General features: G+C 45.1%; 109 protein-coding genes (1 of these 109 only partly in view). 63 read left to right on the top strand and 46 right to left on the bottom strand.

Going from position 1 to position 115,343, the window contains the following annotated elements:
* Positions 1-572 precede the first annotated feature (572 nt).
* The 4 genes from CPIN_RS28725 to CPIN_RS28710 all read left to right on the top strand — a co-directional run bounded on the left by CPIN_RS28725 (position 573) and on the right by CPIN_RS28710 (position 7,237).
* On the top strand, positions 573-1,091 hold the full coding sequence (locus CPIN_RS28725; protein WP_012793394.1) for a 3'-5' exoribonuclease domain-containing protein: 519 nt from the start codon (positions 573-575) through the stop codon (positions 1,089-1,091).
* Between the two features lie 152 nt (positions 1,092-1,243).
* Positions 1,244-2,809 carry a purple acid phosphatase family protein gene (locus CPIN_RS28720; RefSeq protein WP_012793393.1) on the top strand — a complete coding sequence of 522 codons (1,566 nt, stop codon included), beginning with the start codon at positions 1,244-1,246 and terminating at the stop codon, positions 2,807-2,809.
* Between the two features lie 5 nt (positions 2,810-2,814).
* Positions 2,815-4,530: a cytochrome-c peroxidase gene (locus CPIN_RS28715; RefSeq protein ID WP_012793392.1), complete on the top strand. Its 1,716-nt coding sequence runs from the start codon at positions 2,815-2,817 to the stop codon at positions 4,528-4,530.
* Positions 4,531-4,714: 184 nt separating this feature from the next.
* Positions 4,715-7,237, top strand: coding sequence for a YfhO family protein (locus CPIN_RS28710; RefSeq protein WP_012793391.1), 2,523 nt, complete (start codon positions 4,715-4,717; stop codon positions 7,235-7,237).
* Positions 7,238-7,339: 102 nt separating this feature from the next.
* On the opposite strand, the gene CPIN_RS28705 is transcribed toward CPIN_RS28710, so the two are convergent.
* Positions 7,340-8,011 (bottom strand): hypothetical protein, encoded by a 672-nt coding sequence (locus CPIN_RS28705; protein WP_012793390.1) that lies wholly within the window; start codon positions 8,009-8,011, stop codon positions 7,340-7,342.
* A 107-nt stretch (positions 8,012-8,118) separates the two neighbouring features.
* On the opposite strand from CPIN_RS28705, the gene CPIN_RS28700 reads away from it, so the two are divergent.
* Both CPIN_RS28700 and CPIN_RS28695 read left to right on the top strand, forming a co-directional pair.
* Positions 8,119-8,715 carry a GNAT family N-acetyltransferase gene (locus CPIN_RS28700; protein WP_012793389.1) on the top strand — a complete coding sequence of 199 codons (597 nt, stop codon included), beginning with the start codon at positions 8,119-8,121 and terminating at the stop codon, positions 8,713-8,715.
* Positions 8,716-8,904: 189 nt separating this feature from the next.
* Positions 8,905-10,416, top strand: a complete 1,512-nt coding sequence (locus CPIN_RS28695; protein WP_012793388.1) for a T9SS type B sorting domain-containing protein — start codon at positions 8,905-8,907, stop codon at positions 10,414-10,416.
* Positions 10,417-10,487: 71 nt separating this feature from the next.
* Here CPIN_RS28695 and CPIN_RS28690 read toward each other — a convergent pair whose 3' ends face one another.
* Complete coding sequence (locus CPIN_RS28690; protein WP_012793387.1) at positions 10,488-13,034, bottom strand: GNAT family N-acetyltransferase; 2,547 nt, start codon at positions 13,032-13,034, stop codon at positions 10,488-10,490.
* A gap of 176 nt (positions 13,035-13,210) precedes the next feature.
* Here CPIN_RS28690 and CPIN_RS28685 point away from each other — a divergent pair, with 176 nt between their 5' ends.
* Positions 13,211-14,812: a Na+/H+ antiporter gene (locus tag CPIN_RS28685; RefSeq protein WP_012793386.1), complete on the top strand. Its 1,602-nt coding sequence runs from the start codon at positions 13,211-13,213 to the stop codon at positions 14,810-14,812.
* Between the two features lie 375 nt (positions 14,813-15,187).
* The gene (locus tag CPIN_RS28680) at positions 15,188-15,484 is read left to right on the top strand and encodes an EF-hand domain-containing protein (protein ID WP_052306899.1); all 297 of its coding nucleotides are present in this window, start codon (positions 15,188-15,190) and stop codon (positions 15,482-15,484) included.
* Positions 15,485-15,551: 67 nt separating this feature from the next.
* Here the strand turns inward: CPIN_RS28680 and CPIN_RS28675 are convergent, their stop codons facing one another.
* The 3 genes from CPIN_RS28675 to CPIN_RS28665 are packed head-to-tail and all read right to left on the bottom strand — an operon-like array spanning position 15,552 to position 17,529.
* On the bottom strand, positions 15,552-16,319 hold the full coding sequence (locus CPIN_RS28675; RefSeq protein WP_012793384.1) for a tRNA(His) guanylyltransferase Thg1 family protein: 768 nt from the start codon (positions 16,317-16,319) through the stop codon (positions 15,552-15,554).
* Complete coding sequence (locus tag CPIN_RS28670; RefSeq protein WP_012793383.1) at positions 16,309-16,755, bottom strand: AAA family ATPase; 447 nt, start codon at positions 16,753-16,755, stop codon at positions 16,309-16,311. The genes CPIN_RS28675 and CPIN_RS28670 overlap by 11 nt, the downstream gene beginning before the upstream one ends.
* Before the next feature lie 42 nt (positions 16,756-16,797).
* On the bottom strand, positions 16,798-17,529 hold the full coding sequence (locus CPIN_RS28665; protein ID WP_012793382.1) for a protein phosphatase 2C domain-containing protein: 732 nt from the start codon (positions 17,527-17,529) through the stop codon (positions 16,798-16,800).
* Positions 17,530-17,627: 98 nt separating this feature from the next.
* On the opposite strand from CPIN_RS28665, the gene CPIN_RS28660 reads away from it, so the two are divergent.
* The 5 genes from CPIN_RS28660 (at position 17,628) to CPIN_RS28640 (ending at position 20,761) form a co-directional block, all read left to right on the top strand.
* On the top strand, positions 17,628-18,533 hold the full coding sequence (locus CPIN_RS28660; protein WP_012793381.1) for an AraC family transcriptional regulator: 906 nt from the start codon (positions 17,628-17,630) through the stop codon (positions 18,531-18,533).
* 65 nt (positions 18,534-18,598) lie between these two features.
* On the top strand, positions 18,599-19,063 hold the full coding sequence (locus tag CPIN_RS28655; protein ID WP_012793380.1) for a hypothetical protein: 465 nt from the start codon (positions 18,599-18,601) through the stop codon (positions 19,061-19,063).
* Between the two features lie 2 nt (positions 19,064-19,065).
* Positions 19,066-19,371, top strand: a complete 306-nt coding sequence (locus CPIN_RS28650) for a DUF3817 domain-containing protein (protein ID WP_012793379.1) — start codon at positions 19,066-19,068, stop codon at positions 19,369-19,371.
* A gap of 26 nt (positions 19,372-19,397) precedes the next feature.
* The gene (locus tag CPIN_RS28645) at positions 19,398-20,159 is read left to right on the top strand and encodes a helix-turn-helix transcriptional regulator (RefSeq protein ID WP_012793378.1); all 762 of its coding nucleotides are present in this window, start codon (positions 19,398-19,400) and stop codon (positions 20,157-20,159) included.
* 239 nt (positions 20,160-20,398) lie between these two features.
* Entirely contained in the window at positions 20,399-20,761 is a 363-nt protein-coding gene (locus tag CPIN_RS28640) for a glyoxalase superfamily protein (RefSeq protein ID WP_012793377.1), read from the top strand.
* Between the two features lie 2 nt (positions 20,762-20,763).
* Here CPIN_RS28640 and CPIN_RS28635 read toward each other — a convergent pair whose 3' ends face one another.
* Both CPIN_RS28635 and CPIN_RS28630 read right to left on the bottom strand, forming a co-directional pair.
* Positions 20,764-21,213, bottom strand: a complete 450-nt coding sequence (locus CPIN_RS28635; protein ID WP_012793376.1) for a DinB family protein — start codon at positions 21,211-21,213, stop codon at positions 20,764-20,766.
* A 52-nt stretch (positions 21,214-21,265) separates the two neighbouring features.
* Positions 21,266-21,577 (bottom strand): hypothetical protein, encoded by a 312-nt coding sequence (locus tag CPIN_RS28630; RefSeq protein WP_012793375.1) that lies wholly within the window; start codon positions 21,575-21,577, stop codon positions 21,266-21,268.
* Between the two features lie 114 nt (positions 21,578-21,691).
* Here CPIN_RS28630 and CPIN_RS28625 point away from each other — a divergent pair, with 114 nt between their 5' ends.
* Complete coding sequence (locus CPIN_RS28625) at positions 21,692-22,192, top strand: GNAT family N-acetyltransferase (protein WP_012793374.1); 501 nt, start codon at positions 21,692-21,694, stop codon at positions 22,190-22,192.
* A 128-nt stretch (positions 22,193-22,320) separates the two neighbouring features.
* Here the strand turns inward: CPIN_RS28625 and CPIN_RS28620 are convergent, their stop codons facing one another.
* From CPIN_RS28620 to CPIN_RS28610, 3 genes are all read right to left on the bottom strand, one after another.
* On the bottom strand, positions 22,321-24,567 hold the full coding sequence (locus tag CPIN_RS28620; protein WP_012793373.1) for a nitric-oxide reductase large subunit: 2,247 nt from the start codon (positions 24,565-24,567) through the stop codon (positions 22,321-22,323).
* Between the two features lie 49 nt (positions 24,568-24,616).
* Complete coding sequence (gene ric / locus CPIN_RS28615; RefSeq protein ID WP_012793372.1) at positions 24,617-25,555, bottom strand: iron-sulfur cluster repair di-iron protein; 939 nt, start codon at positions 25,553-25,555, stop codon at positions 24,617-24,619.
* A 133-nt stretch (positions 25,556-25,688) separates the two neighbouring features.
* Positions 25,689-26,123 (bottom strand): RrF2 family transcriptional regulator, encoded by a 435-nt coding sequence (locus CPIN_RS28610; RefSeq protein ID WP_012793371.1) that lies wholly within the window; start codon positions 26,121-26,123, stop codon positions 25,689-25,691.
* 301 nt (positions 26,124-26,424) lie between these two features.
* On the opposite strand from CPIN_RS28610, the gene CPIN_RS28605 reads away from it, so the two are divergent.
* The 6 genes from CPIN_RS28605 to CPIN_RS28580 are packed head-to-tail and all read left to right on the top strand — an operon-like array spanning position 26,425 to position 31,144.
* Positions 26,425-28,575: a cbb3-type cytochrome c oxidase subunit I gene (locus CPIN_RS28605; RefSeq protein WP_245552042.1), complete on the top strand. Its 2,151-nt coding sequence runs from the start codon at positions 26,425-26,427 to the stop codon at positions 28,573-28,575.
* Between the two features lie 2 nt (positions 28,576-28,577).
* Entirely contained in the window at positions 28,578-29,594 is a 1,017-nt protein-coding gene (locus CPIN_RS28600; protein ID WP_012793369.1) for a cytochrome c, read from the top strand.
* Positions 29,595-29,615: 21 nt separating this feature from the next.
* Positions 29,616-29,876: a hypothetical protein gene (locus CPIN_RS28595; RefSeq protein ID WP_012793368.1), complete on the top strand. Its 261-nt coding sequence runs from the start codon at positions 29,616-29,618 to the stop codon at positions 29,874-29,876.
* Positions 29,877-29,884: 8 nt separating this feature from the next.
* Positions 29,885-30,298: a hypothetical protein gene (locus CPIN_RS28590; RefSeq protein ID WP_012793367.1), complete on the top strand. Its 414-nt coding sequence runs from the start codon at positions 29,885-29,887 to the stop codon at positions 30,296-30,298.
* Positions 30,299-30,306: 8 nt separating this feature from the next.
* Positions 30,307-30,705: a group III truncated hemoglobin gene (locus CPIN_RS28585; protein ID WP_012793366.1), complete on the top strand. Its 399-nt coding sequence runs from the start codon at positions 30,307-30,309 to the stop codon at positions 30,703-30,705.
* 10 nt (positions 30,706-30,715) lie between these two features.
* Positions 30,716-31,144, top strand: coding sequence for a hypothetical protein (locus CPIN_RS28580; protein ID WP_012793365.1), 429 nt, complete (start codon positions 30,716-30,718; stop codon positions 31,142-31,144).
* Positions 31,145-31,270: 126 nt separating this feature from the next.
* Here CPIN_RS28580 and CPIN_RS28575 read toward each other — a convergent pair whose 3' ends face one another.
* On the bottom strand, positions 31,271-31,498 hold the full coding sequence (locus tag CPIN_RS28575; RefSeq protein WP_012793364.1) for a hypothetical protein: 228 nt from the start codon (positions 31,496-31,498) through the stop codon (positions 31,271-31,273).
* 163 nt (positions 31,499-31,661) lie between these two features.
* A complete protein-coding gene (locus tag CPIN_RS28570; protein ID WP_012793363.1) occupies positions 31,662-32,246 on the bottom strand; it encodes a phosphatase PAP2 family protein in 585 nt (194 codons plus the stop codon).
* A gap of 102 nt (positions 32,247-32,348) precedes the next feature.
* On the opposite strand from CPIN_RS28570, the gene CPIN_RS39705 reads away from it, so the two are divergent.
* The 4 genes from CPIN_RS39705 (at position 32,349) to CPIN_RS28555 (ending at position 34,656) form a co-directional block, all read left to right on the top strand.
* Positions 32,349-32,483, top strand: a complete 135-nt coding sequence (locus CPIN_RS39705; RefSeq protein ID WP_222838155.1) for a helix-turn-helix transcriptional regulator — start codon at positions 32,349-32,351, stop codon at positions 32,481-32,483.
* 110 nt (positions 32,484-32,593) lie between these two features.
* Positions 32,594-33,136: a DUF4199 domain-containing protein gene (locus tag CPIN_RS28565; RefSeq protein ID WP_012793362.1), complete on the top strand. Its 543-nt coding sequence runs from the start codon at positions 32,594-32,596 to the stop codon at positions 33,134-33,136.
* A 105-nt stretch (positions 33,137-33,241) separates the two neighbouring features.
* Positions 33,242-34,153 carry a class I SAM-dependent methyltransferase gene (locus tag CPIN_RS28560; RefSeq protein WP_012793361.1) on the top strand — a complete coding sequence of 304 codons (912 nt, stop codon included), beginning with the start codon at positions 33,242-33,244 and terminating at the stop codon, positions 34,151-34,153.
* A gap of 101 nt (positions 34,154-34,254) precedes the next feature.
* Entirely contained in the window at positions 34,255-34,656 is a 402-nt protein-coding gene (locus CPIN_RS28555; RefSeq protein ID WP_012793360.1) for a DoxX family protein, read from the top strand.
* Between the two features lie 121 nt (positions 34,657-34,777).
* Here the strand turns inward: CPIN_RS28555 and CPIN_RS28550 are convergent, their stop codons facing one another.
* On the bottom strand, positions 34,778-35,620 hold the full coding sequence (locus CPIN_RS28550; RefSeq protein WP_012793359.1) for a universal stress protein: 843 nt from the start codon (positions 35,618-35,620) through the stop codon (positions 34,778-34,780).
* A 253-nt stretch (positions 35,621-35,873) separates the two neighbouring features.
* Between CPIN_RS28550 and CPIN_RS37165 the strand changes: the two genes are divergently transcribed.
* Positions 35,874-36,434 carry a GNAT family N-acetyltransferase gene (locus CPIN_RS37165; protein ID WP_012793358.1) on the top strand — a complete coding sequence of 187 codons (561 nt, stop codon included), beginning with the start codon at positions 35,874-35,876 and terminating at the stop codon, positions 36,432-36,434.
* A 137-nt stretch (positions 36,435-36,571) separates the two neighbouring features.
* Here the strand turns inward: CPIN_RS37165 and CPIN_RS28540 are convergent, their stop codons facing one another.
* Positions 36,572-38,179: an alpha-amylase family glycosyl hydrolase gene (locus tag CPIN_RS28540; RefSeq protein ID WP_012793357.1), complete on the bottom strand. Its 1,608-nt coding sequence runs from the start codon at positions 38,177-38,179 to the stop codon at positions 36,572-36,574.
* A gap of 116 nt (positions 38,180-38,295) precedes the next feature.
* Here CPIN_RS28540 and CPIN_RS28535 point away from each other — a divergent pair, with 116 nt between their 5' ends.
* The 6 genes from CPIN_RS28535 to CPIN_RS28510 all read left to right on the top strand — a co-directional run bounded on the left by CPIN_RS28535 (position 38,296) and on the right by CPIN_RS28510 (position 43,912).
* Positions 38,296-38,625, top strand: coding sequence for a DUF3175 domain-containing protein (locus tag CPIN_RS28535; RefSeq protein WP_012793356.1), 330 nt, complete (start codon positions 38,296-38,298; stop codon positions 38,623-38,625).
* A 185-nt stretch (positions 38,626-38,810) separates the two neighbouring features.
* Positions 38,811-40,946: a glycoside hydrolase family 97 protein gene (locus CPIN_RS28530; RefSeq protein ID WP_012793355.1), complete on the top strand. Its 2,136-nt coding sequence runs from the start codon at positions 38,811-38,813 to the stop codon at positions 40,944-40,946.
* A gap of 136 nt (positions 40,947-41,082) precedes the next feature.
* The gene (locus CPIN_RS28525) at positions 41,083-41,532 is read left to right on the top strand and encodes a thioredoxin family protein (protein WP_012793354.1); all 450 of its coding nucleotides are present in this window, start codon (positions 41,083-41,085) and stop codon (positions 41,530-41,532) included.
* Positions 41,516-42,463 (top strand): FAD:protein FMN transferase, encoded by a 948-nt coding sequence (locus CPIN_RS28520; RefSeq protein ID WP_012793353.1) that lies wholly within the window; start codon positions 41,516-41,518, stop codon positions 42,461-42,463. The genes CPIN_RS28525 and CPIN_RS28520 overlap by 17 nt, the downstream gene beginning before the upstream one ends.
* 2 nt (positions 42,464-42,465) lie before the next feature.
* Positions 42,466-42,693, top strand: a complete 228-nt coding sequence (locus CPIN_RS28515; protein ID WP_012793352.1) for a DUF4266 domain-containing protein — start codon at positions 42,466-42,468, stop codon at positions 42,691-42,693.
* 25 nt (positions 42,694-42,718) lie between these two features.
* Entirely contained in the window at positions 42,719-43,912 is a 1,194-nt protein-coding gene (locus CPIN_RS28510; RefSeq protein ID WP_012793351.1) for a DUF3570 domain-containing protein, read from the top strand.
* 47 nt (positions 43,913-43,959) lie between these two features.
* Here CPIN_RS28510 and CPIN_RS28505 read toward each other — a convergent pair whose 3' ends face one another.
* The 8 genes from CPIN_RS28505 to CPIN_RS28470 form a co-directional block, all read right to left on the bottom strand.
* A complete protein-coding gene (locus tag CPIN_RS28505) occupies positions 43,960-45,027 on the bottom strand; it encodes a saccharopine dehydrogenase family protein (protein WP_012793350.1) in 1,068 nt (355 codons plus the stop codon).
* Between the two features lie 60 nt (positions 45,028-45,087).
* Positions 45,088-46,038, bottom strand: coding sequence for a bifunctional helix-turn-helix transcriptional regulator/GNAT family N-acetyltransferase (locus tag CPIN_RS28500; protein ID WP_012793349.1), 951 nt, complete (start codon positions 46,036-46,038; stop codon positions 45,088-45,090).
* Positions 46,039-46,495: 457 nt separating this feature from the next.
* Positions 46,496-46,711 (bottom strand): helix-turn-helix domain-containing protein, encoded by a 216-nt coding sequence (locus tag CPIN_RS28495; protein ID WP_012793348.1) that lies wholly within the window; start codon positions 46,709-46,711, stop codon positions 46,496-46,498.
* A 2-nt stretch (positions 46,712-46,713) separates the two neighbouring features.
* A complete protein-coding gene (locus tag CPIN_RS28490) occupies positions 46,714-47,337 on the bottom strand; it encodes a DUF2975 domain-containing protein (RefSeq protein ID WP_012793347.1) in 624 nt (207 codons plus the stop codon).
* 171 nt (positions 47,338-47,508) lie between these two features.
* Positions 47,509-47,943: a DoxX family membrane protein gene (locus CPIN_RS28485; protein WP_012793346.1), complete on the bottom strand. Its 435-nt coding sequence runs from the start codon at positions 47,941-47,943 to the stop codon at positions 47,509-47,511.
* 162 nt (positions 47,944-48,105) lie between these two features.
* A complete protein-coding gene (locus CPIN_RS28480; protein ID WP_012793345.1) occupies positions 48,106-48,681 on the bottom strand; it encodes a hypothetical protein in 576 nt (191 codons plus the stop codon).
* Positions 48,682-48,696: 15 nt separating this feature from the next.
* Complete coding sequence (locus CPIN_RS28475) at positions 48,697-49,086, bottom strand: hypothetical protein (RefSeq protein ID WP_012793344.1); 390 nt, start codon at positions 49,084-49,086, stop codon at positions 48,697-48,699.
* A gap of 140 nt (positions 49,087-49,226) precedes the next feature.
* Positions 49,227-49,835, bottom strand: a complete 609-nt coding sequence (locus CPIN_RS28470; protein WP_012793343.1) for a response regulator transcription factor — start codon at positions 49,833-49,835, stop codon at positions 49,227-49,229.
* A gap of 512 nt (positions 49,836-50,347) precedes the next feature.
* Here CPIN_RS28470 and CPIN_RS38795 point away from each other — a divergent pair.
* The 6 genes from CPIN_RS38795 to CPIN_RS28440 all read left to right on the top strand — a co-directional run bounded on the left by CPIN_RS38795 (position 50,348) and on the right by CPIN_RS28440 (position 66,617).
* Positions 50,348-60,763 (top strand): T9SS C-terminal target domain-containing protein, encoded by a 10,416-nt coding sequence (locus CPIN_RS38795; RefSeq protein ID WP_012793342.1) that lies wholly within the window; start codon positions 50,348-50,350, stop codon positions 60,761-60,763.
* 85 nt (positions 60,764-60,848) lie between these two features.
* A complete protein-coding gene (locus tag CPIN_RS28460) occupies positions 60,849-61,826 on the top strand; it encodes a PorP/SprF family type IX secretion system membrane protein (RefSeq protein ID WP_012793341.1) in 978 nt (325 codons plus the stop codon).
* A gap of 38 nt (positions 61,827-61,864) precedes the next feature.
* Positions 61,865-63,898, top strand: a complete 2,034-nt coding sequence (locus tag CPIN_RS28455; RefSeq protein ID WP_012793340.1) for an OmpA family protein — start codon at positions 61,865-61,867, stop codon at positions 63,896-63,898.
* 152 nt (positions 63,899-64,050) lie between these two features.
* Entirely contained in the window at positions 64,051-64,827 is a 777-nt protein-coding gene (locus CPIN_RS28450; RefSeq protein ID WP_012793339.1) for an MBL fold metallo-hydrolase, read from the top strand.
* A 34-nt stretch (positions 64,828-64,861) separates the two neighbouring features.
* Positions 64,862-65,287, top strand: a complete 426-nt coding sequence (locus CPIN_RS28445; RefSeq protein WP_012793338.1) for a DUF1801 domain-containing protein — start codon at positions 64,862-64,864, stop codon at positions 65,285-65,287.
* Between the two features lie 187 nt (positions 65,288-65,474).
* The gene (locus CPIN_RS28440) at positions 65,475-66,617 is read left to right on the top strand and encodes a TlpA disulfide reductase family protein (RefSeq protein ID WP_012793337.1); all 1,143 of its coding nucleotides are present in this window, start codon (positions 65,475-65,477) and stop codon (positions 66,615-66,617) included.
* Positions 66,618-66,674: 57 nt separating this feature from the next.
* On the opposite strand, the gene CPIN_RS28435 is transcribed toward CPIN_RS28440, so the two are convergent.
* On the bottom strand, positions 66,675-68,516 hold the full coding sequence (locus CPIN_RS28435; RefSeq protein ID WP_012793336.1) for a glycoside hydrolase family 9 protein: 1,842 nt from the start codon (positions 68,514-68,516) through the stop codon (positions 66,675-66,677).
* 177 nt (positions 68,517-68,693) lie between these two features.
* Between CPIN_RS28435 and CPIN_RS28430 the strand changes: the two genes are divergently transcribed.
* Complete coding sequence (locus CPIN_RS28430; protein ID WP_012793335.1) at positions 68,694-69,947, top strand: sensor histidine kinase; 1,254 nt, start codon at positions 68,694-68,696, stop codon at positions 69,945-69,947.
* Here CPIN_RS28430 and CPIN_RS28425 read toward each other — a convergent pair.
* Positions 69,944-70,579 carry a tetratricopeptide repeat protein gene (locus tag CPIN_RS28425; protein ID WP_012793334.1) on the bottom strand — a complete coding sequence of 212 codons (636 nt, stop codon included), beginning with the start codon at positions 70,577-70,579 and terminating at the stop codon, positions 69,944-69,946. The genes CPIN_RS28430 and CPIN_RS28425 overlap by 4 nt on opposite strands.
* Before the next feature lie 194 nt (positions 70,580-70,773).
* Here CPIN_RS28425 and CPIN_RS28420 point away from each other — a divergent pair, with 194 nt between their 5' ends.
* Genes CPIN_RS28420 through CPIN_RS28410 form a run of 3 tightly spaced genes read left to right on the top strand, consistent with a single transcriptional unit; the run spans position 70,774 to position 74,436 of the window.
* Positions 70,774-72,789: a TonB-dependent receptor gene (locus CPIN_RS28420; protein WP_044219903.1), complete on the top strand. Its 2,016-nt coding sequence runs from the start codon at positions 70,774-70,776 to the stop codon at positions 72,787-72,789.
* Positions 72,789-73,418: a nicotinamide riboside transporter PnuC gene (pnuC, locus tag CPIN_RS28415; protein ID WP_012793332.1), complete on the top strand. Its 630-nt coding sequence runs from the start codon at positions 72,789-72,791 to the stop codon at positions 73,416-73,418. The genes CPIN_RS28420 and pnuC overlap by 1 nt, the downstream gene beginning before the upstream one ends.
* Positions 73,411-74,436 (top strand): AAA family ATPase, encoded by a 1,026-nt coding sequence (locus CPIN_RS28410; protein ID WP_012793331.1) that lies wholly within the window; start codon positions 73,411-73,413, stop codon positions 74,434-74,436. The genes pnuC and CPIN_RS28410 overlap by 8 nt, the downstream gene beginning before the upstream one ends.
* 80 nt (positions 74,437-74,516) lie before the next feature.
* On the opposite strand, the gene CPIN_RS28405 is transcribed toward CPIN_RS28410, so the two are convergent.
* The gene (locus tag CPIN_RS28405; protein ID WP_012793330.1) at positions 74,517-75,779 is read right to left on the bottom strand and encodes a hypothetical protein; all 1,263 of its coding nucleotides are present in this window, start codon (positions 75,777-75,779) and stop codon (positions 74,517-74,519) included.
* A 226-nt stretch (positions 75,780-76,005) separates the two neighbouring features.
* Between CPIN_RS28405 and CPIN_RS28400 the strand changes: the two genes are divergently transcribed.
* Entirely contained in the window at positions 76,006-76,893 is an 888-nt protein-coding gene (locus CPIN_RS28400; RefSeq protein WP_012793329.1) for a helix-turn-helix domain-containing protein, read from the top strand.
* A gap of 10 nt (positions 76,894-76,903) precedes the next feature.
* Here the strand turns inward: CPIN_RS28400 and CPIN_RS28395 are convergent, their stop codons facing one another.
* The 4 genes from CPIN_RS28395 to CPIN_RS28380 form a co-directional block, all read right to left on the bottom strand.
* A complete protein-coding gene (locus tag CPIN_RS28395) occupies positions 76,904-78,244 on the bottom strand; it encodes a beta-L-arabinopyranosidase (protein WP_012793328.1) in 1,341 nt (446 codons plus the stop codon).
* A gap of 4 nt (positions 78,245-78,248) precedes the next feature.
* A complete protein-coding gene (locus CPIN_RS28390) occupies positions 78,249-80,816 on the bottom strand; it encodes an alpha-L-arabinofuranosidase family protein (RefSeq protein ID WP_012793327.1) in 2,568 nt (855 codons plus the stop codon).
* Positions 80,817-80,912: 96 nt separating this feature from the next.
* On the bottom strand, positions 80,913-82,043 hold the full coding sequence (locus CPIN_RS28385; RefSeq protein WP_012793326.1) for a hypothetical protein: 1,131 nt from the start codon (positions 82,041-82,043) through the stop codon (positions 80,913-80,915).
* Positions 82,040-82,675 carry an ABC transporter ATP-binding protein gene (locus tag CPIN_RS28380; RefSeq protein ID WP_012793325.1) on the bottom strand — a complete coding sequence of 212 codons (636 nt, stop codon included), beginning with the start codon at positions 82,673-82,675 and terminating at the stop codon, positions 82,040-82,042. Before CPIN_RS28380 ends, CPIN_RS28385 begins: the two co-directional genes overlap by 4 nt.
* Positions 82,676-82,920: 245 nt before the next feature.
* Here CPIN_RS28380 and CPIN_RS28375 point away from each other — a divergent pair, with 245 nt between their 5' ends.
* The 3 genes from CPIN_RS28375 to CPIN_RS28365 are packed head-to-tail and all read left to right on the top strand — an operon-like array spanning position 82,921 to position 85,349.
* Positions 82,921-83,586 (top strand): DUF2306 domain-containing protein, encoded by a 666-nt coding sequence (locus CPIN_RS28375; protein WP_012793324.1) that lies wholly within the window; start codon positions 82,921-82,923, stop codon positions 83,584-83,586.
* A gap of 1 nt (position 83,587) precedes the next feature.
* Positions 83,588-84,625, top strand: a complete 1,038-nt coding sequence (locus CPIN_RS28370; RefSeq protein ID WP_012793323.1) for a sensor histidine kinase — start codon at positions 83,588-83,590, stop codon at positions 84,623-84,625.
* Positions 84,576-85,349, top strand: a complete 774-nt coding sequence (locus tag CPIN_RS28365) for a LytR/AlgR family response regulator transcription factor (protein ID WP_012793322.1) — start codon at positions 84,576-84,578, stop codon at positions 85,347-85,349. Before CPIN_RS28370 ends, CPIN_RS28365 begins: the two co-directional genes overlap by 50 nt.
* A 133-nt stretch (positions 85,350-85,482) precedes the next feature.
* Here CPIN_RS28365 and CPIN_RS28360 read toward each other — a convergent pair whose 3' ends face one another.
* On the bottom strand, positions 85,483-86,532 hold the full coding sequence (locus CPIN_RS28360; protein WP_012793321.1) for a hypothetical protein: 1,050 nt from the start codon (positions 86,530-86,532) through the stop codon (positions 85,483-85,485).
* A gap of 156 nt (positions 86,533-86,688) precedes the next feature.
* On the opposite strand from CPIN_RS28360, the gene CPIN_RS28355 reads away from it, so the two are divergent.
* From CPIN_RS28355 to CPIN_RS28335, 5 genes are all read left to right on the top strand, one after another.
* Positions 86,689-86,943: a hypothetical protein gene (locus CPIN_RS28355; RefSeq protein ID WP_012793320.1), complete on the top strand. Its 255-nt coding sequence runs from the start codon at positions 86,689-86,691 to the stop codon at positions 86,941-86,943.
* Positions 86,944-87,041: 98 nt separating this feature from the next.
* Positions 87,042-87,782, top strand: coding sequence for an SDR family oxidoreductase (locus CPIN_RS28350; protein ID WP_012793319.1), 741 nt, complete (start codon positions 87,042-87,044; stop codon positions 87,780-87,782).
* Positions 87,783-87,807: 25 nt separating this feature from the next.
* Positions 87,808-88,725: a helix-turn-helix domain-containing protein gene (locus CPIN_RS28345; RefSeq protein ID WP_012793318.1), complete on the top strand. Its 918-nt coding sequence runs from the start codon at positions 87,808-87,810 to the stop codon at positions 88,723-88,725.
* Between the two features lie 204 nt (positions 88,726-88,929).
* Positions 88,930-89,577: an NAD-dependent epimerase/dehydratase family protein gene (locus CPIN_RS28340; RefSeq protein WP_012793317.1), complete on the top strand. Its 648-nt coding sequence runs from the start codon at positions 88,930-88,932 to the stop codon at positions 89,575-89,577.
* A gap of 9 nt (positions 89,578-89,586) precedes the next feature.
* Positions 89,587-90,720: an MBL fold metallo-hydrolase gene (locus CPIN_RS28335; RefSeq protein WP_012793316.1), complete on the top strand. Its 1,134-nt coding sequence runs from the start codon at positions 89,587-89,589 to the stop codon at positions 90,718-90,720.
* 96 nt (positions 90,721-90,816) lie between these two features.
* Here the strand turns inward: CPIN_RS28335 and CPIN_RS37160 are convergent, their stop codons facing one another.
* Positions 90,817-91,953, bottom strand: a complete 1,137-nt coding sequence (locus CPIN_RS37160) for a TlpA disulfide reductase family protein (protein WP_012793315.1) — start codon at positions 91,951-91,953, stop codon at positions 90,817-90,819.
* Positions 91,954-92,412: 459 nt separating this feature from the next.
* Here CPIN_RS37160 and CPIN_RS28325 point away from each other — a divergent pair, with 459 nt between their 5' ends.
* Positions 92,413-92,784 carry a hypothetical protein gene (locus CPIN_RS28325; protein ID WP_012793313.1) on the top strand — a complete coding sequence of 124 codons (372 nt, stop codon included), beginning with the start codon at positions 92,413-92,415 and terminating at the stop codon, positions 92,782-92,784.
* 88 nt (positions 92,785-92,872) lie between these two features.
* On the opposite strand, the gene CPIN_RS28320 is transcribed toward CPIN_RS28325, so the two are convergent.
* Genes CPIN_RS28320 through CPIN_RS28310 form a run of 3 tightly spaced genes read right to left on the bottom strand, consistent with a single transcriptional unit; the run spans position 92,873 to position 94,591 of the window.
* Positions 92,873-93,385 carry a methylated-DNA--[protein]-cysteine S-methyltransferase gene (locus CPIN_RS28320; RefSeq protein WP_012793312.1) on the bottom strand — a complete coding sequence of 171 codons (513 nt, stop codon included), beginning with the start codon at positions 93,383-93,385 and terminating at the stop codon, positions 92,873-92,875.
* A gap of 52 nt (positions 93,386-93,437) precedes the next feature.
* Positions 93,438-94,001, bottom strand: a complete 564-nt coding sequence (locus CPIN_RS28315; RefSeq protein ID WP_012793311.1) for a hypothetical protein — start codon at positions 93,999-94,001, stop codon at positions 93,438-93,440.
* Positions 94,002-94,030: 29 nt separating this feature from the next.
* Positions 94,031-94,591, bottom strand: a complete 561-nt coding sequence (locus CPIN_RS28310; protein ID WP_012793310.1) for a hypothetical protein — start codon at positions 94,589-94,591, stop codon at positions 94,031-94,033.
* Positions 94,592-94,868: 277 nt separating this feature from the next.
* On the opposite strand from CPIN_RS28310, the gene CPIN_RS28305 reads away from it, so the two are divergent.
* Both CPIN_RS28305 and CPIN_RS28300 read left to right on the top strand, forming a co-directional pair.
* Positions 94,869-95,444: a hypothetical protein gene (locus CPIN_RS28305; RefSeq protein WP_012793309.1), complete on the top strand. Its 576-nt coding sequence runs from the start codon at positions 94,869-94,871 to the stop codon at positions 95,442-95,444.
* Between the two features lie 131 nt (positions 95,445-95,575).
* Positions 95,576-95,848: a DUF4242 domain-containing protein gene (locus CPIN_RS28300; protein WP_012793308.1), complete on the top strand. Its 273-nt coding sequence runs from the start codon at positions 95,576-95,578 to the stop codon at positions 95,846-95,848.
* A gap of 85 nt (positions 95,849-95,933) precedes the next feature.
* On the opposite strand, the gene CPIN_RS37740 is transcribed toward CPIN_RS28300, so the two are convergent.
* The gene (locus CPIN_RS37740; protein ID WP_052306895.1) at positions 95,934-96,452 is read right to left on the bottom strand and encodes an ATP-grasp domain-containing protein; all 519 of its coding nucleotides are present in this window, start codon (positions 96,450-96,452) and stop codon (positions 95,934-95,936) included.
* Complete coding sequence (locus CPIN_RS28290; RefSeq protein WP_044219898.1) at positions 96,394-96,648, bottom strand: hypothetical protein; 255 nt, start codon at positions 96,646-96,648, stop codon at positions 96,394-96,396. Before CPIN_RS28290 ends, CPIN_RS37740 begins: the two co-directional genes overlap by 59 nt.
* A gap of 131 nt (positions 96,649-96,779) precedes the next feature.
* Between CPIN_RS28290 and CPIN_RS28285 the strand changes: the two genes are divergently transcribed.
* On the top strand, positions 96,780-97,166 hold the full coding sequence (locus CPIN_RS28285) for a hypothetical protein (protein ID WP_012793307.1): 387 nt from the start codon (positions 96,780-96,782) through the stop codon (positions 97,164-97,166).
* 147 nt (positions 97,167-97,313) lie between these two features.
* Here CPIN_RS28285 and CPIN_RS39700 read toward each other — a convergent pair whose 3' ends face one another.
* The 3 genes from CPIN_RS39700 to CPIN_RS28270 form a co-directional block, all read right to left on the bottom strand.
* Complete coding sequence (locus CPIN_RS39700) at positions 97,314-97,595, bottom strand: GNAT family N-acetyltransferase (RefSeq protein ID WP_052306894.1); 282 nt, start codon at positions 97,593-97,595, stop codon at positions 97,314-97,316.
* A 253-nt stretch (positions 97,596-97,848) separates the two neighbouring features.
* Positions 97,849-98,127: an Ada metal-binding domain-containing protein gene (locus CPIN_RS28275; protein ID WP_012793303.1), complete on the bottom strand. Its 279-nt coding sequence runs from the start codon at positions 98,125-98,127 to the stop codon at positions 97,849-97,851.
* Between the two features lie 116 nt (positions 98,128-98,243).
* Positions 98,244-98,705 (bottom strand): ester cyclase, encoded by a 462-nt coding sequence (locus CPIN_RS28270; protein WP_012793302.1) that lies wholly within the window; start codon positions 98,703-98,705, stop codon positions 98,244-98,246.
* A gap of 269 nt (positions 98,706-98,974) precedes the next feature.
* Between CPIN_RS28270 and CPIN_RS28265 the strand changes: the two genes are divergently transcribed.
* Complete coding sequence (locus tag CPIN_RS28265) at positions 98,975-99,367, top strand: SMI1/KNR4 family protein (RefSeq protein ID WP_012793301.1); 393 nt, start codon at positions 98,975-98,977, stop codon at positions 99,365-99,367.
* On the opposite strand, the gene CPIN_RS28260 is transcribed toward CPIN_RS28265, so the two are convergent.
* From CPIN_RS28260 to CPIN_RS28250, 3 genes are all read right to left on the bottom strand, one after another.
* Positions 99,364-99,591, bottom strand: a complete 228-nt coding sequence (locus tag CPIN_RS28260; protein WP_012793300.1) for a helix-turn-helix domain-containing protein — start codon at positions 99,589-99,591, stop codon at positions 99,364-99,366. The two genes, CPIN_RS28265 and CPIN_RS28260, sit on opposite strands and share 4 nt — an antisense overlap.
* A gap of 3 nt (positions 99,592-99,594) precedes the next feature.
* On the bottom strand, positions 99,595-100,074 hold the full coding sequence (locus CPIN_RS28255) for a DUF2975 domain-containing protein (RefSeq protein ID WP_012793299.1): 480 nt from the start codon (positions 100,072-100,074) through the stop codon (positions 99,595-99,597).
* Positions 100,075-100,252: 178 nt separating this feature from the next.
* The gene (locus CPIN_RS28250; RefSeq protein ID WP_012793298.1) at positions 100,253-102,421 is read right to left on the bottom strand and encodes a pectate lyase-like domain-containing protein; all 2,169 of its coding nucleotides are present in this window, start codon (positions 102,419-102,421) and stop codon (positions 100,253-100,255) included.
* A gap of 207 nt (positions 102,422-102,628) precedes the next feature.
* Here CPIN_RS28250 and CPIN_RS28245 point away from each other — a divergent pair, with 207 nt between their 5' ends.
* The gene (locus tag CPIN_RS28245; protein WP_012793297.1) at positions 102,629-104,623 is read left to right on the top strand and encodes a glycoside hydrolase family 84 protein; all 1,995 of its coding nucleotides are present in this window, start codon (positions 102,629-102,631) and stop codon (positions 104,621-104,623) included.
* A 72-nt stretch (positions 104,624-104,695) separates the two neighbouring features.
* Here CPIN_RS28245 and CPIN_RS28240 read toward each other — a convergent pair whose 3' ends face one another.
* Positions 104,696-107,104, bottom strand: coding sequence for a leucine-rich repeat domain-containing protein (locus CPIN_RS28240; protein WP_012793296.1), 2,409 nt, complete (start codon positions 107,102-107,104; stop codon positions 104,696-104,698).
* A gap of 474 nt (positions 107,105-107,578) precedes the next feature.
* Here CPIN_RS28240 and CPIN_RS28235 point away from each other — a divergent pair, with 474 nt between their 5' ends.
* The 4 genes from CPIN_RS28235 to CPIN_RS28220 all read left to right on the top strand — a co-directional run bounded on the left by CPIN_RS28235 (position 107,579) and on the right by CPIN_RS28220 (position 111,240).
* Positions 107,579-108,697, top strand: coding sequence for a 5-(carboxyamino)imidazole ribonucleotide synthase (locus tag CPIN_RS28235; RefSeq protein WP_012793295.1), 1,119 nt, complete (start codon positions 107,579-107,581; stop codon positions 108,695-108,697).
* A 5-nt stretch (positions 108,698-108,702) separates the two neighbouring features.
* Positions 108,703-109,197: a 5-(carboxyamino)imidazole ribonucleotide mutase gene (gene purE, locus CPIN_RS28230; protein WP_012793294.1), complete on the top strand. Its 495-nt coding sequence runs from the start codon at positions 108,703-108,705 to the stop codon at positions 109,195-109,197.
* Positions 109,198-109,392: 195 nt separating this feature from the next.
* Positions 109,393-109,995 carry a hypothetical protein gene (locus CPIN_RS38790; RefSeq protein ID WP_012793293.1) on the top strand — a complete coding sequence of 201 codons (603 nt, stop codon included), beginning with the start codon at positions 109,393-109,395 and terminating at the stop codon, positions 109,993-109,995.
* A 285-nt stretch (positions 109,996-110,280) separates the two neighbouring features.
* On the top strand, positions 110,281-111,240 hold the full coding sequence (locus tag CPIN_RS28220) for a helix-turn-helix transcriptional regulator (RefSeq protein ID WP_012793292.1): 960 nt from the start codon (positions 110,281-110,283) through the stop codon (positions 111,238-111,240).
* Here CPIN_RS28220 and CPIN_RS28215 read toward each other — a convergent pair.
* Positions 111,218-111,784, bottom strand: coding sequence for an NIF family HAD-type phosphatase (locus tag CPIN_RS28215; protein ID WP_012793291.1), 567 nt, complete (start codon positions 111,782-111,784; stop codon positions 111,218-111,220). The two genes, CPIN_RS28220 and CPIN_RS28215, sit on opposite strands and share 23 nt — an antisense overlap.
* A 418-nt stretch (positions 111,785-112,202) precedes the next feature.
* On the opposite strand from CPIN_RS28215, the gene CPIN_RS28210 reads away from it, so the two are divergent.
* Together CPIN_RS28210 and CPIN_RS28205 are read left to right on the top strand one after the other, a co-directional pair.
* Positions 112,203-113,012, top strand: a complete 810-nt coding sequence (locus CPIN_RS28210; RefSeq protein ID WP_012793290.1) for a helix-turn-helix domain-containing protein — start codon at positions 112,203-112,205, stop codon at positions 113,010-113,012.
* A 36-nt stretch (positions 113,013-113,048) separates the two neighbouring features.
* Positions 113,049-113,846 carry an SDR family NAD(P)-dependent oxidoreductase gene (locus CPIN_RS28205; RefSeq protein WP_012793289.1) on the top strand — a complete coding sequence of 266 codons (798 nt, stop codon included), beginning with the start codon at positions 113,049-113,051 and terminating at the stop codon, positions 113,844-113,846.
* 61 nt (positions 113,847-113,907) lie between these two features.
* Here CPIN_RS28205 and map read toward each other — a convergent pair whose 3' ends face one another.
* Positions 113,908-114,672, bottom strand: coding sequence for a type I methionyl aminopeptidase (gene map, locus CPIN_RS28200; protein WP_012793288.1), 765 nt, complete (start codon positions 114,670-114,672; stop codon positions 113,908-113,910).
* An 84-nt stretch (positions 114,673-114,756) separates the two neighbouring features.
* Positions 114,757-114,927 carry a hypothetical protein gene (locus CPIN_RS39090; RefSeq protein WP_012793287.1) on the bottom strand — a complete coding sequence of 57 codons (171 nt, stop codon included), beginning with the start codon at positions 114,925-114,927 and terminating at the stop codon, positions 114,757-114,759.
* A gap of 164 nt (positions 114,928-115,091) precedes the next feature.
* Between CPIN_RS39090 and CPIN_RS28195 the strand changes: the two genes are divergently transcribed.
* A protein-coding gene (locus tag CPIN_RS28195) for a helix-turn-helix domain-containing protein (RefSeq protein ID WP_012793286.1) crosses the window boundary here: on the top strand, positions 115,092-115,343 show its 5' end (the start). It continues 654 nt past the right edge of the window; the window shows 252 of its 906 coding nt (coding positions 1-252); it begins with the start codon at positions 115,092-115,094; its stop codon lies off the right edge, out of view.

The raw sequence follows: 115,343 nt of genomic DNA, 5'->3' as shown, positions 1-115,343 counted from the left end.
ATAATGATCCTTGTAAATATCAGTGTTTTGGGCTTAACGGCTGCGATTTTAATTTCTTTGGCAAACGTCTCTTTGTTGTACCCTCCTTGTATCAGTTTGGGCAAATTTGCTTTCAACTTTGCAGCTGTAGTAATATAAGTGGGAATTGATTTTAATAAATGGTAATGTAACCGCACTTCGAAGCAGGGGGTACTGATGGAGATATCCAATTAGCGTGTGTGGTACAGTGTTGATAAAGATCGTTAATCTCCTTCTTTGGCCATTTATCAACATGTAATACAAACCATACTAAATCTTCAGGTTCGATTATTGATTGATTGAATCCAAAAAATAAGGGCATTATAACGAAGATTGCGTTGTAAGGGATGGATATTTATCACTTTTTGTCATTAGAAAATATCCACATATCTTTGCCACGTTTATAAACGATATTTCAGCTCAGCAAGCACCCTAAAGATCCTCACTACCTTACCCCGGCTAAGACAATAGTATCCGCAGGCTCCTTACAAGACTGGAACTCACAGGAGATATCCCTGTTTAAACTGAATTTTATTACTTAAAAACTAACTGACATGGCCTATATAATGGTTGATGTGGAAAGCGATGGCCCTATTCCCGGTGATTATTCAATGATCTCATTCGGAGCAGTGAAAGTAGATGGTATATTGGATAAGACATTCTACGGCAGACTCAAACCCGTTTCAGAGAAATTTATACCCGAAGCGCTGGCTGTTTCCGGGCATACCAGAGCCGAAACCCTGACATTTGATGATCCCAAAAAAGTGATGAACGACTTTCAAAACTGGATCAGCAAAGTATGTAATGACCGCCCGATTTTTATCAGCGACAATAATGGTTTCGACTGGATGTTTGTGTGCTGGTACTTCCATCATTTCCTCGGTGAAAATCCTTTTGGTTTCAGTTCTCAGAATCTGGGTAGTGTGTACAAGGGAATGGAAAAAGATATGTTCACCAATTTCAAACACCTGCGTAAAACAAAGCATACCCACCATCCGGTGGATGATGCAAAAGGCAATGCAGAAGCCCTGCTGACAATGAAATACAAGCTTGGGCTGAACATGAAACTCTAGGCATTTTTTACATCAAATACGGAAGATCGCAGTATGTACGGCAACCCGTTACGTACCTGCGGTCTTTTTATTTATATTTATTTAACAATTATTTCATACGCCCTATAGTAAAGGACAAGTTTAAATTAAGTACCTCGCAGAAAATTATGGAGATGGGTAAATTACGATCCTGCCTGTTGCTTGGCAGTTTAATGGCATTTAGTCTGATTACGAAGGCACAGTCTGATGATGATTTAAGGGTAAAAGTGATCCGCGGTCCTTATTTACAGGCAGCATCAGATCACAGTATCACCGTGCGCTGGCGTACCAACACTGCTACCCGTAGCCGTGTACAGTATGGCGCTACGCCTGATAAAGCAGATGTAACAGTGAATGATTCATCACTGACAACTGAGCATGTTTTAAAACTCGACGGTTTGCAGGCCCGTACCCGTTATTTCTATAAAATAGCCGATTTTAAAACCGTTTTACAGGGCGATAGCGCTAACTATTTCTATACCTTACCTGTACCTGGTAAAGAAGGTATGTATCGTATCGGTGCTTTTGGTGATTGCGGTAACAATTCTGTGAATCAGCGTAGTGTGAAAAAAGCGGTGCTCGATTATCTTGGTACTAACTATATGGATGCCTGGATCCTGTTGGGTGACAATGCCTATAACAGTGGTACTGACGCTGAATTCCAGACGAAGTTCTTCAACGTGTATAAAGATGATCTGCTGAAGAATTATCCTTTATTCCCTACACCAGGTAACCATGATTACAATGATAACGACTTTCCGGGTGCAGTGGAGCAGGCGCAGAAGACACACCAGACTGCCTACTATCAGAATTTCACTATGCCGGCCAAAGGTGAGTCCGGTGGTGTTGCTTCCAACACGCAGGCTTTTTATTCTTTTGATCTTGGTAATATTCACTTCCTGTCGCTCGATTCTTATGGAAAAGAAGCAGACGAATACCGGTTGTACGATACACTTGGTCCGCAGGTACAATGGGTGAAACGTGATCTGGAAGCCAATAAAAACAAACAATGGGTGATTGCTTACTGGCATCATCCTCCTTATACCATGGGTTCTCATAACTCTGACAACGAGGATGAACTGGTACATATCCGTGAGAACTTCATCCGTATCCTGGAGCGTTATGGTGTAGACCTGGTGCTTTGTGGTCATAGCCATGACTATGAACGTACGCGTCTGATGAAAGGGCACTATGGTATGGAGGCAACGTATAGTGCAGCAACGCATAACCTGAGTCAGTCTTCCGGTCTGTATGACGGCAGCGATAATTCCTGTCCTTATGTAAAAGACAGCAGCGGTCAGGGTACTGTATATGTACTGAGCGGTTCTGCTGGCAAACTGGGTGGTACGCAACCGGGCTATCCGCATGATGCGATGCAGTATGCGAATGCTACTGATGGCGGTGCGAGTATGCTGGAAATCCAGGGTAACCGGCTGGATCTGAAATGGATCTGTGCAGATGGCAAGATCCGTGATCATTTTACAGTGATGAAAGAAGTGAACAAGCACACCGTGCTGCGTGCGAAAGCGAAGAGCAAGGTAACGCTGACGGCTTCATTCACCGGCAATTATCAGTGGAGTGAAAAGGGACAGACTGCGAAGAGTATTGTCGTGACGCCTCGTGCCGGTACAACTGAATATACTGTACAGGACAAGGAAGGCTGTCTGAAAGACACATTTACTGTTATCACAACTAAATAATTTATATGCGATTGAAGCTGGTGTTCCCCTGTATATGTGTATTGCTGCTGCTGGCAGTGATGTTCACTTCACAAGGGGAACGTCCTGCTTCAGTTACTGATGGGACGATTGTTTATTTCAAAAGGCAACAACCTTTGTTTGCCGCCAGTGCTGTCGCATTGAAGCACAGCATTGATGCATTAAAAGCAGGAGATACTGCTACGGTGTCCGCTGCGCGTGCCTCACTATACTTATGCAGGATACGCTATAAGGCGATTGCCTTTTTCCTTGAATACTTCTTTACCAGCGAGGCTTATGTCTTTAATGCACCCGCTAAATACGAAATAGAAGAACCATATATAGAATATGAGGAGCCGGTTGGTTTGCAACAGATAGAAGCGTTGTTGTATGATTCCGCAGTTTATCAACGTAAAGGCGAACTGGCCGCACAGGCGACGGTTCTTGTGCAGACGGCCCAGGATCTACCTTCCTTGTTATACCAGTTTTCCGCCACGGACCAACAGGTGCTGGAGAGTGTGCGACAGGAGCTGATACGGATCATGACGCTTTATATTACCGGTTATGATGCGCCTTTACTAAAGAGTGGGATTGCAGAAGCCCGTTGTTCTATGCAGGCGATAGATACGGTACTGATGTCTTATACGGGTTTTGAAAAGAAAGACAGTATTACTTATTACCTGCGGCAGGGCATTCAGCAATTGACTGCACATCCTGATTTTGACAGTTTCGACAGATTATCCTTCCTGGTCAGTAGTGCATTGCCTTTGCAACGCCTGGTACTGAACAGTCGGCATGACCTGTTTCATCCTGCTGTTATCAGCAAAGATAAATTCCCTCATTCAAGTATAGCCGGCGATACGGCATTGGGCAGGCGCTTATTCTTTGAAAAAGCTTTATCCGGCAATAATACCCGCAGTTGCGCCAGTTGTCATCAGCCGGACCGCTATTTCAGCGACGGACTTCCCCACAACAGTGCTATCAACAATAAAGAAGCATTACCCAGGCATACGCCGGGTTTATTATATGCCTGTTATCAATATTCCCAGTTCTGGGATGGACGGGCTGTGAGTCTGGAGGACCAGGTGTTGAAAGTGCTGCATAGTCCGCAGGAAATGGACGCCTGTGACGATACCCTCTTACAGCGATTACAGCGAATGCCGGCATATCAGGACATTACCCTGCCACAGGTGCAGGCATCTCTGGCGGCTTATCTGCGTACATTGACGCCCTTTAATGCGCCATTTGACAGGTATATGGCCGGGAATAAGCAGGCTATGACAGCAGAACAGCGGACGGGCGCTAACATATTCATGGGCAAGGGACAGTGTGCTACCTGTCATTTTGCGCCTTTGTTCAATGGATTGATACCACCCTTATATAACAGGACGGAATTTGAGGTACTGGGTACCCCGTCGAATGATGATCTGCTGCATCCTCAGGCCGATCATGACAGCGGAAGGCTGGCATTTTTCCCTATTGATTTCTACATGGGCGCATTTAAAACGCCGACAGTACGCAATGCGGCCCCGACAGCTCCATATATGCATAACGGCGCTTTCCGCACCATGGAGCAGGTAATTGATTTCTATGATAAAGGTGGTGGGAATGGTATCGGGCTCTCCGTACCGAATCAGACTTTATCCGCAGCGCCCCTTCAGCTAAGCCCTGAAGAAAAGAAAGCCCTGATTGCTTTCATGGATGCGCTGACTGACGGCAAATAAAGGGCAACTCCGCTATAACACTTTGAAAGATTAACATTTAAGCCTAAATTGCTTCCCATTATTATTTTAAATAATAGTAGAAGAATAGCTATAGTTTTAAACAAGCCGACAGGCGTGGACCATTATCCTGATTCAGAGAAGGTTACGTTTGTCTGTCAAACAGTATTGTAAACAACAAAGATCTATGAACAGTTTTTCCTGGAAGAAGATCATCCCTCACGTGATTGCGATTTCCGTCTTTTTGATCGTTGCATTGGTTTATTGCAGCCCTGCCCTGGAAGGGAAGGTGTTACAGCAGACCGATATCGTGCATTGGAAAGGTATGGCGCAGGACGCGTTTAATTACAAAGCGGTCCATGGCCATTTTCCATTATGGAATACGCACCTGTTCAGTGGTATGCCTAACTACCAGGTAACCATGGATACGAAAACATTCCTGCCTGACTTCGGCAGTCTGCTGCAGTTGTATCTGCCCAAACCGGCCAGTTATTTCTTTCTGGCCTGTCTGTGCTTTTACATCCTGGGTATGGCTTATAATGTGAACGTATTGGCGGCGGTATTGGGTAGTTTAGGTTTTGCTTATGCCACCTATGATCCGATCATCATCTCTGTAGGGCATGAAACAAAAATGCTGGCGATCGCCTATATGCCGGGATTACTGGCAGGGCTGGTGCTGATATTCAGGAAAAAATATGTGCTGGGGCTGGCAGTAGCTGCGCTCTTTGCCACACTGGAAATAGGATCGGGACACCCGCAGGTTACTTTCTATCTGCTGCTGACGCTGGGAATCATGGCGGTAGGTTATATCGCTACCTGGATCATGCAGCGTGACTTTAAACATATGATCATCGCCCTGTCGCTGGCCTTACTGGCCGGTCTGATAGGCGTGGGTAATACTTCTCAGAGTCTGCTGACCACTTACGAGTATTCCAAATACACGATGCGTGGTGGTAAAACAGTCGATCTTTCTGAAGATGGTAAACTGACACAGACAAAAACACAGGGTCTGGATGAAAGCTATGCTTTCCAGTATAGCCTGGGTGTGGGAGAGACATTTGTACTGGCGATGCCGGGTGCATTTGGAGGTGGTTCGGCTGAACACCTGGATGCGGATTCCAAGGTGGTATCGGAGTTGACAAAACAGGGCGTACCGGAAGCACAGGCGAGCCAGCTGGCTACCAGTCTGCCGAGATACTGGGGTGGCGTATCGCCATTCACAGCAGGTCCTCCCTACAGTGGTGCGCTGATCTGTCTCCTGGCAGTAATTGGTTTTGTAGCACTGGGATTGGGTGAAAGCACAAATCCTATCAGCAATATTACCCGTTGGTGGATACTGGCAGCGATTGCGTTAACGCTCTTTATTGCATGGGGTAGCTATTTCTCTTCATTCAACCAGATACTGTTCAATCACCTGCCGCTCTTCAATAAATTCAGAGCGCCGTCTATGGCACTGATCATCCCGCAGTTGCTGCTGCCATTGCTGGCGGTACTGGCGGTTGACAGACTTCTGTATGCTGATAATGCAAAGGCGCTGTTACAGCAAAACTTTAAGAAGATCCTGTACGCCAGTGGTGGTGTTATCATATTGGCAGGTTTAGTATACCTGTTCAACGATTATAAAGGTAGTTATGACACACAGATCCTTGATGGACTGACACAACAGGCAGGTGCAGATCTGGCCCGTCGTGTACTGGATGGTATGATTGCCGACAGAAAAGCGATGTTCGGCGCTGGTATTTTCCACCTGCTTTGGATATGGGCAGTGATCATCGGTGCTTTCTATCTCTATCTGAAAGATAAGATCAAGCCAGTAGCGATCCTGGGTGTGTTCATTGTACTGAATACTGCGGATCTGCTGTTTGTAGCGAAGAAATACCTGAACAAAGACAATTACCAGGATCAATCCAGCTATCAGGCAGGCAACTTTGCACCGACGGCTGCTGATCAGCAGATATTACAGGATAAAGATCCTCATTATAGAGTACTGAACCTGTCAACCGGCGATCCGTTTAACGATGCGATCACTTCTTACTATCACCGTTCCGTAGGGGGGTACCATGCTGCGAAACTCCGTATGTACCAGGATATCATTGAAAACCAGTTTGCTAAATCAGGCGCCGGTCTGAATATGGGCCTGCTCAACATGTTGGATACCCGTTATGTGATCACCCGTTCTCAGGACCAGCAGCAGCCAATGCCGGTGGTCCAGCGTAATCCGGAAGCACTGGGCGCTGCATGGTTTGTAAAACATATCAGCTATGTAAATGGTCCGATTGAAGCGATCAAAGCGTTGGATCATCTGAATGCAAAGGATACAGCGATCATGGACAACGGTTATAAGGTAGCAGGAGCAGAGCAACCGGCATTTGACTCAGCAGCCACCATCAAACTGGTGAACTATGAGAACGATGCAATCAAATATGCGACCAGCGCAAAGAGCAACCAATTTGCGGTATTGAGTGAAGTATACTATCCCGAAGGATGGAACGCTTATATCGATGGTAAAGAGACTGCATATACGAATGTGAACTATATCCTGCGTGGTATTGCAGTACCTGCGGGCGATCATAATATTGAGTTCAGATTTGAACCAGCGTCTTACTATACCGGTCAGAAACTGGTGTATGTAGCGAACCTGCTGTTGTGGTTAACGATCGTGGGCAGCATCTTTATGCTCTGGAAACAAAGCAGACAAGCAAAAGCGTAATGTTGTAACAGATTATTATAACGAAAAGGGCCGTCTTATAAGACGGCCTTTTTTATTTGATGTATTTGATGTTTTGTTGATCTGCTTCCTGCTATCTTATCACTAATTCAGTTTGCTATACTTACCACTGAGCGCTTTTTTGCAGATATCAGTTAATACTTTATTCTCCACTTTATTGCCCTGTAGATTGATATCAAAAGCTGTGAATATGCAATGATGCAGAAAGCCTGCTGTCAGTTGTTTATCCCATCCTGCACAGGCATTCGCGAGATAACTACGCGGATCGGCAAGCCCATATTCCTGACCTGCCCTGTCGGGATGTTTATTGGCATCCCAGCAGGCCCTGATGATGTCTTTACAATCTTCTCTTGCCGGCGTCATACGGTCTGTGCTCAGGGCCATTAGCAGTCCGGTGAGTACCGACAGGCGTGCAGTGGGCAGGAGTGAGAGTATAGGGTATCCGTCATTCAGTGAGCTTCGTTTTAACTGTACGTACGTTCTTGCTGCGAATATGGTGAGCGTGTCATAAGGGGCATTCTGTATGACCAGCATTTCCACTTCCGACAGGGCGGGTTTGTATCCGAGGCGCCCGATAGCTTTGATCATTTCCACCTGCGTTTCCCAGGTACGTTTATCATTTCTTTCTTTGATGTAAGCGGTGAATAGCGGGGCTGAAAGACTGGTGAGTTGTTCCTGACCAATATGCCTGGCAGCACTTCTTCTGTCGGCTGACTTTCGGGACAGCAGCCGCTCTCGTAGTTCTTCGGGTATCATAGTAGGGTTACGGTTTAAACAATGTTAGCATGCTTCCTGCTGAATTCCAAAAGTATGAGTAAGGGGAATGAGTATATTTGCGCACAGGCATCTGAAAACCATGTAAAATGACACCATTTAATTTTTCCGGCAATGTTGTTCTGGAAGACGAAAGAGTAATACTCCGACCGCTCGTATTAGCTGATGATGAATACCTTATTCCTTTTGCGGTCCAGGAACCGGAGATCTGGCAATTTTCTACGGTACCACCAGCCGGACCAGGTGGGATGCGTGAATATATCCGTACTGCTACGGAAGCACGTAATGAAGGGAGGGAATACCCTTTCATCGTGTTTGACAAACAGTTACAACGATATGCGGGTAGTACCCGGTTTTATGATATACAGTTGCGCAACAGCACTTTACAACTGGGATATACCTGGTACGGGAAGGATTTTCAGGGCACTGGTTTAAATAAACACTGTAAGTTTTTACTGCTGCAGTATGCATTTGAGAGAATGGGTATGGAAAGAGTGGAGTTCAGAGCGGCACATACCAATGAAAGAAGCATTGCTGCTATGAAAAGCATTGGTTGTACGGTGGAAGGGATTTTGCGGAGTGTGGCACCGAATGTGGATGGTACCCGGAGAAGCAGCATTATACTGAGTATATTGAAAGAGGAGTGGTTAGGCTCCCTGAAGGAGAGTTTACGGAACCGCCTGTAGTAAGGTAATCTAAGTTATTATGAAAAATTATCAATTAATCTTAGCTTTGCAGTAGTGTGAAACCAAGCGAGGAGACCGATATCTTCCAATATTATATTCTGACTGCAAAAGCAATTGATAAACAATATCCCTGTACACCTCCAAATAAAAAGCATCCGGCAGTGCGCCGGTATCTTGTTCCTGTTTTTGATGACGATGCTGGGGCCAGTATTGCTGTCAGCACAGGATATCGGCATCCGTAATCCTTCTCTTGAAGGCGTTCCGGCACAATACCGTGCACCCGGACAATGGCTGGTAGTAACTTCTACTCCTGATATACAACCCGGGATTACAGGTGTTTATGGTCCGCCTTCTCATGGTGCGACTTATGTTGGTTTCAGAGGCGGGCGTAACTGGCTGGAAGCGATTGCGCAGAAGCTCAACGTTAGTATGCGTGCCGGCACTACCTATCGTATTTCTATGGACCTCAGTTTTGCCCGTGGCTATGACTCTGCCACCTGTTATGGCGCTTTGGCGATCTATGGCGGTGTGATACTGACAGATACGCTGGAATTGCTGTGGCAATCAGGCGCTTTCGTCAATACGGAATGGAAACGTTTTACGGCAGAATTTACGCCTCGTGGCGATTATCCATATCTCGTACTGGGCGGCGACGTACGTATTGCCTGTAACAACGCTTATGGTATCGCCCTGGCCGTTGATAACCTGGATGATACGCTGCGTGAAGTACCCGTTGTGACGTATGCTATTGAACCGAGTTGCCAGGGGATGAGTAATGGCCGGATCATTGCTGCGGCAACTGGTCGTTATGCGCCTTTCACCTATAGCTGGGAGCCGACAGGAACGACAGGTAATATATTGGATGGCGTACCGGGAGGAACTTATATTCTGAATACATGTGCGACAAACGGTGTTATTGTAAGAGATACAATCGTATTGCCTGAGGCAATGTTTGATGGTCATGCGACGGTTGTACCCAGGGGCTGTGCAGGTGAAGCACTGAATAAGATCATACTCAATACAAGCGGCGGGGTCGCCCCTTATGAATACACCATCAGCGGAAGACCAGAAGTAAAGCTTTCTCCCGAATTTGATAAACTCTACGCAGGTAATTATAATATTATTATCAAGGATGCAAAAGGTTGTATGGATACACTGGAAAATATTCATATTCCTGATCCGCCTCCTTTTAACCTGGATGAAAGTCGTGTACAAAGCATGAGTTGTGCCGGCGCCAATGATGCCGCCATCATTTTTACAGTTAGCGGAGGGATACCACCTTATACTTACACCATTCCGGGTTTAGCCACGCAGGCAGACAGTGTGATCCGTAATCTTGGCGGAGCCACTTATGCCTATCGTATCGGGGATGCGCAGGATTGTAACATTGCCGGTAATATCGAAGTACCTGCGGCTACACATTCCTGTGCTGTGTATGCGCCTAATGCATTTAGTCCTGATGGTGATGGGATCAACGATGTGTTTCGTGTAAAGATTTTTGATAAGATCAGTGATTTCGGCATGTTTGTATATGACCGCTGGGGGCAGCTGATTTATACCGGTAATGATATGAAGGGTGGATGGAAAGGTGATTTCAAGGGGATACCAATGCCCGCGGGTACTTATCTGTGGATGATCATGTATACGGATGGTAAACAGCAGGCCCGGAAACAAACGGGTAGTATAACGATTGTAAGATAAATGATTATAAAAAGCAAGCCGGCGAAACAATCTGTTCGCCGGCTTGCTGTACTATTTTTCCGCTTTAATACTTAATGCGTACTTGTTTCAAGTCCTCTGTGTTGCAGCAGGTACTTCACATCCGGTTCTCTTTTACGGAAAGCAACATATAAGTCCATTGGCTCTCCTGTTCCTCCTTTCTCCAGGATATTTTTCCTGAATGCCTGTGCAGTAGCAGGATCGAAGATATTGCCAGTTTCTTTGAAAGCGGCAAAGGCGTCGCTATCCAGTACTTCTGACCATATATAGCTATAATATCCGGCGGAATAGCCTCCTGCAAATATGTGCTGGAAGTAAGTGCTGCGGTATCTTGGTGCAATCTGCGGGATCAGTCCGATAGTATCCATCTGTTCTTTTTCAAAGTCCAGTGGTACGATATTGTTACCGGCGGGCAGTGTGTGATAGGCCATGTCCAGCAGGGAAGCGGCGAGGTATTCTACGGTCGCAAACCCCTGGTTGAATCTGGATGCAGCTTTCATCTTTTCTACGAGTGCTGCAGGGATCAGTTCTCCGGTTTCGTAATGCTTCGCATATTGCGCCAGTACTTCCGGTTCGAATGCCCAGTGTTCCATTACCTGAGAAGGCAGTTCTACAAAGTCACGCGGTACGGAGGTACCTGACAGGGTCTCATACGTCACATCTGACAGCAGGCCATGTAATGCGTGACCGGCTTCATGGAAGAAGGTTTCCGCTTCATCCGGTGTCAATAAAGCCGGTTGAGTAGCAGTTGGCCGGGAGAAGTTACATACGATGGAGATCACCGGTGCAACGCGTCCGTTGGCATTAATGGCTTGTTTGCGGTAAGAGGTCATCCATGCACCGCCACGTTTGGAGGTACGGGGATGGAAGTCCAGATAGAGTAATCCGACCAGTGTACCATCATCGCCTTTTACTTCGTAGGCAGATACTTCTTCATGGTAAACCGGAACGTCTTTCAGCAGATGGAAGTGCAGTCCGTAGAGTTTTTTTGCGGTGAAGAAGAGGCCATCCCGTACGTTCTCCAGTTTGAAGTATGGACGTAATGCTTCTGCATCGTAAGCATATTTCTCTTTTCTAACTTTATCTGCATAATAGAACCAATCCCAGGCTTCGAGTTGTTCACCTTTTCCTTCGCGGTTCATGAGCGCCTGCATTTCAACGGCTTCCTGTTTCGCTACAGGCAGGGCGGCATGCCATAATTGCTGTAACAGTTCATTGGCTTTCGCAGGTGTTTTCGCCATGTTTTCTTCCAGGATGAAGTCCGCATGAGAAGCATATCCCAGCAGCGCCGCTTTTTCTGCTCTCAGGGCTGCGAGTTGTGTAACGATCTCTTTATTATCTCTTTCGTCGTTGTGGTTACAACGGTTTATGTATGCTTCATAGATCTCTTGCCGCAGGTGACGCTGATCCGCATATTGCAGGAAAGGCATTACGCTGGCGTTGTGTAAGGTAAAGCGCCAGCCGCTTTCTTTACCGGCTGCTTTTGCTGACAGGGCAGCTGCTTCTATGAGAGAGTCGGGGAGACCGGCGAGGTCTTTCTCTGCTGTGATCACCATTTCGTAGTGATTCGTTTCTGCCAGCAGGTGCTGTCCGAAGCGTACGGTGAGTAATGACAGTTGTTTATTGATCTCGCGTAGTCTTGTTTGTTTGTCTGCGTCCAGGTTAGCGCCGCTGCGTACAAAGTCTTTATAGGCTTTTTCCAGCAGTTTTGCCTGTTCACCGGTCAGGGTCAGAGCATCCCTTCTTTCATACAGGGCTTTTATCCTGTTGAATAAAGCCGCATCCAGGTAGATATCATCACTGTGTCTGGCGAGCATAGGAGCCAGCTGACGGGAGATGTTTTCCAGTTCCGGAGAGGTATTGGCAGAGGTGAGGTTATGGAATACAGCGCTTACATTACGTAATAACCTAGCGCTTTTTTCAAAAGCCTCGAGGGTATCTGCGAAGGAGGGAGGCGTTTGCAGACTGGTGATCTGTGCTATATTTTTCCGGTGTTCCTCCATGGCTGCTTCAAAGGCCGGCAGGTAACGGGCCGGGGTGATGAGGTCAAAAGGAGGGAGGCCGTAAGGCGTGTCGTACGGTTCCAGCAGCGGATTCGGAGTTCTGAACAGGTCGTACCTTTTTTCTGTCAGCGGTTTGTCGAAAGCCTTGCTGTCTTTTTCTTCGGTGAGCATAAAACCATGGCGGAGGTATAGCGATACAGCGGTATCCTGCTGGTTGGTGGTCCAGAGATAGGCATGTTCGAACTGCTGTTCATCCATGAATGCCATGAAGCTGTCCATCAGCCTTTTTCCAAGGCCAGCGCCACGGAATTCAGGCTCGATGATGAAATACCTTAGCTGCAGGGTTTTCCCTCGGCTAAGTGCCATCAGAAAGCCAACAATGCGGTCTTTATATTCACAGATCCATACACGGTCTTTCTGCGGATCGTACTGGCGGGAGAATTCCAGCAATCCTTCCAGCACGTAGCGCTCGAAGTTAAAGCCGTAACCCAGTTCGCTGTTATAGATCCTGCCGTGCATGTAAGCTACATAACCGAGATCTCCGGTTTTGAGCTCGGTTCTTATCGTGATGTCATTTATGTTAAAAAGCTGCGCCATATCTTCTGATTTCGATCAGACAAAAATAAGGTGGAATTAAGAATTAAAAATTAAGAATTAAGAATTGAAATGCAGCGGAAGGGATGTTGATAAGGAGTGGACATGATTTAGTTCCAAAGATGTTAGTTGTTGAAATTCTTAATTTTTAATTCCTAATTCTTAATTAAATTAGTCCTATGCACTCTACATTCGTTCTGTACATTGGCCTCCTCCTTGTCATTCTTGTACTGGTAATGCTGGCTCAGCGTTTAAAGATCTCTTATCCTATTGTGCTGGTGCTCGGCGGACTGGCACTTAGTCTTATTCCCGGATTGCCCGACGTTTCCATTGATCCTGAACTGATATTCCTGCTGTTTCTGCCACCGCTGCTGTATGATGCGGCCTGGAACACTTCCTGGAAGGAATTCTGGAAGTGGCGGCGTGTGATCAGTTCTTTTGCATTTGGGATCATTCTGCTGACTTCCTGTGTCATAGCGGTTGTATCCAGTAGTCTGATTCCCGGTTTTACACTCGCGTTGGGCTTCCTGCTGGGAGGGATTATTTCTCCCCCGGATGCGGTTTCTGCTACTACGGTGATGCGCGGACTGGATGTGCCCAGAAGACTGGTTTCCATTATTGAAGGGGAAAGTCTGATGAATGACGCTTCCAGTTTGATTGTGTACCGGTTTGCGCTGGCAGCGGTGCTCACAGGTAGTTTTACCTTTCATGAAGCAGCGCTCAGTTTTGTGATTGTTATTGTGATGGGAATTGTAACCGGATTGGTCATTGCGCTGATCTTCTATGTGATTCACCGCTGGATGCCTACGACGGCGAGTATGGATACTGTACTGACATTTGTAGCGCCTTATGTAATGTATATAGTAGCCGAAGCGTTTCATTTCTCCGGTGTACTGGCGGTGGTCAGCGGAGGTTTGTTTATGTCCAATAGACAGCAAACGATCCTTAGTCATCTCAGTCGTTTACAAGGTGTCAATGTGTGGGCTACTGTCGGCTTTGTGTTGAATGGTATTGTTTTTATGCTGATAGGACTGGAGTTGCCGGTGATTGTCAGCGGACTGGGAGAAAGTTCGCTGAAACAGGCAATCTGGTATGGGTTGGTGATCTCTGCTGTGGTGATTGTTACGCGTATTCTCTGTACACAGGGAGCGGCTATATTTACTGTGTTTATCAGCAGATTTATCAAAACGGCAGATAACAAACCGGGATGGAAACTGCCCCTGGTTTTTGGATGGGCAGGTATGCGTGGGGTGGTATCCCTGGCAGCGGCGTTGTCTATACCGATCATGGCCGGCGGCAAAGCATTTCCGCAACGTAATATGATCCTGTTTATCACCTTTGTGGTGATATTGGTTACCCTGGTGTTGCAGGGGCTCACTTTGCCCTGGCTGATCAGGAAACTGGGCCTGGAAGAAGTGGATTATATGTCGGAGGTAGAGCAGGATACCCTGATCCGTAAAAAGTTGACCTTTATCGCTGTGCAGTTGCTGGATACGCAGTATAAGACTGATGTGGAAGAAAATGAGCTGATCCGTCAGTTACGTGCAACGATGGAGAATGAATATACCTTCCTGGAGAGTTATGCCGCATCACATGCAACGGATATAAACAGGCAACAGGCGATCAGCCGGTACCGCATCGTATTCAATGAACTGATTCATGAACAGCGGGAGATGTTGCAGAAGATTAATAAGAAAGCAGAGTTTGATGAAGAGATCGTACGGAAGCATATGTCGTTGCTGGATCTGGCGGAAGAAAAGATCACACAACAGTATAAATAAATTAGGAATTAGGAATTAGGAATTACGTCAATAGTTGTCAAAGTAAAGTAAAAGGCGTCTACCGATGGTGGGCGCTTTTTATTTTGTTTGATACGCAGCGATCTCCGCTGCATTCCAATTCTTAATTTTTTTATCCTCTGCCTGTTAAGCAGTTTTAACTACTGTTAAATACTGTTAAGCCTTTTAGACGACTGTTTTTGAGTATATCGAGCTGTAGTCCTTTCCTGTAAAGGGTTCTATAAGCAGTGTTTACTGTTGTGATGCTACAAGATAAAAAAGGAGGCTCCTGTTCCGGATTAAACTTACTCCTTCAAAACGGCTCCAAAGAATATCACTATAAACGAACAAAATTATTTTAATCCAAAACCCACAATTATGATGAAGAAAATTTTTGTTGCCGCGATACTGTTTACAGCACTGAGCACTGTTAAGACATATGCACAGGATCAGCAGCCTAAGCCAAAACATGAAGGTCTGTTCCAGAAATTGGATACTGACGGTGATGGCAAGATCAGCAAGGCGGAGGCAGACAAACAGGAGAAGGGCAGATTTAATCTGAAAGAGAAATTTGATGCTATTGACGCTAACAAGGATTCATATATTGACAAGGAAGAACTGAAAGCGTACAGAAAAAGCCAGAAGGAGAAGAGAGAAGCTGCTGGCAAGAAGTAGAATGATCGTAAGGACCATGCCCCGTTTCCCGTTTTACCGGGGCATGGTTTTATACATTACAGCGGACTTATTGCTCGCTTTGTTCAATCAGCTCTTGTATAAAACGGTTGTACTCGTCTTTTACCGGTAGTTCCTGGTTCACATACAACTGTCTTCTTTTCACCACTACCTGTTCGCCTGTTTTAGGATTGACGCCGTCTTTCTCCATCTCTGCCCAGTAAATACCGATCCCTCTTTTTTGCCAGGCCGGCAAATTATTAAAGTTGATATTATAGCGGAACAGCAGTTCATTTTTATCTGCCGTACTCATTTTTTCTATTGTATTGGTAGCGCTCTGACGTGTGTGATTGTCTCTACGCAATTGCCAGTAACAGTGTGCATTGAGGGCATTACGATGTGCATCTTCATTCCTCCATCTGAAATAATCTACCACGAGTTGCCGGTTAGGCAATTCGCAGATGCGGCAATCAAATGCTGCCAGACTACCCAGTTGCAGGGAGAATTTCGCGCTTGTTTCGCCCGCGAGAATGGAGTTGTACTTACGGTGTTTACGACCGAAAGCACCTTCTGCCAGGTGGAAAAGCAAGGATATTTCATCGCTTTCCGTATAGCCATACACGACGTTAAAGCCGCAGTTCATGAGGTGTTTTACAGTTTCCACCATATAGTCTCTGAATCGCGGATCAAAAGGGGCTTCAAAAGGATGCGTTTCCTTTGTTAGTTTGGTGAATCCTCTGCCGTCGATACGGGCTACCATGTACATACCCGGTAGTACGATCTTGTCATGCGCGGTTTCATAGATCCGCATTTTGCTGTCCAGTTCATCAAATTTCATTATTCCAGGCTTTAATTGTAAAACCATTTGTGTCTAATCCGACGTAATAGAGTTCGTCGAAACCTTCTTCCAGGCTGGGTATTTCCAGTTTTTTGTAGGTGTTCAATACGCCTACTTTCGGTATCAGGGCTTTGCCTGTACGCAGGTTGTTCCTTTCCAGTGCTTCTTCAAGCCTGGATTGGAAGTAATAACCCCTCACCTTGAATTTGTGTTGTCGGGCAAGGGAGATATACTTTTCTCTATCCGCTTTGCCAGGGTTAGTATTGTCAACAACGAAGGGTTGGCTGCTTTTGAAACATGCTTCGAGAAACAGGTCTTCCCTGTAACGGCTTTTCAGCAGGTCGAGCGAGATCCTTATGTGGGTCTGCAGGAAATGTTCTTTATAAAAGCCGGTTTTACCGGTAGCCTGTATCCCACAGAAAATAATTGCTTCCATGGTATAGGTTTGGGGTGGCGAAGATAAGTAAAAGCGGAGGGATCAGCTGTTTTTGCGGAGAAATCTGACAATAGCCAGATCATCCGTGGGCAGCATTCCGTATACGTGCTCCAGTGTTTTGCATTTCATATTCAGCATTTCATCCGATTCAGACTTCTCCTGGTCCATGAGGAGGAAGCGGATCGCGTCTATCGGGGCTACTGCCGGATTGAAAGGTTTGAAACTGGTGATGCCGTCTGTGGCGAGACTGATATCCAGTAAGTTACTGAATGCTATACGGTACTGACGCTGGTACCAGCTGTCGAAATGTTCGGAGAGGTGATAGCCGATGTAATCGGGTTTGTTATCCCGGTCGAATATGCTGACATGTCCGTTGATACTGATTGCGCCGTCCCCGATGACCAGGAGGATGGCTTTGTCGGCCTTATAATCGGCTACCATCAGCAGGAGTGTGGTCAGTAATTCATTTCGGTCCAGTTGTATCTGGTTCCGGAGGGCGTTCAGTTCAGCAAACAGCTGGCGGGTGATATCCTGGAGGTGTTCTTCCGGGGAAATATTGACCAGTGAGCGCATATCGTCATATCCTTTTGCCTTGACGATTTTCCGTAACAGCTTGCCTGTCAATGTAGAAATGAGATGACTGTCAGTACCCATGGTACAGCCATCCATCACTGCAGCGACAAACGTATGCGGGTTAATATTGCCATGGAAAAGGTAATCCTCACAATTATTAAGATGATATGTTCCTCTTTGCAGCGTGGTATAGATATTCATAGAGAGGCACAAAAATAATGATTCCTTTGGGTAAAATTTTTTAACGGGTGTAAAATATTCTGCAGGTCCGTTCGTCTACCTTGTTTTAGTCTTTAGCAATGAATGAGATCAAGGTATATGATGCCCGGACCTTCACTTCCCGTTTTATGCCTTCCACTGAGCTGGATGCCTTACTAAAGGGGGATCTGACTAGGTTTCTGGCCTGTAAACTGGAAGATATGTACCGTCATGTGAAACAGGCGGTGCCGCCTTCCCGGTCCGCTACGCACTCCTGTTTGTACCTGACGGCGGGTACCGCAACCATGAAGATCGGCAGTGAAATATACACGATTGGCAAGGATGAAATGTTATTTGTCCCTGCCGGACAGGTGTTTTCTTTTGGGGAGGATGACGAAAATGAAGGGTATATCTGCAATTTTCATGATGACATGCTGTTGGGGAAATATGGGAACAGTGAGTTACTGAAAGCGTTTGAGTTCCTGAAAGTCTGGGGGAATCCCCGTATATGCCTGGATGAACGGACGTCAGCTTATGTCCTGCATCTCTTCAGCCGTATCGTTACGGAGTACATGGAACATGGTGTACAGCAGCTGGATATTCTTCAGCCTAACCTGGTTGCGTTGCTTTGTGAAGTGAACAGGGCTTATCAGCCTTTGCGCAGTAATCAGCCGCACAGTGCTTCGGATATCACCAACCGGTTCCGTGAAATGGTGTTCCAGTATGCCAGCACCAGGCATCTGGTTAGCGATTATGCCGCTTTGCTCAATGTTTCTCCCAGTCATCTCAATAAATCCGTCAGGACAATGACGAGCAAGTCGCCTGCCAAATGGATCGATGAAGCCATCGTTATGGAAGCAAAAGTCTTACTCAGCCAGTTTGATAGTCCTATCAGCGAAGTTGCTTTACAGGTTGGTTTTGAGGACCAGTCTTATTTTACCCGTCTGTTTAAACGTTATGAAGGGGTGACGCCCACTGAATTCAGGAAAATGATCAAAATGTCCTAAATGACGCGCTGTATGTCCTAAAGGATCTTTGCTTTTCAGCGGAGCTTTGCGGACAAACGATACCGATGTACTTTTCTTTGTTGCTGTTGCATTCTTTTTTCCGGTGGATGGTGGTTGTCAGTCTGCTGTTTGCCATCGGAAGGAGTCTCCGGGGTTGGATAAACAAACGTCCTTTTACCGCTACTGATAATACCATCAGGCATCTTACGGCCACGATTGCGCATATACAACTCGCTATCGGATATGTGCTTTATTTTAATAGTCCGCTGGTTACTTATTTCAGATCACATTACCGCGAAGCGATAACACAGGCAGATTACCGTTTTTTCGGTCTGCTGCATGTCCTGTTAATGACGACAGGTGTGATCGTTATTACCATTGGTTCTTCTGCTGCAAAACGCATGGATACGGATCAGCGTAAATTCCGGACAATGGCTTTATTGTTCCTGGCGGGTTCGCTTATAATTTTTATTGCTATACCATGGCCTTTTTCGCCGCTGGCGCACAGGCCATATTTAAGAACATTTTAAAGATGATGCATTTATTTCGTACAAAAGTGGGCCGGTTGAGATTGATCGGTTTCCTGGAAGGAGTTTCTTTGTTGGTATTAACCGGGATTGCGATGCCTATGAAGTATGCTGCGGATAATCCTTCTATGGTGAAGATTATGGGACCGATACATGGGTTCTTCTTTGTGACATTTGTGATCAATGCGTTGAGTGTGGGGATTGAGTACAAGTGGAAGTTCACGGATATCACCTGGAAAGTATTATTAGCCTGTATAATTCCGTTTGGTACTTTCTACATTGATTACCGTATTCTGCGCAAGATGGAATAGCTTATATTTGTGTATAGCCTGCCATTATGCATATTGAACAGTATAAACCGGTTGCTGTCTTACAGCCTTTCATCAGATCAATTATGATCATTGAAAGTGAATATGCATTACAGAATGAGGTATTGCCTGATACTTCATTGGTGATGGCGTTCCGGCTGAAAGGGAATGTAGCTGCCAGTGATTATGGTACATTGCCTTCAGCTGTTATTGCTGGTCTCCGTAAAACATCACGTACTTTATTGTATGCAGGCAATACTGCTAATTTGCTGGTGGTGTTCCGTGAGGATGGTGCGGCTGCGTTTTTTAAAGCGTCCTTACATGAATTATTTGGGGCTTCAGCTGCGCTCGATAATTTTATTGATCAACAGATATTGAGGGATATCAGTGAACAACTGGCGGAGGCAAGTGATTATGCAGCTGCTGTTCATAAGATACAGGAATTCCTGTTGACATTATGGAAACATGCAGTGCCGGATCTTTTGGTGCATACGGCTATCAGGCAAATCCGGCAGGCTAATGGCAACGTCCGAATTAAAGAACTGTTACATCATTTATATATCAGTCAGGATGCTTTTGAGAAAAGATTCCGCCGTATTACGGGTGCTACGCCTAAGCAATTTGCTGCCATTGTCAGATTAAGATCAGTTATCGACCGGTCAAATGATGCTACGCTGACGGAAACCGCGTATAATGCAGGATACTTTGATCAGGCGCATTTCATTAAAGATTTCAAGGCATTTACTGGTAAGACCCCTGGGGAATTTTACCGGTCGCAGCTTTTCTGGTAAGTGACCAGTGCTTGTATTTGTTTGTCATTGGCAGCTGCGATCGTTGGTGAGATGGTTGCTGTTGCAGTTTACAATACTAAAATGTATTTATCCGGATGCAATGTTCCAATTACAATATAACAGATAAGCTTCGGGGAGAGGTGACAAGTTAAAAGTGCCTGACAGCTGATAGCCCACTATCAAAGACGGTGGCACAAGCTCCTTTACATTTTAATTCCTGATTTTTAATTGAATAAAGTATGTCAATAGTTAAGCCTGTCCTCCGCGCCTTCGACTACGCAAAAGCCATGGAGTTTTATGTTGATTGGTTAGGCTTCCAGGTGGACTGGGAACACAGACCGGAAGACACACCGTTTTACCTCCAGCTTTCTATGAGAGATATCATATTGCATCTTTCAGAACATCATGGAGATGCCAGTCCCGGTGCTTCGGTATATGTAGATGAATTTACAGACCTGCGTGCTTATCATCAGTTACTGATAGACAAACAATATAAATATAACCGTCCCGGAATGGAAGAAGCATTCTATGATCCTTCCATTTTATTAGTGACGGTAAACGATCCTTTTTATAATAAGATCATATTCGCAGGAAAGAAATAAGATTACCGGTCCAGTAATCTTCTGTGGTAATTAATCTGGCCCAGGTGATATGTTAAGTGGGTAGCCAGATGGATCAACATAAAACCGGTGGTTTGTTTTGCTTCAAATACCTCAATAGGGTATTCCTGCTCCAGTCTGGCTGGTGGCAGTGCAGACAATGCTTTGTCTACTATAGCAATTGTATCTTCTATCTTTTGCAACAATTCAGCGCGCGGCACATCCTTCAAGGAAAATTCAGCATCCCTGTCGCGCACATAACCCGACTGTCCTAAATGAAGTCCGATGAATGTATTGAGATTTCCTACCAGATGTAAGCAAAGATTTCCTGCGGAGTTTGCAATGTTGGCATCAATTGTCCATAGAGCAGGCTCATGCTGATAGGCGGAAATTTCTGTCTTGAGCTTATTAAGATCCCGGTTGAATAACTGCCTGAGTGTTGTTATTGTAGTCATATATAAGATAATACCTTTATGCAAGATACTTCTTTTTCTACGGGATGTTGCATTAATTGGACACGCTGCGGTAGAGATAGGCTTTCACGATCTCGGTATTATCTACTTGTTCCAGTATAGGTTTTTTAGTAGAGAACAATGCACCTTCAACGGTTTTCTGGAGGTATTTCTGATTCCAGTGCATAATGGCCAGCTCAGGAGTTTTTCCATATCCGTAAACACCATACTCAGGGCGTTCACCAATGAAGCAGCAGTACTCGTTTCCGTCGTGTATCAGGATGGGTTTATATTTTTTTACTGCCTCCTGTATGTCTGGTGAATTGTAATCAACAGAAATGATTTTAATCTCATGTGTCGTTTCCATAGCACTATTTTTGATAGAAATATCTCCAATAAATATGCCACGCCAAGCATGAAAATGATTACTTTTATTCCATTCAATTATATTGAAATTTTATTTAAGGTAAATAAGCAGTAAATGAACGGTGCGATTTATGTCCGGCATGTGTCTGTAAAGGACGCAGCGCAGGTTGCAGCTTTATCAGCAGAGTTAGGTTACCCCTCGACAGTGAAAGACACTATTACTTACATCCAGGCTATTGACAAAAGTATCTGTGATGTGGCCTATGTCGCAGTTAGTGGAGAGACCGTTTTAGGATGGATTCATGTATGCTATACCATTCGTCTCGAATCAGGTCCGTTCTGCGAAATTGGCGGACTGGTAGTATCCCGTAATACTCTTGGAAAAGGTATTGGCAGATTGCTGGTTGAGAAGGCCAAAAAATGGTCTGCTGAAAGAAACATTGAAAAGCTGCGTGTGCGCAGTAATGTGATCAGAGAAGGATCACATGCCTTTTATGTTAAAACCGGCTTCGTCGAATACAAACAACAGAAGGTATTTGAATATACGATAGGAGCAGAGGTACTTAATGAAAAGGCAGCAGAAGGTGTGAAGGTTGTGGAAGGGAAGAACGAATAGGAATAAAGATGAACAGTTAAGGACGAAGATGTAGAAAGACATTAAGTGCCGCCTGCAAACCCAGTTTGAGGCGGCACTTTTTAGTATGAACCTGTTATTAGTTTTTGTGATGTTTCAATATTGCTTGTTTAATTCCTGGTTCCTTTTCTTGACCATCCTGTTTTCAGTCCTATAATAAACACAACCAGTAAAGTTTCGCCTATCGCCAGCATAATATCTCCTGGTACGCGGAACCAACGTAAGGTTTGCATCGTGTCCGTCTGCATAAACTCGGCTGACCTTGCATACCAGTATCCATGCTGAATAGACGCAATGCCCTGCATGATACCTATCGGCAGCATACTGATGCTGACCATGACAAGCAACCCTATATTTATTAACCAGAAAGCGGTACCGATCAGTTTCTCATTCCAGTGGTGATCGGGATATAATCCTCTCAATACAAACAGCATCAGACCGATACCCAGTATACCGTATACGCCGAATAAAGCGGTATGTCCGTGAACGGCGGTGGTATTCAATCCCTGAATATAATAAAGCGCTATTGGCGGATTAATGGCAAATCCGAAGATGCCGGCGCCCAGGAAGTTCCAGAAACAGATGGCTATGAAACAATAGATAGGCCACTTGTATGCTTTGATCCATGGCGTAGATTTACTGAGTGTGTAGTTGTGATATGCTTCATAACCGATCAATACCAGCGGTACTATCTCCAGTGCGCTGAAGGTAGCGCCCAGTGCCAATACGGCGACAGGTGTTGCGCTGAAATAGATGTGATGGAAGGTGCCTAATATACCACCAGCCAGGAAGATAATGGTAGAGAACAGTACGCCGATGGTGGCTGACTGCATCCGTAGTAGTCCCAGGCGGCAGAAAAGAAATGCTGACACGACGGTTGCGAATACCTCAAAGAATCCTTCTACCCACAGGTGTACTACCCACCAGCGCCAGTATTCGGCAATGGCCAGGTGCGTCTGACGGCCATACATTAATCCTGCTGCGTAGAACACCGCGATAGCGATGGAGGCAATGATGAAGAGGGTGAGCAGGTGGCGGCTTTCGTCTTTCTTTCTTAATGCAGGCAGCAAGGCGCGCATCATTAAGCCCAACCAAAGAATGAGACCTACCAGCAATAGTATCTGCCATATTCTTCCGAGTTCGATGTACTCATAACCCTGGTGTCCCCAAAGGAAATTATCGACCAATCCTAACTTCTGCATGACACCTAGCCATTGTCCGGTCAGGGAACCACCTACTACGATGATCAGTGCAATAAAGAGGACATTTACACCTAGTTGCTGATAACGCGGTTCGTATCCTGAGATAGCGGGCCCCATGTACAAACCGGTGGCCAGCCAGGAAGTGGCGATCCAGAAGATAGCTAATTGCACGTGCCAGCTGCGGGAGATAGATTGCGGGAGGAATTTGTCCAGTGGTATACCATAGAAACCCTGTCCTTCCACACCATAGTGGGCAGTGATAATACCGGCCAGCATCTGCACCAGTATGAGAATGCTGACTACCCAGATGTATTTGAGGGTCGCCTTCATGGAGGGAGTGGGTTTCATGTCGCGCAGCGGATCCTGTTTCGGCAGATCGATATGCTCGTTATCGTGGTTACGCACATGATACAAGACAAGTAGTGCAATACAACCCAGGAGTAGTAGAACGCTGAAGCCTGACCATAAGTGAAGGGAGGCGGAAGGCGTGTTACCAACTGTTTCGTCATTCGGCCAGTTGTTGGTGTAAGTAACATGGGTGCCGTCGGGACGTTCACTGATACATACCCAGGTGCTCCAGGCAAAGAATGCGGCCATCAGGCGCATCCGCTCCGGATCTTTTATAGTGCCTTCCGGTATCGCGTATTGTTTGCGGAGCGCACTGAGTGTTGGATCATTCATGAACAGTTTAGCATAATAGGCGGCCAGTTGTCTGGATACTTTTGCCCTGCTATCGGAATAGGTAATCGTGTTTTGTACCGGATCAAAGGTGTTTTTTCTCAGGTCCAGTTTCATGCGTTCTTTATACACGAGTTGTTCTTCTGCCGGCAGGGTACTATAGACCTTTCCGTCTTTTACAGCCAGTACTTCCAGCATGGCCAGTGATTCACGGTGCAGGTAATCGGCTGTCCAGTCAGGAGCGATGTAAGCGCCATGTCCCCAGATGCTGCCGACTGTTTGTCCGCCGATGGATTGCCACACATTCTGTCCGTCTTTAATATCCTGTCCGCTGAATAGTACTTCACCCGTTTCACTCACTACTTTATCAGGAATAGGAGGTGCTTTTCTATATATATCATTGCCGAAGAAGATGAGTACAGCGAATGAGCTGACCATTACCAGGGCCAGCGTAAGCCATAGTTTTTTCGTTGTCATAAATGTTGGTTTGTAAATAGATGTAAGGGCTTGTAGAGGAAGCGTTTTATTACGATAGCTGCTGTTCCAGTTGTACCGCTTTAGGAAAGAGTATGTTGTTCTCCAGGTGGATATGTATCAGCAGGTCAGCTTCGAATTCCTTCATCTTGTTAAAGAGGAAAGCATAGGTATTACAGGCGCTTTCCGGCAGTGTATAGTTGTTTGTCAGCTGACGGAAGGCTTGTAGTTCTTCTCCGGATGCTTCATGTTCTGCACGCATTACTTTTACAGCACTTAGTACCAGCTCTCTTCCGGAAGTATCATGTGGTTCCTTCTCAAGTTGTAAGATAGCGGGGAAAAGAATGTGTTCTTCTTTATGAAGATGTAATTGCAGATCTTTCAGAAAAGCAAGTGTGCCTGCTTCGAAGTGTTGTAGTTCCGGCTGTTCAGCACCGTGTACTTTTGCGACTTTTGTGACCAGTTGTTCTATTACAGGAATGTTTTCTTTTACATAGCGATGATGGGTACTGACGATATAATCGATCAGTTCATCAGCTGTCTGGTTAATGAAGTTCTTTGCCAGCTGGAACGGGGTATTTTTAGTGATTGCTTCCAGTTCACTCAGGAGTGTTTCTTCCGTGATGTTGGCTTTTGCAGCGGCTTCTTTCAATGTAATATTGCCACCGCAGCAGAAGTCTATGCCATATTTACCAAATACTTCCGCTTTCCGGTAGTCAGCAGCGGTAATGTCAGCCACGGTGATCTGATCAGGGGACTGTGTTCTTTTTTTAACTATTACCCGGCAGAGATCCGGTCCGTCCTGGAGATATTCAAACGTCAGTATATTTCCTTTTTTGCTGAGCAACTCATAATAGAGCGGCCGTGGATCATGATCGTTGTGTATGATAAAACTATCGCCGGGCAGTAAGGCTTCAAACGTCTGAATGAGCGTCTGGTGCCGGATGGCAGGAGATAGGGCTGGTACGTCCAGTGTTGTTATTGTGGTCATCTCTTGTTTCTTTTAATTGTCAAATGAATCGCCGGTATTGTGTTTCTTCCGGCTTGTCTTATATTAAGACCTTTTTGTCCTTTATTATGGTGATATAAAATACCTTTTTATCTCTTATTGTTTCAAAAAAAATTTAGTCTCTGCGAAGGAAGGTGAGTTTCTGATCCAATTCTTCCTGGAGATCGCCTACTCTTGTTTTGTTGAGCATATTGGTGATATCCTTTCTGATTTTGGTAAACTCATGATGAAGCGGGCAGGGATGTTTGTCGGAGCATTGTTTTAATCCGAGGCCACATCCGGAGAAGATATTATCGCCGTCTACAGCTTTTACGATAGTGGCAAGTGATGTTTTGCGGGCGCTGTTATCCAGGTAGAAACCACCAGTTGGTCCTTTCATGGATTGTACCACTCCTTTTCTGCCAAGCTCCTGTAATATCTTGGCAATAAAGTACTCGGGGGAATCGATCCCTTTTGCAATATCCCTGATACCGATCTTGCTTCCGTCTTTCGATTTCTGCGCAATAAATATCATGGCACGAATGGCATATTCACATGTCTTTGAAAACATCTTTTCAATTTAATGCAGCAAAGATAAGTGGATTTAAAAATAAAAGACAAAAATATCTTTTTATAGAAAATGCTATTCTACTCATTGTTAGTGAGTAGCGTGAAATGTACACGAGAATCCATGAAAAATAAAAGACAAAAACATCTTTTATTTAAGAACAATGTATACCTTTGGCCTGCGGAAAGGTATATTTTCCTGCAGATACTTCCGGAACGATCTACATAGGATACTATTCTGATACGCGCCTGTTATGCAAACGGGACGGATACATTAGAGGACACAACTTTTATTCTGCTTTATCATGGTTAATCAACTCATGCGGGTATTGCCTGTCTTGCTGACGGCGGTACCGCTACCTCTATTCGCTACTCCCAGAGGCCGCGCTTTTTTCTCCACGGACTCAATCGACGGACTGTTATTTATTCTGCTGTCGCTGGTGATGATATTGCTTATTGTGGCTATTTTTCTGAAAGTGCGTACTAATATAATGCGTTCGAAAAATACTACACGGCCACCAGTATCTGACACCACAAAATTCAATGAATATATCAGCACCCTTAGTAGCAAGAGTATTGATGCTTATCTCACATTAAAGGAAAAAAAACAACACAAGGGAAATAATGCTTTGAAGGGAATGCTGCTGCTATTACTGGCAGGTGGAGTATATAGTTTGCCGGCCAGCGCTCAACAGATAGATGCTAAACCGTCGTCTTTGCTACAGGAGACCGGCATCATCACTACCCTTATTTTATTACTTATTCCTATTGTAACCGGCGTTATACTGATGGCGGTGAAGGTATCGGGACTGATCCGCCGTCGTACGCGTGAAAGGAACCTGGAAGAGGCGACTGTCTTTGCCGATTACCTGACGCAACCCAATGATCCTGTTATAGAAGAGGCGTTGGAGCGAAGGAAAAAGGCACTGGCTTATCATTTACATAATAGTGAGCTGGCAGGGAATGCTGATGCAGAAGATACCAGGGGCTTAGTGGGGAATATCAATATTCACACAGGTCTTTCTGTAGTAGCGCAGAAGCAGCGGGCAAGGCCGCGACCTGCTGTTGATCCGGAGCTCTCAAAACTTGTGATGTGGTACCTGGGATGTGCGGCTTTTTGGTTGTTATTTGGTACTACGGTGGGAGAATATGTCGGGATCAAATTTGTAAGTCCTGATGTGGATCATCTTAGCTGGCTGAGTTTTGGTCGTCTTCGTCCGGTACATACCAATGCAGTTTTCTGGGGATGGGCTTCCCTCGGTATGTTGGGGCTAGGTTACTATGTCGTGCCGCGTGTAAGTAATGTGCCACTGGCGAGTCTGAACCAGGGTCGTTGGTCACTGATCCTGATCAATGCAGCTGTAATACTGGGCTCTGTCAGTCTGATGGCAGGTATTAATAACGCCGGCGGAGAATACCGTGAATATATCTGGCCAATACAATTACTGTTTGGTATCGGGCTGGTCATCACTTTATACAATTTCATCAATACCATCGCCGTAAGAACTACGAAGGAAATTTATATCTCTAACTGGTACATCGTAGCGGCGCTGATGTTTGCACTGGTGATATCTGTGGTTGCTTATGTACCCTGGTGGCAGGATGGATTGGGAGAGACCATCGTACAGGGGTATTATATGCACCAGGGAGTCGGTATGTGGTTTATGTTGTTTACACTGGGTATTGTGTATTACTTCTTACCACAACAGCTCAATAAGCCGATTTATTCTTACAGTCTGGGGATCCTTGCTTTCTGGGCGCAGATCCTTTTCTATACATTGATCGGTACGCATCATTTTGTCTTCAGCGCTATTCCTTGGTGGTTGCAGACAGTCGCTATTGTGGGTTCTGTAGGAATGATTATTCCTGTTGCTGCCGGTACAACCAACTTTATCATGACCTTCCGTAATGGCTGGTATAAGATTGCATCCAGTTATACACTGCCCTTCTTCCTGGTAGGGATCATCTTCTATTTTACCGGTTCGTTGCAGGGGACGGCAGAGGCGTTTCGCTCCACCAATCTGATATGGCATTTTACCGACTTTACGGTAGCGCATTCGCATCTGACCATGTATGGGATCATCAGCTTCTTTCTGTGGGCGGGTATCTATGCGGTCGTGCCCCGTTTATCGGGTAAGGAGGCTCCGCAGATCACGGTGGGTGCACACTTCTGGCTGGCATTGATAGGGCTGTTGTTTTATACAATTCCATTGATGTATGGCAGTACGCTGAAGGGTATTATGTGGATGCAGGAGAAGCCTTTTATTGAGAGTGTTATTATGATGGCGCCTTACTGGTTATGGCGGGCGATAGGTGGTAGTCTGATGTGGTTATCGCATCTTTTCTTCGCCTATAATCTTTACAAGATGATCCTGGGGGATGATACTACTGATGTAAAAGGGGCTGCCATCGAGAAACTGAATCAATCTTATTCTGAAATAGCATCAACGCTGTAGTCATGGAGTTATTTGATAATCATAAAAGTCTGTACAGGACCGCTTTCCTGTTGTTCGTTATACTTACTGTATTTGTTGCTATTATTCCTGCTATGAACAACCAGCGTAACAATGCACCTTTACCGGAGGCACCGGTATTGAGTCCGGCGGCAGTGAAAGGAAAGGCGTTGTTTGTGAGCAATGGTTGTGTGGCTTGTCACACGCAGCAGGTCCGTAATGTTGAGATGGATAAAAAATGGGGTTCAAGACCCAGTATTGCGGCAGATTATGCCGACAATCACCGTACTGATTTCTGGCGGAATACGGCTACGCTGATGGGTACAGAACGTACCGGCCCTGATCTTACAGATATTGGCACCCGTCAGCCGAGTGAGGACTGGCACCTGACACACCTGTTCAATCCACGTATCGTAGCACCTGCATCTGTTATGTCGGCTTATTCCTGGTTATTTACAGAGAAGAAAGAAGCGGCTAAAAATGATGTGGTGGTAAAGATACCGGATGAATACAAGGAGGAAGGGACCGTTATTGTGGCAACGCTACAGGCTTTACAACTGGTGACTTATTTAAAGGAGCTGAAACAGGTGAAGCTGCCGGATGGTACGGAGACACCTGCTTTCCTGTATGCGCAAAAAGCTTCCGCGGCAAATGCTACTACCGGAGCCGCTGCAGGGGCGCCTGACGGAACGACCTTGTACGCTAATAACTGTCAGAGTTGTCATCAGCAGAATGGAGAAGGATTAAAAGGGGCTTTTCCGCCACTGAAAGACAGCAAGATCGTACTGGATCCTGAACCGCTGCAATACGTCAATATCATCATGAATGGTTATGATGGTCGTGTCAGTGAGGGCTATGGCGTTATGCCGGCAGTAGGTGCGAATGCGAATCTGTCAGCAGAAGAAGTGACCGCTATTATGAACCATGAGCGTACCAGCTGGGGGAATAATGCGCCAAAGGTGACGGTAGAGCAGGTACGGAAGTACCTGGAGGAAACAAAGGCAAAAGCCACCGCTCAATAAGCATTAAAAATGACCTGTATTATGTACAAAAAAACACTCTTTTCAGCTTTGTTACTTATGTGCTGCCAGCCAATTGTAATGGCCTGTGACGCCTGTAAGAAGAAACAGGCGGTGGTGCTCGGCGGACTCACCCATGGTAAGACACCAGACAGTAACTGGGACTATCTCATTGTAGTTGTGATGGTTGTGGTTGTACTGGTCATTTTCTTTTATTCTGTGAAATGGTTGATCCGTCCCGGTGAAAAGTCGGCCGGCCACATCAAACAATTTATCCTTGAATAAATGCAGCTATGAAAGACAAGAGTACGATATACATATTTATAGACGAAGATGTAAAACCCATTGCCATCCTGGAATCTCCGGTTAACTTTGAACTGGATACGACCCGGTTGGTGGATGGGCAGCATACCCTGAAGATCGTCAGCCGTGATCCCTCGGGAAAGGAAGGTATCCGGCTGGTACCATTTGAAGTACGTAACGGACCGGCGATCTCTATTGAAGGGATTGCTGAAAATGCGGTAGTAGACGGGATTGTGCCGGTCATGATCAATGCGTACGGGAAAGGAGATCAGCGTAATTTCCTGATCATCGGTAGTGAGACGCCACAAAGTATACCTTTCTGGGTGTTTGTGCTGCTGATCGCTTTTGTGGGCTGGGCAATTTATTATTGCGTCACCTCGCCACTGGAACTATTAAACAAGTAAGATATATTATGGCAGATGTTGAGAAGGGGCCGCAGTTGGCGGATATTCAGACAGACGAAGATGTAAGGCAGCTGGTGTATACCTTTTATGACAAGGTGAGGGCGGATGCATTACTGGGGCCGGTATTTGAAAAAGCGATCGGAAGCGACTGGGAGCCGCATCTACAGATCATGTGCAATTTCTGGAGCACGATGTTGTTGTATTCCGGCAAGTACCGGGGCGATCCGATGAGTAAACATATGTCGTTGCCGATTGATCCGCAGCATTTCAGTCAGTGGCTGGCGCTTTTTACGGCTACCCTGGATAGCCTTTTTAAAGGGGAGGTGGCCGACAATGCAAAAGCACGGGCTAATAATATAGCCAGGATCATGCAGTCGATGCTGGGTTTCCCTTTGAATAATAAATAAGGAAGGAGACATGTTGAAGATTCTTTTTTTGTCATTGCCATTGTTATGGTGTGGTATGGTAATGAGCATCAGTTTTATGGAGGCGCCGTTGAAATTCAGAGCGCCTGGTATCACACCGGCATTGGGATCAGGGATTGGCAGATTGGTGTTCCGTACGCTGAACAGAATAGAATGTGCCGCATTTGTCGGCTGGTTGTTGCTGTTCTTTAGCGTTGCCAACGATATCTCATATCTGTGGATGATGTTGCCGGTGGGGATCGTATTGTTGTTGCAGACTAGCTGGCTGCTGCCTTTACTGGACGCGCGTGTAACGATGGTGCATCAAGGGAAAACACCGCCCCGCGATCTGAATCATGTCTACTATATCGGCGGAGAGGTGATTAAATGTGCACTACTGCTGGTAACAGCTTTTACGCAGTTAGCTGGATTTATTAAATAAGGGTAAAGGGTAAATAAGCAACCGGAGCAATGGGGCTCTCTTTTATCATCAGGAGAGGCCTTTTGCTCCGGTATTGCATGCGGCGGAAGGGGAAGGATGAATGATCAGGTATCAGAAATGGCGTTTTTAACAGATTTCATCTTCCAGCACTGCTGCATCAAAGCCTGCTTTTTGTAAGAGGCGGATCAACCACAATTCATCTACTTTTCCGGAGATACATTCCACGCGTAATATCCGGTCACAATCTTCCAGGTCAAAGTTAGCCCTGTAACTACTGTACGTGTTGTGTATCTGTTCCAGGAGCAGGAGGGCATTTGTCCGGCTGTTAACGGTGGTTTTAAATACTTCTACCATATACACAAATATTTCAGGTTGTAGGTCATGCAGGCGCTGCCTGGGGCAATGACTCCCTGTAGGGCGCCTTATGATAGCAAAAGTATGCGAAACCTTATGGTTGCGTAGGTCGTGAACGCGACATAAAAGGGGGGGAAATGGGACATTTTAATGTGCGGAATACTTATGGTCTGATAAAACCCATTCCAAATGCGGTACCTACACCGAGCAGCGCGCCTGCTGTTACATCTGTCGGATAGTGAACGCCCAGATACATCCTGGAATATCCCACCGCGCCTGACCAGAGGAAAGCGGGTGCGAGAACATACCATTTCGGGTAAGCCCTGGCAAGTGCAGTTGCCGAGCTGAAAGCAGAAGAAGTATGCCCCGAGGGGAAGGAGGTGGACTTTGGCTGATAGACGGCCGTCAGGTGTGTATTGGAAATAAACGGCCGGGGACGTTTTACCAGTTTCTTAATAAGTGTGTTCAGCAGAAAGGTGGTGGCTGTACTGCTGGCGACGTAAAGGGCATTTTGCCGCATATCGGGATTGTGATCAATAATACCCGCTACCAGCAGGCCGGCAGGTATCGCTACATTCACATAGTCATTGGTGTTGGAAATAAGGAGCCAGGTTTTTGTTTGTCCGGGCGTCCTTCTGGCAGCCAGGTATTCCAGTGTACGATCGTCGAAAGTCTGCAGCCTTGACTGGGCTAGGATGGGGGAGTAGGCCGTTGTCAGCAGTAATACCGTAGTGTAAAATTGTTTCATGTCCTGTCTTTATAAATACCTGTTTTTCTACCTGTTGGAGGATGAATTTACAAAATAATGCGGGTAAATACACATTAACCGGCAGCAGGAAATTGGTTAATTTTGCATACACCTGACCGCCTTTTTCTCTCTCTTAATACGATTAAGACGCATTCGCTGCGTCTGTTCTCCAAAATGGATGTCGAAAGAAGGACGCAAGCGATTGAAAAAGCTAAGCGTTTAAATATCATTCCTTAATGGTGTCAACCTTTTGGGTGAAATACCGTTTTATAGCAGAATCACCCTAAAGTATGAACCGGAATAAGAAAGGATCCGGCATATTTGTTCCCATCACCTAAACTGAATGTATGAAAAAGAATGTATTGACTTTTGGGATCATCGCAGGACTGATCGTTACCGCGATGATGGTTGCTTCTTCATTGGCATGTTATTACAATCTCAACTTTAAGGGGAATGAGGTTTTAGTATATACCGGGATGCTGGTGGCCTTCCCCTTCATTTTTATAGGGGTAAGGAATTACCGGAACAAATATAGCCAGGGGGTGATTACTTTTGGGAAGGCTTTTAAAGTAGGGTTCTTTATTGCTCTTATCGCATCCAGCTATTATACGCTGGTATGGCTGGCAGAATATTATCTTTTCATTCCGGATTTTGTGGATAAGTACGCCAATCACGTGATGACACAGGCAAAGGCAAGCGGGGCTACAGAGGCACAGCTGGCCGGTAAAGCAAAAGACCTGGAATTTGTGTATACGATGTATAAAACACCAATAGGGGTGATTGCAGCAACTTACATGGAAGTCCTGCCCCTGGGAACGATCGTGGCATTGATCAGTGCATTGATACTCAGGCGCCGTTCCGGTAAATTATCAGGAGTACTCAGTAATTAATGGCGTATTTCTTGTAGCAGGATCGTGCGAAAACCGGCTTAGTTGATAAAATTAAATGTTTTCACTAGATTGGCTGAAATTCGATGTCATAAAACTATTGTTTACATGAAAAGTCCTGTTACAGGTGGTAATCGCCTTGAGTTGATCACTACGTTTCCGACAGAATCAATAATTAAGATTTACGAAGATGAGCTAAAGGTGGATACGCGTCGTTTCTTCAAGGGGGTACCTGCTGTAGAATTGTATGAGTGCCGTGATACCGGATACCGGTTTTATTATCCGGAGGGCATTCTGGGAGATGGGCAGTTCTATGCTGACCTGAATAAAGACGATGTAGGATATTATTCCACCACCCGATGGGAACATACATATGCTACCAGTCTGATCAAACCCGGTCAGAAGGTATTGGAAATCGGTGCAGGCGACGGCTTTTTCCTGGAACAGCTGAAAAAGTCCAATATCGATGCGATTGGCCTGGAATTGAACGTTGCCGCTATTGCAAAAGGTGAGAAGAAGGGACTGCGCATGTATAACGAGATGATCGAAGACCATGCGGATGGGCATGTCGGAGAATATGACGTTGTTTGCTGTTTTCAGGTACTGGAGCATATCTATAATGTGAAGAGCTTTCTGGATGCCAGTCTGAAAGCGCTGAAGAGAGGGGGTAAACTAATCATCGGGGTGCCTAACAACAATCCTTATCTCTTCAAACAGGATAAATGGCATACGCTTAACCTGCCTCCACATCATGCCGGTTTGTGGAACAAAAGGGCTTTTACCGAATTGCAGAAGTTCTACGATGTGACACCACAGGACATTATTGTTGAACCATTAAGTAATAATAAATCATTTGCAAGACGTTGGTATCTGGCGCAACGTAACTACTATAAAGAAAAGAAATCTTTCCTGGGTGGGCTTATTTCCATTATTCCTGCACCAATAGGAAAAATGGTTGTTAAGCTGTTTTCTCCATGGATCGACGGCTTTAATATCGTGGCGGTATTTACCAAAAACTAAGGAAAACAGCCGAATGTCCTGAATACACCCTCAAACTGTCGGATTCACACATGACATCCTTTCCGAAATGCTGATATGTTTGCATCATAAAACTTACTATTATGAAAACGAACAAAGTCAGGATCTTCTATTGGGTAGCAACAGGCATTTTTGCATTAATGATGCTGATGGATGCAATAGGTGGTATTACCCATGAAGCAACCGGAGTGGCTATTATGAAACACCTTGGTTACCCGGAATATGTACTGACGATTTTCGGGGTTGCTAAACTACTGGGTGCGATCGCGATCCTTCAACCTAAATTTCATACCATCAGGGAATGGGCTTATGCCGGTTTTGCGATCAATTTTATCGGTGCATTCTGCTCAAGAGCAGCTGTAGGTGATCCGGTCGGTGAACTGATCCCGCCTGTGGTAGCCCTACTGATTATGTTTGTACCGTATTATGCCTGGAAACGTTTCGAAGCTACAAAAGAGACTTCTCACCGTCTGGCTGCCATCTGATAAGATCATGGACTATATATCCTGACCGGGATATACATTGACGACATTCCTGTGCATCAGGACGAAAAATGTATATCCCGGAAACTTTTATTTCAATAGAAAAAGATTAGTATTGATGGAACTATGCAGGTAATATCAGCAGCGGCACGTCACTGTTCCAGGCCAGTTGTTTCGAAACACTTTTACTAAACAGCGTAGCCAGCAATCCTTTCTTTTCGTGTATCGCAATGATCAGCGCAATGTTATTGTCTGCCGCGAATTTATTAATCCCTTCAGTTACGTTACTATTCTCTACGTAATGAAAAGACGGCCGGTATTTGTCCAGTAACTGATGAAGATGTGAGATGTCTTCGTTTGTTTCCGCAGATAATTCTTCATCCCCTGCAACGTTTACTACAAACAATTCTTCTGCCTGCAGACTGTTGAGTAATGTTACCATTCCGGGTAGTGCTTTCCCTTTCCTGAGTATTTCAAAATCCACAGCCAGCATCACTCGTTGCGGTGCTACCAGTTTTGCGTCTTCCGGTACAATGACCAGGGGATAGGCACAGTTTTCCATGATGCGGATACTATGACTACCGATCAGGAATTTTTCCAGATTAGATTTATCTGAAATACCTGCTACTACGAGACTCACGTCTTCCTGTCCGACTACCTTCTTCACAGCTTCTTCCAGTATATCATCTTCTGATAAAGTGTCGATGCGGATATCGCCAGCGTCTGCTTCCAGCCGTTTGCTTAATATGTTCAGCTGCGACATACTTTCTTTTAACAGTTCATCCGGATTTGCCTGTATAATGGGTAGTTCGGGAGTAATGGGCACGTTTGATACGGGCTCCAGACTCTGATATGCGTTGAGTAGAAGGATGCGTTTGCAGTTGAGGCGGCCGGCCAGGTGGATGGCGTAGTGGGCGGCCTGTAGTGCTACAGGGGAGAAGTCGGTGAGGACAAGGATGGTTTGCATGAGAAGAGGGTTTGTTATGGTATAGGAGGTATAAAAATCAGGCCAGTATGAGATGGGAGATGTGTTTTTTGAATCGTCTGATATAGAAAGCAAGCTGAAAAAATCAGCTTGAAATTACAGCGGTCTGAAGCGACGGATTGTGCTACAGGTAAGCGTATGGAATTTTTTTTGTTTTAATTTTTATCTGTAATTTCGATTTGTCATGTTGACCCGAATGTCAGTTTTGTAAATCCATACACCAACATATTTATGAATGAAAATTATGCCCGGCCTCTTCGGGGATGATGATCTGTTTGAAGACTTTTTTGTGAAAGTTGTTCATTTTGATTACCGTGAAAATCCAGGAATCATCCGAAAAATCGTTACCAGTGAGAAGATGCTAAAGGATTTTAAGGAGGAAGAAAACATGATGGTCAGCACTAAACATCGCGACAGGGATTACGTAGATGATCTCAAGAGGTGGAAGCTTAGAAAGCAGATTATTAATGAGCTATTTACCTTAAACAGACCGGGTAATGAAGAAGAGATAACGCAGGGGGCTGGCTATCTCGCCGATCTTGCTGTCAGTCCGGAGTACCAGCAATTCGGTATCGGTAAGCAACTACTGGCAATCACGAAACAGCGGGTAGGAGAAGAGTCTATGATCTTATTATTGTCGGTGCCAGACGCAATGGAGTATTATCCCAAGGTGGGATTTTCAAAAGAAGACCGGGGCTTTATCATGCATCGAACGAAGCAGTATTACGTATTGTTATCACAAATATCCTCCTTATTTCCCACGCCCACGATACACATTCACCACATACCTACCTGAATCTATCTGATAAGAGTAACACAAGTGCAAATAATAGCATCAGTGCAGCTGCGGCTAATAACAGATGATGTGGGTTACGGGCTAAATATAGTCTTTTTATGGCAGTAGCAATTGCCGCCCGATATAGCATAATCTTCTTATTCTGCGAGTCTTATTACCAGTCCTTCGTCCCCGTCCAGACTGATGGTATCTTTTACCGCCGTACCCGTGATTTCGGGAAAGGTTGCTATCTCAACTTTACCGGAAAAAGAGAAATGAGCCGGTCTGAAATAGCAGGGCAGGTGAGAGAGGTTCAGTACGATCAGAAAGGCGGGATGTCCTGCTTCTTGTCTGATGAAGGCAAGCAGCTGATTATCGGCATATACCGGTTTGTAATCGCCGCTGCTGAGGGAGGGTTCTTTTCTCCGCAGGTCGATCAGTTCCCGGTATAGTGTCAGCATAGAATAAGGATCATGCTGCTGTGTGCTGACATTCACCCGTTGCCAGGTCTTGGAGAGGCGTAACCAGGGTTTACCACTGGTGAAACCGGCATTCGGACTATCATCCCATTGCATCGGCGTACGGGAGGGATCTCTGCTCAGGTTTTTATCAGGCATATTGAGCCCCTGGGGGTCTTGTACTTCTTCGAATGGAATGGCGACATTACGCATGGCTATTTCATCACCGTAATAGATGGTAGGCGTACCGCGCAGGGTAAGTAATAACATGGCGGCTACCCGGGCCTGTAATTGTCCGACGCGACTGGCAATACGATGCTGATCGTGATTACTCAACACCCAGTTAGGCCATCCCTGGTTAGGGAGCGCTCCCTCATATTGGTCGATAGCGACCGCAAGAGATGCCGATTGCCAGGGGAGGGAAAGCAACTGGAAATTGAAAGGCAGATGTGCGCCTTTGTTGTCAACACCGTAATAGGCCATCAGTTGTTGTAAGGGCAGGTATATTTCTCCGATCATCACTCGGTCACCGTCAAACTCTTCCATAACTGCCCGCATGTTACGCACCACTTCATGTACTTCCGGCTGATCTGTAGAATAAACAGGTAATTGCTGGGAATAAGTCCCCATATGTGCTTCATAATCCGGATTAGTGGGATTGTTACGGAGTTGTTTATCCTTGATCATATGCCACATCACATCTACACGGAAGCCGTCTACTCCTTTCTGCAGCCAGTACCGCATCACGTCAAACATAGCTGCCTGTACTTCCGGATTACGCCAGTTAAGATCCGGTTGTTCTTTGAGAAAGGCATGGTAGTAGTATTGCTGGGTGCTGGGATCCCATTCCCAGGCTTCTCCGCCAAAGACACTCAGCCAGTTATTAGGCGCTCCGCCGTCTGGCAGGGGATCGTGCCAGATGTACCAGTCTCTTTTCGGATTGTCAAGCGAAGAGCGGGATTCGAGGAACCAGGGGTGCTGATTGGAAGTGTGATTGGGTACCAGATCCAGTAGTAGTTTCATCCCCCTGTCATGTACTTCTTTGAGTAGTTTGTCGAAGTCTTCCTGGTTGCCAAACAAAGGATGTATGCCTGTATAATCAGCAATATCATAACCGAAATCAGCCATGGGAGAAGGATAAATCGGAGAAAGCCATACTGCGTCTATACCCAGCCATTGCAGGTAATCCAGTCTGCTGATCACGCCATTCAGATCGCCTACGCCATCACCGTTGCTATCCTGGAATGAACGGGGATATACCTGATAGATAACGCCTGTCTGCCACCATTTGTCGTAAATTGTTGCCATTACTGATGAGGTTTTGATGATACGCTATCTGTTCACAACATTTTTGCCAGAAATATGGCCGCCGGGATCAGCTGTAGTTTCGGCGTGAAGCTTGTGGGCTGGATTAAAAAACGATTATGGCAAGACCCAGAGCAAAGAAACACACGGTGCGCCGGGCAGGCAGAAAGAGCTCCGGTAGAAAATGGTCGGCGCATGTCAATGAAACCAGCGATGCCATGGACCTGCGGGGCGGAATCTTCAAGAGTGAGGATCCGGAAAAGATTGCCCGCTCCCTGAAAAGATCGGCTACAAAAAGCCGCCGTAGAAAAGGTACACCCTATCAGTCAGCCATGTCCATGTTGAACTTTTATATCAACAGGGCCGGTAAGAATTTACCGGAGAAACAACAACAAGTGCTGGAAGATGCCAAGGGGGAATTAAGAAAGGTTTTTGGCCGGGAAGTGTAGTTTATTTCCAGCTGACAGCAAGGTGACTGCAGGCATTTCGTTTATTGTTATCAATCAGTGCCTGTGGTTACTTTTACTGATGAAAAGCACCAATAGTTTTGCGTACAATCCTTATCTTGCCCCCGTAATTTTAGCTTTTCACGTTATTTTCTTTTAGCCACATCAGCTATACAAAACTACACCGCATGCGCAAAACGTTTATTTTCATCTGTTGCCTTTTCCTTTGGAAAATGGCAGCTGCACAGGAACTGCTTTCTCCGGATAAAAATCTGCAGTTACAGTTCTCTATAACGGACAACGGAAAACCCACCTATCAGTTGACCTATAAAGGAAAAGCCGTGATCAAGCCCAGTCACCTCGGACTGGAACTGAAAGCAGATGCTTCCTTTATCGATAGCTTCGAAGTAGCCGGCAGTAAAGCTTCCACATATGATGAAACCTGGGAACCGGTATGGGGTGAGGTGAAGGAGATCCGTAACCAGTATAATGAACTGGAAGTGAACCTGCATCAGCTGTCTACCGACAGGACGCTTATCGTACGTTTCCGTTTGTTCAACGACGGACTTGGTTTCCGTTATGAGTTTCCGCAGCAGAAGCACCTGGCTTATTTTGTGATTAAGGAAGAGAGAACGGAGTTTGCGCTGGCAGGAGATCACAAGGCTTTCTGGTTACCTGGCGACTATGATACACAGGAATATAGTACGGTGACTTCCAATCTCTCGGAAGTGAGAGGGAAAATGAAAGATGCTATCACGCCTAATGCATCACAGGCTCCTTTTTCACCAACCGGGGTGCAAACACCGTTGATGATGAAAAGTAAGGATGGATTGTATATCAATATTCACGAAGCAGCATTGATTGAATACTCCGCGCTGTCTCTGGAACTGGATGATAAGAACTTCGTATTGAAATCTGTTCTGACGCCCGATGCGATAGGCGACAAAGGTTATCTGCAGGCGCCCTGTAAATCGCCGTGGAGAACGGTCATTGTGAGTGATAAAGCAGGTGATATCCTGACTTCCAAACTGGTATACAATCTGAACGAACCTCCGAAATATGCCGATGCCGCCAGTTGGATCAAACCGGTAAAGTATGTGGGCGTATGGTGGGAGATGATTACCGGTAAAAGTACCTGGGCTTATACGGATATTGAAAATGTACAGCTGGGTGTGACTGATTTCTCCAAAACCAAACCTAATGGTAAACATGGGGCTAATACAGCACATGTGAAAGAATATATCGACTTCGCTGCGGAGAATGGATTTGATGCGGTACTGGTAGAAGGATGGAACCAGGGATGGGAAGACTGGTTTGGTAAAACGAAGGATTACGTGTTTGATTTTATCACCCCATACCCTGATTTTGATGTACAGGAATTACATCGGTATGCGGCGTCAAAGGGTATCAAGATCATTATGCACCATGAAACCTCGTCTTCTGTACGCAACTATGAGCGCTTCATGGATACTGCCTATCAATTTATGGTGAATAATGGTTATAATGCCGTTAAAAGCGGTTACGTAGGCAATATTATTCCGAGGGGAGAACATCACTACGGACAATGGCTGGTGAATCACTACCTGTATGCAATCACCAAAGCTGCGGAATATCATATCATGGTAGATGCACATGAATCTGTACACATGACCGGCTTATCCCGTACTTATCCTAACCTGATCGGACAAGAATCTGCACGTGGTACGGAATATGAAGCATTTGGTGGTAATAATCCTGATCATACTACTATCCTGCCGTTTACAAGGCTGATTGGTGGTCCGATGGATTATACGCCTGGTATTTTCGAAATGAATGTCAGTGCATATAATCCTGATAACAGCTCTAAAGTAAACAGTACGCTTGCCCGTCAGCTGGCGCTGTATGTAACAATGTACAGTCCGTTACAGATGGCGGCAGATTTCCCGGAAACCTATCGCAAACATATGGATGCATTCCAGTTTATTAAAGACGTAGCGATTGACTGGGAGGATACAAAAGTGCTGGAAGCAGAACCGGGAGATTATATTACGATTGCCCGGAAAGCAAAAGGGAAGAACAACTGGTTTATAGGTAGTACCTGTGATGAGAATGGACGTGTCTCAAAAATCAACTTTGATTATCTCGATGCCGGCTGGAAGTATATAGCGACTATTTACAGTGATGCAAAGGATGCGCATTATGCGAAGAATCCGAAAGCATATACTATCAAAAAAATGGTAGTGACCAATAAAACGGTGTTGTCGTTGCCGTGTGCACCTGGAGGCGGTTATGCTATAAGTGTGATGGAGGCGGATGATGATGCGATAAAGGCACTGAAGAAGTAAAAGAAATGATTTATATAAAAATGGGGTACAGGCTGTTTGCCAGTACCCTATTTTTTTTCGTCAGTGAGCATCTGTATTTGGGTTCAGTTTTTCTTTAGAATCGGGGCTTACATTCGTTGTAGTTAAAATTGCAGTTATGCGGGTGATGAATGTTCTGACTGGAGGATTAGTTTTTTTACTAATGTCATTTACAGTTTGGGAGCCGGATTTTGAGGTAGCGAGAAAGACGGCGAGGGACAAAAACCAACTTATTTTGTTAAATTTTTCAGGATCGGATTGGTGTGGGCCCTGTATCAGATTAAGAAAAGAGATATTTGACAGTGAACAATTTATAAAAATGGCGGATACCACACTTATAATGGTAAACGCAGACTTCCCCCGAAATAAGAAAAACCAACTTGAACGCCGGGTGCAGCAGCAAAATGAATCGCTTGCTGATAAGTATAACCCTGGCGGTAAATTTCCTTACACTGTTTTGCTAAATGCTGATGGTAAAGTCATCGCCTCCTGGGACGGGTATCCTAAAACAGATGCTGCACATTTCACAGAAGACATAAAAAAGCTTTGTGATGCAAACACACACTGAGAATGTGTTGACCGCATTTCGCAGATCTGTGCGACTGATGGGCAATGCTTTTGAGATTACTGTGGTGGCAGAAGATGAATCATGGGCAACCGCTAAGATAGATCTTGCGGTTGCAGAGATCCGGCGTATAGAATCTTTATTAACAACATTTAGCGATGATAGTCAGACAAACCAGATCAATTGTCAGGCGGGTATTGCGCCTGTACATGTGGATCGGGAGATTTTTGAGCTTATCCGACGGTCAATCAGGATCTCTGGTGTGACGGACGGCGCCTTTGATATTACTTATGGTTCCATAGACAAGCGCTTGTGGAATTTTGACCGCTCTATGACCAGTTTACCAGATGAAGCAACCGCTAAGTCAATGGTTAGGCTGATCAACTATCGGCATATACTATTGGATGAGGCCAACAGTACCGTCATGCTGAAAGAAAAAGGTATGCGCATCGGCTTTGGTGGCATAGGAAAAGGGTATGCAGCTGAAATGGCAAAGGCATTATTACAACGGGAAGGTATACAAAGCGGTATTGTAAATGCGTCGGGAGATCTTGTTACCTGGGGCTATCAACCGGATGGCGCTCCCTGGACAATTGGTATTGCGCATCCGGACCATGCGCATCTGCCATTTTCGTATATGAATATAACAGGATTGGCTGTTGCGACCTCTGGTAATTACGAGAAGTTTGTCGTGATCGGAGGTACGAAATATTCTCATACAATTAATCCCAGAACCGGACTACCGGTTAAGGGAATTAAGAGTGTAACTATCATTAGTCCTAATGCAGAAATCGCTGATGCCATGGCGACACCCGTAACAATTATGGGTATTAGGGCGGGTCTGAATATGATCAATCAGATTCATTATCTCGGATGTATCATCATTGATGATGAGAATAAAATTTATACATCACAAAACATCAATTTAAAATGAATATGGAAAGGAGATCTTTTCTTATGTGGCCCATGGTCGCATGTTTTGCGGTGATGGCATTTGCTTCCTGCACAACTGTAAAGGAATATCAGAAGAACAGGTTAAACGATGCGGAAATGGTATCCGGTAATCGTAAGGTCGAAAAAACAGAACTAAGCTTTCAATCCTACCGAGAGGGCTCTTCCGGTGCTAACGCGGGTAAGAGTGGTGGTGGATGTGGTTGTAACTGATTGTTAAGAATAAAAGCTTGTATCTATGAGGAGAATTTTTTTCACTGCCGCAACCATCTTGTCATTATTACGTGTACATGCGCAACAGCAACACCAGGAGACAGGATATGAAAGCAGGAAGCTGAAAGTAGACGAGATCAATCTGGTATCAAGTTACTATAGCCAATCTGGAAATAACGCTGCTGTGACGGGAGGGATCGGCTCCCAGCACCTGACTGATATCGCTAATGTTTTTGACGTCAGATTATTTAAGTATGACAAGAAGCAACGCAAACATACTTTTGACATTGAAGTGGGAATTGATCACTATACGTCCGCTTCTTCAGACAAAATAGACCTGAAAGCCAATTCTTCTGCTTCTCATGCTGATACGCGTATTTATCCTTCGCTGACCTGGTCAGTTGAAAATGAAAAAAAGGGCAGTACTTTCGGTATTGGCGTATCTTCTTCTACAGAGTTCGACTATCAGTCATTTGGCGCGAATATCAGTTTCGCGCAAAAGACAAGAAACAGAAATGGAGAATTCTCTGCGAAATTACAGACCTATCTTGACCGTGTCAAATTAATTACCCCGGTAGAACTCAGAAATACGCCTTATGGAGAAGAGGACGATCATTACGCGACTACTAACAGAAATACATATGCTGGCTCTTTATCCTATTCGCAGATTATTAACCAGCGTTTTGAGGTAACATTGCTGGCTGATCTAGTGAGTCAGCATGGCTATCTGGGATTGCCTTTTTACAGGGTATATTTTGCAGATGGGTCGGTACACCAGGAGAATCTTCCTGACAACAGGCTAAAGATACCACTGGGTGTACGTGCGAATTATTTCATTGGCGACAGGTTTATTATAAGGGCTTATTATCGTTTCTATACTGATGACTGGGGGCTTACTTCGCATACCGCTAATATAGAATTGCCGGTTAAAATAACGCCTTTCTTCTCGGTGAGTCCTTTTTACAGGTATTATACACAATCGGCTGTGAAATATTTTGCGCCATATCAGCAGCACACAGCAAAGGATAATTATTATACCAGTAATTATGATTTGTCTAAGTTCAACAGTAGCTTTTTCGGAGCAGGTGTGCGTATCGCGCCGCCGAAAGGTATATTAGGAATGCACCACTTTAATATGCTGGAATTAAGGTATGGACATTATGTGAAGAATATCAATATGAACGCAAATATTGTTTCATTGAACCTGCGTTTTAAATAAAATTCATCCGGTCAGACTAGCTTTTCCGTCTGACCGGATGATATATGTTAATGTTTAAGTGTTCGTTTCACCCCGTCTATCTCCATAATCAGATCCGGCCCGTATGCGCTGGAAGGCGTCTGATAACCAGGTTTATAATTACCGCTGATGATCTTCTTTGCAATGACCAGGATGCTGAATGCGGTCAGCGAATACGCTTCCGGTGTTTCCATGTTGGCTTCTACTGACTCCCCTTTGGCGTTGGATACTTTCCCCCATATATAACTGGTGGCTTTATCACGTGTTTGTTGATTGGGGCCGGCGGACTGCATTTTCAGTATCCCCATAATGATACTACGCATGAAGGATGTTTTCAGTAACCAGTTAAAGACGGTTTGTCCTTTCAGGAAATACCAGGCAGATTTATTGATCGCGGTGAAGGTGCGGATATTAGGAATGCGGGTCGAATACCAGGCGGTGCTGATATCTCCCCAGGGAATGCTCATAACGAAGACCGGTTTTTTATATCCCGGGAAGCGTACAGACATCCCTTTTTTACCCATGGGCTCATATACGATCTTGTTATCCTTTCTGATAGCGCCGGGTGTACCCAGTTTATGTAGTGTACTGATAGAGGTACCACGGGAGAGCGCACTGCCTATTACGGCAAATGCGATGGTCAGTTCGTTGGCGTCGGGTAATTGTTGTTTCAGATAGAGTGCGAGGCAGTCGGTCGGTACTACGTCAAACCCTGCGCCGGGTAATATCATGATATCTTTACTTTTTGCTGCCTGATCATACCCCTGCAACATTTCAAATACATCCAGGTCTCCGTTGAGATCGATGTAATGGGTATTGGTAGCGATACAGGCATCGATCATCGGTTGTGCGGTTATATGATAAGGACCGGCAGCCTGGATGACCAGTGCGATATCTGCAAGGGCAGCGTTGAGAGCGGTGCTGTCATGCAGTTCGACGATACGGAAAGGTAATTGTAATTCTTTTGCGAGGGCTTCGATCGCGTCTTTTTTACGGCCGGCAAGGATAGGTTGCAGACCATATTGAGCGGCATATCTGGCAATGAGTTCGCCGGTATAACCATTCGCTCCATAGAGCAATATACTGTTACGTTGCATGGAGGGAAAATACACGATAACCCGGAAACTACAAATAATAGTTTCCGGGAATATATGATCCTATAATACCCGCTCCATCTGGATATTGCAGCGTTCGTAAGGAGATGTATGTCCGATGACGCGTTCAAATCCCAGTTTGTGATAGAGGCTGATAGCGGGCTTTAAGATGGTATTACTTTCGAGGTATACCTTCTTTGCGCCAAGCGATCTGGCTTTATCCAGGATGGCATTTCCCAATAGCCAGCCGATGCTTTTACCCTGTGCGGCAGGAGATACGGCCATTTTTGCGAGTTCGTACTCATATTCCGGATCCTTCATTTTGATAAGGGCACAGACGCCTACCGGTTTGTCCTCATAGAGGGCAACAAATATATGGCCGCCGTTGTCAAGAATATATCCCTGTGGATTGTCAAGGGCTTTATAATCCGCTTCTTCCATTGTAAAATAGGTAGAGATCCATTCTACGTTAAGTTCTTTGAATGCCTGCTGATAGGCGGGGGTATAGTCAACGATCTGTACTTTCCGGCTTTCTCTTTCCTTTTTCTGCTCCTGTACCCTGCGGAACAGGCTTTTTTGCTCCAGCAGGAATTCCCACTCTCCAATGGCTTCCCAGAGGTCATTACGCGTATTGGCAGAAATGGCCTCAATGGCGGCGTTGACGTCGGTATACTGTGCATCGATCTTATCAGTGATCTCTTTTCCTTTGGGAGAGAGGCTGACCATGTTCCGGCGGCCGTCGGTTTTGTCTTTTTTTTCCTTTACCAGCCCTTTATCCACCATTTCACTGATGATTTTACTCACAGAGGGGTGGGAGTGGCCTATTTCTTTGGCAATGGCGGTAATTGTATTTGCTTCTCCTCTGGACAGTACGTAAAAAACCGGCCACCATTTGGGGTTCATGTCAATACCGTATTGCTGGTAGATCTGTGCTGCATCTTCAGTGATCATGTCTGTCAGCTGGCGTAGCCTGCTGCCGATGGCAAGTTTGCCGATGGTGTCGTAAAAGCTCATAATCGAATAATTGTGTAAGTAATTATGTAACTGGTTACGCAAATGTAGAAAAAATTAGGAATTATCAATTAAAAATTAAGAATTCAGGGGAAGGGGATTGAGGAATCAGGGAAAAATGGAAAGTGTTTTCCAATGAGAGAAAAACGTTAATGTCAGATAAGGTTATGTAGTTAGTTTGATATTATTCATCCTTCGTTCATCCTTCGTTCATTGAACGAAGGATGAACGAAGGATGAATAATATCAAAGCATTATCAAAGCATCGATATACTATATTATAGAGCCGAATTAATATTAAACTTTTTTGCTGATCATCTGGGACCGGGACACATACTTTATACACGAAGTATACATGCTTAATACATGCTTAATACAGGGAGTATCTCTTAAAAAAGCGGGCCGCAGGTGCAAAATAGCTCACCCTTGCAATATAGCCCTTTAAGTTATTCGCAGTGTACTTAATGTTTGTTTTCTGCTGTGTACTCCAGTAGATCTCCCGGCTGACATTGTAATGCAGCGCAGATGGCATCCAGTGTTTCCAGGCGTATGGCTTTTGCTTTGCCGGTTTTCAGGATGGAGAGGTTTGACATCGTGATATCTACTTTCTCACTCAGTTCAGTTAGGGACATTTTCCTTTTGGCCAGCATGACGTCAAGATTTATGATGATGGGCATATTTATACGGTTAATTCGCTTTCAGTCTGCATTTCCAGGCCACGTTGATAGACCACTGCGATGATCCAGATAATAAGTCCGGTGATGATGCCTGAACCTATTTCTATGTTCAGTGAAAACTGAAGCGAGGATGCAAGATTATGCATAAACCTGCTGAAAATGGCATAATGCAATATTTTGAATACGTCAGCAGCCACAAAAAGGATGGAAAGCTGCTTCAGTAATACTACAATTTTAGAAGTAAACGGACGTTCAGGATCCAGGGCATTGAAGATATTCATAAAGGTTCTGAGGATCAGCAGCCATATGACAAATTTGATGGCGCTGTATAAGTGGGAGTAACTGCCAAGACCTGAAAACGGCTTGACGTTCAGTATGTATTTGTTCTGGACCGCCGCATAGGCAATGGTGCTGTCTGCCGTAAAATGCCGAATAGCCGGCTGGTCGGTTTTGGCAAAAGATATTACTTCATGGGTCAGTCCACCAGGTATACCATTGGCAGCGGAGTTACCTGTAACGAAAAAGAATATCCATAGGGAGGTTAGCAGGATCGCTATTAGTAAGGTAAGATAATAGGTAGAGGTAATCAGTATGTTCAGGATCTTGATGATGGATTTAGGCTTCATACATATTTGGGTTTATGCCTCAAAGGTAAATGTAAGTTTATTACAAATCAAAATAAATTTATCGATTTACAATAAATGATTGCTGTTTTGGGGTAAATGTCAACATAAAAAAGCCTGTCATAATACCGGTAGGCATCCTGACAGGCGGTTATAATCGCAAAATGAAAAGGCTTATTTCAGGTTATCGATGCTCCATTTATAGCGGGTGACGGAGCCCAGTAAGGCGGCGGCGCCTGCACAGGTCCATACGGCATAATTCAATGGCGCTTTCGGACCAACGCTAAAGGTCATGGTCAGGGCGAAGGCGATCATCAACAGGAAGGCGCCCCATGCTGCGATCCTGGTTTTATAGCCGACCAGGAGCATCAGGCCCAAGATGATTTCTGCAGCGGTGGCTGTTATGGCCAGTATGCTGCCTAAGAGGGGGGGCGCGTAGGCATTCAGTGTATTGGAGTAGGCGAGGAAGTGGTCCCAGTCTCCCCAGGATGTATTCGGAGAGCCCGGAGGCCCCCAGAGACCGAATCTGTCAGCTACGGCAGAGAAAAGTGATACGGCGAAGACGATCCGTAGAAATAGCTGTGAGAAATTAACTGAGCTGGAATTCATTGTCTTATCGTTTTGGAAATATAAAGTTCGACCTGATTGTACATTAAAATCTTGTTCCTGATTAAGAAATTATTCCTTTAAATGTATATAGCATCCATATACTGTTCTCAGCGAAACAGCATACAGATGCTATGTAGTGTTTATAAAAAGGGGTAATAAGGTCTAATTTGCCATGATCAGTGCAGTGATCAATGCTCCGATAGCTACGCCGCCTATACCGAATTTTAAGGCCCTTGCGTTCCGTTTTCTACGTTCCTCTTCCAGCATTTTCCGGGATTCTTCCAGCAGCTTTTGTGTTTCAACAAGACTGGAGGTGGCTTTGTCAAGAGAGGAGGAGATGCCTTGCAGACTTATACTCGTTTTGTCCATAAAGGCGAGCGAGTTATTGGTCAGCGAATCCATCTGGTGTTTCATCTGCTGGTAATAAAACTCTTTTGTCCGGAGCATGGTATCCTGTTGTCGTATCATGCTTTCGTAGCTGTCCATGATGCCTTTAAAAGAGGAGCTGCCCTGGCGTGTTTTATCGTAGTATTTTTTGTAGATACTGAAGGTGTTCTTATTGACAATAAAGGCGGTATCGCAATGTATCAGGAGGGTATCGCCTCTGTAAATACTATATACGCTTGTGCCGGAACTGTCTTTGAACGTCTTGAGCATGTCCTGGCTGTATCCCCGCTGCACGGCAAGGCAGAGGAACAGCACAAGCAGCAGCTTGTGGTGGATAGATAATGGTTTCATATGTTGGTTATCAGTTTACAGGGGTTTTACATCAATGGGAGGAAGACTGTCTGTAGCTTTCAGTTCTTCTTTGAATGTTTTGACTTTTGCATTCAGTTCATCAACGGTCTCTTTCAGTTTGGCATTAGATTTTGCTTCCTCGATCTCTTTTTTGGTGTTCAAAATAGAGACGTTTGCCTGTATGTTCTTGATGTAATATTTGAACTTATCTACGTCTCCCTGCAGGGAATCCAGTCTGGCCCGGGAGGCATTGATATAGTTCAGCGCTGTGTCAATATTTCTTTGAGAGGCTTCGATGTTGTTCTGAATTTGTTTTAACTGGCTTTTCTCAAAGAAAGTAATGAGTGCGTTAATAACGGTTAATGCAAGTACAAGATAGATGACAATTCGTAGTGGCTTTTCCATTTAGAAAGGTGATTTGGGGCAATGAATAATGTTATGATGCAGCCTGGGGTTATGGCCGGGTAACGAAGTTATGACTATTATTCAAATGGTAAAAATATAATTTATTAAAGTGAAAGCCCCTGTCACAGGGGCTTTCGTCGTTATGCAAGTTTGCGTATACCGTAGGTTCTGACCTTGTCCAGCAGTTCTACTATAGAGTTGATTTCCAGCTTCTTGAAGATGCGGGTTTTGTAAGTACTCACAGTAGTAACCTGGAGCTCCATATGAGCGGCAATTTTCAATAGCGGCAATCCCTGCGCCAGCAGGTTCATGACTTCTATTTCCCGGCTGGAAAGTTGTTCCAGCGGGTTGGTGAATGCCGGACGTAAGGACGATAAACGTTGATGTCCGGGTACCAGGATAGAAATAGTCAGACTGATATCTTCTTCAGACGAGTTGTTACTCAGATAGCCATCTGCTGTTTCAAACAGTACGTCGACAATTCTTGTTTTTTCTTCACGGGAAGAGAACAGCAATATCTTTGTGGCACGGTGCTTTTCTCTCACCATTTTCATCATCGACAAGGTATCATTTCCTGGTAGATGTCTGCTTAGTATGAGCAGGTCGAATGGTTGCTGTTCCAGCGCTGAAGCCATTTCAGCGGGCGTCTCCACCATCATGACGGTCACGGGTGCGGGTAGCATAGAAATAATCTGAGACAGGCCACATCGCATGATGGAGGGTTCATGGGCAATAAGGATATAGTTCATTCACTAGCGGATAAATAGGATATAAATAGGTCTATGGTTACTGCGCCTGCTGCATCAGGCATATTGAACAAAGTTATAATATTTTGTTAAGCGACGGTAATGACAGGCTGTAGTAATTGTACTACAAACATGTCAAATATTTACTATACATGTTTGAGGGAGGCTACAGTAATTTTGTCGGGCAAAGCTATACCCGTTTTCGTACAGGCGTTTTGTGCAGCTGCTAAAGATACTATACCGAGATACTATAAGATACTATGTTGTTGATAGGAGAAAACTCACAAAAGACACCCGATCCTGTGAAAGTGTAACCTGTGCAGTAAAGAGTAAAAATAACCTAAGACGGAAATAATGTAAAGGACACCTGTATCCTATGTGCCTGTGCATGCCCGTTCATCATCACAACACTATTCTTACAGCAAATTATTGCAGGAACGTATTGTTCCTGTCCGGGAATACTATTTCCATGCCAGAGACAGCTGGATGGAGGTTTTATCACTTATTCAATACAGATGGATAAATTTTACAAAACAAAATTTGCCCTTCTCTTTCTTCTTGCCGGCTTGTTCGCCACACCGGACAGCCGCGCGGAAGGATCGAAGGATTTGTACCCCAGTGGGGCAGGAGGAGGACGTGCATGCCTCGTTTCCACCAGTGCTACCAAAGTGGGATGGTCACTTACTAACACAGGGGTGCACTATGCCTATGTTAACGCCGGAGAAACAATTGGCGCTGCCAGTAGCGCGCAGGGGATCGGCTCAGGACAACTTGTATTTACAGCTCCCGATGGTACTGTGTACTCTTCTACGGTAGGTTCCACTACTGTAGGACAAATTTCAAACAGGGCTGCGGAAATTGCCGGACCCTGGTCCGGTTATACGCCGTTTACAAGGGTTGCGGGCGCAGGACAAACAGGTTTATGGAAGGTTGAGTTTCTGTCCACGTTGCCTTCAAATCAGATTACTGAGGGGGCTGGTGCCAACTGGACCGCCGATGAAAACTGGATACAGAATGGTGCCTCCAGCGCGATCTGTGCATGGGATGTATCTGTAAGAAGCGCAGGCGCTGTTATGCAGACGGGTAGAGTATATACCAACGTGCTCAATATGTACGTTCAGCACAATGACTATCGTGCTAAGCTGTATGTATTAACGAACGACGGATATTTATTTAAGGTAAATAATAATGGACTGGACGGTCTTGGTTTTGTAGGTTTTGTGAATAACAAAGGTCTCACGAAGAGTGGCGATGATAAAGACCCGCCTTTGTATAAAAGTAAAGACGGGACTGCCTATAATACGGATATTTACACGTGGGACCCTAGAAAAGACGACGGTAGTTACAGTGTTACCCATAAAATGTTTTATCAGGTGCCTGATGCGACCTTACCGGCATCAGCACCTCAGCCAGGCGGAAAGACGACCTGGTTAAACGTGCCGAAAGTAATACCTACTATTTCCAATATCTCTGTGGATGGGGTAGAGGGTACTTCCGGACAGGTGAGTTCAAAAGGTGCTTATATTAAGTTTGATGCGAACACCATCGGAACGTATCGTATAACACTGGAAGGTACTGGTGCGTTTGTGACCAGGAAAATCACCGGAACAGCCGCAAAGGGAGCGAACAGCATTTTCTGGGATGGTAAAGATGGAGCGGGAGTAGCGCCTGCACTTGGGGTTGCAAACGTTGTAGCCAAAGTACAGTTGCAGGGTTCTGAAATTCACTTTCCATTTATCGATGTGGAGACTAACGAAAATGGTCTGATCATCGAACAGCTAAAAGATGACCATGTTACGGTAGAGAGTGATATCGTGTATTGGGCGGATTCTACTTTTACCGGCGGTGCGGGTATTGCAAGTAATCCACTGATCAATGGTAATGAAGGCAGTGGTATTTCCAGTAACAGTAATGGTCATAAATGGGGCCTGGATTTCGGTAACAACAGGACGATGGACACCTGGACCTATATCTTGGGTGACGTCGCCACTAAAAATACTTCACTTAATATAGTACGTGCTGACCTGGCGATCCAAAGTGTCGGGCCAAGTGTTGGCGGTACTACACAAGTATATCAGGGACAGTCTATCAACTACCAGGTAGTTGTTGTAAATAATGGTCCGAGCGATGTAACCGGTGCGCCTTTTGCGATAAAAGTGCCTGCCGGTTTTACTATTGCCAGTGTAAGTGATGTGACATATACTACCGGTTGCGGTGCTGTAAACAATGCAGCATTGACGGGTGGTAATTATTCCGCATTACTGGACCTGCCTAACGGCTGTATCATTACCTTTACTTTTAAAGGTACTCCTTCTACAACTGGTGCGATCAATATCGAGACCAGTATCATGCGTCCGAAAGACGTAACCGATCCGGATGCTACCAACCCGGATGCAACCATACCTCCGACAGATCCACACGTGGAATGTAAAAACGGTGGTACCACTGAGAATTGTAATAACATTAAATATAGCAATACCGTATCAGCGATCCCCAATGCAAATATTGTGGTGAACAAGACGACTGCTGCTACCAGTTATACGCCTGGTGGAACGGTGATCTATACTTTCACTGTTACCAATACTTCTACGACTAATCCGGCCAGAAATGTGCGCGTGATTGACGATGCGCCGGGCAGTACAACGATCGGCAACTGGACAGCGGCCTTTACTACAGGTTCAGGTACTTTACCTGCTGCCAGTGGTACAGGTAATATCGACCAGACAATTGCAAACTTACCAGCTGGTGCTGTTGTAACATACACCGTGACGGTGAATGTACCTGGTGGTTTCACCGGTACCCTGCAGAACACTGCCAGTGCATCATCAGCTGATGATGCTGTCACTGGTGATAATACCAGTACGACACCTCCTATTCCGGTTGTGCCGAGAGCAAATCTAGTGGTATTGAAATCTGCCGGTGCAGGCAGTTTTACTCCTGGTGGTGCGGCGATCGTATATACCATCGACGTGACTAACAACGGTCCGGATGATGCCATAAATGTGCATGTGACCGACAATATTCCTACCAGCGTCACTGGTATGAGTTGGACCGCTTCTGCAACAGGAGGAACAACCCTTCCCTCAACTTCCGGAACAGGTAGTATCGACGAAATCATCTCTCTTCTTGGAAATGGACGCTCGGTTAGATATACTGTTACCGTGACGACATCTGCTGCATACAACGGAGTACTGATTAACAGTGCTTCTGCTACCAGTGATCTGTTGGATCCGTTACCTGGTGATAATACCAGTTCGGTAACAACGCCACCGAACCGACTGTCAGATATCGGTGTAGTGAAATCGACTACTGCGACGACCTTTGCGCCTGGTGAAGATGTAACCTATACTTTTACCGTTACGAATAATGGTCCGAGTGATGGAAGTAATGTATCCGTGATCGATAATGCTCCAACGGGTACAACGATCAAATCATGGACAGCTGCTGTAACGACAGGTACGGCAACACTGCCATTTACCTCCGGCACAGGCGATATTAATGAGACTATTACCGAACTGCCATCTGGTTCAGTTGTAACATATACGGTTGTTCTCGGGACTGCGTCAAACTTTAGTGGTAACCTGAGCAACACTGCTACAGCGACCAATGCGACTGACCCAACAGCGACTAACAACTCCAGTACGACAGCGGGTATTACCCCAACACCAAAAGCAGATATCGCTGTAGTGAAATCTACAGCTGCGACCACTTTTGCTCCAGGTGAAGATGTGACCTATACCATTACCGTTACCAATAATGGTCCGAGTGATGCCACCACTGTAAGCGTGATTGACAACGCACCAACCGGTACGACGATCTCGTCCTGGACAGCGGTAGCAAGTTCTCCAACTATTAACCTGCCAAATGTTACAGGTGCTGGTGATATCAATGAAGGTATCCCTGTACTGCCAAGTGGCGCGGTAGTGACTTATACTGTTGTGGTATCTACACCATCCGGATTTACAGGTAACCTGATAAATACTGCGAATGCGACATCCGCAGATGTAAATGATCCGGTAACAACAAATAATACCAGCACTTCAACACTTACACCAACACTGAAAGCAGATATCGCAGTTGTGAAAACAACTACCTCGACTTCTTATGCTCCAGGTGAAGATGTAATTTATACTATCAGAGTGACCAACAATGGTCCGAGTGATGTAAACAATGTGGCAGTGGTTGATAATGCGCCGGCAGGTACGATCATCAAATCGTGGAATGCGATGATAACCAATGGCGTTGTTACCTTGCCAGTTACTTCTGGTACCGGTAACATCAATCAAACCATCACGAAAATGGGGAATGGTGCGCAGGTGACTTACAATATACTTGTATCTACGCCGTCCAGCTTTACTGCTAACCTGAGCAATACGGCTTCAGCTTCCAGTCCGGCAACAGATCCGACACCTGGTAATAATAGTAGTACCACTACAGGTATTGCGCCAGCACCTAAAGCTGATATTGCTGTAACGAAATATAATAATGCGTCAACCTTTGTTCCAGGTGAAGATGCAAACTATCTCATCAGAGTATGGAACAATGGTCCGAGTGATGCAGCAAACGTGGTAGTGATTGATAACGCACCAACAGGTACGACTATCAAGTCATGGACAGCTGTTGTTAATACAGGTACTGTAACATTGCCTGCTACCTCCGGTACAGGTAATATCAATGAGACGATCCTGAACATGCCAAATGGCGCTGTAGTAGACTATACAGTTATCGTATCGACACCAGGTAGTTTCACCGGTAACCTGAGCAACACTGCTTCCGGTTCCAGCGACGCAACTGATCCTGTGTCTACTAATAATAGCAGTACAACCACCGATATCACGCCAGTTCCGACTGCAGATATCGCTGTAGTAAAAGCTACTACCGCGACTACTTTCGCTCCAGGTGAAGATGTAACTTATACTATCACCGTAACGAATAACGGTCCGAGTGATGCAGCAAACGTAGTAGTGACTGATAACGCGCCGGCAGGTACGACTATCAAGTCATGGGCTGCTGCTGTAACTACTGGTACTGTGACCTTACCAGCTGCTTCCGGCGCCGGTAATATCAGCCAGACCATTGCGAAGGTGCCAAACGGCGCGGTAGTGACTTACACTGTCGTAGTAGCAACACCATCCAGCTTCACAGCTAACCTGAGCAACACTGCTTCCGGTTCCAGTGATGCAACTGATCCGGTGCCTGCAAACAACAACAGCACCACCACAGGTATCGCACCATCACCCAAAGCAGACATAGCTGTAGTAAAATCAACTACTGCAAGCAGCTTTGCTCCAGGTGAAGATGTAACTTATACTATCACCGTAACCAATAACGGTCCGAGTGATGCAGCAAGCGTAGTAGTGGCTGATAACGCACCAGCAGGTACGACTATCAAGTCCTGGACCGCTGCTGTAACCACCGGTACTGTAACGCTGCCTGCTACCTCCGGTACAGGTAATATCAATGAAACCATCACGAACGTACCAAATGGCGCGGTAGTGACTTATACTGTAGTAGTAGCGACACCAGCCAGCTTCACTGCCAACCTGAGCAACACTGCTTCCGGTTCCAGTGATGCAACTGATCCGGTGCCTGCAAACAACAACAGCACCACCACTGGTATTGCACCAGCACCAAAAGCGGATATTGCTGTAGTGAAATCAACTGCTGCGACAAATTTTGCTCCAGGTGAAGATGTAATTTATACTATCACCGTAACGAATAATGGTCCTAGTGATGCAGCAAACGTAGTAGTGGCAGATAACGCACCAACCGGTACGACTATCAAGTCCTGGACTGCTGCTGTAACTGCCGGTAATGTTACCTTACCAGCTGCTTCCGGCACCGGTAATATCAATGAAACCATCACGAAGGTGCCAAATGGCGCGGTAGTGACTTATACTGTTGTCGTATCCACACCAGCTAACTTCACAGCTAACCTGAGCAACACTGCTTCCGGTTCCAGTGATGCAACAGATCCGGTACCTGCTAACAACAACAGCACCACCACTGGTATTGCACCAGCGCCAAAAGCGGATATCGCCGTAGTGAAATCAACTACTGCGACAACTTTCGCTCCAGGTGAAGATGTAAATTATACCATCACCGTAACGAATAACGGTCCGAGTGATGCTGCAAACGTGGTAGTGATTGATAACGCGCCAGCTGGTACGACGATCAAATCCTGGACAGCTGCTGTAGCTACCGGTACCGTTGCCTTACCAGCTGCTTCCGGTGCTGGTAATATCAGCCAGACGATCGCGAAAGTGCCTAACAGCGCCGTAGTGACTTATACTGTAGTAGTAGCAACACCAGCGAGCTTCACTGCTAATCTGAGCAACACTGCTTCCAGTTCCAGCGATGCAACTGATCCAACACCTGCTAACAACAGCAGCACAACACCAGGTATCACACCATCATCAAAAGCAGATATCGCAGTTGTAAAAGCAACGACTGCCACGACCTTCGCTCCAGGTGAAGATGTAACCTATACTATCACTGTAAGCAACAACGGTCCTAGTGATGCAGCGAATGTAAAAGTGATTGACAACGCACCAAACGGTACGACTATCAAATCCTGGACAGCTGCTGTGAAAACAGGTACTGTGACCTTACCAGCTGCTTCCGGTACTGGTAATATCAACCAGACTATTGCGAAAGTGCCAAATGGTGCAGCGGTAACTTATACAGTTATCGTATCAACACCAGCGAGCTTCACCGGTAACCTTAGCAACACTGCTTCCGGTTCCAGCGATGCAACTGATCCAACACCTGCTAACAACAGCAGTACAACACCAGGTATCACACCATCACCGAAAGCAGATATCGCAGTTGTAAAAGCAACGACTGCCACTACCTTCGCTCCAGGTGAAGATGTAACTTATACCATCACAGTAACGAACAACGGTCCTAGTGACGCAGCGAATGTGAAAGTGATTGACAACGCACCAAGCGGTACAACTATCAAATCCTGGACAGCGGCTGTGAAAACAGGTACTGTGACCTTACCAGCTGCTTCCGGTACCGGTAATATCAGCCAGACCATCGCGAAAGTGCCGAATGGTGCAGCGGTAACTTATACAGTTATCGTATCAACACCAGCGAGCTTCACCGCTAACCTTAGCAACACTGCTTCCGGTTCCAGCGATGCAACTGATCCGACACCTGCTAACAACAGCAGTACAACACCAGGTATCACACCATCACCAAAAGCAGATGTCGCAGTTGTAAAAGCAACGACTGCCACTACCTTCGCTCCAGGTGAAGATGTAACCTATACTATCACTGTAAGCAACAATGGTCCTAGTGACGCAGCAAATGTAAAAGTGATTGATAACGCACCAAACGGTACGACGATCAAATCCTGGACAGCTGCTGTGAAAACAGGTACTGTGACCTTACCAGCTGCTTCCGGCACCGGTAATATCAATGAAACCATCGCGAAAGTGCCGAATGGTGCAGCATTAACTTATACAGTTATCGTATCAACACCAGCGAGCTTCACCGCTAACCTTAGCAACACTGCTTCCGGTTCCAGCGATGCAACTGATCCAACACCTGCTAACAACAGCAGTACAACACCAGGTATCACACCATCACCGAAAGCAGATATCGCAGTTGTAAAAGCAACGACTGCCACTACCTTCGCTCCAGGTGAAGATGTAACCTATACTATCACTGTAACGAATAACGGTCCTAGTGATGCAGCGAATGTGAAAGTGGTTGATAACGCACCAACTGGTACGACGATCAAATCATGGACGGCCGCTGTGAAGACAGGTACTGTGAACTTACCAGCTGCTTCCGGTACTGGTAATATCAACCAGACTATCGCGAAAGTGCCAAATGGTGCAGCGGTAACTTATACAGTTGTCGTATCAACACCAGCGAGCTTTACCGCTAACCTTAGCAACACTGCTTCCGGTTCCAGCGATGCAACTGATCCGACACCTGCTAACAACAGCAGTACAACACCAGGTATCACACCATCACCAAAAGCAGATATCGCAGTTGTAAAAGCAACGACTGCCACTACCTTCGCTCCAGGTGAAGATGTAATTTATACCATCACAGTAACGAACAACGGTCCTAGTGACGCAGCGAATGTGAAAGTGATTGATAACGCACCAAGCGGTACGACTATCAAATCCTGGACAGCTGCTGTGAAAACAGGAACTGTCACCTTACCAGCTGCTTCCGGTACTGGTAATATCAACCAGACGATCGCCAAAGTGCCGAATGGTGCAGCAGTAACTTATACTGTTATCGTATCTACACCAGCGAGCTTCACCGGTAACCTGAGCAACACTGCTTCCGGTTCCAGCGCTGCAACCGATCCAACACCTGCTAACAACAGCAGTACAACGCCAGGTATCACACCGTCGCCAAAAGCAGATATCGCAGTTGTAAAAGCAACGACTGCCACTACTTTCGCTCCAGGTGAGGATGTAACTTATACCATCTCTGTAAGCAATAACGGTCCTAGTGACGCAGCGAATGTGAAAGTGATTGATAACGCACCAAGCGGTACGACTATCAAATCCTGGACAGCTGCTGTGAAAACAGGTACTGTGACCTTACCAGCTGCCTCCGGTACTGGTAATATCAGCCAGACGATCGCCAAATTGCCGAATGGTGCAGCGGTAACTTATACTGTGGTTGTATCTACGCCTGCTAACTTCACAGCTAATCTGAGCAACACTGCTTCAGCGACCAGCGATGCAACAGACAACATACCTGGTAATAATACCAGCACTACTACCGGTCTGACGCCAACAGCGAAAGCGGATGTGGAAGTGGTGAAAACACTGAAGAATACAGCACAGACCACCTTCAAACCAGGTGAAGATGTATTCTACTATATCACTATTAAGAATAACGGTCCTTCAGATGCCAAAAATGTAAACGTAGAAGACGTAGCTCCTGCGGGAACCACTATCTTCTACTGGGGTGTGAACATACTGAACGGTACTGTGTCACTGCCAAACAGAAATGGTAATACTGATATTAACGAGACCGTTGCATTACTGCCAGCCGGCGCTGTGATCAGGTACGAGGTAGGTGTGAAAGTAAACGCAGACCATACCGGCAACCTGACTAACACGGCCACTATCAGCAGCACTACTACTGACGCTGTGCCGGGTAACAACACCAGCACCAGCCCTGCACTGACAGATGCTGCAAAAGCTGACGTGGTGGTAGCGAAAAAACTGAAAGATGCGGCGCAGACCAGCGCTATTGCAGGACGTTCGATGGAATATGTGATCACTGTAACCAACAATGGCCCTGATGCAGCGGCTGTGGTAAAAGTAAAAGATGCAGCTCCGGCAGGTACAACGATCAGCACATGGACAGCAACCGCTGTAAGTGGTACACCTGATCTTACGGAGACTTCCGGCACAGGTAATATCGATGCAGTTATCAATAATCTGCCATCCGGTGCGGTTGTAGCATACAATGTGACCGTACAGATCCCGGGTGATTATAGTGCGGCAACTATCAGCAATACCGCTGCTGCAAGCAGCCAGACAGCTGATCCGGTTACTGCCAACAATAGCTCAACTACACCGGCACTGCCTGTAGTAGCAGTTGCTGATCTTCAGATCAACAAAACCACTGCCGCGCAGGATTATGTACCAGGTCGTACACTTGAATATACTATCGATGTGACGAACGTTGGTCCGTCAACAGCGAAAGGTGTAAATGTAAAAGACATTGCTCCTGCAGGTACCACCATTAATACATGGACGGCTACCGTAACCAGTGGTAATGTAACACTGCCAGCTGACAATGGTGTGGGCGATCTGGATCAGACAATCGCTGTAATGGCTGCTAATACTGTTGTGAGATACAGCGTGATCGTATCCGTTCCGGTTAGCTTCAGAGGCGACATCAGTAATACCGCTACTGTAGCAGGTACTACCACTGATAATGATCAGTCGAATAACAGCAGCACTACTGCTGTATTGAAACCGGTACAGCGTGCAGATCTCGAAGTGACCAAACAACTGAAAGATCCTTCGCAGAAAAACTTTGTAGCAGGTAAAGATGTAGTCTACCTCATTACAGTGAAGAACAACGGTCCAGCACCGGCTACTAAAGTCAACATCAAAGACCAGGCGCCTGCAGGTACTACCATCGGTTCATGGACAGCTACTGTTACCAACGGTACTGTAACATTGCCAAATGCAAGTGGTACCGGCGATCTGAACGAGACTATCACGATAATGCCTGATCAGTCAGTAGTGACTTACGAAGTAGTGGTGAAAACACCAGATACTTACCAGGGCACACTTGTCAACACGGTAGATGTAAGCAGTGAAACCAGTGATCCGGCTCCGACATGTGCCGCTTGCACAGCACCAGCTGTGGCAGCAGATCCATTACCGGAAGCAGACACTGACGACTATGGTAATGTAAGAGCTGATAATCCGGTAACTATTCCGGTACTGAAGAACGATAAGCCGGGTGATAACAACACGCCGCTTGATCCGAAATCAGTAGAGATAGTAACACAACCTGCTCATGGTACTGTTGTAGTTAATGAAGATGGAACAATCGTTTATACGCCTACACAGGGTTATAACGGTCCGGATTCATTCACTTACAGGGTACAGGATCAGAATGGCAGCTGGAGTAACGTGGCTACTGTTAATATGAACATCGTTCCAGATGAAGTAACAGTGCCAAACGTGATCACACCAAACGGTGACGGCGCCAACGATAAACTTGAGATCAAAGGCTTGAACAAATTCGTGCAGAACGAGATCATTATCTACAACCGCTGGAACAACGTGCTTTACAAGAAGCAGAACTACCAGGGTGAATGGGATGGACAAGGTCTGAACGCAGGTACATATTACTATACTTTGAAGGGGCTGGACGCCAATGGACAGTGGCATACCTACAACGGTTATATCATGCTGCTGCGATAAGAATCAGCAAAAGAAAGGCTACCGGCGCCAGCCGGTAGTCTTTACTTAAACGGCCATTTCCCTTCCAACAGTAAAAAAAGAGATTATGACTAGCAAGTTTTACAAGATCATTCTACCTATAATATTCTTCCTATCATTCCAGTCGGCACATGCGCAGCATGACGCGCAATTCAGCCAGTATATGTTTAACGGACTTTATATCAATCCGGCATATGCAGGTTATAAAGAACAGTGGAACCTCAATATGTTCTACCGTACGCAATGGGCAGGTCTTCCCGGTGCACCCAAAACATTTTCTGCTGCAGTTGACGGCGTCGTAAATGATGGCCGTGTGGGTTTAGGTCTGCAGGCAGTTAATGACCAGTTGGGCGCCGAGAAGAACACTGCCCTTTACGGTACGTATGCCTATCGTGTTCCATTGGATGCGGATGGCAACAAACGTCTGGCGATCGGTCTGAGTGTCGGGTTTATCCAGCAACAGCTGAATCTGAAAGCGCTTAATCCGGCGAGCCAGAATGACGCGCTGCTGATGAATGCAAAAGGTACGTCTATGATGCCGGATGCAAGGGTGGGTATCTTCTATAACAGTGAACGTTTTTATGCAGGTGTATCTGCGGATAATATCATCTCCGGATCTTTTCAGAAATCGGATAAACTGAGAACTTATCTGCCACTGAAACCAAACATGTTTTATACCGTTGGTGCGCTGTTCCCACTGTCAGAAAATGTATCCCTGAAACCTTCCATCCTGGTGAAGGAAGACTTCGCGGGTCCGACCAGTGCTGACCTGAACGCTTTCGTGCTGTTTCATGAAAAACTCTGGATTGGTGCTTCTTACCGTACTGCCGTACTTAACAAGGATAAGATCGCAAATTCCCTGAGTAAATCAGGCGCCGTAGCCGGTATGGTTGATTTCTTTATCAACGAGAAACTGCGTATCGGGTATGCATACGATCAGACGACAAACGGTACAGGGGCTAACAGCTTTTCTACGCATGAGGTATCAATCAATTATACCTGGGCTAATCCTAAAGCAAGGATGTTGTCACCGAGATATTTCTAACATCATTGCGTTACAAAAACAGATATCATAATACCATTATGAATAGAAAACATTATACCCTTCCTGCATTGTTAAGTGCCTTGCTGGTAACGGGATTGTTTAATACCGCCAATGGACAGTACGTTATAAAAGAAGCCAATAGTGAGGCTACCCTATACAATTACGCAGCAGCTATTCCATTATACCAGAAAGCATATAAGAAGAAAGAAACAGTAACAGCGGCGCGCGGACTGGCCACCAGTTACCGTCTGCTGAAAGATTATCCTGCAGCAGCTACCTGGTATGGAAAACTGGTAGCGATGCCGGAACATACTGCCGAGGATGAACTGTATTACGCAGCAATCCTCATGAATAATGAACAATATAGTACTGCAAAAGAGGTGCTGAATGGTTACCTGTCTAAGACGCCTGGCGATATACTCGCTAAAAGTATGCAGGCGGGTTGTGACAGCGCTTCCGCATGGACGGCAGTTCCGGTAAGGGGAGACCTGGAAAACCTGAAAGGACTCAACAGTGAATGGTCTGACTGGAGTACGGCTTTCAATAACGGAAAAGTCATCTTTGCTTCGGATCGTCCTTACGATTCCCTGCGCCGCGATATGTTGTTCAATACCAGCAATATCAAAAAGAAATACTGTGGTTATACCGGCAATAGTTACCTGCACCTTTATGAGAGCAATGGTCTGGACAGCGGCACGACCAGACTGCTGGTACGTGACGTGAATGGTGATTACCATAGCGCGGATGCAAGTTATACGGCGAACGGAGAAACCTTCTATTATGCAGTAACGGAACTGGCCAGAAAGAAAGGCTCGTTGCTGGGTAAGGAAAATCCTTATACCCTCAACATCGAGATCAGGGGACAGCAACGCGATACGGCAAGTGGTGGCTGGAAACAACTGCCGGTTTTCCCTTTCAATGAAATATTCAATCATTCCATCGGTGATCCTTACATAGCTCCTGATGGTAAAACCCTCTACTTTGTTGCTGATTATGGCGATAAAGGAAATGGTGGCACTGATATCTATTACAGCACCCTGGACATAAATGGTCAGTGGCAGACGCCGGTGAACATGGGTCCGGAGATTAATAGTGCAGGCAATGAACGTTCTCCGATGTTTGATAACAACGGGGTGTTCTATTTCTCTACAGACGGACGTCCTGGTCTTGGTGGATTAGACATCTTCCGTGCGGTAAAAGAAAAAAGCACCTGGGCAGTCCGTAATATGGGCCTGCCGGTAAACAGTGCACAGGATGATTTTGCGCCTGCCTATAATGGTACCAATACGATGTATTTTTCTTCCAACAGAAAAGGTGGAAAGGGTAGTGACGACCTCTATCGTTTTACACCTGCGAAGATCCTGATCTTCTCCCTGGAAGGTAAAGCCATCGACAAAAAGACCAATCAGCCACTCGGAGATGCGGAAGTGACCCTGGCGAATAAGGGCACCGGAAAAGTGTTAAAAGCATTTACTGATAACGAAGGTAATTTTCATTTTGCATTGGATAGTTTAACAGCCTATGCGCTGGATGGCCAGAAGCCACTGTTTAGACCAGAATTGGGGGTTGCGGTGACTACAAACGGGTTGACAGAATCCGCAGTTTTACACCGTGACCTTTATCTGGAAAAAATCGAAGTAGAAACTGTGGTGAATAAACCGAAAGAGCCGGTTCCGGCGAAGGGAATTGGTGCACCGCGTAAGATTGAGCTGGGTAACAAGTTCAATCCACAGAACATCTATTTCGATCTGGGTAAGGCAGATATCCGTCCTGACGTAGCGAAAGAACTGGATAAACTGATCGCCCTGATGAAGGAAAATGCCAACTGGAAGGTAGATATGTCATTCCATACAGACAGCCGCTCGGATGATAACTATAACATGAAACTCTCCCAGCGTCGTGCGACTTCAACATTGAATTATTTCCTTTCCAAAGGAATTGATAAAAAACGTCTGACTGCTAAAGGTTATGGCGAGACCAAACTGATTAACCGTTGTGCGAATGGTGTGAATTGTACGGAGGAAGAACACAAGGCAAACAGAAGAGCGGAATTCACCGTTCTGGAACACTAAGACCTATCCGTGATTTATCCCTATATTGTGTTTTAAGTTGGCGTTGCCCCTCGGAAGAGGGGCAATTGTATTTTATATATACAACAAAATATCCTGTATCTACATTGTAAAGAGATGCCACAATCAATAGCTTTATAGCATTGATCGCTCTTATGTATATTACCCATATTGACACCGCCTGTATCCTGCTTGAAATAGGGGACTTCAAAATATTGACTGAACCTACGCTGGACAACGCCGGCGCATTATACTACCATGGTTTTGGCGCGTTCTCCCGTAAAACCGAAGATCCGGCCCTGCCCTTATCAGCCTTACAGGATATTGACCTGGTATTGCTCAGTCATGATCAGCATAAGGATAACCTGGATAATAATGGTCGCGCATTCATCAATAGCTTTCCCCATGTGCTTTCTACTACCGCTGCTGCCAGACGTTTAAAAAACGTAAGAGGGCTGCAAAAGTGGGAGAGTTATGCGATAGATACGCCGAAAGTTCCTGGCCTGCGGATCACGGCTACACCTGCCCAGCATCGGCCGGCATGGATACCGGAGTTTATATCCGGTATGGTGACGGGATTTGTGATTGAATATGAGGGGCAGCCCGATGGCGTGATCTATTTGTCCGGCGATACGGTATATTTCAATGGCATTGCGGAAGTCGGCAAACGGTTTAAAGTAGGTACCGGTATCTTTAACCTGGGGGCGGTACAGTTCAGGTATCTTTCCGGCTTCGGGCAATATACCATGGATAGCAGGGGATTGATCCGGGCCGCAAAAGTATTACAACCCAATAAGATTATCCCGGTACATCATAGTGGCTGGACGCATTTCAAGGAGCAGACAGCGGCGTTGCAAAAGGTACTGCAAGGCCATCAACTGACCCGGGAGCGTACAATATTTTTGTCACGGGGAGAACGAACGTTGATTTGACATAACTTTATGTCTGTATATCAAACCCCTTCATATGGCAGAACAGAAAACAAAACCAACTGCACAATCTGTGGATGCTTTCCTGGAAAATGTTGAGGATGAAAAAGTAAAGGCGGACTGCTTCGAACTGGTGCGTATCATGGAGAAAGTAACCGGGTATAAGGCGAAGATGTGGGGCCCGGCGATCGTCGGGTTCGGACAGTATCATTATAAATATGACAGCGGGCATGAAGGGGATGCCTGTCTGGTAGGTTTTTCTCCCCGTAAGCTGCAGCTCAGTTTATATGTCATGCCGGGTTTTGCGGACAATTCCACATTGCTGGATAAGTTGGGGAAGCATAAAGCCGCCAAGGGTTGTCTGTATATTAAAAAGCTGTCTGACATAGACCAGTCCGTGTTGGAACAGTTGATCAGGCAGTCGGTCGACTATCTCAGGAACAAATATCCGGAGCGACCATGATCCCATTTTATACCAGATACTTCGTATCCGGAACATCCTTATAACTCCTGAAAAAAGATAGGTGGTTTAGTTTTTATTAACAGTTTCAGCAGATTCTTTAAAAAAAGTTCGAAAAAGACGCTAAGATTTTTCGATTTCATTGCTTTATCTATGTAAAGTCTTCGACCACCATTTACCAAAATCGACCATGAAAAAAACTTTTTTGCTCTTTGCGGCCCTGATACCAATGCTGGCAAAGTCTCAATCTAAAAATACTTTTACTATTACCGGTAAGATCGGTAATCTGGACCCTAATGCACGGGTATATCTGGACTGGACCGATGTGCTTAATGACGGTGGAAAGGAAGATTCTGTGGATGTTGTCAACGGGACTTTTAAATTTACCGGAGAACTGTCGGGGGTGGCTACCTGCCGCATGGCATTGGCGCATCATGGAGATGGAAAGATGAAGGCGGTGTATGCCGGAGATGCGATCTATTTCAATTTCGGACCTGAGAACTTCACGATCACTTCTAAAGATTCCCTGGCAAATGCAGTGTTCAAAGGTTCTAAAGTCCATGATCAGGAAGACGCTTATAATAAAAAAATAGGTGGGCAGATTATGGCGATCACCAAAAATGCCAACTATGAGTTTAATGCAGGTACACCTGAGCAGCGCGCTGATTCTAATTTCCTGAAAGAAGTAGACATGCGTTTCCGCAAACGTGTGGGAGACAGGAATGCTGCACAGCTGCAATTTGCAAAGGATAATCCTAATTCTGTATTCGGCCTGATCGCGCTGTCCGAGTATACGAATATGTCGAAGAATATGGAGGTTGTAACGCCGGTTTATAATGCATTGAATGCAAAACTGCGTAATTCCAAGAAAGGGCTGGAACTTGATAAGCGTATCAAATCAGTGAAGCTGACCACTCCGGGGGCAGAAGCGCCAAACTTTACTATGAAAGATACGAATGGTAATCCTGTCTCTCTGAAAGACCTGAGAGGTAAGACCGTGTTGCTGGAGTTCTGGGCAAGCTGGTGCAGCCCATGCCGTGCTGAAAACCCAAATCTGAAAGCGCAATATGCGATGTATAAAGAGAAAGGTTTTGAGATCCTGGGTGTATCATTGGATAGTGATAAGAAGAAATGGGAAGAGGCGATCGCAAAGGATGGTATTCCATGGATCCATGTATCAGACCTGAAAGGCTGGGGTAACGAAGTGGGCATCCTGTATGGTGTAACTGGTGTACCGGCAGGTTTCCTGATCAGCCCTGAAGGCAAGATCATCGGTAATGACCTGAGAGGTGAATCACTCAACAAGAAACTGGCAGAACTGCTGAATAAATAAATCTACACGTTATGAAAGTAAAAGGGCTGTACAATCACTGTACAGCCCTTTTACTTTTTATTCATTGATCGCTACCGCCAGCAGGTACCATGCGGCGTGTGGCAGCCATTGTTCTGCCCAGCGCCAGTCATAGTCTTTCTTTGTAACGGCATAAGAGAGATTAAAGTCAATATCGTTGTCATTCTCCAGACCGGAGGTAATTCCATTCACAATGCCACCAGGTGCATTGGTGTATTCAAAGGTGCCGAAGAAGCCGTATGCCGGATTGTTATGTCCGGCGCCCTGTAACATACAGGCATCAAAAGGATTGAGTCCCAGTATCCAGTTCAGCTGATCGAGCGCAAAATTTTCAAGGCTGTCGTGAAAAGGTTTATCTGCTTTAAACAAGTGTGCCGTCATTCTTGCTGCGGTTGCCTGTGAACCCAGTCTGGCGTTCTCTCCCTGCCACCATGGAGATGCTTCACTACCGTGTGGGAAGAAGAAGGTCGCTTTCCTGATACCGGCAGTGTCTTCAGTATACTGACGACTATAACCGAAGGGATTGTTCACTTCTTTAGTGATAGCGAGTTCATATTGCATGTATTGTCTGACTGTCGCCTTGATTTCCGTTTGCAATGCAGCCGGCGCCAGTGGATAGAAGTTCAGCAGACTAACGACCGGCAAGCCTGCATCAGAAGGATGAAAGAAAGGTCTGTCTTTGTCATCTGCCCGGAAATAGTGCTGGTATTTACCACTGCTGATGAGGCGGTCTTTTAACTGTTTGGCGCGTTTGATGGCTGCCTGCAGATAAATGTCTTTGTGTGTTGCTTTGTAGAGTTCAGTGGCGGCGCTGAGTGCGCAATAATCATCTACGATATTTTCTTTTCCGTCATTCGTCATCTGTGGATTTTCCTTTTCCAGGAAGGCGAAGGCGTCTTCTGCTGTTTTCAGGTAGTCTTTATTGCTGTACTCTCCGGAAGTATCATAAGTAGAAGCAATCGCTAATGCAGCGATGGATAGGCCCGCGCCTGAACGGTAGCTGGACTGGTAGCTTCGCCAGTTGTTCATTTCGCTGGAGGTCCCGCTGCCACTACCGAAGGACTGGTCTTTTGACTGTTTGATACGATAGCCTTTGTCCTCCGGACGGATTGTGCGGTCTTTGGCCAGTTTACCCGGACCAGGTGCAGAAACGGAGCGATAGAAAGAAGCATTGGGCGCTTTCAGTCTGACGAGATAATCGGCGCCGAACATGGCTTCATCGAGTACGCGTCTGATATACTGACGATAGTCCGTACCCGGTTTACTTTTCAGTTGCTCGTATGTCTTCAGCAGACTCCAGACGGTGAGTGACACCTGTTGCGGATTGAAATAAGATGAAAAGGAGAGGTGCGACAGGTGTTTACCATAATCGCCCGTTGCATCGTACCAGCCACCATGTGCGTCGATGGTGTCAGACGGCATTCCGGCCAGGTGTAGGTGACGGTCCGCCTGGTCGAAAAGGCCGGTACAACGCTGTCCTTTGAAATAATAGACGACATCGGAGATGGTCGCCTGTTCCAGTACGTTCTTTCCGATGGTAAAAGGGTAGGAGCGTACGGACTGACCGGCCACGCTGGCACTGAGAAAATAAGTACCGGCGGTAGTGTAGCCGCTGAAGTCAATTGTCCAGAACTGCCAGTGTTTCCACTGGTCTACCGGACCACTGTATACGGCTTTTGCGGAGTAGACTTTTCGTCCGCTGGAGGCGTCGATGAGGTCTACGTTGCCAACGCTGACCTTAGTTTCCGCCAGCAGTACAGCGCGTTTGGATTTACTGAATTCATAACCGATGTGGTTTGTAACGATTTTGGTAGACTGGGCTTTGGATATGCCCGGGAATAATAGTGCAATGAAGAGCACCAGGGTACTAAAAGATCTCATGGTTTTAATGTAATTAGAGGGACAGATAATCAATGTCGGCAGACGATTCAATAACGTTACCCTAATATAAGCGATCAATCCGGTAGAGTACCGGTTTTTTGAGGAACAGTTCCTTCTGAATTATAATTAGTTATCTTTATTGCAATAACGTTGTTAATAACGGTTTTAACGAGGGCAATGAGTAGTAATATTTCAGCAGATATCGAGAGCGTAAAAAGTATCCCTATTGTGCCTACCATGCTGGAAGTGATCTGCCGTACCACAGGAATGGGGTTTGCGGCCATTGCCAGGGTAACACAGGACAGGTGGATAGCGTGCAGTGTGCGGGATGAAATCGCCTTCGGGCTGGAGCCTGGGGGAGAATTGCAGATAGAGACGACTATCTGTAATGAGATACGCGACAGCAGGAATGCGGTGATTATTGATCATGTGGCGGGGGATGAAGCATTTTCTAATCATCATACCCCCAAAATGTATGGTTTTCAGAGTTATATATCTGTACCTATTATTTTGAAAAACGGTGAATTCTTCGGAACACTCTGTGCGATCGATCCGAGACCGGCACAGTTGAAGAATCCGCGGGTGATAGGGATGTTTAACCTTTTCTCGGAACTGATTTCCTTTCATTTGCATAGCATTGATCAGATGGAGCGCAACGATGTAGCCATCCGCGAGCTAAACAGGCAATTGTCTGAAACACAGGATGAGAACCGCCAGTACAGGCATATTTCAAATCACAATTTACAGGAGCCACTGAGAAAGATCCGCCTGTTCAGTAATATGCTGGTAGATGCGGTGGAGCAGGCGCATGTGGAGAAATCAAAGGAACTGGCCCTGAAAGTCAATGCCGGAGCACAGCGGATCTCCATGATGATCAAAGACCTGTCGGACTTTTCAGAACTGAATTATGTAGACGCTTCTTTTGAAAAGATCGATCTGAATAAGGTGGTGGCGGATGTTTGTGCGCAACTGGAGCAGTCTTTGTTTGTGAAAGGTGGTCGTGTCATCGCAGATTCCCTGCCATATATGCAGGCGATCTCCATGCAGATGGAGCAACTGTTTTACCACCTGATCAGTAATGCACTTAAGTTTGCCCGTACAGACGCTCCTGCAGAGATCCGTATTTTGGTAAGTGAACCGGATATTCATCAGGTCAGGTCATTGCTGCCTGCTGCCGGGAATAAAAAGTATGTCCGTATCCGCGTGCAGGACAATGGGATGGGCATAGAAAAACAGCAGCTTGAAAAGATATTTGACATTTTTGCAAGGATCTCTTTTGAGTCCACCTATGAAGGGTTTGGATTAGGGCTGGCCTATTGCAGAAAGATCATTCGTAATCATGGAGGATTTATCACGGCGGAATCTACGCCAGGTGTGGGAACAGCATTTACGATGATACTGCCGCTTGAGCGGACAGTACCTAACAGTTAAGAATATTGGCTGGTGGTACGCATGATCTCGCGTAACTGAAGAGAAGCGGCATTATTGCCCAGGCGGGCTGCTCTTTCGAAATAATATTTTGCCCAACGCTGAGACTGGCCGACGCCGTCACCGTGTTTGTAGCAGAGTCCGAGATTGTACAGCGCTTTAGGATCGTCTTTGGCAGCTGCTTTCTTGTACCAGAAGATAGCCTGTGTGACGTCTTTCTCTATGCCAAGGCCGTAGAAATAACAGTAGCCCAGATCGCGTTGCGCTTCTGTATCTCCCTGTGCAGAAGCCAGTTTGAACCAGTAAACGGCTTTTTTATCGTTTTGTCTGACAACATCTCCTTCACGATAAAAGAATCCTACATTGTATTGTGACTCCATGTGGCCCTGTAATGCAGCTTTCATATACCATTTGAAGGCAATGGCCGTGTCCCGTTGTACACCCATTCCGTTATCATAGCAGGTAGCCAGATAAAACTGCGCTCTTTTGTTTCCCTGCGAAGCGGCAGAAAACCAAAGCATTACAATCTGGCGCCAGCTTGAGCGCTGTGAACTGGTCTCAAAAGCCAGGCGATATCCTAAAAGGAATTTACGGTGTTGGTCCAGTTTGCGGAGGAATGGTGTATCACTTTTCATATCGCGTCATTTGGGATAAATACGCCATGGTTACAGGTTAAAAGTAGCATTGACAACGGCGTTTTGTCTCGGTAAAATAAAAGTAAGGATTATTTTAAACCAGTGTATCAACAAATTAGCCCACTAACACAAACATGTTAACGATGTCCGGACTCGGCTTAATATATTTGTGTAATAATTACATTTTTTATCCTATGAGCTTTTTTAGTCGTGTGAATATCACCACTGTATCAGTTTTACTATTGCCTTTGTTAGCCGGCGCACAGGATACTTTACCCAAAAGCAAAGATCAGGACAGCACCCGGCGGCTGAAGGAAGTGATTGTTTCCTATCAGGCTGGTAGTAAAACCCCTGTTACGTATCAGAACCTGGACATGAAGGTGCTGGATGAAAAGAATACCGGGCAGGAGCCTTCTTTTCTGTTATCAGAAACACCCTCTATCACGGTGTATTCAGACGCGGGTAATATGCAGGGCTATTCCTATTATCGTATGAGAGGAATGGACCAGACCAGGATCAACACTACCCTGGACGGCATGCCTTTGAATGAACCGGAAGATCAGGGCGCTTATTTTTCCAATTATCCGGATATACTCAATTCCATCAGCCGCTTGCAGATACAACGGGGCGTTGGTACGTCTAAAAACGGTGCTGCCAGTTATGCCGGTAGTATACAGCTGTTTGCACCGGAAGCCGGAGACAAGGCCAGTACTGATTTCGGTGTAGGGTATGGATCTTATAACAGTTTCAGGATTTTCGGAGAACATCAGACGGCTATTAAAAACAGGAAATCACTGTATGTAAGGGCTTCGCAGGTATATACGGATGGCTATAAATATCATTCCTTCAATAATTCACAATCTGTTTTTATCAGCGGCGGATTATACTACGATAAAAGTACCTGGAAGCTGAACATTATGGCGGGTCACCAGCGGAACGGAATGGCCTGGCTGGCAGTAGCAGATACGCTGATTGCAAAAGACAGGCGTAGCAATGCGAACACCAAAGACGAAAAGGACCGCTTCTTCCAGGGGCTCGTACAGTTACAAAATAGCTGGCGGCCTTCCCTACATGCTACACTGACATCCAGTATCTACTATACTTATCTGAAAGGTGGATACGATTTTGACCTGAATAACTTCCTGGGTATGGAGACAGATGGCAACCTGTTTAACTACGGTTTCCTGTCCCATTTCGGTGGATTCTTTACCAACTACGCACTTACTTATGATCGTTTCAAATGGACGACAGGCGTACACGGTAATCTGTATTCCCGCAGACATACAGGAACCGATAACTGGTTGGGAGAATTGTATCAGAACAAAGGATATAAAAATGAGGTCAGCGCATTTACCAAAATAGAATACAGCCTGCACCGCTTCACTCTGTACGGTGATCTGCAATACCGTTATGCGACTTTCGATTATAAAGGCAGCGTACCTTTTGAGAAGATGGACTGGCATTTCCTCAATCCTAAAGCAGGGATCAGCTTTGCCGTCAGCGATGCAAGCAGTATTTACTACAGCATTGGCCGTACCGGCAGGGAACCTACGCGGAATGATATTTTCGGGGGAAATGACGATCTGACTGCTGACAGTACCGGGAAGGCAATCATCTATAACAAGGATGCAGAATCAGTCGTAGATCATGAGTTAGGGATCCGCTTTCAGCGGAATAACCTGGAGCTGGGGCTGAATGGCTACTACATGAATTTCGATAACGAAATTGTATTGAACGGACAGGTAGGCCCCAACGGCTTACTGCTGACCAATAAAGTAAAAAGCAGTTACCGCGCAGGTCTGGAGTTACATGCCAGCTATCGCTTAAAAGCATTCAGCTTTACCAATAATTCTTCTTTCAATCATAGCAGGGTGAAAGAACAGCAGACTTCTTTCACGCCTATCCTGACACCGGCACTGATCGTTAACCAGGAGGTGGGATGGCAACATAAACGTCTGGGCGTGGCGTTATCCGGTAGGTACCAGCACCGTGCTTATATTGACTTTGCCAACGATGCGCTGGTAGACAGTTATGTATTGCTGAATGCAAGAGCACAGTATACAATTGCACATTGTACGCTGTCGCTGTTTGTGAACAACCTGACCAGTGCGAAGTATTATAACGATGGTTATGTGGAAGCGGACGGTACCCGTAAATACTTTGTACAGGCGCCCCGTAATATGTATGTTGCATTTAAATACAGTTTCTGATGACGTTTTTCGATGTACATCATATCGCCTTTAGTGTGATGGCATACCCTGTCAGTTATGTTGAACTGATCGGGACACTCTTTGGATTGATATCCGTGTACTATGCCTCAAGGGCGAATGTGCTGACCTGGCCGACGGGTATCGTGAATGAGATCGCCCTGTTTGTGTTGTTTTTCCAGGTGCAGTTATATGCAGATATGTTGTTGCAGGTATTCTTCCTGGTGGTAACAGTGTTCGGCTGGTATAACTGGAGACATAAAACGGAGGAGCTACCGGTGACCCGTATGTCCCGGCCGATGACAGGGATATACGGTGTTGCATTATTATCAGGGACGATTGTTATGGGATTCACCATTCAGCAGTTCCATCGCTGGATGCCGCAATACTTTCCTTTGCCGGCGACTTATCCGTTTGCGGATTCATTTGTCATGATGGCAAGTGTGCTGGCGACCTTTTTATTGGCGAAGAAACGTATTGAGACATGGGTACTCTGGATCGTTGTAGATATTGTGAGTGTTATTTTATATCTTATTAAAGAAATTTATTTTTTATCACTTGAGTATGTGGTATTTTTGGGGCTGGCCACGTTCGGCCTGCTTCAATGGAGGAAACAACTGAAATATGCGTAAAGGATTTGTTTTTGGGAAATTTATGCCCTTCCATAAGGGGCATGAAGCGATGATCAGGTTTGCCCTCTCGTATTGTGATGAGCTATCCGTATTGATCTGTTGCAGTAATAAGGAAACCCTTCCGGCTCCGGTGCGTCAGGTATGGGTGGAAGAAACCTTCCGCCATGATCCCCGCATTAAGGTGCTGGTATTTCAATATGACGAAAGTCTGTTGCCAAATACTTCCGAGACGTCGGCATTAGCGTCTGAGTTATGGGCGGCACAGTTTAAATTCTTATTTCCTGATCATTCACTGGTAGTTACTTCGGAACCCTACGGAGAACTGGTAGCTGATTATATGGGTATCACCCATATGGCTTTTGACATGAAGAAAGGTAAATACCCTGTATCTGCATCAAAGATCAGGTCCAATCTTCCGGAAACCTGGCAATATCTGCCGGATGCCGTAAAGGCGTCACTGGTGACGAAGGTGGTGTTACTTGGTACTGAGTCAACAGGGAAGACTACACTGACCACCAGACTGTCAGAACACTTTAACTGTACCGGAGTACTGGAAGCGGGTAGAGATATTATCACTGATTCCAATGACTTTGGTATTAATGACCTGTATCTGATTGCGAGAGAACATGCTGCACGTATCGACAGGGCTGCAAAAGGACCGAGTCCGCTGCTGGTCATTGATACCAATGTGCACATCACGCTTTCCTATGGAGAGTTTGCCTTTAATACAGAACTGTCCGTAGACCGTGGGATCTTTGAAAGTAACAGGGCGGATCTTTACCTCTACCTGAACCATGATGCGCCTTATGTACAGGATGGCACACGTTTAAGCGAAGAGGACCGTAACCGTCTGGATGCCTCCCATCGCCGGGTACTGGATAAGTATGGCGTTACCTGTGAAGAGATCCGTGGCGGCTGGGATGAACGCTTCGAACAGGCAGTTGTACTGATCGAACAACTCATGCAGCGTAAGCTGGAGAGCTGGCATCAGTTCGCAGAGAAACTACACTACGCATAAAATCTATAAAGAAAGGGGCTGACATGAAAGCAGTCCCTTTCACATCAGCTCCTGAAGTATCAAGCTTTTATCTCCTCTTATCAATCATAATCGGAAACCCTGACAGCAAATACGCATCTGTTGTCTTTTCCATACTTTTCTGTTTCATACTCCGTCAGACACCAGAGGTAACCAGTGGCAGCATCACGGTACAGATCTTCTGCGCCATGTGGCCAGCGGTAACGTGTACCAGCAGCTGTGCCGTCATTGTAGCGTGTCAGTCTGCCGGTAGAGCCTTCGTAAGAACTATTTCCGGTTGTGGACATGAAAGTCTTGTTACCCATTCTGAATACGCCCTGTATGCCATGTACACGTGTACTGTCATTGTCAATCGGTGTGATGATTGTTGGCTGGGTAGTGGTGCTTACCTGTCCGGCGTCATTAACAGGGAATCCGAATACCTGTGGTACGGTTGTTTCGGATGGCTCTATATACTGTGCCGTCCAGAGGTATTTGCTGGCAGCGGTAGCGCCTTCGCCCAGTTCGATACAGGAGAAAGGATTGGCGTTGGTGATCTTGTAATAACCAGTCTGTGGCAGGATATAACCATAGTTAAAGGCTTTCAGGTCGCCATTGGTTTCCTGTCCGCAGCTTGTTTCGGTGTCATCACCCTGTGCCACTACAAATTTGGTCAGATCAAATACGCGCATCCCCAGTTTGGTATCGGCTACAAAGAGTTTTCCTGCGTGACAGGTCACGCCACCGGCGTGGATTGTTACCGGACAGAAAGATCCCAGCTGTGTATAAGCATTCGACGCCTTATACAGTGAGGAGTTGGTCATGTTGGCTTTGTTCTGTACCAGCAGGATGTGGCGGTAGGTAACGCTGTTCATGTTAGTGATGTCCACCAGAGAAATACGTACGCCTTTATGCTGATTGGCTACACCGGCAATGGTTCCGGGATCAACGCCATACCAGGACACAACCAGGAACTTCTTCGTACCCCAGGTGAAACCGCCAATACCTTGTGGCCGCCATTCATTTGTCTGCTCGTCGCCGCTGTTCCATTTGAAACCTGTTACCTGGTTGGCCGCCGGAATGTTGAAGCCATATACCGAGGTATAACCACTGGTAGAACCATCACGGTTCAGACTCAGCTGATCAGGTGTTTTGAAACCATAGGAGGAAAGGCTGTTGACAAAAGTGCTTTCATCTGTGTAGGTAATGGTACTGGCAGCGGCAGCGGTGATCTCATTGGCCGCCGCGAGTTTGTCAGTGGAAAGAGCGGGTTCTGCGGACTGTTTAGTACAGGCAGCAAAGGCCAGCGACGTGGAAAGTGCGATTAAATACGCGTGTCTTTTCATAGAATGTTACATTATGGGTTTTTGATAGGAGCAGGTGTTGTCGCCTGCTTAACCTGAGGCGCGCAAAGTAGAAATTCCGGAGATGTGAAAGACAGATCGGATATTAACTCATTCTTATCATATTGTTAAGTCCTGACCCGTGATATGTGACATTTTTCCCGACTTTTGTATCAATTATACTGCTGCATAGCTGGTACTTTTGTATCAGCACATTCAATCTGATGATATGATACACTATAAACACCTGGCAGATCTTCACCGCGCAAACAATTTTCCGTTGCCGGAAAATCCTATGCTCAGTATTACCCGCTGTGATAATACCTGTACGATAGGGGACAGGGAGTTTACCAGTGATTTCTATATGATCGGGTTTAAAAAGCTGAAAGCAGGGAAGATAAAATACGGTCGGACGAACTACGACAACCAGAATGGTTCCATGTATTTCACCAGACCGCGTCAGATCATTGAAATGAAAGACCTGGAATTTGAGGAAGATGGGTTTCTTTTATTTTTCCATGAGGATTATCTGAACGGGCATGTGCTGCACACAGATATCAAGAAGTACAACTTCTTCGATTATGAGGTAAACGAGGCATTGCATTTGTCTCCACGGGAAGAACAGATTATGTGGGAATTATACAGAAAGGTTGAAACGGAATACAATGGTACGCAGGATGAATACAGCCGGAATATTATCCTCGGGCATATCAGCTCTATGCTGCAATATTGCCAGCGTTTTTATAAACGCCAGTTCATTAACAGGGCTGAATTATCGGGAAAAACAGTGTCCCGCTTTAGCGAGACACTGGCCAATTATTTCAAGGATAGCAGTATTGAAGATAAAGGATTACCCACAGTGAATTATATGGCAGAGCAGCTGCATTTGTCTCCGCGTTATCTGAGCGATCTGTTGAAGCAGGAGACGGGCAAGACTGCCATGGAACTGATTCATATTTACCTGATATCAGAAGCCAAAAACCTGCTTAAAACAGCGGATCAGAGTGTCGCAGAGATTGCCTATCTGCTGGGCTTTGAAAACCCTCCTTATTTCTCCCGTTTGTTTAAAAAGGAAGTGGGTGTGAGCCCTAATCAATACAAGAAAATGACAGGTTAAGCATCTTTTATCAGGGTGTGACTTTATATAATCCTGCACCATGCGGATTGATCTGCGGAGCAAAACTACCCGTGAATTTTCCCAGCACTTTTCCTGTCCACAGGTCAGTGATGGTACAGCTACCCTTGATTCCTATCTCAGAGAGATCCACATTCACAGCTGCAGCATCCTTATCTGCTTTATTAAAAACTGCCAGGTATTTTGCTGATTTCCCAGGCATATCCGCCGTCCAGGCAGCTTTGTCTTTATCATTAAAAACCGGCCGGTTATTACTGCTGTTATTCAGTACCTGTAATACCTGTTTGTTGGTCAGTAGTGACAGGGTAAAAGGATCATTGTCGGGCAGGTTACCTCCAAACATTAATGGCGATCTGAAGATCGTCCAGAGTGTCATTAAGGTGTATTGTTCATCTTTTGTAAAGGAGGTCATCCGTGGTTGTCCTCTTTCTGCACGGATGCCGATATGTCCGAGTGGCAACATGTCTCCGTCAGGCCATGCGCCGGTAGTACGCCATTTATTCCAGCGATCAAATACTTCGAAATGGTCTTTCAGGTGGGGCCAGTTATCCCAGAAATCATCGACAGTACGCCACATATTTGCATGTTGCTGTACGTGTGCGCCCTGTGCGATGGGGGTTTCCCCCGGAGAAGTACTGAGCAGTATTTTACGGCCTGTCCGGGTGATCGCTTTTCTGATCATTTCAATCTCTTCAGTAAAGTAAATAGGGGCGGAGAGATCATCTACTTTTACGAAGTCAAGTCCCCAGGCTGCATACATATCAAACAGGGAGTTATAATATTCCTGTGCGCCTGTTTTATCCGGCACGATGGTATACATATCATGCAGCCATTTACATTGATCCTGTTTGCTGTAGATATCCGCAGCAGTGACATTAGTACCTTTCACAGGCAGTTTTTTATTAACCGCTACTACGGGTACTCCCCGCATAATGTGGATGCCGAATTTTAATCCTTTACTGTGTATATAGTCTGCCAGTGGTTTAAATCCCTTTCCGTTTGCGGCGGAAGGGAAACGGTTGACGGCAGGCTGGAAACGTCCGTAGGCGTCGATATTATATGCAGGATCGGTTTCATTATAACCATGTGATTTATCATTGGCCACATACCAGCGGATGTCTACTATAATGTATTGCCATCCTGATGATTTCAGATGGCTGGCCATATAGTCGGCATTGGCTTTTACTTCTGCTTCTGTTACGGTTGGTCCATAACAATCCCAGCTGTTCCATCCCATTGGCGGTGTAGGCGCCCAGGAATGAAAATCTTTCTTTTGTTGTGCGAATGTTGAACAGCCTAAAAGGACAAAGGTCCATAGCAAAACTGATTTCATGCGATTACATTGTTTTGATCCTGATAATAGAGAACGAATATGCCGGTAAGCCGGTGTTGAATGTGGATGCTACGGTGATATTGGTGCTGACAGGTTTAGCATCCCGGGAAGACGGATCTCCCTGTAAGGTGGTCATGACGCCTGTTTTACCGGCGATGTTCAGTGCGCCCAGGTCTATTGTTGAAGGAATACTGAAGGGGGAGATGTTCACCAGCTTTATGATTACATCTTTGGTTTTGCTATCCCGCACGACAGATACCGCTATTCTTTTGTTCAGCGTTTTCTTGTTGGTAGAGAGGGAGATAGTATTAGGCAGGTATTCATTGCCTGCATTATTCCCGAATAGCTTTTGCACCTGGTAACCGGTAGTGAGTTTAATGTCTGTATTATTGAAATAGATCAGGTCAGGATTCCATTGTGTATGCCCTTCTTTTGCCAGTAAAGGTGCATAAGAGGTCATACTTACTATATCTCCGTTTCTTTCCACACCTGTCAGGTAGATAGCTTCTGAGAGGGCTGTTTCCAGGTTTACTTTTGCCCCTGGCAGATGTGCTGCATATTCACCCAGGTAAACTTTAGAACGGGAGCGGTCATATTTATCATAGAAATCCTGGTTGTTGATGAACCAACCCGATGTTTCGTAGTAATGTTCGTCCACCATCGGTACTTTCAGCTTTTCTGCCAGCGCCCATCCTTCTTCATAGTCGGTGCCTTCGTAAAAGGGGCCGACGGTGCCGATGACGGTAATTTCCGGGTGTTTTGCCTGCATGGCTTTATAGATCATGGTGAACCTTTCTTCGAATACATCTGTGATCAGGTCTTCATTGCCGATACCGATATATTTCAGGTGGAAGGGAGCCGGGTGACCAGCAGCCGCACGTTTCTTTCCCCAGGTGGTACTGACGTTGCCATTGGCGTATTCTACCAGGTCCAGTACTTCCTGTACATAGTCGTCCATTTCGGTCATAGGAATGCCGCCTTGTTGTCCGCCGCCACCTACGCCCGAATTCTGACAGGGTACGCCAGCGGGAACAACGGGTAGTGGTTCTGCGCCGATATCTTCACAATACTGGAAGTATTCGAAGTAGCCCAGTCCGGCAGACTGATGATATCCCCACAGGTTACGTTGGGGTTTACGTGTTTCCAGCGGACCGAGGGTGTTTTTCCAGCGGTACATATTGCCAAGACCATCCCCATGTGCCACACATCCACCGGGAAAACGAATGAAGCGGGGATGGATATCAGCGATGGTTTGTGCCAGATCAGGACGGAGTCCGTTGGGTCTGTTCCTGAAGGTTTTAGCGGGGAATAAGGAGATCAGGTCCAGGTCAAGTCCACCTTTAGTAAGGGGCAACAGCTCCAGATGCGCGTTTGCGGTGGTACTACCGGCCGTCAGAGTCGCCTTGTATTGCCGCCAGTCCGGGGTGTTGAGTGATAAGGTAGTCTGAGCCAGTACTGCATTATCCTGGCCGACCAGTCTCACCTGCAGTTTGCCTTTTCCTTTACTGAACAGGGAGAACTGATATTTTTCGCCTTTGCTGACGGAGATGCCATCAAAACCGGTATTTGACAATATAGCTCCTGGTTCCTTAGTGTCTAAGACCGCGTAATGCCGGTTATTGCCGTGTAAAGGAGCTGTCGTATCAACCGTGAAGGTACTTTGTGTGCCTCGTAGTTGCCAGGAATGTGTGTGCGTCCATTGTTGATCACGACCTTCTTTGTCAGAGAGTGCATATTCAAAGTCCCTGTTCTGGATCAGTTCCGCGTATAACCCGCCGTCGGCTGCATAGTTAATATCTTCGAAGAAGACGCCGAAAAGCAGGTCGCTGATGGGTTTAGCCAGTTCTGGCTGTATAGTGATAGTAGCTTTTAGATTACTGATACCTGCAAAACGGGCACTGTCACGGGCAGTTGACTCACTATACTGTTCCATTTTATATAGTTTCCCTTCATATGTTTTGATCAGCTGATCAGCTACCTTCCAGGGCACGCGATGCAGCTGTCCGCTTGTTTTACCTGAGGGTAAGTTCACGGAGATCGTATGATGGCGATAAGCGCTTGCCGGTACTTCAGCTGCCGGGGAATAGGTGGTGAAATCTTTGGTAGTGGTCTGGTAGTATTTATTGTCGGAAGTGGTATAGATGATGTTGTATTGTTGTTGTGCGGCATCATACCAGCTGACAGGCTGTAACACATTGCTGCCGGCCTGCATGACAGGATAGCTCTGGCGTTTCCAGTGAATGAGATCCGGGGAAGCGGCATGTGCAAAGACATGTTCCTTGTCATTTAATCCCCAGACGCAATGCCAGTTGCCATCCGGTCCGCTGATCAGGTAAGGCGCGAACATCCTTTTTTCTGCGCCCCATCTGCCATAATCACTTTTCAGGTATCCCCATTCGTTGCCGATGGGATGCCATTGCTCTTGATCTCGGCTCCAGGCGAAATGCAGTCCGTTATGATGGTTGTTTTTCTCCGTCGCATAAGAGAAAAGGTAGACAGAGTCAGGATCATTCTTGGCCCAAACGGTATGCGTCAGGCACGTCAGCACGGCGAGATATAACCAGTGTTTCATTATAGTGGAATTATAAAGCTTCTCCCAATATAATGATAAAAGTGTTAAAATGACAATTAAATACCTGGATGGTTATAAGTTGTTGTTTTACTGCATTCAGACGAGCGGTGGTAATTTATAATATCTGTTATAGAATAACAGATATCCCAGCAGGAGATTGACGCAGGCTGACTGCCAGAGGATGCCGTACATGATCATCCAGAACAGCAGAATATATACCACAAAAACGAGGGGTAAATAGATATTCATTTGCAGGCCGATCTGGTAGAGCAGTCCGCGGAAGCACAGCATGGCTGAGAGGGCGTAAAATACCAGCAGGGTAGCCAGCAGGGGCGTTTCCGTTACGAATAACAGGATGATTTCCGGTGCGAGTAATAAGACATATTGCAATACCGAATAGGCGAATAGCCTGTTTCTGTTATACGGAAAGTTCCTGGTAAATGGTAAGTTCGTCAGCTCAAACCGGTGTTCCTGGTATAGCAGATACAGGTGTGCCGCGATTGAAGTCAGCACTACCAGCCCCGCTACCCGCAGGTCATGTCTGTTGTTATTAGCAACACTATATGCACCACTTAATAAGCAAAAGATGGAGATGGTTTTTGTAAGGAGACCGCCGGTTTTAAGTCTGTGCAGTATATGGTGCAGAAAAAGCGTAAAGAAGGGTTTAGGCCAGCGGAAAGGTAGTCTGAAGGACGGTTTATAACGTACACCAGCTGACAGTTTATTTGCCTGCCATACATAGATACCTGCGCTGCCTGTTGTCAGCAATAGCAGGTACAACAATGTAAGTACCGGATAAAGATATTGCTGATGGGCAATGCCGAAACCTACTGCCAGCAAGCCGTACATGATCAGCGGAAGTGTGATGATGAATTGCATCCACCACCAGCTGATAAGTTGTTTGTATTTAGGGAGCGAAGTACTGCTGTAAAACAGGAAGCCGTTTTCGGGTACCGTCAGTTGCTGAAAGACATATTGCCAGCTTTTGGCCGTATAAAGTAACCAGGCCAGGAAGATAATGGTAAGTGTGACCGGATTGCTGATAAAGGTCAGGATGACAAATAACTCAGAAAATGCAAAAAGTTCATGGTTCATCGTACCAAGTGGCGTAATCAGGATTGCATAGCTGACGATGATGACGAAACAGGATAGTAGCAAGCCTGCATTCGCCCTGTAAAAGCCACGGGAGAATATCTTAATCAGTATACGGGAAAGTGGAGAGATCATCCTGCGAGCTGTTTTACGGTTTTATCTGCTGTCAGGAGCACACTGTTGACTACCAATGCATCCTGTTCGATAGGCTGATGGGAGGATAGCAGGAAGGATGTTCCCTGCGCAGTATACCGTTCCCTGATCCAGTTATACAAGATATCCAGGGAGGCGGTATCGAGTGTGATCAGCGGTTCGTCCAGCAGTATCAGCCGTGGCGTACCGGTAAAGGCCAGTACCAGGGACAGTTTTTTGAGCATACCACTGGAATAGCTGCCCAGCGGTTGATCAAGATAGGACTGCATCTGCATACTTTCCAGGTAAGGTACTTCTTGTCCGGCAGGCGCTTGTTTCGCCGTTGCAAAGAGCCGGATCATTTCCCTTCCCGTAAGAAATTCCGGGAATACCGGTTCTGCTTCCGCGAAGTTGACTTTCTTACGATAGTCGACAGGCTGTTGCCTGATGCTGACATTGTCCAGGAGGATATCACCGGAGAAATCAATAATACCTGCAATCGCTTTCAGGAGTGTGCTTTTACCGGAACCATTCACGCCTTTGATCCAGTGAATGCCGGCGCCCAGTTCCAGGGAAGGAACAGCTAATACCGGGTGTTGGTTGTATGATTTCTTAAAGTCCGCGATCCGCAGCATATACTTGGCTTATTGGCTGGTATCGTTTGTATACCAGCGCCTTGGGTCATAAAATAGTCGGTCAGCCCATTATCTTCAATACAGCTTAAATATAATATGAATCAGCCAGCAGGCGAGTCATTGCCCGTCTGCAATACCATTTTTGGGAAATATTTAACCATTTCATCGCCGCCTGTCCAGTTTCGTCGGAAACTTATTGTCATCGGTCTTCGCTTGCAGTTGCTTTGCTATCAAATCAATTGTATATGGAAATAGTACATCACCTTAACATCGGGATACATGTAATAGCGGGCATTCTTGCGCTGATCACGGGGATCGCTGCGGTGATTGTCAGTAAAAGGAGCCGCAGGCACCGGCAACTGGGAAGGTTTTTCATGTATCTGATGATTGTAGTCATCACTACCGGACTGGCAGGCGTATTAATGTTTAACCGCAATCACTTTTTGCTGGTGATCACGTTGCTGAGCGGTTATAATTGTTTTAGCGGTATCAGGGCGATCAGGCGTTTGGGACAGGCGCCGGTAATGCTGGATTATATCGTTCCTTTGATCGCATTGTCTTCCGGAGCGTATTACCTGTATTATGTACAACACGCCGGTTTATACTGGGCGCCGGTGATCATTTATTCAACCTTGGGGGCGTTGTTTATCGTATGCGTTTATGATCTTTGCAGGGGCCTGCTGACAGCCGGTATGCGGCGGCGTATGGTAATGTATGAGCATGTTTATAAGATGTTTGGCGCATTAAGTGCCTTGTTCTCTGCTTTTACAGGTACTGTATTGCCACAGTATAAGCCTTACAGTCAATTCCTGCCTTCCATGGTTGGTTTCATTGCTACAATTATTATCTTTATCCTGTTAGCCACCAGGCGGCTGTCTTTTCAGCAAAAAACTGCACTTCAGATCAATTAATATGCATCCGGCTATAAAGACTTTATTACTGTGTATCCTGATTGGCGCCACCTTTGGCACTTATCTGTACTTTACGTATGATCACCGCTTTATACGCATTGCTGTAAATGTTCTGTCCAGCGTCAATATCGGTTCACTGATGATGTTGCTGATCTATTACAGAGGGTATTTTATCAACCGTTTTACAAATGCCGCCCTTAAAGTGATTGTGATGATATTACTGCTGATACTGGTCGCATTGACCGGAACAGAGCTGACATTGATCATGCGGGCAGGCATCATGGGAGAAGCGTTTGTACCCTTCAGTGCAGGCAGTATCTATATTCTGAATATACTGGTGGTAATGGTTATTGCTATTCCTATCTATATCAGTGAAGAATGGAAGAGTATGGCGAATGCCCGGATGCTGCAGCAGCAATATCGTTTGTTGCAACTGGAGCAACAACAGACTGCTTTCGAACTGGAATTGCTGCGTGCGAAGATCAATCCGCATTTTCTGTATAATATGCACAATACGATCGCCGGACTTATCTCTCAGGATCCTGCGAAAGCAGAAGAACTGGTATTACTGCTGTCGAAGTTTTTCCGCTTCACTTTGAATAAGGATAGTGTTACCTGTCACCCGGTAAAAGATGAACTGGATATCATCAGCACCTATCTGCATATGCAGCAGATCCGGTATGGTAACAGGATGCGTTATACTATTCATGCGGCTCCGGATACGCTACATATGCAGATGCCTTCCTTTATACTGCAACCATTGGTAGAGAACGCAGTGAAACATGGGATAGAAACGATGGCAGCAGATGGCAATATTGATGTACAGTTATCGCTGAAAGATACACACCTGGTTATATGTATTGCTGACTCAGGACCGGCATTTCCGGATATCCCGGGAACCGGCATGGGATTGCAGATGGTTATGAATAAACTGAAGCTGTTGTACGGAGATAACTATACGATAGAACTTAACAATACACCAGAAAAATATGTCAGGATCATTATTCCAGGAAATAGTGACAACGTTGCTCGTGGATGATGAAGTCATCGCCATTCACCGTTTGAAAAAAGCACTTCAGGTTTATCCCCAGATAAAGATCGTCGGAGAAGCCATGGATGGTGCTGCTGCTGTAGAACTGATTAACAGGCTACGCCCGGAGCTGGTATTCCTGGATATTCGTATGCCTGGGTTTAATGGTTTCGAAGTCCTGGACCGGCTGACTTATATGCCCATGATTGTTTTTGTGACGGCTTATGAAGAATATGCTATACGGGCCTTCGAAAAAAACTCCCTGGATTATCTGTTGAAGCCTGTTGAAGAAGAACGACTGGAAATGACGATTAACAGGATCCGTCAGCGGCCCAAGCAGGAAACGGAATTATTGTCCAGGATAAAAATGCTGCTTGGAGAACAACAATCAGAACCACGTATCAGCACGATACCTGTAAGAAGTGGTGATAAGATTTTTCTGGTGCATGTACAGGATGTTGTATTACTGGAAGCGAGAGAAAAGTATGTTGTTGTACATACTGAAGGCGAGGAACAACTGATTGATTATTCACTGAGTTATCTTGAAGGAAGGTTGCCGGAGACGTTTGTACGGGTGCATCGTAGTTATATAGTTAATAAACTTAAAATACGGGAGATACAGAAATATTTTAAGGGCACTTTTATGCTGCTGATGAATGACAGGAAAGGCTCAAAGGTGAAGACAGCGGCTTCTTACAATGATACTATAAAGACTAAGTTATTATTACCATAGCTAATGGTTAGTCTATAGTCATATAATAGTTATCCTTCGCTAATGCTGCGTAAAAAAGGCAGCACTAGCGAAGGGTAACTATTATATGACTATATCTGAACTGTATTAGAGAAAGAAGATACTACTTAGTAAGTTACTGATTTTCCAGTCCTTCCTGTAAACTATTTTTCAGATCGGTAATATACTGAGCGACTGTCGCAGCAGTACCTGATTCCGGCGCCTGAACCGCACAATTACTCTTGATATAACTCTTTACATCCGCCAGTTGCCAGATGGCGCCGCCACTCATACCCGGATAATCTTTCCTGAAACGGATCATTTCTGTCTTAATATCAGCAGGTGATTTACTGTTGTGTACAGGACCGCAGTTACTGAATGCGCCTCTGCACAGAAAGATCGGGTATACCGGTAATTCTGTGTTCAGTTTCGTTTTCCAGTCGCCCGGCACATTATTTCTACCACCATCATAACACTGTAAATACACCGCATCTATCAACCCTGGTTTGGAACGGCAGATAACATCTTTCCAGTATTCGGTTTTACGGAAAGGACACAACGTCATGTGGATACCGAGTTGACCGACCATTTCGCCTAACTGTGCAATGGATTCACTGTTGTAAACGGATTCATCGTCTATACATACGGCGTCTACGCCGATGTCTTCTTTGAATATCTTACAGATGGTGTAAAGTGTACTGTTCACACCTATACCTGTTACGATACCAGGTACCTTTTTAGCGGCATCGTACCAGTCCTGGATGTAGTCATAGGTATTAGGAGGCTGATTAAACCATCTTCCCTCCAGCAGGATCTCTGTACGTGTTACGGTAGATGTTCCCTGTTTAAGGGATGCCACTCTTTTTAACCATTCTTTACTACCAACGAATTTGCCATCGTGAATAATCGGATTGGTGTGATCATCACCTGAGTACACATCGCCGTTGGAATGAATGTAGAAACTGGAGAGAATCACGGTTGTAAATCCGGAACTTTTTAGTTGTGTGTAAGTGGTATCATCACCCGGATAGATACCACGTCCGAACATGGTAAGATTAGTAGCGGCCGGTGAGGCCGCTTTCATACCGGATGTTGTTGTATCAGCAGCAATAGTTGCCTGGTGAGCGCTCAGGGGCATGAGGGAGCCGGACGCCAGCAGGCAGATAAACAGAAACAATGTCTTCATAGTATAGCCTTTGTATTGTTGCCGTAAAATAGTAAACTTGTTGTACAAGAGCAGAGGCCGTACTGTTAAGCATTGTTAAGGCTTTATGAGCGGTCTGAACGCTGTCTTAAATGGTCGGAAATTTATATATAAAGCTAACTTTAAAAACAGTCTTGTATGGACACAGCAAACAATCCTTATCAGCCTATTGACTGTAATTATTATGACCGTCTGGAAGCATGGGCTACGATGCGTACTATCTGCCAGATTATTTTCAGGGATGAAGAGGGAAAAGAGCAGGATGTAACAGCCCGTATAGAAGATGTGTATGCGCTGAATAAGGTGGAATATATGCGGATGGATAACGGATTGGTGATCCGCCTGGACAGTCTTTTATCTGTCAATAATATCCCTCTGCCGGATCACTGTTAAAACCGGTTCCGTGAATTGGGTTACAACATATACCGTTTAGGTTACAGTTTTCTGTGCATCCATGTTGAATTTTGTATCAGAAAATGAAATTCAATATCATGGAAAACAATGTAACAGGAAAAGTAGTGTTAATAACAGGTGCGAGTAGTGGCATTGGTGAGGCAACTGCCTTATTGCTGGCAGAGAAAGGAGCAAAGGTGGTACTTGGCGCCAGAAGGGAAGATAGATTACAGGCATTGGCGGCACGTATTATAGCAGCAGGCGGAGCCGTGATCTATGCCGTGACGGATGTAAAGAAACGAGCTGACCTCACAGCCCTGGTCAGTCTGGCACTTGCACATTTCGGCCGACTGGACGTACTGATAAATAATGCCGGTATCGCTTCCTTATCACCTATGGATCATGTCACAGTGGATGAATGGGATGAAATGATTGATGTGAACATCCGGGGTGTATTACATGGAATAGCGGCGGGACTGCCGGTTTTTCGTCAACAGAAAAGCGGGCATTTTATCAATGTCGCTTCTACAGCAGGACTGAAGATCATACCAAACATGGGCGTATATGCGGCTACTAAATCGGCGGTCAGGTTTATTTCAGAAGGACTGCGGCAGGAGGCAGGCCCTGATCTTAGAGTTACGGTGATTTCACCCGGATATACCCAGACTGAGTTAGGTAACGGTATGTCCAACCAGGAGCTGAGAGCACAGACTGCTGCAGGTATGGAAAAGATGGCCATTGCTCCGGGAGCCATCGCGGCAGGTATTTTGTATGCTATTGAACAGCCGGCAGCAGTCGATGTGAATGAACTCGTTATTCGCCCCACTGCACAGGCATAGTCTTTTCTTATTCAAACCAGACGCTATGAAGGCATCCGCTCCATCTATCCATCAATTTGATAGTATTTCCGCTTTAATGCGCTATCTGGGGCTACCGGCTCCCATGCATCCATTGGTGGTGCTGGTGCCGTCAGGGAATCTCCGTGTTCCTGCGGAAGATTCGGGAGATACGTTTATCCTCACTTTCTATAAAGTCTCTTTTAAGATTGATTTTAAAGGTCAGGTGAAATATGGACAGGGATACTATGACTTTGAGGAAGGAGGACTTGCCTTTATAGCGCCTCATCAGCGGACGATGGCGATGAATGACCCGCAGGAATATGAAGGATACACCTTCTTTTTTCATCCCGATCTTATCAGGAATTATCAACTCGGAAGAACGATCAGCCGTTATGGCTTCTTTTCCTATGCGGTGGCGGAGGCTCTGTTCCTTTCCGCAAAGGAAAAGAGGATCATAGACGGACTATTCGCAGTTATGCAGGAAGAATTGCAGAACAACATAGATCAGTTCAGTCAGGATGTGATGGTATCACATATTGAGTTATTACTTAACTACAGTAACCGTTTTTATAACAGGCAGTTCCTGACCAGGAAGGCAAAGTACAATGATCTGGTCGATCGTATGAATGCCTATTTATCGGAGCGTTTTGATGCAGAAAAGTCTTTATTGAGCGGATTGCCTACGGTTCAGGAGGTGGCAGATCACCTTGCTGTTTCTCCCCGTTTTCTGACCGATATGCTGAAATCCCTGACGGGGCAGAATACCCAGCAGCATATTCAGGACAGATTGATAGAAAAGGCGAAGGATATATTGAGTACAAGTGATCGTTCCGTAGCAGAAATTGCCTATCAGCTCGGATTTGAGCATCCTCAGTCTTTTAACCGGCTTTTTCGACGAAAAACCCAGGTTTCCCCGATTGCATTCAGACAATCCTTTCACTAAAAATGGACATTTTAACAAAGTAAAAAAGAACGTTTCAGCAAAGTAAAATGTCTTTTTTACAACGAATTTTGTATATGTCTGGAAGACCAGGCTGGAATTCTGTACGCATATCCCCTTATTTCACAATTTTTTGTGGAGATATAAAATATTCAAGGCGTTAGAACGTCCCTGGTAAAGAAAGCATTTTATAAAATTCGATACAATATGAAAGTTATCATCACAGGTGCGACTGGTTTTGTGGGAGAGGGCGTTTTGCTGGAATGTCTCCGCAATAATAATGTCAGTGCAGTATTAATGGTGAATCGAAAGCCTTCGGGCATACAACACCACAAGCTCAGGGAGTGTATTGTGACTGATTTTATGGATCTGAGTGCAGTAAAACCCCAGCTCATCGGATATGATGCCTGTTTTTACTGTGCGGGTATCAGTTCGGTAGGTCTGACAGAAGAAGTATACACCCATATCACCTATGATCTGACCATTAATTTTGCAAAGGTCATGCTGTCATTGAATCCTGATATGGTGTTCAATTTTGTATCTGGTAGTCATACGGATGCGTCTGAAAAGGGAAAGCTCATGTGGGCGCGTGTGAAGGGGAAAGCAGAGAATGCTTTGGGAAAGATGCCATTTAAGGCGCAATACAATTTCCGTCCCGGGTTTATGAAGCCGACGAAGGGACAGCAGAACGTAAAGACCTTTTATAAGATTATCGTACCGATATTCCCTTTATTGTTCCCTTCTCAATCCTGTACCCTCCGGGAAGTAGGACTATCCATGATCAATGCTACACTGAAAGGATCTGCAGTACGTACGCTGGAAATAAGTGACATCAAACGCCTGGCAGTAGCATAAAAGAACCGCATGAAAAGACTTAGGAAACTTATAAAGATCAGTGCTATTGTGCTGTTATTATTGATTGCCTTGTTGAGCATCGTTACGCTGATATACATGCGTTTACCACAATTCGGGAAAGCGCCGGAAGGACAACGGCTCACCCGTATTGAACGCGCTGCCAATTACCGGAACGGTCATTTTGAAAACCTGGAAGCAACGCCCACTTTTGCACCGGGGTACAGTTTTTCCGGCGAAATGAGGAAGGCATTATTTGCAACATATCCTGGTCGTTATCCCGAAAAGGACATTCCTGCCATCAAAACGGATCTGCAACAATTGCCGAAGGATACGGATGCCGTCATCTGGTTCGGACACTCGTCGTGTTATATACAGCTGGAAGGAAAGCGTATCCTGATTGATCCTATATTCAGTCAGCACGCTTCACCGGTACCGGGTACCGTGAAGCCTTTTAGTGGTACGGATATTTACTCGGCTGCTGATTTTCCTGAAATAGATTATCTGTTAATATCACACGACCACTACGATCACCTGGATTATGAAACAATACTTGCATTGAAGGATAAAACGAAGCAGGTGATCTGTGGTCTTGGAGTAGGCGCACATTTTGAGCGTTGGGGTTATCCGGCAGATAAGGTCATCGAACTGGCATGGTATGAATCAGCTCCGCAGGCGGCTGACGGCAGTGTGAAGATAACGGCTACACCTGCAAGGCATCAATCCGGCAGAGGATTCAGTCAGAACAATACTTTGTGGATGTCGTTTGTGATACAGACGGCACAGCGGAAGATATATGTCAGCGGAGACAGTGGGTATGGCAGGCATTTTAAAGAGATAGGAAAGGCGTATGGTCCGATGGACCTGGCTATCATCGAAAACGGACAGTATGATAGTGCCTGGCATTATGTGCATTGTTTACCAGGAGAGGTATTGCAAGCTGCACAGGACCTTGGCGCCGCCAGATTATTGCCGGTGCACTCTTCTAAATTTGTGTTGGCCAGACACAGATGGGATGAACCTTTAAAAGAGATTACCCGTCTGGATCAGAAAGTCGGTATTCCTTTAGTGACGCCGGAGATAGGTGAAGTTGTTTATCTGGATGATAAAGAGAAAGTATTCCGGCAATGGTGGAAGGATAAATAACAAAGGCCTCAGTTTATACTGAGGCCCTTTTTTTACAGTCGCAAAATTAAAGCAGCGTTTCCGTTTATTAACGTCCACTGTTGTATACATCAATCATTATTTCCCTAATAAACTTTTCAGCTTTTCTTCCAGCTGATTCCCTTTAAGATTTCTTGCGATGATCTTTCCGGATTCATCGATCAGCACGTTCTGTGGTACGGCTGAAACCTTATACAACTGCGCAATTTCATTCTTCATGTATTTCATATCAGAAACGTTGTAGCCGGTGAGCTTATCTTCAGTGATTGCTTTATTCCAGTAGTCTCTGCGTGCTTCAAGACCAACGTTGATCACTACCAGTTTTTTACTGTCCAGTGTTTTAACGATCTGTTTCAGTTCCTGGTTCTCAATCCTGGAAGCGGAGTTCCAGCTACCCCAGAAGTTCAGTAATACTGTTTTTCCTTTGAAAGAAGACAAAGAGATCTTATTACCGTCCTGGTCTTTCTGTGAGAAATCAGGTGCATCACTTCCTACAGCTGCCTGTTTGGAATCCGTTAATTTCTTCAGGAATTCCTTTCCTCTGATCGTCTTTTTCGTTTTATCGCTTAATACTTTATAGAGTGGTTCTACATCCTGATAGTCGATAAAAGCACCTGCATATTCTTCCAGAATATCGATAGAGATGTACATTTCCGGATTCTGCTGGATGAACTCTTTCATCTGTTTTTTTCTCTCTTCCATTGCAGCGCGGAAACGTTCCATGTAGTTTCTTTTCGCAGCAAGGCCAGCGGCACTTACGTCTGAAAACATGGTATTGGATGATTCAGTTGTCAAAGCATCGATCTTTGCATTGATGTCAGCCATGTGTTTCTGATAACCGGCATAATCATCCTGTGATTTACATCCGTTTGCCTCAAAATTTGCAATGTCTTCATCGGAGGTCAGCCACATGCTGGCGCCGGGTTCGACATATATGTGCGCAACGTTTTTATTACTGAAAAAATTTACTGGCTCACCGTTCTTACTTACCATCAGCAGCGCATTCACAGGGTAAGGTGTTTCTTGTACAAGTTTAAAAGTACCGTTCACTATATCTGCAGAATCATATACAATATCACCGTCTATTGAAAATCCTATATAAACCTTTGCCGGAGCTGGAAGTTTCCCGAGTTGACCTCTGATGTAGAATGTCGTTTGAGCGAACATTGGCATAGATATCAGACAAGCCACGAGAAACATCAAAATTCTGTTCATCTGTTATAACCTTTATAATGCTATATGAAATGTTGTAGATAATCAAAAAGACAAATGCGCATTATCAATTGAATTATTCGTTTCATATATGACAAGAATTAATACGTGATATGCGTACAAGTGTTAAAGAAATTTTTAAAGTATTTCTTTTTCGTAGGGTGGGTACCGGTATATGGGACAAGGGAAATTTGGTGGGTCATAAAAACATAACTGCTTTTGTGTCTGACGGTTAAAAGAGGGGAGTCCGGGAGAAACCAGGAAAAAATATCCAATGGGCATTTCCGCTGGCTCAAAGTAAAAAAGTATTGATAATCATAGCATATAAGACTATTTTAAGTGAATATAGGGTTGGGGGGAGATTTTTTTTATCCCCATAGACAATAAAAACTTTATTTATATATAATAAATTGTTAAATTGTTGAAGGAACAAGATTCGTTTTATCAATAAAGCCAAGGCCTATGAACAAGAGAGTACTCTATCTGTTATTTTTTGTCGTTGTTGTTGCTGTTTCTTCTATCTTCGGAAAAGGTGCAGATGCAAAGATTGCTAAAGCAACTTTTACTGAGATAGGATTCCAGAAAGATGCTAGTTACTATTACACGTTTTACATAAATCTTTCAAAAGAAGAAGTTACTTCACTCGCATATATCCAGGTGCAGAATAATGCTACCGGACAGTTATTGAAATTGGATAATTTTAAAGGAGATGTTGCTTACTGGAAGGGTTCTCAGTTTATGATTAAAGATACTGCTACTGTATCTTTCTTTGACGGAGACAAACTGGTAACAAAGAAACTGATAGGTGTGATTGAAGGTGGTATGAAGATGTAGTACTACTTGTTATACTAAAAGAGAAAATGTCCTGAAGACAGCTTTAGACAAGCGTTTTCAGGACATTTTAATTTAAGGTAAGTTGTTATTATAATTGAAGGGAAAGCTGTGACGCGCCTCCGTTCGTATCTTCCAACGACAATAGTGATGCTTTTGCAGGAAGTCCTCCGGCGAAGCCGGTCAGCGATCCGGATGCACCGATTACCCGGTGACAGGGCACAATAATCGAAATAGGATTTCTGCCATTGGCAGCGCCTACTGCACGTACTGCTTGGGGTTTACCTATCTGATGTGCGATCTGTGTATAGCTGCGTGTCTGACCATAAGGAATCGTCGATAAGGCATTCCATACCTTTTTCTGAAAGTCAGTGCCGATCGCCGCAAGCGTTATATCAAACTCATTCCGCTCGCCATTAAAGTATTCCTGTAACTGACGTTCTGTTTCGATCAGTACCGGATGCTGATCATTTCTTACATCTGCTTTCGGACGTACTCTGCCGGGATTATCATTCTCCCATAGAATAGCCGCCAGTCCTTCGTCACTGCCGATCAGCGTCAACCTGCCAACAGGCGTATTCATGTACTTATAAAAGTGCTGCATGACATCAAATTAGCAAATATTGCGCATCTTACCATTTTCTAACGCTGTGAAATTATTGTTTGCGGATGTTTTCAAGACTGACTTTCTTCAGTTTTTCGTAGTCCGCATCTTTTACACTTTTGTAGAATTTGTAGGTCTTTCCGTTCCATCTCCAGACGGGAAACTCCATGCCTGGTCCACCGATCAGCAGGTCCGGATATCCCTGACTGCTAGTCGATAGTACATCAGGTGCCATACCCGGGAATCCCAGATTTTCTACATACGCACCCGTTGTATTTTTGATAAAGAGCACAACGCTGGAACCGGCATTACCCGAAGTGAAAGTATTACCGAATACAACGAAGATCTCATCAGTACCATCTTTATTCATATCTGTGGCATATACGCTGGCCGCAAAAGGAAAATCTTTACTATCCTTATCCTGGATAAAAGGTTGCGTTTTATCGCCGGAGGGAAGAAATCCCAGTTTGGCAGCAATCTGGTTCTGCTCGTTCACCGTGAGTGTTGTTTTAATGGCTTTGAATAGCAGGCTAGCAACAGGAGAGAGTTTACCGCTTTGCTGACTGTACAAGGATTGTGCGATGAATAAAGGGATTATCAATAACAATTTTTTCATGATACTGTTCTTTATGTAATGCGCTATTGTTACTTTTTAGCAGTGGGGAAATGTCTGATTTTTTCGTCAAACAGTACTATTTTTCCGTTCACTATTTTTGCATCGTCTGTGATGGCGAGCGAATCTGCTTTTCCTTTTTTATCTACCCAGCTTTGTTTATACCATAGCGTAACCCATTCTTCTTTCTGGTTTTTTGAGATAACGGATTCCCAGTCATCCATCTCAATCTTTACACTTGCGAAGTCGGCTAAAGATTCTTCCAGCATGGCAGGAAGGCTATCATGTTTAACAACCTTTTCGAAATAGTCCAGTCCCAGTCTGACGCTATCTCCGAAATAAGACGCGCATTCTGACACATTTTTTGTTTCCCAGGCTTTCAGCATTTTCATCACAATCCATGCATTTTTCTTATTACCTGGTTGCCAGTCTTTGTATGCTTCTTTTAACTGAAAGGGATAATCTGGTGCTTCTTCAGTAGCTGAAAGCGTGGGTGTGCTGTTATCACCATGACTGCTTTCAGATTTGTCAGCATTGTTGTGACAGGCGACAGCAAATAAAATGCTGCAGAGCAGAAAAAGGAACGATTTCATGTTGTGGTATTTAAAAAGTGACAGGTTTGTTCTGGTGTAAATGTGATGTGTCCTGAAGGCTGACCGATAAAATTGGAGTCGTAGTATTATAGCCGATCAATAATCGTATTTTCCGACGCAGATATATTGAGAACTAATTGATTGTGAAGCTACTGAGTTTACGCGGGACAAGGAAAAATATTTGCAAAGCCCGCTTGGTGGTGGGAGATTAAATAATGTTCATGTGCTAAATCCGCAAAATTTGTTTAAGTTCAGCCTTGAATTTAAAAATATCATTATGCGTTTCAGACTCAGATATTGTTTTCTGCTGATGATCAGTCTTCCGGCATTGGCGCAGAAACCAAAGACAGGATTAAACTTTACCAGTAGCAAACAACAGCAGATTTCGGTATACAAAGGTACCATTATCGTGAATGGCAATAAGACATTTCATTTTGCGGAAGATAGTATCAACTATGCGAGCAAACGCAATCGTCTGGAGGAGGATAAAGGCAACGTATTCCTTTTCCTGGATGTGAAATCAGCTGCTCCGAAGAAGAACAGATTGTACATATTCAGTATTAACAATTCTGTGGCTGATTCGGTGATGACGACTGTCAGCTCGGATATCAAAGACTGGGATCATGACGGTCTGCTGGAGTTTGGTGGTAGTGAAGTGAGCGAAGCGTATCCTTCTGCGGATTCTGTATACTATGTTCCGGCTAAATTCTATGAGATCAATAAAGGAAAGATCGTATATGATGCCGAGTATACAGAGAAGATTGATAAAAAGGTAAACGGGACATTTATTGCTGATCCGATGGATAAGAATGGCAAATACAAGGCTATTCCGAAACCGAAAGGCCGTCCTTAATAATATTGCCTGATCAAAGACCAGAACCCTTCAGCAGATGTCTGCTGAAGGGTTTTTGTTTTACTGGAACAGAACTAAAATTATCCTGGATTGTTATCAATCTGATAGTTACACAAATTAAATCTACAACTATGCCGAAATACGTAATAGAACGTGAGTTACCGGGAGCCGGCCGGTTGACCACTGATGAACTGAAGGGTATATCACAGGCATCCTGTGGCGTGTTGAGTAATATGGGTCCGCAGATTCAATGGGTGCATAGCTACGTTACGGGCGATAAGATATACTGTGTTTATATAGCCCCGAACGCAGAGATGATCAGAGAGCACGCACAAAAGGGAGGCTTTCCTGCTAATGTCGTCAATGAGATAACCACCATTATCGACCCCACAACAGCAGAGTAAAGGTATACGTGCAAGGTTTTGAAATAGTTATATAAGGGAAGGCCCGGAATATAATTTCTGGGCCTCCCGGTATGCGTGATCTGCATTAGTTATTGATGGTGGCGCCTATAATACAATCTATCACTTTATCCGCCTCACAGTTATTGAGTCCGGCACCCCAGCAGGCATTAAACTCCAGAATAAACCAGCCGAGCTGTTCACTAAAGGCAATATCCACTACTACTACAGCGGGTAGTGCTGCCTGGTATTTAGCGATAAAATCGGCCAGAAAGAGCCGTCCGCTCACCAGATCTGCCGTTCCCTCATACAGGGCGATGTCCGCGATGTCGCCATTGCTGATATAGCCTCTTGCTTCCGCCTGTATATCTCTTATGATATCAGCTACCAGGATTGCTTCCGTATCCTGTAAACCCTGGGTAACGGCGTTAAAGTCTTCCGGTTTATGGAAGATGCCGGCCAGGAATAGTTTCGGAATAACGGGTTTGATAAACGCGGGGAAGTTGGTCGGCTGGATGTCCTTTATCTGTATTGCCCGGATACCCCTTTTAACCCAATTGGGTTCCAGTCTGGCAATCAGCGTATCGTCCAGAGAGCAGTTGTACATTATATATCTGCGCTAATACCAGGGCAAAGGTCTGGTTGCCGTAAATAGCAATCGGTTGTTGTGCCAGTATTTCGTCTTTGATCCAGTATTTTCCCAGGCGTCTGACGGAGCCACCTCTTTTCTGCCAGGTGGCAAGTACCTGGTCAAATTCCACATCTGTCTTTTCGGGTACCAGTAAGGTAAGGGGATTGTTCATATAGATAATCAATGCGATAAATATACAAAAGTTGTACAGATAAGCGGGACTGTTAACGCTATGCTAAACCTGTAAAACGGATTAAATCTTTTTGCATAAACGCTGTCAAATAATCATAAAAACCAGCAATCATGAAAAAGGTAATAATAGTATTAGTTCTGACAGCCATGGTGCAAGTAGCTTCAGCAATGCCTCCAATGCATGGAGGTGGATTCAGAGGGGGATTTTATCCCAGGACTACAGTTGTTGTAGGAGGCGGGTTTTATAATCCTTATTTCTCACCATTTGGTTTCTATTACGGAGCTCCTTATGGTTATCCGTATGCAGCCGCACCATATCAGCCAACTAAACTTGATATGCAGGTCGCAGATATCAGGAATGATTATGCGGACAAGATCGAGTCTGTTAAGCTGGATAAAAGTCTGACAGGTAAGGAACGTCGCGCACAGATCCGGACCTTTAAACAGGAACGTGACCAGGCAGTGCTGGACGCCAGAAGGAACTATTACAAATCATAAAAGAGCGCAATAGTTAAACACCGCAGGATGTCCTGCGGTGTTTTTTTAATACCGTTAAATGCCTCTATAATTCGAATGTAGCTTCGCTGATCTTCTATTTGCAAAACGTTCTCTGGCATCCTCTTTCCAGGTCCCAACATTGCCATGCTATTTTATATCCCTTTTTAGAAAGTATAGATGATACGATAAATCCTGCTCGTTGTAAACATTAAACCCGAATTTCTCATACCATGGTAAATTCTTTGTCGTCGATGTTTCTGAATAAACCGGCCGGTTATGCTTCATGCTGTATTCAATAAGCTCCAGTAATAGTTTACCGCCAATCCCTTTATTTTGCTCGTCAGGTTCAACGCCAATGAACCACAGATACGTCATTGGCACTTTAGGCTGGATACTCCCTAAAGAAATACCTCTCCAAATATCATACATATCTCAAAGAGTAAGCCATTAGTGCACGGACTCTATTTTTTCTTTGATGATCTTGTTGGACAATGTAATTGCCGCTTTGGTTTTCGTTGAATGAATGGGCAAGGAGGTCAACGATTTTCAGCTTGTCGCTTTTCAGGGCTCGTTTCATAGTGTCGAATTTATTGTATTATTTTGACCTCAAACAATATATGCCATAGGAATTTAAAGTTCTGATGTTAATGTTATCCTTGCGTTACTGTCTTCTTATCCCATGTCATCGTGTAATCTTACTTGTATGTTCTCTTTTCCAGTGTTCATATTTGTCTTTCATACAGTGACCGCAGGGTCTGTATCCATTTGTAGTGGCTTCAGCTTCATTTTTAAAGAAGACACGATTTTCAACTTCCATTCTTTTGCCTGAAGAACAGGTAAGCAATCCGTAGATTTTTCCTTTCTTATAACCAGCGAGCGTTATGTAACCTTTACGTATTAAAGGAATGATAACTTTTCTCCTTTCTTCGGAATTACTCCCCATATCTTTATGGTTAATCATATCATTCCGTTTTTATAGTGTTAGTAAGCTATACGCTTTGTCGCACTACTAACTTTTAATACTTTATGCATAAAAAAGGTCAGGTTAACCCTGACCTTTTTTTACATGGAATTTTCTTAAACAGTCTTTATCAAGCCCAGTTGAGTTAAAGCTGTAACACCGTCATCAAGTCCAATTTCTTCCACTATTTTTCCGTCGATTACTTTCAGCACAGTTGTACCCGTGAAGTGCATTTTTCTTCCGGTGGCTTCAGGCAAAGAGCCGGCAAGGAAATCGCCGAAAGCAATACCTGTATGTGTTCCACCACCTTCCCATTGTCCAACAACATAGTCGCCTTCAGCAATCAGATCTGCTGTGCCCCAAAAGTTCAGATCTGGGAATGCAGCGCGGAAATCGGTCATGAAAGCTTTAATGTCTTCACCACCTTTACGTGGTTCATGCAAGGAGTATTTCAACAGCATGTTCGGTGCGGCAATTTCATCTATGATTGAAAGGTCAACGGTTTCTCCCCAGAAGTGCGTAAACCAACGAACTACAACTTCTTTGTTCAGTTCTTCCTTTGTCTTTTGATTTTCCATTTTTTGAATTTTTAGATTGTTTGTTTTTTTCGTTTGATGAATCAAAAGTAGTCAGAACTGTAGTCGTAGAAAATCCGTTTCTTGCGGTCTTGTATTAATATTCAAAACTCAATATGTCGCAAAAAACGGGTTGGTTAATTGATGCAAACATCACTGAATGACCCGGTCCTTTTTTATTGTGCTGCTACAGTTAAATTAGTAGTGACAATTTTGAGTAGCTGACAAAGATTTATAGCTATCTTGGAATCGAAAACGTAAAGCGTAGCATAATGTTGAGAAAACTATTCGCTTTTTTTAACAAAGACATACGAGTTGTTAGCAGACTAACGATTTTAGAGAAGCTGCATAAAAGAAATTTGCCTAAAGTATACAAGGATTTTATGCTTCATGCAGGGGCGTCTGCTGACAATTATATGATAGGCTCAGAATGGCAGGCCAATAAATTGCATGACTTACAGGTATGGGCAGCAGAGCTATTAGAGGAAAATAACTTTAGGCCACTCCCGGCACATGCTTTTGTTTTCTGGATGCACCAGGGTTATCAGTTTGCATTTTTCATCTTAAATGGTGAAGATGACCCACCCGTGTTCTATTATCGTGAAGGACAAACAGAAACCGAATTTGTCAAAAGCTTTGAAAGATTAAGTGATTTTTATAGCTAGGGATTTGTTGTTCCTTTTTCGTCATTGACGTATTCCAGAATATCTCCCGGCTGACAATCCAATGCCCTGCAGATCGCTTCCAGGGTACTAAAACGAATTGCTTTTGCTTTTCCTGTCTTTAATATAGAAAGATTGGATAATGTCAAATCAACTCTTTCTGAAAGTTCATTTAGAGATATTTTTCGCTTTGCCATCATCACGTCCAGGTTTACAATAATAGGCATAGCTTAAATTGTTAAGTCATTTTCAGATTTCATATCGATGGCATTCTGCAATATTTTTTCAAATATTGCGGCGGCAGTTGCCACTACAACAGCGACAAAAGTAGTCACGATACACATAGCAAGAAAACCCGCAGGATCATCTTCTTTATCATGGGCTATCTTTATATATAGTCCTGCTAAGACAATTAAAGCACTTATTACGATGGCGCAGTACTTTATGCTCTTTAATGCTTTTACAGCATCCGAGGAGAAGACTCTATTTTGTCCGATGTAACCAAGTAGTCTGAATGCCTTGTATAGTGCCACAAAAAATGCGATTGATGTGGCATAACCATATAAGATGAACCCGTTAAAGTAAATACTAAGCAAGTCTAAGTTTGCAGCTCTTCCTTCAGTTAAGGGAAACCGGATCAGAATGGCAAGGGCCACAATGCCGATAAGCACGAGGACTGCCTGCAGAAATATGATCGAAATCCTTTTCATAATGATTTTAGGGATTTTAGTTTACACTGCAAACGTAATAAATATTTATTGATAAACAATAAATATTTAGTGAATTTAGGAAATAGGATGTAATCAATGTCTGTGACCGTACAAATGTAAAAGGTGGCTATTTGTCTTCAAATGGCCACCTTTTACATTATTAAACCTATTTTATCAGCTACTTCTCCATAACAATATATGCCGGATAGGAGGCCCGATTAGGTAAATCAAATGTCTCGTCGTAAGGTTGCGTACCTGTACCATTATTATATGAGGCTACCCGATTTACACCAGTCGCCGTGCTGCCACCTGTACCATTGACAACGTTCTGGATATTACCCGGACCAGCAAAACGGGTGGTACACATTTTTTCAAGTATCACCTTCGGACTATTAGGCAGCTCAAAACCATTCTTTTTATTCACGTTGCCATCAGTGCCTGTGAAAACTGCATAAGACCCCATTCCTATGCTATGGTGTTCTTTTACAGTATTAGCTACCTTAAATGCAGCATATCCTGGTACCCGACCTCCCTGACTGCTCCAACTTGCCTGATTGGGGGCATCGTATGGCGGTTCGTTTTGTAAGAAATAGGTGCGGCCACGCTCTCCCAGCCACAGTACCTCGTATTCCTGATAGTGTTCGGCAAAAAGGGCGTAAAGTGTCACATCATTACCAGTAACGATCAGTCCGTTTTTACAACGATCTCTAATCCAGCGTGCGTCTCCGCCACGTTGTGAACCATGGTCCGCGCGCCACAGCCAGAAATGGTCACCCACTACATTGTTGCTGTTTATTTGCATAGAGGCATGTATCTGAATGTTTTTTGACTGAACGCCGCCTACTCTGCAGGTGATGTCTGAAAGCAGGATAGGATTTACCGCATGATCAGCATTTGCACCTTCATTTCCAATTCTGATCTGATAGGTTGTACTATTAAATGAATCCATTAAAAGACCGGCAATGATAATTCCATCCTTATCGTCCGCATAGATACATCCCCAGGTGTTTTTCTCAGTAGGCTCCAGTGTTACAGATGCTATACCGGCGCCCAGGAGGATGGCCTCTTTTCTATTTACCTGGATAGGTGCATTCAAAGAATAATGTCCTGGTGTGAAGAATATATTTTTGCCGGCTTTAAGTGCCCTGTTGATTTCTACATCAGTGTCGCCTTCTTTGGTAACATACCAGTCGGTAAGCAGATCCTGGATTTTACCTTTACCCATATCTGCTTCCGACCAGGACAGTCCTACTCTGTCCTTTTGCCATGCCGGAACAAATACTTTGTATTCACCATCATCACCAATGAACAGGAACGGTTTTTCTCTGATAACCGGTGTAGCAGAAACAGGAGAGTTGGCATTATCCGCTGCCGGAGAGTTGACACAACCTTGCCATACCATATTGTATGAGCCACCCATGGATCCGGAACCTGAAGGGAAGACCGTATTCCTGGTGTACCATTGTTGTTGTCCGCCCCAGTTTGGTCTGGAGGATGTATAGTTAGCATCTGCAATGAAACCACCGCTACCCCAGAAATTGTTATTCCCGATATCTGAAATGTATTTCGACGTGCTTTCAATCTGCATTCTCCGCGCACTGGTTGACTGAGAAACTGTCCAGGAGAAATCCCGCATTACGGTCACATTCTCCATAGAACGCCAGAACGTACAGGTCGCATTTGCGCCACCTGAGAGGTGAGGTCTCGTAAATACAGCCCCCAGTTTAACAGCTGATGGTACTTTGCCCAAACCACCAATGTGGGAATAAAACCCTAATTCTATCGCATTAGCGGCTGCTGATGATGCAGAACCCGAGCCACCCGCATCGTAAGTCTGGCCCTCAACATTTGCTTTGAAATAATATGCCTGCCGCTTTGTGGTCCACTCACCATTTGGTCCGCCCAGACCAATCGTGTTAAAATGCGCATTCATTTCGTTTCGCGCCGTTGCGGCATTTTCATACTTTCTATCGTAGAAATACATCTTATCGCCAAACAGCTGCTTCTCCAGTGAAATGACTATTGTTATGGTGTCACGGGTAATTTTATAATAGTTTTCGTATTTGTCTGCATTAGGTTTATTATCTGTAAATGTCAATCTGGAAGTCGAACCTACCGACACAAAATCTGATGCCAGGCGGCTGCCTCCTCTTGTGATCACATAATTGCCCGAAGATCCGAATGCCGACCATGATAAGGTAATACTATGTTTCTTCTTGTTGTAAACAATCTTGTCTGTTATCTTATTCTCCTGTTGTTTTCCATCAGAAGAATAGGAGGGTACAAAACTGCATAGCATCAGCATCAACGTAAATGCTGTGAACGTGGAAAGTACTCTTGTACGCATAAGAAATATTCTTGTTTGATGATTGCTGTTGTTTATTAGAATATTGGGTTTTTAGGCATCACAAGATGGTAAATAATCTTTAACCTAGGGTATATCTAGAGGTTTATTTCCAAAATTTTTTCATCCCGCTTCGGTATTGTCCATTTTTTTTTTGATAGTCTAGTTACTATCTTACCGCCCATTACAGGTCATAAAATAGAAAGGACAATGAAAATGTTAGTTACTTGTTTCGCCGTAGCGATGCTATTCGGCGGTACTGCTGCTGCTCAGACGAATCAAAACGCTTATCAACCAGGTAATCCGTCATCAACAAGGGCTGTAACCTTGCCCGCGATTTTTCCTGCACCCGTATCTATCGAACTGGGGAGGGGCGCTTTTGTATTGGGTAAGTCTGTTGTACTGATTGTGCCGCCAGGTACCGACACCGAGAGTGTAACCCTGTTGCGGAGGATGTTGACGTCAGCAGGAGCAGCGACTATTGCGACAGCAAAGCAGCTGCCTCCGGTATTAGATCGTCCTTATATCATGCTCGGGACTACGGACGTAGCGATTGTGCGTGCAGCACTTACAAAGAAAGGGATCGTGCCTGATAATAACATGGAAGGATATACGGTTTCAAGTGAGTTAGTAGATAACGGTGCGCTGATCACACTGGCTGGCCACGATGCGGACGGTTTGTTTCATGCCGTGCAAACTTTTCGCCAGTTGCTGACACGTCCGTTTATTCCTTCGCTTGTTATTAAGGATCATCCGGCAATGCCCATCCGCGGAACAATTGAAGGCTTTTATGGCAAGCCATGGTCCATGACAGACAGGGAGAAACATCTAAGCTTCCTGGGGACTGTCAAAGCCAATACCTATGTATATAGCCCCAAAGACGATCCTTATGCCAGGGATCGCTGGAGAGATGCTTACCCGGATGCAACCATAACGGAGCTTGGTAAGTTGGTGGCAGCGGCGCGGAAGAATCATATCAATTTTGTATATGCTATTTCTCCTGGACCCTCCATCTGTTTCTCCGATTCCAGCGACCTTCTTACACTGGAGAGAAAGTTTAAAGCCCTGCGCTCAATAGGCGTGCGTAGTTTCTATGTAGCGCTCGACGATATTGAGTATACCAAATGGAATTGTGATCTGGATAAGACCACCTTTGGACCATCTGGTGCAGAGGCAGCAGGTATTGCGCAAGCAAGATTACTGAACAGATTACAGGCACACCTGAAATCCATTGATCCGACAGCGCCTCCGCTGATTATGGTGCCTACCGAATATTACGATGCGAAGGAGAGTCCGTATAAAGCAGCCTTGCGGAAAAATCTTGATTCACAGGTCGTTGTACAGTGGACAGGAACTGATGTTGTGCCGCCTGCTATCTCGGTTCCTGACGCGCGTGCAGCAACAAAAGCATTTGGGCGCAAGACGCTGTTGTGGGATAACTACCCCGTTAATGATTATGGAGAATCGACAGGGAGATTGCTGCTCGCTCCTTATTTAAAACGCGAAGCTGGCTTGTCAACAGAACTGGCAGGTATTCTGTCTAATCCAATGAACCAGGAGTCAGCCAGTCGTGTTGCTGTAACCGGAGTGGCCGCTTTTGGCTGGAATGATAAGGATTATGATGGAGAGCGGATCTGGATTGCGGCCGCCCGTGAACTGGCAGGTGGAGATGAACAGGCTACAACCGCCTTGCTGACCTTCTTTGATACCCAGCATATGGCGCCAACCTTTGGTAGTCAACCCTGGCAGGTGCAGGCGCCTAAACTGAAGGCAATGCTGGATGGTGTACAGGACGCGATTGCGAATGGCAATGATGAAACCAGGCATCGGGCTATTGCTGATCTGATACAACATGCAGCGGAATTTGCGGGTGCTCCCGATATCATCAGGTCCGGCACTGTAGATACCGCGTTTGCGCAGGAAGCCCGCCCATGGCTTGACGCTATGCAATTATGGGGAAAAGCGCTTCAGCTGACAGCCGCAGGGCTACAGGCTGCTGATCGTGGGAGCAATGCCGCAGAACGCTATTTTGCCAATGCTAAACGCTTCGCTGCACAGGCAGCTGCTATCAGGAGCATTCCCGGTGCTACCCGTTTTGACGGTCCGATAAAGCTGGCAGACGGTGTCCTGGATAATTTTATCGCAAATGCGCCTAAATTGATTGCATTTACTGCAGGAGAAAGAGCAAATGTTGCTGAAAAGTAAGCTGAATTGTTCAAATGATATGAGAATACAAAGGAGATCAATTATTGATCTCCTTTGTTATTATACCTGATATTATTTTTCTAACCAGGCTAAATAGTCTGCATTTGTTTTGAAGTCCTGGAAATCCACGAAATCAGGCGATTTTCTTAATATCCCCTTCACTGTCTGGTACGCCTCTTCCTTATTTCCCAGTTTTAATAATATCCTTACCTGGGTATCATAAATAAAATAGTAAGGCTCACTATCGCTATAAGGAATGGCTTTTTCAATGATGCGGAGTGCTTTTGTCAGTTCTTCTTCTGAATCAGCCAACACATGCAGATTCCAGGCTACCGAGTTAGCGGTAATACGGGTTACCTCCTCATGAAATGCACCCAGATTGGTGAAATGCCAGATCATTGCCGGCACCAGACTAAGCGTATGCAATCCATGTTCAATACTGTCCTTCATTAATTGCTGTAGCTCGTTTGCTGGAAATGAAGCTTTATGAGTGGAGGTTAAGTAACTGTACGCGTATACTTTCCCATAGTTTGCATACAGCAGGTTGTATTCATCCACCACCTTCCCCGAGCTAAAATAAGACAGTACTTCATCATACACATGTAGCGATTCCAGGAGTTTTTCCCGGTCGTTTTTGGTGCCCATCAGGACATTTGCTTTGTGCATCAGGGCATTCATAGCCTGCCATTGCAGCACATCTTCATTGTTTGTTTGTTCATCTTCAACCCGGTTATCGCGGAAGTCAATCGTACAGTCAGGTAGATTTCTGGCAATCTTTAGCCGTTGGCTGGTTGAAAGCCGGTTGTAACGCAGGTCCAGGTATTGTAAGTGCTTTAATGTGAAAAGTTCATCAGGTACACTGGTAAGGCCATTGAATGAAAGATCCAGCATCTTCAGCTGCTGTAAATTTGATATGCCCGCCAGATGTTCCACTGTCAGCGCTTCCCGCACGATGCCCTTTCGTCCATCGCCCCAAACCATATTGGGAACGATGGTTAATTTGTCCGCAAATTCCTGAAACCTTTCCGGATCATGGGACAGGTTCTCCTCTATCTCTTTAAACGCATCTTGTTTAATAAATGCTTCCTTGCGCTCACCATGCCGGTCAATATACAATGCTTCCAGGGTAGTGATTGCAAAGAATGATTTAAGTAAATGCTGTTTGGGTGAAGGACGGGTAGTGTAAGAAATCAACCCGTTGGCATGTAGCGTTTTCAGATTTTTTAGCCTCGACAGATCTGGTATTTCATTTAAATAACAGAGGCTCGCATCCAGGTCCAGTTCTTCCAGCTGTTGCAGCTTGAAAAAGCTTTCAGGAATGGTTTTGATAGAATTGCTGCCCATCAGCAATCGTTTTAATCCGGTCAGTTGCGTGAGTACCTCCGGAAAGTCTATAGGCGCAGATGTGGTACACTGATAGCAGGTCAGCTCTTCGAGTTTATTTAACCCGGCCACATTTGCAGGCAATCCAAACCCTGTATTATACGACACAGACAATGTCCGCAGAGAGGTCAGCGCATTGATAGTTTCAGGCAGTTGCAGACTATGGTTCCGGGCTACATTCAGTACCCGAAGCTGGCTTAATGTAAAAACTTCATCCGGCAGATTTTCTAAGCTGCATCTTTCCACATGCAACTCCTCCAGATTTACCAGGTCCTTTATTGATGCAGGTATGTTTTTTATAGGGTTATCACTCAGGATAAGTTTTTTTAGCGAGGTGATTTTGGTGACTGCCAGTGGAAATACTTTCAGCTTTTTGTCGGAAAGATCCAGCGTTTCTATGCTGTTCTCCTTACCTAATTGTTCTAATTCATCCAAAAGTATCAGCTTTGCCGGGCGTGCGCCTTCCTTTAAAGGAGACTTGCCCGTTTTGAGTACCTCTATAAATGCATAATGACTGAAGTTCCCTTTCTCATTAAACGTTTCAGGCGCCATTACACGCTCAAAGTCTTCTACCGTAAAATCATAGGCAAAAAAATCGTCCCGATCACTGAAGTAGTTGATCAGAATAGCTCCTTCCGGCTTCACAGATGTGCTATGATCCGAAATTAATATATAGGGTACGCGGGTGATACCGTCAATTGTAATGTCACCATGATTATAATTTCCGTCCAATGCATATTTTATATCTGCATCTCCGGTGATATAAATGAACTCGTCATAACTCTTAATGACCTCGCATTGAACATTCCCTAATACCAGCAAAAAGGGATAAGTATCTTCAGAAGGTTTTATTGTACCCGCTACCTGTAAGTTGCCATTTACAAGGATCAGGGTGTCTTCCACTCCACCGGCTACGCCTAGTGATGCCAATGTGTTTTCTGTCCATTGCTGGTCCAGGTCGCCGTCGATGGTGGTATCTCCATCCAATAGAAGGACGTTTTGAAAGGCTGTTTCGCTAAAGTTTTCGAACTGTTCCAGATGAAAGCGAAGCAATGCTTCGTCGTTACTAATGAGTTTTGGCAGGGGGGATGATGTCATTGGTTAAAGGGATTTACTAATTTTTAGCAGCGAAATTATTAAAAGCAAAGTATCATGTCATTGAACGGAAGGGGATTATAGCCTCGTGTAGATACTTTGTAGTGTAATAAAAGGAGTTGTTCACCTACATATCGGCCGAAGGAGAGAATCTGTATATGTTTAATGTGTCGTCTTTTTGAAAACGGCCCCCCTGACGGTCCTGCTAAGTAAATGGGTTTTGTTTCATAAGTGATTGATTTATAATTATAATTTACAGTTGGGGTTTGGTTTGTTTTTCGCAACCCATTATAAATGATGTAATTAAGAAGCTTGGGGCAATGTGGATGCCGGTTGTTAGTATTCGGGGACGGAAGTCTTATCTGACTTTCTATATATATGATATATGTTAGGTATATGCCAGGGGCCGTCCCATAAGCAGAATGGCATAGCCATCATTGGCAATAGTTTTATACCTTTGCATCCCAATTGAAGATTATGATTGAAAATTTGAAAGTAGGAATATTAGGAGGCGGTCAGCTCGGAGGTATGCTTATACGGCACGCTATAGACCTCGGCCTCAGCATTTCAGTAATGGACAAGGACCCAAATGCGCCTTGTGCACGTTATACTTCTTCTTTTGTCTGTGCCGATCCCAAATCGTATGAAGACGTGCTGGAATTCGGTAAGGGCCTCGACGTTATTACAATAGAAATGGAGGCAGTGAATATCGACGCCTTACGTGAACTCGAAAAACAAGGGAAAAAGGTTTTCCCGACTCCCGATACGATTAAAGTGATCCAGGATAAATTCACCCAGAAACAGTTCCTGCTGTCACACAATATCCCTGTAGTACCTGGTGACGCCATTGAGGATAGAAATGAGCTCTATAAATACGAAAATAAACTGCCGGGCTGTCTTAAAAAACGCCGCAACGGATACGACGGCTATGGTGTAATGGTGTTGAAATCAGGTGCTGACATCGCCACTGCTTTCGACGAACCATGTGTGCTGGAAGAATTGGTAGACATCAAACACGAAATTGCGGTTATCGTAGCCAGAAATGAGCATGGTGCTGTAACCTGTTATGATCCTGTGATGATGGTATTTTCTGAAGAGAAATTCGTACTTGAGTCTCAGGTAGCTCCGGCGCAATTAGCCGAAGGAATGCAGGAAGAAGCGACTCGCCTTGCGGAAAAGATAGCAGATGCGCTCCAGCTGGTAGGTATTCTGGCGGTAGAGATGTTTGTTACAAAAGATAACAGGATCTTAGTGAATGAACTGGCGCCAAGACCGCACAATAGTGGTCACCACACAATAGAAGCCAGCACTACATCACAATACGAGCAGCTGCTTCGCGCTATATTAGGTTTGCCATTAGGTGATACCAGTCTGCATTTACCTTCGTTGATGCTTAACCTACTGGAAACCGCTGCATTGGCTGCAAACAGAGTAGAAAAACTCAAAGCACTTTTGGATATACCAGGGGCACATTTGCACTGGTATGGCAAAAAAGGTAGCAGAATAGGCAGAAAAGTAGGGCACGTAACGATAACAGGTAGCACAATGGAAGCCATTGCTGTAAAAGCTGAAACCATTCGGGAAATTTTAAACTAAAAAATATGAAACAGGTAGAAGTAGGCATTATTATGGGCAGCAGTTCTGATGCGCCTACCATGCGTCAGGCAATAGAGGTGTTAAAGAAATTCGACATAGGCTATGAATTTAGCGTTGTGTCAGCACACCGTAGCCCCCAAAGAATGTTTGACTATGCAGCTACCGCTGAAGAGCGTGGTTTAAAGATCATCATCGCAGGCGCCGGTGGCGCAGCACACCTTCCTGGTATGGTGGCCGCTATTACTACATTGCCTGTAATTGGTGTTCCTATTAAATCTTCCAACTCCCTTGATGGTTGGGATTCCCTGTTGTCCATCGTACAAATGCCTGGCGACATACCTGTAGCCACAGTAGGTGTTAATGGCGCCCGTAATGCCGGTCTGCTGGCAGTACAGATGCTGGGTATCAGCAACAGCTCCATCAGACAACAGCTGGCAGCTATGAAAAAAGAAAATAATGAGAAGGTGGCTAAACAGAATGAAACCTTAGAGCAATTCTAAGCAGCAAGACATCTCATGCAGATAATAACGCAAAGGCCCGCTATCAACGATAGCGGGCCTTTGCGTTATTATGTAGTATTCGTATACTTTTCGTGGCATTTTAAAATCCAATTAATGTAGCTATATTAGCTTCAGGTGAAAGTGATCGTTCGCAGATCCTCTCTGACTCAAAACCTTAAAAATTACTGTCCCTGTATGACGACAAAATTATTCTTATCCGTACTGTTAGTACTGGTATTCGTATCATGTAATAGTCACGGGGTACAGCATAAGCCTCAAAATGAAACACCAAAGGCATTGGAGAATAAAAATACCTACGAGTTTGTTTCAAAAAGAGGTTATGACGACATACTTGAGACCCTTTACCAGGAGCTAGTCAGTAAGGATCCTAAGCTGGAAGAACTCGAGATGAAAATTGGTGAACTGAATAGCAGCCAGGATGATTCGACTGAATCATTTGATAGATTCAATGGGAAGGTACAGTCTTATTTCCTGGCAGCAGATAAGCAGATCTCAGCAATCAGCGACTCTCTGTTAAGAGAGAGAATGAAGCTTTTAATGATCAGCAACCAGACGAAATACAATGCACAAACAGCACCACACAACGAATTATTGAAAGCTATTGAGAAAAACAAGGTAGTGATTTCAGATCTTCATAACGTTTTGAAAATAATAAAGACGTTGCCGCTAATCGAAAAATACCAAAAAGATAACGTACCATCTACCAAATCAATTGAAGGGTTCATTAAACAACAAGACCGCGCGGGTAGCCTGTTAGATACGCTTGTGCATAAATGATTTATTAGCCCTGCCGCTTTAATCGCTTTTAACCCTGACGCAAAGTAAAGGTCCGGCGTAGCCCCCTTGTACGCGTGCTTCCTCATTAACATATCTTTCATACACCTTGACAGATACGCCTTTGAGCTTAACAGCCGGGCAAGTGTCAGGCCGTCGGGACCACCACCTATAATAGCTAATTTCTTATTTCTAATAACATATCTTTTGAATTATGACCATTTGAAAGCAAAATTATGCCTACTTTTATAGGCAAAACAGCCATAATTGATATTAAAATAGTCGTAAATGAAAATATCAATCACGGATAGAGGGACTGGCATTACCCGCGAATTTGCCCATGCAATAGGCGCCGCTATCAGAGGAAGGTTCATCGATATTCCTGAAAACATGGGCACAGGATACATCACCGGCTTTTCCTGGGGAAAGGAACTACGTATGATGATCCGGAATTATTATCTGAAAGAGGATGTGTATATTGAGCGTACTAATAAACTCGAAGAAGGGCAGGAGGATATTGTTTTCCTGTTAAGCGGTATCTTCCCCTCTATACTACAACCCGATGAACAAATCTTACCGGAACAGGCCAATATTATGATTTGTAAACACGCGGTTTCATCTGTATTAGCGATGCCTTCAAACACAATGTTTGGCAGTGTGACAATCGCCGTTGCTAAACAATACCTGCATCAGTTGTTTGGAAAAATAGATCACCCGGTCGTAGCAAGTGTACTGGAAGGGAAAGATAACTTTGTGTTTGAAACCGGTATTTCAACAGCCATCATTAATACCGCCAGCGGAATGTTGGGCCAGCCTGTTCCGGAAACCCTGGAAAGCCATTACTATAAACTGAAATGCGAGGAACTGCTGTGTTATGTATTTACCATGCTGATGCAACGGGAAATAGTACCGGCCACCGGTATGCATATCGATGATATCAAAGCCATATACGCTATTAAAGCCCGTTTACAAGCTAAGCTGGATGAACCTCCCAACATAGCGGCACTGGCAAAAGAAGCAGGCATGAGTGAACCTAAACTACGAAAGCTGTTTAAACAGACCTTCGGAAAAGGGGTGTTTGAATATTATCAGTCCGGACGAATGCAGGAAGCCGCCAGACTATTAAAAGAGAGACGACTGACAGTCTCCGAAGTGGGCTATCAGTTAGGATTTACTAACCTCAGCCATTTCTCCCGGGTATTTGAACAGTACATGGGTAGCAAGCCTAAGAAATATTCAAAGACGTAAACGGGTTATTACGCCAACCCCGTTTTTCAATACTGCGTATATTACTTACCTCCTTCAACGTCAGGAGATAATCATACAGATGTGTAAGCTCATTATCATTCCGGTCTCCTTCAAATGGTGCGATATACACCGCATTACCATAATTACTCCTCGACTTTTCCGGTGAATCATCAACGATAATGATCTGCTCCAGCCTGAACCCCTTATTTTTTACTTTATCCAGCCGCTTCTCAAAATAGTAGCTGTCCAGTTCATAATCCCGCCTGATCGTACACCTGCTTTTACCCCAGATCATAAACCACTCAATTGAATCCGGCGTGATCATTTTCACGATCTCCTCCACATATTCATTGCTTGCAGAACTCCACACGCCTATCGTAAAATGTTGGGATATATTTATAAGAAAGTGTTCCAACCCCGGACGTTTATAAATATGAAACACATCAAATTGCAGGTCCGGCGCAACTCCCAGGGGAGCAGTCGTCGCATGTATCAAGGTTTCGTCGAGATCAAGCAATAAGAGTTTATCTGATTTGTCCGGCATAGCATTCAAACATTTATTCACAGGCAGCAGAAAAGTTAAGGGACTTCGGTGCTAACAGTCACAAGTATACTTAAAAGATATTAAAAAACGCCTTCAGGTTTGCTACCTGAAGGTGTTTTAACACCTGGTTATTGATAATTTTTATGGTTACGCATCCCTGTCATTCCAGATAAACCAATAAACTGTCTTCCAGCTGTTTTGTAGTATGTGCCATATATGTTGATTTTGATACCTCAAAACTAAGCAACTGCACGGCTGCCGGTGTTGATGTATGTCAGAAAAGGAACTTGACAAATATCAAGAGCCATCACCCTGTCCGGGTAACTTGATACATGACCTTTTAAACAAACCAGATTGACCCGATAAACCAATCACCGAATCATTGGATAACCGACCTTTGTATGGTAAACATAGCGCGATGGTGAACACAAACGATACGAACGGACTGCAAAACCCGGTTATACGCTTTAATAATTACGGTAGTGATTTTAAAGAAGGAGAGGCCTTCGTAACCGATCACATATTCAGCTACATCATATCCGGTACACAGGAGATCTGGTCAGGCAATGAAATGTATGTTTTTAAAGCAGGCGATTATCGTTTCATCCGCAGAAACCAGCTTACCAAATATGTAAAACGTCCCGGTCAGCAAGGCTTTCAATCTGTTGCAGTACACATTGACCAGGGAACGCTGAAGGAAATGCAAGGGTTGTATGGTGCCTCTTACAAAATCCCTTACAAGGGGAAAGATATCACACTGTTAAAGCCCGATGTCTGGCTCGAAAACTATATAAACAGCCTGACGCCTTATTTAGACACTTCCGGTATGTACAGCGAGGGGCTTGTGTCATTAAAAGCGAAAGAACTGGTCCTGCTGTTACTGCAAACAAGTCCGTCCATCGGACAAGCACTATTCGATTTCGATGTACCCGGCAAAATAGACCTGGTGGCTTTTATGAATACACACTACCGCTACAACGTAGGTTTAGACCGGATGGCTTTCCTCACCGGAAGAAGTTTATCCACTTTCAAAAGAGATTTTAAAAGAATATTCAATACGACCGCCGGCCGGTGGCTGACAAGAAAACGGCTGGAAGAAGCCAATTTCCTGATCGCTAAAAAAGGGAAAACAGCATCCGCCATCTACCTTGATCTTGGCTTCGAAGACCTGTCGCACTTTTCTTCCGCATACAAAAAGGTATTCGGTAAAACACCCTCTCAACGGTGAACACGATAGTATACAAGTTTAAATAAATCATATATCATGGACTACAAATTAGCGGGCAAGCGCGCACTGGTAACAGGATCCAGCGCCGGCCTCGGGGAAGCTATTGCCATTATGCTGGCAGATGAAGGCGTACACGTGATCGTACATGGACGTAATGAGGAAAGAACAAAGGCCGTCGCACAACGGATTACCGAAGCCGGTGGTACCGTGGAAGTCGCTTTGGGCGACCTTGCAACGGACGAAGGAGCCGATAATGTCGCCAAGGTGGCATTGGCTGGTGGCCCCATAGACATCCTGGTCAACAACGCCGGATATTATGCACACACCTCCTGGTCAAATACCTCCTGCCAGGATTGGACGGATGTTTATAACGTGAACGTGATCTCTTATGTCCGCATGATTCAGCGTATCTTACCTGCAATGAAAGGTCAGGGCTGGGGAAGGGTTATCAATATTGGCGGCGGATTAGGTATACAACCCATCAGCGATCAGCCTCACTATAACGCCAGCCTCGCCGCACGTCATAATATGAGTGTCTCCCTCGCTAGACAACTCGCAGGTACCGGCATTACCTCCAATGTAGTAGCGCCGGGCGCCATTATGAATCCCGGCGTAGAGCAGTGGCTGCGCAATGCCGCACCACAAAAAGGATGGGGGACCGATATTGCCGAAATGGAACGTAATGCAGTAAAAGAGCTGGTGCCCAATGATGCCGGCAGATTTGGAAGACAGGAAGAAGTAGCTGCTGCTGTAGCTTATCTGGCCAGCCCTTACGCCGACTATGTCAGCGGCGCACTGCTGCGTGTCGATGCCGGCACCGTTCGCAGTATCTAACTGGTAATCATAAAAAAGGAGATCAATTCGTTGATCTCCTTTTTTATGATTACACGATCAGTTAGTTAAATATTTCATTCATCTCCGTTAAGATAATCGGCTTTCCATCAGTAACTACAATGGTATGCTCATGCTGCGCCATATAACCGCCTTTATTGCCTACCATCGTCCATCCGTCATTCAGTTCTGTCGCATAGGTCGAACTGGTGGAAATAAACGTTTCTATCGCTACAACAGAATTCTTTTTAAAGCGTCTTACATCAAAGCGGTTCTTATAATTCATTAACTCTCCCGGTTCTTCGTGTAGCCCTCTTCCGATACCATGCCCGCCAAGATTTTTAATCACTTTAAAACCTCTCTTCTTCGCCTCCGTTTCCATCAGATGCCCGATATCCGCTATTTTCACACCCCCTCTGATATTATCAAGGGTCTTTCTTAATATTTCCCTGGATGCATCCACCAACTTCTGATGCTGGTGAATATCATTACCCAGCACAAATGAACCGCCATTATCCGCCCAGAAACCATCCAGCTCTGCTGATACATCAATATTGATCAGATCTCCTTCTTTTAGAATACGTTTCTCTGAAGGAATACCATGACAAAACTCATTATCAACACTAATGCAGGTGTATCCCGGAAATCCATATGTTAAATATGGCGCAGACTTCGCACCCATGCTGGATAGTATCTTAGCCCCATATTGGTCAAGCTCTTTCGTACTCATCCCTGGTTGCGCATAGGTCCTCATTTCTTTTAAGGTATATGCAACCGCCTCACTCGCTCTCTGCATTCCTATCAGTTCAGATTCTTTTGTTATTGACATATGTTGTTCTCTGCTTTATTACTTAAATAATTAAGATCCATTGGCAGTTGCCATCTATCCTAAAGATAAGCGTTTTGTAGCTATTTAAGCCTTCCCCGTCATCACTTTGGAGAGCTGTTCACTATCATCAGTCCCTGATTTTTCCAGTACCTTTTGAATGCGGGTCTGAAAATGATCATGTCGTAAGCCGATCTGCTGCAGTTCCTTGAATAAATCCTGCCTGGAAACACGGCCCACCGAAGTGAGCGCCGGCATAAAACAACCGCCATCGCATTAACAGTATTGCGTGATTCAGACTACACTTTTTACAATCCAGGCTAACTTTTACTCCCCGTCTTTGCTGACCTTTGTATAGTGGATGCAGGAGCTACATTCCTCCATCCAGGTGTAGATGATTAATCTTAACTTAGTGCTGAATCATGAAAGCAATACCTTCGCCCATCATATATAGAAGTATCTCCGAGTTTATGCGGGACCTGGATCTGCCTAAACCGCTGCATCCGCTGATCGCCCTGGTGAACTATGATGCAGAGAAAGTCGGCCACGATCTCGTCGGTCACAGCTTTATGATCGACTTTTACAAGATCTCCTTTAAACGGGACTTCAGCGGTCATATAAGATACGGCCAGGACTACTATGATTTTGAAGAAGGAGGCATGGCTTTTTTAGCG

Source organism: Chitinophaga pinensis DSM 2588, from assembly GCF_000024005.1.
Classification (GTDB): domain Bacteria; phylum Bacteroidota; class Bacteroidia; order Chitinophagales; family Chitinophagaceae; genus Chitinophaga; species Chitinophaga pinensis.
This window is presented reverse-complemented; position numbering and strand designations above follow the sequence as displayed.

Bases quoted from the DNA above. Each gene is read 5' to 3' on its own strand.
- CPIN_RS28725 (WP_012793394.1), top strand. From the start codon at position 573: ATGGCCTATATAATGGTTGATGTGGAAAGCGATGGCCCTATTCCCGGT.
- CPIN_RS28720 (WP_012793393.1), top strand. From the start codon at position 1,244: ATGGGTAAATTACGATCCTGCCTGTTGCTTGGCAGTTTAATGGCATTT.
- CPIN_RS28715 (WP_012793392.1), top strand. From the start codon at position 2,815: ATGCGATTGAAGCTGGTGTTCCCCTGTATATGTGTATTGCTGCTGCTG.
- CPIN_RS28710 (WP_012793391.1), top strand. From the start codon at position 4,715: ATGAACAGTTTTTCCTGGAAGAAGATCATCCCTCACGTGATTGCGATT.
- CPIN_RS28705 (WP_012793390.1), bottom strand. From the start codon at position 8,011: ATGATACCCGAAGAACTACGAGAGCGGCTGCTGTCCCGAAAGTCAGCC.
- CPIN_RS28700 (WP_012793389.1), top strand. From the start codon at position 8,119: ATGACACCATTTAATTTTTCCGGCAATGTTGTTCTGGAAGACGAAAGA.
- CPIN_RS28695 (WP_012793388.1), top strand. From the start codon at position 8,905: ATGACGATGCTGGGGCCAGTATTGCTGTCAGCACAGGATATCGGCATC.
- CPIN_RS28690 (WP_012793387.1), bottom strand. From the start codon at position 13,034: ATGGCGCAGCTTTTTAACATAAATGACATCACGATAAGAACCGAGCTC.
- CPIN_RS28685 (WP_012793386.1), top strand. From the start codon at position 13,211: ATGCACTCTACATTCGTTCTGTACATTGGCCTCCTCCTTGTCATTCTT.
- CPIN_RS28680 (WP_052306899.1), top strand. From the start codon at position 15,188: ATGATGAAGAAAATTTTTGTTGCCGCGATACTGTTTACAGCACTGAGC.
- CPIN_RS28675 (WP_012793384.1), bottom strand. From the start codon at position 16,319: ATGAAATTTGATGAACTGGACAGCAAAATGCGGATCTATGAAACCGCG.
- CPIN_RS28670 (WP_012793383.1), bottom strand. From the start codon at position 16,755: ATGGAAGCAATTATTTTCTGTGGGATACAGGCTACCGGTAAAACCGGC.
- CPIN_RS28665 (WP_012793382.1), bottom strand. From the start codon at position 17,529: ATGAATATCTATACCACGCTGCAAAGAGGAACATATCATCTTAATAAT.
- CPIN_RS28660 (WP_012793381.1), top strand. From the start codon at position 17,628: ATGAATGAGATCAAGGTATATGATGCCCGGACCTTCACTTCCCGTTTT.
- CPIN_RS28655 (WP_012793380.1), top strand. From the start codon at position 18,599: ATGTACTTTTCTTTGTTGCTGTTGCATTCTTTTTTCCGGTGGATGGTG.
- CPIN_RS28650 (WP_012793379.1), top strand. From the start codon at position 19,066: ATGATGCATTTATTTCGTACAAAAGTGGGCCGGTTGAGATTGATCGGT.
- CPIN_RS28645 (WP_012793378.1), top strand. From the start codon at position 19,398: ATGCATATTGAACAGTATAAACCGGTTGCTGTCTTACAGCCTTTCATC.
- CPIN_RS28640 (WP_012793377.1), top strand. From the start codon at position 20,399: ATGTCAATAGTTAAGCCTGTCCTCCGCGCCTTCGACTACGCAAAAGCC.
- CPIN_RS28635 (WP_012793376.1), bottom strand. From the start codon at position 21,213: ATGACTACAATAACAACACTCAGGCAGTTATTCAACCGGGATCTTAAT.
- CPIN_RS28630 (WP_012793375.1), bottom strand. From the start codon at position 21,577: ATGGAAACGACACATGAGATTAAAATCATTTCTGTTGATTACAATTCA.
- CPIN_RS28625 (WP_012793374.1), top strand. From the start codon at position 21,692: ATGAACGGTGCGATTTATGTCCGGCATGTGTCTGTAAAGGACGCAGCG.
- CPIN_RS28620 (WP_012793373.1), bottom strand. From the start codon at position 24,567: ATGACAACGAAAAAACTATGGCTTACGCTGGCCCTGGTAATGGTCAGC.
- ric (WP_012793372.1), bottom strand. From the start codon at position 25,555: ATGACCACAATAACAACACTGGACGTACCAGCCCTATCTCCTGCCATC.
- CPIN_RS28610 (WP_012793371.1), bottom strand. From the start codon at position 26,123: ATGTTTTCAAAGACATGTGAATATGCCATTCGTGCCATGATATTTATT.
- CPIN_RS28605 (WP_245552042.1), top strand. From the start codon at position 26,425: ATGGTTAATCAACTCATGCGGGTATTGCCTGTCTTGCTGACGGCGGTA.
- CPIN_RS28600 (WP_012793369.1), top strand. From the start codon at position 28,578: ATGGAGTTATTTGATAATCATAAAAGTCTGTACAGGACCGCTTTCCTG.
- CPIN_RS28595 (WP_012793368.1), top strand. From the start codon at position 29,616: ATGTACAAAAAAACACTCTTTTCAGCTTTGTTACTTATGTGCTGCCAG.
- CPIN_RS28590 (WP_012793367.1), top strand. From the start codon at position 29,885: ATGAAAGACAAGAGTACGATATACATATTTATAGACGAAGATGTAAAA.
- CPIN_RS28585 (WP_012793366.1), top strand. From the start codon at position 30,307: ATGGCAGATGTTGAGAAGGGGCCGCAGTTGGCGGATATTCAGACAGAC.
- CPIN_RS28580 (WP_012793365.1), top strand. From the start codon at position 30,716: ATGTTGAAGATTCTTTTTTTGTCATTGCCATTGTTATGGTGTGGTATG.
- CPIN_RS28575 (WP_012793364.1), bottom strand. From the start codon at position 31,498: ATGGTAGAAGTATTTAAAACCACCGTTAACAGCCGGACAAATGCCCTC.
- CPIN_RS28570 (WP_012793363.1), bottom strand. From the start codon at position 32,246: ATGAAACAATTTTACACTACGGTATTACTGCTGACAACGGCCTACTCC.
- CPIN_RS28565 (WP_012793362.1), top strand. From the start codon at position 32,594: ATGAAAAAGAATGTATTGACTTTTGGGATCATCGCAGGACTGATCGTT.
- CPIN_RS28560 (WP_012793361.1), top strand. From the start codon at position 33,242: ATGAAAAGTCCTGTTACAGGTGGTAATCGCCTTGAGTTGATCACTACG.
- CPIN_RS28555 (WP_012793360.1), top strand. From the start codon at position 34,255: ATGAAAACGAACAAAGTCAGGATCTTCTATTGGGTAGCAACAGGCATT.
- CPIN_RS28550 (WP_012793359.1), bottom strand. From the start codon at position 35,620: ATGCAAACCATCCTTGTCCTCACCGACTTCTCCCCTGTAGCACTACAG.
- CPIN_RS37165 (WP_012793358.1), top strand. From the start codon at position 35,874: ATGAAAATTATGCCCGGCCTCTTCGGGGATGATGATCTGTTTGAAGAC.
- CPIN_RS28540 (WP_012793357.1), bottom strand. From the start codon at position 38,179: ATGGCAACAATTTACGACAAATGGTGGCAGACAGGCGTTATCTATCAG.
- CPIN_RS28535 (WP_012793356.1), top strand. From the start codon at position 38,296: ATGGCAAGACCCAGAGCAAAGAAACACACGGTGCGCCGGGCAGGCAGA.
- CPIN_RS28530 (WP_012793355.1), top strand. From the start codon at position 38,811: ATGCGCAAAACGTTTATTTTCATCTGTTGCCTTTTCCTTTGGAAAATG.
- CPIN_RS28525 (WP_012793354.1), top strand. From the start codon at position 41,083: ATGCGGGTGATGAATGTTCTGACTGGAGGATTAGTTTTTTTACTAATG.
- CPIN_RS28520 (WP_012793353.1), top strand. From the start codon at position 41,516: ATGCAAACACACACTGAGAATGTGTTGACCGCATTTCGCAGATCTGTG.
- CPIN_RS28515 (WP_012793352.1), top strand. From the start codon at position 42,466: ATGGAAAGGAGATCTTTTCTTATGTGGCCCATGGTCGCATGTTTTGCG.
- CPIN_RS28510 (WP_012793351.1), top strand. From the start codon at position 42,719: ATGAGGAGAATTTTTTTCACTGCCGCAACCATCTTGTCATTATTACGT.
- CPIN_RS28505 (WP_012793350.1), bottom strand. From the start codon at position 45,027: ATGCAACGTAACAGTATATTGCTCTATGGAGCGAATGGTTATACCGGC.
- CPIN_RS28500 (WP_012793349.1), bottom strand. From the start codon at position 46,038: ATGAGCTTTTACGACACCATCGGCAAACTTGCCATCGGCAGCAGGCTA.
- CPIN_RS28495 (WP_012793348.1), bottom strand. From the start codon at position 46,711: ATGCCCATCATCATAAATCTTGACGTCATGCTGGCCAAAAGGAAAATG.
- CPIN_RS28490 (WP_012793347.1), bottom strand. From the start codon at position 47,337: ATGAAGCCTAAATCCATCATCAAGATCCTGAACATACTGATTACCTCT.
- CPIN_RS28485 (WP_012793346.1), bottom strand. From the start codon at position 47,943: ATGAATTCCAGCTCAGTTAATTTCTCACAGCTATTTCTACGGATCGTC.
- CPIN_RS28480 (WP_012793345.1), bottom strand. From the start codon at position 48,681: ATGAAACCATTATCTATCCACCACAAGCTGCTGCTTGTGCTGTTCCTC.
- CPIN_RS28475 (WP_012793344.1), bottom strand. From the start codon at position 49,086: ATGGAAAAGCCACTACGAATTGTCATCTATCTTGTACTTGCATTAACC.
- CPIN_RS28470 (WP_012793343.1), bottom strand. From the start codon at position 49,835: ATGAACTATATCCTTATTGCCCATGAACCCTCCATCATGCGATGTGGC.
- CPIN_RS38795 (WP_012793342.1), top strand. From the start codon at position 50,348: ATGGATAAATTTTACAAAACAAAATTTGCCCTTCTCTTTCTTCTTGCC.
- CPIN_RS28460 (WP_012793341.1), top strand. From the start codon at position 60,849: ATGACTAGCAAGTTTTACAAGATCATTCTACCTATAATATTCTTCCTA.
- CPIN_RS28455 (WP_012793340.1), top strand. From the start codon at position 61,865: ATGAATAGAAAACATTATACCCTTCCTGCATTGTTAAGTGCCTTGCTG.
- CPIN_RS28450 (WP_012793339.1), top strand. From the start codon at position 64,051: ATGTATATTACCCATATTGACACCGCCTGTATCCTGCTTGAAATAGGG.
- CPIN_RS28445 (WP_012793338.1), top strand. From the start codon at position 64,862: ATGGCAGAACAGAAAACAAAACCAACTGCACAATCTGTGGATGCTTTC.
- CPIN_RS28440 (WP_012793337.1), top strand. From the start codon at position 65,475: ATGAAAAAAACTTTTTTGCTCTTTGCGGCCCTGATACCAATGCTGGCA.
- CPIN_RS28435 (WP_012793336.1), bottom strand. From the start codon at position 68,516: ATGAGATCTTTTAGTACCCTGGTGCTCTTCATTGCACTATTATTCCCG.
- CPIN_RS28430 (WP_012793335.1), top strand. From the start codon at position 68,694: ATGAGTAGTAATATTTCAGCAGATATCGAGAGCGTAAAAAGTATCCCT.
- CPIN_RS28425 (WP_012793334.1), bottom strand. From the start codon at position 70,579: ATGAAAAGTGATACACCATTCCTCCGCAAACTGGACCAACACCGTAAA.
- CPIN_RS28420 (WP_044219903.1), top strand. From the start codon at position 70,774: ATGAGCTTTTTTAGTCGTGTGAATATCACCACTGTATCAGTTTTACTA.
- pnuC (WP_012793332.1), top strand. From the start codon at position 72,789: ATGACGTTTTTCGATGTACATCATATCGCCTTTAGTGTGATGGCATAC.
- CPIN_RS28410 (WP_012793331.1), top strand. From the start codon at position 73,411: ATGCGTAAAGGATTTGTTTTTGGGAAATTTATGCCCTTCCATAAGGGG.
- CPIN_RS28405 (WP_012793330.1), bottom strand. From the start codon at position 75,779: ATGAAAAGACACGCGTATTTAATCGCACTTTCCACGTCGCTGGCCTTT.
- CPIN_RS28400 (WP_012793329.1), top strand. From the start codon at position 76,006: ATGATACACTATAAACACCTGGCAGATCTTCACCGCGCAAACAATTTT.
- CPIN_RS28395 (WP_012793328.1), bottom strand. From the start codon at position 78,244: ATGAAATCAGTTTTGCTATGGACCTTTGTCCTTTTAGGCTGTTCAACA.
- CPIN_RS28390 (WP_012793327.1), bottom strand. From the start codon at position 80,816: ATGAAACACTGGTTATATCTCGCCGTGCTGACGTGCCTGACGCATACC.
- CPIN_RS28385 (WP_012793326.1), bottom strand. From the start codon at position 82,043: ATGATCTCTCCACTTTCCCGTATACTGATTAAGATATTCTCCCGTGGC.
- CPIN_RS28380 (WP_012793325.1), bottom strand. From the start codon at position 82,675: ATGCTGCGGATCGCGGACTTTAAGAAATCATACAACCAACACCCGGTA.
- CPIN_RS28375 (WP_012793324.1), top strand. From the start codon at position 82,921: ATGGAAATAGTACATCACCTTAACATCGGGATACATGTAATAGCGGGC.
- CPIN_RS28370 (WP_012793323.1), top strand. From the start codon at position 83,588: ATGCATCCGGCTATAAAGACTTTATTACTGTGTATCCTGATTGGCGCC.
- CPIN_RS28365 (WP_012793322.1), top strand. From the start codon at position 84,576: ATGTCAGGATCATTATTCCAGGAAATAGTGACAACGTTGCTCGTGGAT.
- CPIN_RS28360 (WP_012793321.1), bottom strand. From the start codon at position 86,532: ATGAAGACATTGTTTCTGTTTATCTGCCTGCTGGCGTCCGGCTCCCTC.
- CPIN_RS28355 (WP_012793320.1), top strand. From the start codon at position 86,689: ATGGACACAGCAAACAATCCTTATCAGCCTATTGACTGTAATTATTAT.
- CPIN_RS28350 (WP_012793319.1), top strand. From the start codon at position 87,042: ATGGAAAACAATGTAACAGGAAAAGTAGTGTTAATAACAGGTGCGAGT.
- CPIN_RS28345 (WP_012793318.1), top strand. From the start codon at position 87,808: ATGAAGGCATCCGCTCCATCTATCCATCAATTTGATAGTATTTCCGCT.
- CPIN_RS28340 (WP_012793317.1), top strand. From the start codon at position 88,930: ATGAAAGTTATCATCACAGGTGCGACTGGTTTTGTGGGAGAGGGCGTT.
- CPIN_RS28335 (WP_012793316.1), top strand. From the start codon at position 89,587: ATGAAAAGACTTAGGAAACTTATAAAGATCAGTGCTATTGTGCTGTTA.
- CPIN_RS37160 (WP_012793315.1), bottom strand. From the start codon at position 91,953: ATGAACAGAATTTTGATGTTTCTCGTGGCTTGTCTGATATCTATGCCA.
- CPIN_RS28325 (WP_012793313.1), top strand. From the start codon at position 92,413: ATGAACAAGAGAGTACTCTATCTGTTATTTTTTGTCGTTGTTGTTGCT.
- CPIN_RS28320 (WP_012793312.1), bottom strand. From the start codon at position 93,385: ATGCAGCACTTTTATAAGTACATGAATACGCCTGTTGGCAGGTTGACG.
- CPIN_RS28315 (WP_012793311.1), bottom strand. From the start codon at position 94,001: ATGAAAAAATTGTTATTGATAATCCCTTTATTCATCGCACAATCCTTG.
- CPIN_RS28310 (WP_012793310.1), bottom strand. From the start codon at position 94,591: ATGAAATCGTTCCTTTTTCTGCTCTGCAGCATTTTATTTGCTGTCGCC.
- CPIN_RS28305 (WP_012793309.1), top strand. From the start codon at position 94,869: ATGCGTTTCAGACTCAGATATTGTTTTCTGCTGATGATCAGTCTTCCG.
- CPIN_RS28300 (WP_012793308.1), top strand. From the start codon at position 95,576: ATGCCGAAATACGTAATAGAACGTGAGTTACCGGGAGCCGGCCGGTTG.
- CPIN_RS37740 (WP_052306895.1), bottom strand. From the start codon at position 96,452: ATGTACAACTGCTCTCTGGACGATACGCTGATTGCCAGACTGGAACCC.
- CPIN_RS28290 (WP_044219898.1), bottom strand. From the start codon at position 96,648: ATGAACAATCCCCTTACCTTACTGGTACCCGAAAAGACAGATGTGGAA.
- CPIN_RS28285 (WP_012793307.1), top strand. From the start codon at position 96,780: ATGAAAAAGGTAATAATAGTATTAGTTCTGACAGCCATGGTGCAAGTA.
- CPIN_RS39700 (WP_052306894.1), bottom strand. From the start codon at position 97,595: ATGTATGATATTTGGAGAGGTATTTCTTTAGGGAGTATCCAGCCTAAA.
- CPIN_RS28275 (WP_012793303.1), bottom strand. From the start codon at position 98,127: ATGATTAACCATAAAGATATGGGGAGTAATTCCGAAGAAAGGAGAAAA.
- CPIN_RS28270 (WP_012793302.1), bottom strand. From the start codon at position 98,705: ATGGAAAATCAAAAGACAAAGGAAGAACTGAACAAAGAAGTTGTAGTT.
- CPIN_RS28265 (WP_012793301.1), top strand. From the start codon at position 98,975: ATGTTGAGAAAACTATTCGCTTTTTTTAACAAAGACATACGAGTTGTT.
- CPIN_RS28260 (WP_012793300.1), bottom strand. From the start codon at position 99,591: ATGCCTATTATTGTAAACCTGGACGTGATGATGGCAAAGCGAAAAATA.
- CPIN_RS28255 (WP_012793299.1), bottom strand. From the start codon at position 100,074: ATGAAAAGGATTTCGATCATATTTCTGCAGGCAGTCCTCGTGCTTATC.
- CPIN_RS28250 (WP_012793298.1), bottom strand. From the start codon at position 102,421: ATGCGTACAAGAGTACTTTCCACGTTCACAGCATTTACGTTGATGCTG.
- CPIN_RS28245 (WP_012793297.1), top strand. From the start codon at position 102,629: ATGAAAATGTTAGTTACTTGTTTCGCCGTAGCGATGCTATTCGGCGGT.
- CPIN_RS28240 (WP_012793296.1), bottom strand. From the start codon at position 107,104: ATGACATCATCCCCCCTGCCAAAACTCATTAGTAACGACGAAGCATTG.
- CPIN_RS28235 (WP_012793295.1), top strand. From the start codon at position 107,579: ATGATTGAAAATTTGAAAGTAGGAATATTAGGAGGCGGTCAGCTCGGA.
- purE (WP_012793294.1), top strand. From the start codon at position 108,703: ATGAAACAGGTAGAAGTAGGCATTATTATGGGCAGCAGTTCTGATGCG.
- CPIN_RS38790 (WP_012793293.1), top strand. From the start codon at position 109,393: ATGACGACAAAATTATTCTTATCCGTACTGTTAGTACTGGTATTCGTA.
- CPIN_RS28220 (WP_012793292.1), top strand. From the start codon at position 110,281: ATGAAAATATCAATCACGGATAGAGGGACTGGCATTACCCGCGAATTT.
- CPIN_RS28215 (WP_012793291.1), bottom strand. From the start codon at position 111,784: ATGCCGGACAAATCAGATAAACTCTTATTGCTTGATCTCGACGAAACC.
- CPIN_RS28210 (WP_012793290.1), top strand. From the start codon at position 112,203: ATGGTGAACACAAACGATACGAACGGACTGCAAAACCCGGTTATACGC.
- CPIN_RS28205 (WP_012793289.1), top strand. From the start codon at position 113,049: ATGGACTACAAATTAGCGGGCAAGCGCGCACTGGTAACAGGATCCAGC.
- map (WP_012793288.1), bottom strand. From the start codon at position 114,672: ATGTCAATAACAAAAGAATCTGAACTGATAGGAATGCAGAGAGCGAGT.
- CPIN_RS39090 (WP_012793287.1), bottom strand. From the start codon at position 114,927: ATGCCGGCGCTCACTTCGGTGGGCCGTGTTTCCAGGCAGGATTTATTC.